Here is a 115,343-nt window from a genome sequence, read left to right as displayed (position 1 = left end):
GCTTCACTCGCGGCGAAATATGTAACACGCAAAGACAATGATATGCGCCTCTAGCGGCACGGGATGCTTCCATGGACACACCGAAGAACCTGTTCAAACAACGCCTTTTCTCCGGCGAAACCCTGATTGGCCTTTGGCTCGCACTTGCTGATCCGTACAGCGCCGAACTGTGCGCGGGAAGTGGATTCGACTGGCTGCTGGTCGACGGTGAACACGCACCGTTCGATCTGCGCACCACGCTCGCAACGCTGCAGAGTGTCGCTCCCTACCCTGCCCACCCGGTTATCAGACTGCCAGAGGGCAGTCCAACGCTTATCAAGCAGACGCTCGACATTGGGGCGACCACGCTGTTGATTCCAATGGTCGAATCGCCCGCACAGGCGCGAGACCTCGTTCGGGCGACGCGCTATCCGCCAACTGGAATTCGAGGTGTCGGAAGCGGAATCGCGCGCTCGTCCCGATGGACCCGCTTTCCGAACTACGTAACCGAAGCAAATGACCGTATATGTCTACTGATCCAGGTCGAGAGCCTCACGGCCCTGAACCAGCTCGATGAAATCTGTGCTGTGGCAGGTGTGGACGGTGTATTCATCGGGCCGGCCGATCTATCGGCATCGATGGGGTACATCGGGCAACCGGCTCACCCCAACGTCGTAGCACGCATCGAAGCAGCGTTGCGTTTCATTCGCAAACACGGAAAGGCACCAGGCATCCTGTGTGCCGATCTCAACCTGGCGAGACGTTACATTGCAGCCGGCGCACAGTTTCTCGCGGTCGGAGTCGACACGTCTTTGCTCGTCGCGGCGACCAGGGGACTCGCCACGGCATTCGGACCTTCACTGACGGAAGACCCCGCACCGCCCCGGGCAGGCTATTGACGTCCAACGTGGAAAAACTGCCTCCCCAAAAACAGGAAACCAATCAGCATGAAGATCATCGTGGCAGTAAAACGGGTTGTTGACGACAACATGAAAGTCCGCGTGAAGTCGGATGGGTCAGGTGTCGATATCGCAAACGTGAAGCTGTCGATGAATCCCTCGCCATATCGCAGCCACTCGCAGCATCCACTAGAAGTAACCTTTCCGGGCTGCGACGTGGCGCATACTCCATCGACGCCGCACCCCTTCTTCAACCTGTGCCCTGTTCAACTTCGATCGAATGAAACTCCACCAGTTTGCAGCGCTTGCCTTCTTTGCCTCCATTGGCCTCGCGCACGCCGCCGAGTCCAGCGACATTGCGCCCGACCCGCACGTCGTCGACATCGTCGCGCCGACCGATTTTCCGCCTGCCGGCCATTCATATGCGGTGGATTTTGGCAAGCAGAAATTCCGCCTCGATTTCAAGTCATCAAGCGAGATGACTTTCACTTCCCCTGACGGCAAGAATACCCAGACTGTTCAGATCACCGTCACACGCATCCGTCCCGACGTCTACCTGGTTTTCTGGTCGCGTAAAGCCGGTCAATATGTCGTCCACGTCGAGGATTTCGGCAGGCGGGTCGCCTACTCCAATATCTTTTTGCCAGATGGTTCCGTTCAGCGTTTGAAGGGAACCCTGACGCCCATTGATTGAGGACGAGATATGGCGCGGCAGGGAGAGTAGTCTCGCCCGGCCGCGCTCTTCCCATCGTGTATTACTGAAGTCGCCGCCCCGAGAGGCCTTTGAGTTCAGGCCAACGTTCGTTCGAATGTTCAGAACCGGTGACGGATGGCGACGCGCACGTAACTCTGCTGATTGCTGCCCGATGGCGAAAGCGGTCCGTTGATCGCCGCGACCGCCGTTTTGCCGGTCGAATCGACACCGCTCGCCTTTTGCCATGTGCCGACGAGATAGATATCGGTGCGCCTGGACAACGAATAGTCGACGCCGCCCATCACCTGGCTGTAGCCTGCCCCATCGTGTCCACTTGCACCGGCATTGCGGGTGTAGTTGTAACCCGCGCCCACGAGCAAGGCAGGCGTGATCCGGTAAGTCACGTTGCCCTCGATACTGTTGAATACCGCCTCACCGCCGTAGTGGAACGGATTCGGCCCGGACGACGTGTCGCCGAGTCCTTCAAACCGCACATTGCTGAACGTGACGGCCATCGTCGCCGGGCCCGCGACGTAGCGCAGAGCACCGGCCAGAACCTCGTAGGTACGCGCCGACGCGTAGCCCGCATAAACAGGCGTAGAAACGTTGTTTGCTGTCGCTAAGGATGACGAATCGGAGAAAAATGACGTATTCGGATTGCGGACGTTCATATACGCCGCGCCAGCGCTGAAAGGACCAATCGCGTAACTGGCGCCCGCGGACCATATCTGATTGCGAGTCGCATCGCCCGCAACACCGCCGAGGCTGTATAGGCCGGTCACCATCAAAGAGCCAAAACTGCCGGTGTACTTGAGTGCGTTATTGACGCGGTGCGCGTTGTTCAGGTTATCGATATCGCCCGGGCGCGCAAACACATAGCCGCCCATCTGCGCAAACAGTTCATAGATCGCAAGCGTGTCGACGACGGAGTCGTATTGCCGGCCAGCAGTCAGTGCGCCGATCCGGTCGTTTGAGAGTCCCGCGTATGCCTGCCGCCCGAACACCCTGCCACCTTGTCCGAGCGCACCGGAACCCACGTCGAAGCCGTTTTCCAGCACGAAGAGCGCTTTCAGCCCACCGCCCAGGTCTTCGCTTCCGCGCAACCCCCATCGGCTGCCGCTCGCGACACCGCTGGTCATATTGAACTGGCGGGCGCCATTCGAATTGCTGGTCCAGTTCACCCCTTCATCCAGAATGCCGTAAAGGGTGACGGTGCTCTGGGCATGAGCGAGCATGGACGCGCCAGCGCACGCCGCTGCGGCGAGAAGTTTCTTCTTCATCGGGAATGTCTCCTGTTGTGCCTGCACAGGCTTGTGGTTACGCCACGACGCCGCGCATCGTGCCGACTTGTAGGTTCTGCGGCTGGGTTCCGGATGGATGCCGCGCTGTGCATGGGCTCGAAGTGTTCGCGAACCAAAAAGCGCCGCCAATCACGTGAAGGGAAATGCAGCCGTTCCGGTTTGGAACGACTTGTGTCCGCGTCATCACTTCCGCAAGGCCGCGAATAGTGGGCACAATGGCGCATCCCTGATCCTGTCCGACACGAGGTCACTCATGTGGCAAATCGATCCAACATCGCTGCGCCTGTTCGTCGCAGTCTGCGAAGAGGGCAGCATCGGACGGGCAAGTGAGCGCGAGGACATCACGCCGTCGGCGATCAGCAAGCGGATCGCCGACATCGAGGCATCGATTGGCACCCCATTGCTGTTGCGCAGTCCGCGTGGTGTCACCATGACGCCGGCGGGCGAGACACTACTGCGCCAGGGGCGCCAGTTAATCCACAACGTCGAAAGGCTTCACGCGGAGCTCAGCGAGTTCGCCTCGGGGGTACTCGGGCATGTGCGCGTACTCGCGAACGTATCTTCGATCGTCGAGTTCCTCCCTGAAGAATTGTCCTCTTTCCTTAAAACGAACAGCCAGATTCGCATCGAACTCGAGGAGCGCGTGAGCACCGACATCGTCCGTGGCATTGCCGACGGTGCTGGGGATATCGGGATCTGCCGGGATTTCGTGAATACCAACAATCTTGAGGTTTTCCCTTACCGGACCGATCATCTTTCCGTTGTCGTCAACGACAGGCACCCTTTCGCCACGCTGGAACGCCTGTCGTTTGCCGACACGCTCGATTGCGACTATATCGGGCTGTTGCTGAATGCGTCCGTCGACCGCCTGATCAACCGCATCGCAGCGGATCACGGCAGAACGGTACGCTACCGCATGCACGTTTCCAGTTTCGACGCAGCCTTCCGGCTTATCGGCGAAGGCCTCGCCATCGCCGTTCTGCCACACGAGGCCGTCCAGCGTTACGCGGCGATGTTTGGGCTGCGCTCCATTCCACTGGACGAGGCATGGGCGGCCCGCAACTTTATTCTGTGCGTGCGTAGCATCGACGACATGTCGCCCCTCGCCAGCCGTTTGCTGAACCACCTGCTCGACCGCTCCCGCGGCTCGGCGCCACCTGCGACCACCTGAGCCTGAAGCGTGCAACCCGGCCATCTCGGGCCGAGATGACTGCCATCTTGCCCGCGTCATTGCCGGGCCGCCGCCCTCTGCGACATCCTGCCGTCATACCCGCCCCCTTTCCCGACAAGCTCTGAACATGCGAAGGGGCATGCCGGCGCCTGAGCCGGTACGACACAAACCGGGAATGACGGAAGGAGACGAACGTTGCAGCCTGACATCCACCTCGCCCTCGCGCAGGAACTGCACGAGGCCGAAAGCGCGCGTGTACAGATAGCGCAGTTCTCGCGGCGCTTCCCCGATATGACGCTTGACGACAGCTATGCGATTCAGCACGCCTGGACGAAGCTCAAGCTGGATGCGGGACGGACCTGTATCGGGCATAAGATCGGCCTGACCTCCCGCGCGATGCAGATCGCCTCGCAGATCACGGAGCCCGACTTCGGCATGCTGCTCGACGACATGCTGTTCGAAAACGCCGCAGTCATTCCGTGCGAGCGGTTCATCGTGCCACGCGTCGAGGTCGAACTGGCCTTCCGTCTTCGCGAACCGTTGTCCGGCCTGAAACGCGCGGTCACATTGTTCGACGTGCTCAATGCGACGGAATACGTGATCCCGGCGCTCGAGATCATCGACGCGCGCATCGAGCAATTCGACCGTCGTGACAAGGCTCCACGCAAGGTACTCGATACGATCGCGGACAATGCCGCGAACGCCGGTCTGATTCTCGGCGGCTGTCCTGTCCGGCCCGGTGACCTTGATTTGCGCTGGTGCGGTGCGCTGCTTTACAGGAATGGTGTCATCGAGGAATCCGGACTCGGCGCGGCGGTCCTCAATCACCCGGCGAACGGGGTTGCGTGGCTGGCCAACAGGCTCGCGCGTCACCAGGAGGTGCTGGATGCGGGCGAGATCGTGCTCGGTGGCTCGTTTACCCGCCCGGTCGCATGCGCGGCCGGTGATTGCTTCCACGCCGACTACGGGCCACTCGGCTCGATCACCTTCAGCGTCGCGCGAGAGCAATGATGGACTCTCGGCTCAACTCCTTGCGCGACGCGTTCTCAGGTCGCCTGCTCACGGCCGACAACGAAATGTCGGAATTCCTGACCGACTATCGCGGCCGCTGGCATGGCCGGGCGCTCGCAGTAGCCCAGCCGGACACGACGCAGGATGTCGCCTCCGTTCTCAGGTGGAGCAACACGCATCGTGTACCCGTCGTACCGCAGGGGGGCAACACTGGCCTGTCGGGTGGCTCAGTCCCGGACGGCAGCGGAGATGCGATTGTCCTGTCCCTGCAGCGCCTCAATCGCATTCGCGCGCTGGATCCCTTCAGCAATACGCTCGTCGTGGAGGCCGGCGTCACCTTGCTGGCTGTTCAGGAGGCCGCGCGCGATGCGGGTCGCCTGTTTCCTCTTAGCCTCGCCGCCGAAGGAAGTTGCACGATCGGCGGCAATCTGGCAACCAATGCAGGCGGTGTGCAGGTGCTGCGTTATGGGAATGCGCGCGATCTGTGCCTCGGTCTCGAAGTCGTGACGCAAGACGGCGAAATCTGGAACGGGCTGCGTGCGCTTCGCAAGGACAATACGGGATATGATCTGCGCGACCTGTTCATTGGTGCGGAAGGCACGCTCGGTGTGATTACGGCCGCCGTACTCAAGCTCTCTCCGTTACCGGCGGCCAGGGTCGTCGCACTGACCGCGCTGCCGTCGCCCGACGCCGCTTTAAGGTTGCTGTCTCTCGCACAAGGGCGAGCGGGCGATGCGCTGAGCGCGTTCGAGCTGCTGTCGGACCTGTGCATCGATCTTGTCGAACGTCATGTGCCCGGGACGCGGCAGCCGTTTGACACCGCGTACCCGTGGTATGCGCTGCTGGAACTGTCCGACGCCGGAAGCGAAGCACATGCGCTCGACACCCTGCAGGCGCTCCTTGCTGAGGCGATCGAGAACGGCGACGTCGCCGACGCCGTCGTGGCGACGTCGCTGAGCCAGTTCGACGCGCTGTGGGCGCTCCGGGAAAATATTTCCGAAGCGCAGGCGACCGAAGGCAAGAACATCAAGCACGACATTTCGCTGCCGATCTCACGGATCCCTGCATTCATCGAGTACACCGGCCACGCCATTGCCCAATCGTTCCCGGACGCTCGCCTCGTGGTCTTTGGCCACTTGGGCGACGGCAATCTTCACTACAACGCCTCGCCCGCCGTGAACCGGCTCGGCTCTGAACACGAACAGGCCTTCATGGCGCTGGAGGGCCGCCTGAACCGGCTGGTTCACGATGCCGTGCATGCGTTCGATGGGTCGCTCTCCGCCGAGCATGGGCTTGGCGTACTACGGCGCGACGAAGCAGCGCGCTACAAGGAGCCGGTCGAGCTAAGGATGATGCGCGCGATCAAGCAGGCGCTCGACCCGCTCAATCTGATGAACCCGGCAAAGGTGCTCAACATGGATTCCCCGCTTGCATCCGCTCACCAGCATGAACAGATATGACCACTCATACCCTCGAGATCTGCGGCGTCGACGTGTCACCGCACCACTACATTGGCGGACGGCGCATCGCGTCGTCCGAATCGTTTGACCTGCACTCGCCGATTGATCAGCGCTTACTCGGCCGCATATCGGAAGGAAGCCCCGAGCATGTCGACGCCGCTATCCAGGCAGCGCATCAGGCGTTCCCGGCTTGGGCCGCGCTCGGCGCAGAAAAGCGCAAGGCATTTCTGGATCGTTTCGCCGAGGAAATCGGCAAGCGTACGGACGCTTTCAGCATACTTGAGTCGAACGACGCGGGTGTGCTTCTATCGCGCATGCGCCACGGCGTTGTCCCGCGCGCAATGCTCAATGTCTCGTGGTTCGCGGACCACGCGCTGCACCTCCAGGACCGCACCATCCGCACCGAGCAGGCGTCACATCGCGTGCGGCACGACCCCGCCGGCGTCGTCGCGATCATTACGCCGTGGAACTCGCCGCTGATGCTGGCAACCTGGAAGCTCGGACCCGCACTCGCCGCGGGCAACACGGTGGTCATCAAACCGCCGGAATGGGCGCCTTTGACCAGCTCCCTGCTCGCCGACGCGGCCGATGACGCCGGCCTGCCGCCCGGCGTGGTCAATATCGTGCAGGGCCGCGGCGCGACTACGGGCGCAAGACTGGTCTCCGACCCGCGTCTCGCACGGATCTCGTTTACCGGATCAGTGGCAACGGCAAAATGGATTGCGCAGACGGCCGGCGCGAACCTGGTGTCGTGCAGCCTGGAGCTGGGCGGGAAGTCTCCCTTCATCGTGCTCGACGACGCCGATCTCGACAATGCGGCCGCAACCGGCGCGCTGATGTATCGCAACGCTGGACAGGTGTGTCTTGCCGGCACCCGCTTCCTCGTTCACCAGCGCATCGCCGACGCATTCATCGAACGGATGCGCCATTACGTCGAGCGTCTGAACGTCGGCGACCCGCGCGAAGAGCAGACGGAAGTCGGGCCAATCATCCACCCGCGTCAGGTCGAGCGCGTCAAGGGCTTCGTCGACCGTGCGGTTGCCGCCGGCGCGACCGTACTGTGGGGCGGTACCCAGCATCCGTATGGCGCGCAGTACTTCCAGCCGACGATGCTCTCCGGTGTCGCGCAGAACTCAGAAATCGTGCAGAACGAAGTGTTTGGGCCGGTGCTCACGCTACAGACATTCGACTCCGATAACGAGGCACTACGCCTCGCGAACGATGTCGACTACGGGCTCGGCGGCGTGTGCTACGGCGAAACCGCCCATGCTGCCGCCGTGGCGGAACAGGTCCGTACCGGTTTCATCTGGGTGAACTCGTTCGGGATCCGGGACCTCGCCGCGCCGTTCGGCGGATGCAAGCGCTCTGGAATCGGCCGCGAAGGCGGCGACTGGAGCTTCGAATTTTTTTGCGATGTCAAGGACGTCATCGTTCCAAACCAGCCGTTTCGTGCCAGCTTCAGTCATCGTTAGGAGTCTATAAAATGGGAAAAATCGTCGGTGCGGCGCTCGTGTCGCATCACCCCGGCCTGTTCCAGACCGAGGATTTCCGCGTGCGGATGGGCGACGGCACGGATTCCGACCTGATCCCCGGATTCGGCCGTGTGCGCGTACAGATCGAAGCCGTGGCGCCCGACACCATCGTGATCTTTGACACCCACTGGTTCACAACTGGCTATCACCTCATCGACGGCGGTGAACGCTACCAGGGTACCTACATCTCCGATGAAATGCCGTGGTATCTATACGGCCAGCAATACGACTACCGCGGCTCGCCCGGGTTTGCCCGCCTCGTGGAGGCAGTGGGCGCCGAACGGAAAGTCTTCAGCAAGGGCGTGTTCGACGAGAGTCTGCCCCGTCACTACGCGACGATCAACATCGTCAACAAGCTGGTACGCGGAGAAAAAGTCGTGACCGTCAGCACCTGCCAGAACTGCCAGCCGCGCCATTACCTCGAATCCGGTGAGGTAATCGGCGAGGCGATCGCGCGCAGCGACGCACGCGTCGTATTGCTTGCCTCCGGCGCGCTCAGCCACAGGTTCAACGAGATCGACTGGGTGCAGAAGCACCCGCGCATGTACCACGAGGAAAACGTGTCGCGCCCCGAAAACATCGCTCGCGACAAGGAAGCAATCGCGCTGTTCGAAGAAGGTCGTCACGATCTCATTCTGGACCAGTGGGACGAAAAGTTCCGTCCGCTGCCGTGGGAGGGATTCGGCGGCCATTACCTGCAGATGATCGGCGCGCTCGGTGGCCGCACATGCCGGAGCAAGGGCGTCGTGCTGTCCGACTACGAGAACGCGCGCGGCACCGGCAACGTCCACATCTGGTTCCCCACCGCCTAGCGAATTGACTGCGCGTTCACGCGCGCCGCTCACCCAACAGGGACAACACCCATCATGAGCCTGTACGAATTTCCACCGAGAGAGCTCCCCGCCGTGATGCGCGGTCCGCGCGTCGAGCGCCGCCGCGTGCTCGTGAACGGCAGCCCCTGCTGGGGCACGATGACCGATGACCTGCGCCTTCGCCTGGATGACGGCCGCGTTGTCGATACCGGCGCTGTCCAGCACCTGCCGCCCTGCGATCCCACCAAGATCATCTGCGTGCACCTGAGTTACAGCTCGCGCGGCGTGGAGACGCGCAACAACCCCAAGCCGACGCTCACGCCGACCTATTTCACGAAGCCCATCACTGCCCTCAACGGCCACCTCGGCGAACTCGTGAAGCCACTCGATTGCGAGTATCTGAACTACGAAGGCGAGTATGCGGTCGTCATCGGCAAGGTCTGCCGCAACGTCACGCCCGACGAGGCGTGGGATTACATGCTCGGCTTCGTGCCGGCGCTCGACATGGGGCTGCAGAACTTCCGGGACACCGACCAGGGCTCCATGCTGCGCGTCAAGGGTGCTGACGGCATGCTGCCGCTCGGCCCAGGGATTGTCACGGGCATCGATATCTTCGAGCAGACGCTGCGCACCTATCGCAACGGCCAACTGGTACAGGAAGCACGGATCGGCGACGAAATGATCTGGGGGCCGCACTACATGGTGGCCGACATCGCTCGCCACATCACGCTCGTGCCGGGCGATGTGATTCTGACCGGTACGCCCTGCCACTCACGGTCTGTCGACGTGGGCGACCTCGTCGAAGTGGAAGTGACCGGTCTTGGCCGCCTCGCGAGCCGGGTCGTTGCGGGGCCGGCGCCGCGCGCCTCAGCGCTGGGTGTCGGGCATGCGCCGACCGACTCGCCCGAGGTTCGCCGCGTCGCGCTCGGCTTCGACGAGCGGGTACCGGAACGCTTCAGGGAAAGCTACCGCTGCGCGTCGAAAAAGGAGTCCACATGAAAATCTGCGTGGTGGGCGCCGGTGCAATTGGCGGATTCCTTGGAACCCGGCTCGCTGCGTCTGGGGACGAAGTGAGCGTGATCGCAATTGGTGAGACGCTCGATGCACTTCGAATACACGGCTGGCGACTCGATACAAGCGACGATCGGGTGACCGCGCCGGTGCGCGCCACCGACGATCCCGCGCAACTGGGTCAACAGGAGCTCGTGATCATCGCGCTCAAGGGTCAGGTTCTGCCGTCCGCCGCACCCCGCCTCGCGCCGCTGATTGGGCCTGGGACAATCGTGCTGCCTGCGATGAATGGCGTACCGTGGTGGTTCAATGCGACCGTTCCTGAGCTTGCAGACACGTCGCTCGAATCCGTCGATCCGGGCGGGCATATCGCCGCTGCGATTCCCGTCGGGCACGTGCTCGGCTGTGTCGTCCACGCGAGCTGCGCGTCGCCGGAGCCGGGTCTGGTGCGCCACGTCATGGGACAGGGACTGATCGTTGGTGAAGCGCTCGGCGGCACATCCACGCGCGCCACCGCGGTGGCCAGGCGGCTCACACGCGCAGGGTTCGACGTCACCGTATCAGCCGACATTCGCCAGGACATCTGGTACAAGCTGTGGGGCAACCTGACGATGAATCCGGTCTCCGCCATCACCGGTGCGACCATCGACCATCTCCTCGACGATCCGTTTGTGCGCGAATTCTGTTCGGCGGCGATGCGCGAGGCGGCAGCAATCGGTGCACGTCTGCGCTGCACGATTACGCAGGACCCTGAAGACCGCCATGTTGTGACAGGCAAGCTTGGCGCTTTCAGGACATCCATGCTGCAGGACGCCGAGACAGGTCGGCCGCTCGAGCTCGACGGTATAGTCGGTGCGGTCCACGAAATGGGTCGGCGCCTCGAGATTCCGACGCCAGCCATCGACGCGCTATTCGGCCTGACTCGCCTGTTCGGGCGCGAGCGCGGCCTGTATCCCGCCGCCAGCGCATGACGGCAGCGGCCATGTATCGAAACTATATCGACGGCGGGAGGCACGAAGGTGCCGATGCCGCCGCAAATATCAACCCGTCCGATACGGGTGACGTCATTGGTGAGCACGCGCGCGCCAGTGCGCGTCAGGTCGAGGATGCGATTGCCGCCGCAGATGCGGCGCTCGCCCGCGCCGACGCCCTTGAATTCGTTGTTTCCGAAGTCTTTGCCCGCCGCCAGGAGTTGGTTGATCTGCTCTCGCGCGAAGACGGCAAACCGCTGCATGAGGCGCTCGGCGAGGTACTACGACCGTGAAGACCAGTTATTTAAATCCGTGATTCGGGCCAGCCGCCTGAATCGATCCCGAGCCAAGGATACTGATATGTCATCGCTTCCCACCCATGCCGTCATCCGCGAAGTCGGGCTGCGCGACGGCTTGCAGAGCATTTCCACGATCCTGCCGACTGCCGTCAAGTGCGAGTGGATCCGTCTCGCTCACGCCGCCGGCCTCACCGAGATCGAAGTGGGCTCTTTCGTGCCACCCAGCCTGCTGCCGCAGATGGCGGACACGGCGGAAGTCGTCGCCTTCGCAAAAACGCTGCCGGGCCTGAGCGTCACGGCGCTTATCCCGAACGTGATCGGCGCGCAGCGGGCGATGGACACCGGCGTCCATCACATCGTGCTGCCCATTTCGGCCAGCGCCGCGCACAGTCAGGCGAACGTGCGGCGCAGCCCCGATACCATGATCCGCATACTGCGCAGCATCGTAGCTGAACGCGACGCGCGGCAATCACCGGTCCGAATCGAGGCCGGACTCGGCACCGCGTTCGGCTGCGGCCTGCAGGGTCGCGTGGCGCCAGCCGATGTGCTGCGTCTGATGCGTGAAGCGCTCGATGCGGGCGCCGATTGCACCAGCCTCGCCGATACGATCGGCTACGCCGATCCCGCCTCGGTCCGCACGCTGTTCACCGAGGCGCGCGAAGTCGCAGGGGAACGGTTGTGGTGCGGGCACTTCCATGACACACGCGGGCTCGCGCTGGCGAACGTCTTTGCGGCGCTCGAATGCGGCGTCACCCGCTTTGACGCATCACTGGCCGGCATCGGCGGCTGCCCGTTCGCGCCCGGCGCCAGCGGCAACGTCGCGACCGAGGACCTGGCTTACATGCTCGCCAGCATGGGAATCCAGACCGGGGTCGACGTACCCGCCGTGCTGCGGCTTCGCGCGCTCATTGCCGGGCATCTGCGCGACGAGACGCTGCACGGAACAGTTCATCGCGCCGGGCTGCCTCTGACGTTTCCCGCAACGGCGCCCGCAACCGCCCCTATCACCGCCCACTGAGGAGCATCGCATGCCTACCCACGAGTCGCTCCCGTTGTCCGGGATCCGCGTGATCGAGTTCTCGCACATGGTCATGGGACCGACGTGCGGCATGATCCTCGCCGATCTCGGCGCAGAGGTCATCAAGATCGAACCTGCCGACGGCGACAGGACTCGCAAGCTGCCAGGCCTGGGCGCAGGGTTCTTTCGCACCTTCAACCGCAACAAGAAAAGCGTCGTGATCGACATCCGGTCAGAAAAAGGTCTGGAGACAGCGCTCGAACTCATCGATAGCGCCGACGTTGTCATCGAGAATTTCCGTCCGGGCTATATGCCATCGGTTAGCCTGGGCTACGAGACGCTTGCCGCGCGCAATGCCGGCCTGATCTACGTGTCGCACAAGGGATTCCTCCCGGGACCGTACGACCACCGCACGGCGCTCGACGAGGTGGTACAGATGATGGGCGGTCTCGCCTATATGACCGGTCCGCCGGGCAAACCGCTGCGTGCCGGCTCCTCTGTCAACGACATCATGGGTGGCATGTTCGGCGTGATCGGCGTGCTTGCGGCACTTCAGGAACGTCACGTGACGGGCCGCGGCCAGGAGATACAGAGCGCCCTCTTTGAGAATTGCGTGTTCCTGAGCGCCCAGCACATGCAGCAGTTCGCCATGACGGGCGAGCCTGTCCCACCGTTTCCGGCGCGCATGTCCGCGTGGAGTGTCTATGACGTCTTCGCACTCGCCAGCGGCGAACAGCTCTTTATCGCCGCGGTCAGCGACAAGCAATGGCAGACACTATGCGAGGTGATTGGCGCGCATGAACTCGCCGACGACGAACGGCTTCGCACCAATGAGCAACGCGTCAGATTGCGGCCCGAGTTGCTGTCGAAACTCGGCGACATCCTCGCGCAGCACGACAAGGCAACGCTGTCAGCGCGGCTGGAGGCGGCCGGCCTGCCGTATGCCCCCATCAACCGCCCCGAGGAGCTGTTCGACGATCCGCATCTGAATGCTAGCGGCGGCCTCGCCGACATGACCACCGACACCGGCGATGTCACCCGCGTGCCGCTACTGCCTCTGCTGATCGGAAACCGCCGGCTCGGTGTTCAGCGCGCACTGCCGCGTATCGGCGAACACACCGACGAGATTCTCGGCGGCCTGCCCTCGTCCGTCCGCAGCAACTGAGCACACCGATACGCGCTGATCCCAGACATGCGTACCGGATACAACAACAGACACATGGAGACAGACGTCATGCGCAATGCCGTTTCCCAGGCAGTCGCCCCCCACGGGGCGACATCGGGCGAAGATACCTGGCCGCTCTATTCCCGGATCGCGTGGAAACTGATTCCGATCATCTTCCTTGTGCAGATCTTCGGCTTTCTCGACCGCGCGAACGTCGGCTTCGCCAAGCTGCAGATGCAGCACGACCTTGCGCTGAGCAACGCCGCTTATGGTCTGGGGGCGGGTATCTTCTTCATCGGCTACTTCCTGTTCGAGATTCCAAGCAACCTGATTCTTGACAGGGTGGGCGCGAAGCTGCTGTTTGCGCGGACGTTGCTAGTTTGGGGTCTCGCGACCATCGCGATGGCCTTCGTGAAGAACGACTACGAATTCTATGCACTGCGCTTCATCATTGGTGTGGCCGAGGCCGGTTTCGCGCCCGGCACACAGGTCTATCTTTCGCAGTGGTTCCCCGCCCGATACCGTGGGCGCATCAACGGAGTCTTCCTGACGTCGTTGCCAATCGGTCTCGCGCTCGGAGGACCGATTGCGGGTCTCGTGATGAGCACGCTGCAGGATGCGGGCGGCCATGCCGGCTGGCAGTGGCTGTTCGTCATCGAGGGAGCGGTGAGTGTCGCCCTCGTGCCGCTCGTGCTCAAGATGCTACCTAACCGGCTGCAGGATGCCGGATGGCTCGCCGACGACGAACGACGAATCGTTGCCGACGATGTCGCGCAACTCGCGCGGCAGGCCGAAAGCCACCACTGGAAAGCAACCGTATCGCCGATGGTGCTTTGCCTGACCGCCATCTACTTTCTCGTGCTCGCCGGCAACTACGGCATCGGATTCTGGCTGCCGCAGATCATCCGTAACTCGGGCGTGGCCAACACCTTGAACATTGGCCTGTTGTCCTCCGTACCGTACATCTTCACGGTGTTCGGCATGCTGATGATCGGCAAGCTTTCCGACCGGGCCGCCGACCGCTCGCGCTACCTCGTGCTGTGCAGCCTGCTTTCCGCTGTCGGGCTTGCGGTAACGGCGCTGTGGATTAAGGACACGGTGATCGCGCTCACTGGCGTGACGATGGTGGCGGTCGGCATTCTCGGCTCGATCCCCGTGTTCTGGGCCGTGGTCGCGAGGCGGCTGACCGGCGCGGCCGCCGTGGTCGGGTTCGCGTTCATCAACTCGGTCGGCAATCTGGCCGGATTCGTCAGCCCCTACGGGATCGGCATCATCACCGACCGGACCGGCACGCAGATTTCCGGTCTGTATGCGCTAAGCGTGATGTCACTTGCGGCGGCAATCCTGTTGCTGCTCTTCGTCCGCGAAAAACGCGCTCTCATCGAAAAGGAAGCAAAATGATCGGCATTACAGGTGCTACCGGCCAGCTAGGGCGTGAAGTCCTCTCTTACCTCGGCAAATTCAAACCGGGCGGCGAGCGGATCGTTGCTTGCACGCGCCATCCCGAAACGGCTCATCTGCCGGCCAATTTCGTCGATGAAATCCGGCGAGCCGATTTCGCGGACACCCGGACGCTTGCCGACGCGTTTGCCGGCGTGACGACCCTGTTGATGATCTCCGTCGAGGGCAACGATGAAGACCGCATACGTCTGCACTCGAACGCCGTCGACGCCGCGCATCGTGCCGGCGTCGAGCGGATCGTCTATACGAGCTTCTTCGACATCGACCCGGCCTCCCCAAGCGCGGTGGCGCGCGTACACCGGCTGACCGAAGAATGCGTGATGGCCTCCGGCTGCTCGTGGACCCTCCTGCGAAACGGTCCGTACATCGACAACGTCGCGAGGCGGATCGCGGAGACGTCGCTCACCGACGGCCCGTTTCGCATGGCGGCCGGCACTGCAAGACTGCCGTTTATCGCACGCTCCGATCTGGCGGAAGCGGCTGCGTGTGCGCTGACATCGCGTGAACCTGGAAACCATGCCTACCGGCTAAGCGGGCCGGAGCTTCTGTCCTATGACGAACTGGCAGCGCTGATCGGCAATGCTATCGGCAAGCCGCTTGCCTATCTGCCGGTTTCCGACGATGAATACCGCCAGCAGCTGCGGGAGGAAGGCTTGCCTCCGGAGCTCGAGGCGCGACGCATTGCGTATTCGCAAGCGATGCGCGCAGGCTTTATGACGGCGCTGACCGACGACTTTGCACGGCTCGTGGGACGTGCGCCGTTGCGCATCGCTGACGTGCTCCGCACAATGGCGCTGCCAGACTGAGCCGGGCCGCAGCCTGCTGGGTCACTGACCATCACGGTTACCGCTGTATATCGAGGCTTGTATGCAATCTCTGACACTAGCACAACGTCCATATTGCGTTTGGACCACTGCGCCCGTCGATTCAGTCTCGCTATGCATACCGCCCAGAGGAGTCAACGCATATTCGACCGTGACCGGCACGGTCGCGAACACCTTGCGAACTTCAGGCGGTCGCGCTCAAGCTTGCGCAGCCTCTGTGCCAGTACCTTCTGCATCACACGCCTGATGTCACGCTTGAGCACGTTGAAGCGGAGGCCCCTTGAGCCGGTCGGGAATCAACAATGCCCACCTGTCGCGCGCGACGAGGTTGGACAACCGCACGTTGGGCGATGTCGATGACGAGCGTGACTACCGTGCAGCCGCGCATTTGCCCAAGGCACTTGACATCGTGCGCCTTACGCTGCTCACCAGCTATCGCGACAGGCGCGAAATTGCAAGCCGCCGGCGTCGATGTCGCGTCTGTCAGGCCCACGGGGATGTTTCACAATTCACACAACCGACCCTATCCCGGTGCGAATGTACGATACACGCGCCATACGATCGTGCTGCCTTGGGATGACGGGTGACACGCCGACCCAAGCTGGCGCGAAAATCAAATGTGAATTTAAGCGACCTCAGAATCCTTTTATTTGCTCCTGTCTTTTGATCCACGAACGGTTGTATTCATCGCCAATCCCGCAATAAGCGAAAGCTTCCAACCCGGGAGCTATGTCGCTTTGCCACCGACGCAGTGTCGTTCCCATCCGGCAACGCTCCTTTTCCCATTTGTCAGCCCGCCCGTCGCTAGCCTGCAATACGATTAGCTCCGACAAAAACAAACCAACGGATCTTTTCGATTCAGGAGACGATCGGATGAGCGAAGTGCCGTATTCTCGAAGTCCACAGTTGTCCGTCGTGACGCACGGTGAGCAAACCGTCGTCGGGAAGTTGTCTGCCGATACCCTCACGGCTTCGGCTATTTCGGCGCGTATGGAGCGTCTGCCGGCGCGTGGCCCCGTCGCGCGGATGATTCTGATGCTCGGACTGGGAGCATTTTTCGAAATCTACGATGTTTTTTTGACCGCATATATCGCTCCCGCGCTCATCCGAACACACATCTTCGCGAAAAGCAGTACATCGTTTGTCGATCTTCACGCAATTGGCGCATTCGTCTCCGCAGTCTTTCTTGGCTTTTTTGTTGGAACGTTTTTCGTTACCTCGCTTGCCGACCGCTGGGGACGCCGCAAAATATTCGCCTACGCCTTGCTGTTTTATACCGCTTGCTCCGCAATTATGGCGTTCCAGAGCGACCCGGTATGGATCGTCTTCTGGCGCGCGCTTGCCGGCCTGGGGATGGGTGCAGAGATCGTGACCATCGATGCCTACGTATCCGAGCTCGTACCCGCGGCCATGCGTGGCAGAGCGTACGCATCCGTGCAATCGATCCAGTACGTGGCCGTCCCCGTTCTCGCATTTCTTGCGTGGCAGCTTCTGCCTGCAACAATTCTTGGACAGGATGGGTGGCGATGGATCGTATGGACTGGTTGCATGAGCGCTATCGCTGTATGGCTCATACGCCTTGGTCTGCCGGAGAGTCCCAGGTGGCTTGCCTCACGTGGCCGCCTGGATGAAGCAGACCAGGTTGTATCGGGGCTTGAAGCCAGGTGCATTCGTGATAATGGTAGCTTGCCCGAGCCGGACTGGACAAACACAGTCAGCCAGCCCGGCAAGGCCAGCATCGGGGACGTGTGGAAACCGCCATACAGGCGCCGCACGATCATGCTGATGGTGTTCAACTTCTTTCAGTCTATCGGCTACTACGGATTCGCGAGCTGGATACCAACATTGCTGATCGCGAACGGTGTAAACGTCACGCACAGCCTGCTTTATTCATTTCTGATAGCCGTCGCGAATCCGCTTGGTCCGCTGCTCTCTCTCCTTTTTGCGGATCGCATTGAGCGCAAACACTTGATTGTCGGATCAGCAGCGATATTCGCAGTCGCGGGTATGTTGTTCTCCGAACAGCACAATGCGGCATTGGTCATCGCTCTGGGGATCGGAATGACGCTGGCTGGGAACTGCATGAGTTTCTCCTATCGAGCCTATCAAGCCGAGCTTTTTCCAACTCGCGCACGCGCCCGCTGCATCGGCATGGTTTATTCGGTGAGCCGGTTAAGCGCGATGTTTTCTGGCTTGCTCATTGGGTTCACGCTTCACCACGCAGGCGCGCAGGGTGTCTTCGCGATCATTTCAGGATCGATGCTCATCGTTGTTTGCGTAATTGGCATTTTCGGACCCCGGACCAGGGGCCTTCGCCTCGAGCAGATTTCCCGATGACGCATGCAGCATTCTCCCGAGCAGATCTATTCAAAAGGTTCAATCATGAGTGACGTAAAGGTTGTAGAAGTCGGCCCACGAGACGGCTTGCAGGCAGTTTCCGAAATCATGCACACGAACGACAAGACCGAGTGGATCCGCGCAGTCTATGACGCCGGCGTACGGATGATCCAGGTCGGTTCGTTTGTGCCACCCAAACTGATGCCGCAACTCGCGGACACCCCCACAGTCGTGGATTTCGCACGAACTCTTCCGGGGCTGACAGTGTCCGCGTTAGTGCCCAATCTCAAGGGTGCGGAACTGGCGTTCGCTGCAGGCGTACATCACGTCTCCGTACCGGTCTCGGTGAGCGAGGCACACAGCCGCGCTAACGTCAAAGGCGGGCGCGAGCAGATGATTGAACGTGTTCGTGAAATATGCGCGCTCCGAGATTCGTATCCGAATGCTGCACGGCCCGCAGTAATGGTCGGCCTGTCGGTCGCCTTCGGCTGCACGATCCAGGGGACAGTACCCGAGGCCGATGTGGAGCACTTCGCCATCGCAGCAGCAGAAGCTGGAGCTGACAACGTCTCGCTGGGAGACACGACCGGCTTTGCAAATCCCGCACAAGTACGGCGTCTGCACAGGATCGTGCATGGCGCTATTGGCGAGCGGCTGAACAGTATGCACTTCCACAACACGCGGGGACTGGGTCTTGCAAATGTGCTCGCTGCGCTCGACTGCGGAATACGGAAGTTCGACGCGAGTCTGGGCGGCCTGGGCGGATGCCCCCATGCACCGGGCGCTACAGGAAATATCGTCACTGAAGACCTCGTCTTCATGCTGGAAAGCATGGGATTAAGAACTGGCATCGACATTGAAAAGCTGGTCGCTGCCCGCGGAATCCTGCATCGCGCACTTCCTCGTGAGCCGCTGCATGGCCACATCTGGCGCGCAGGGTTGCCCAAGTCATTCCATGCAACGGAGGCAGCATGATCGGTCCGCTCACAGGCGTTCGCGTTGTCGAACTATCGCACATGGTCATGGGCCCAACATGCGGTATGGTGCTTGGAGACCTGGGTGCCGAAGTCATCAAGGTTGAACCCATCAACGGTGACAAGACACGTACCCTGTCGGGACTCGGCGCAGGTTTTTTCCGTTCTTTCAATCGCAACAAGCAAAGCATCGCGCTTGACCTGGAACAACCTGCATCGCAAGAGGTATTGAAACGTCTGATCGCCAGCGCAGATATCTTCTGCGAGAACTTCCGGCCCGGACGGATGCAGGAAATAGCTCTTGACTACGCAACCTTGTCCAGCAAGTATCCCCGCTTGATCTATGTGTCTCACAAGGGCTTTCTTGCAGGACCGTATGAGCATCGCAAAGCACTGGACGAAGTCGTTCAGATGATGGCCGGGCTTGCGTATATGACGGGGCCACCGGGGCAACCATTGCGAATGGGGGCATCGGTCAATGACATCATGGGCGGCATTTTCGGTGCGCTGGGCGCGGTGTCCGCGATTCTGGAACGCGAGAAAACCGGCAAAGGCCAGGAAATTCAAAGCGGGCTGTTTGAAAATTGCGCCTTCCTCGCCACACAGCACATGCAGCAATTTGCGAAAACCGGGATAGAACCAATGCCCATGCCCAGACGCCATGTCGCGTGGGCTATCTACGAAGTCTTCACGGCCGCACAAGACGAACAATTGTTCATCGGCGTGGTCAGCGATGGACAGTGGCGCAGCTTCTGCAACATGCTTGGCCGTGACGATTGGACAAAGAACCCCTCGCTCGCGACGAACACCGGAAGAGTCGAAGCCCGTCCCTGGCTGATGCCAGAGCTGCGTGAGCTTGTGAGCAAGCTCGAGGCAGAAACCCTCATGCACGAGCTTGACGCAGCGGGCATTCCCTATGCGCCAATTGCCAGGCCACAGGATTTGTTCAATGACAGGCATCTGATTGAAAGCGGTGGACTCGGAGAACTGGTGACGGAGACGGGCGAGACAACACGCCTTCCCTTGCTGCCGTTCACTCTTGGTGGCAGGCGATTTGGCGCCAGGCATCCCCTGCCCAAAGTTGGGCAGGACACTCCGGTAGTACTTCGCTCACTCGGGTACTCGGACGATCAGATCGACGATCTGGCGAAATCGGGGGCCATTCAATCGCAGCTATCCGACCTTAAGCAGTAGCTCCGCGCACACGTGAGAGAGGCGGTGCGACATCGCGCAACCTGTTCCGGGCGAAAGCAAGCGCAGTCGAATCGCGGACTCGTACCGCTTTGAGCGACACAAACCAATATGGCAATTGGAAAACATCAACGAAGCATGCGCGCATGCTGGATGCGCGGAGGGACCAGTAAAGGTCTTTTCCTCAAGCGAAGAGACCTCCCGCTCGAGGTCGCTCATGAACCTAGGCTCCTCGACCGGTTCCTGCTTCGATTGATGGGAAGCCCGGACCCTTATCGCAAACAGATCGACGGCCTCGGCGGTGCCACGCCCAGCACCAGCAAGGTGGTAATCGTTTCGCCGTCCGACAGGCCGGATTGCGAAATCTCGTACCGGTTTGGCGCGGTGAGTATCAGCGAGGGTTCAATCGACTGGAGCGCCAACTGCGGCAACTTGACCTCGGCGGTCGCCCCATTTGCACTGTTTAGCGGACTCCTCTCACCTTGCGCAGACGGCCCAAGGTCAGTTCGCATGTGGCAGGAAAACGTTGGTCAAATCATCACCGCACGCTTCTCCGTAGAAGACGGACTACCGGCTGAGACAGGCACGTTCATTCTCGACGGCGTTCCTTTCCCAGCGGCCGAGATAACGCTTGAGTTCCTCGAAGACGACGGAGGGATCGCCTTCCCAACGGGCCAGGTAATCGACATATTGACGGTGCCTGGACACGGCGAATTCGAAGTCACGCTGGTCAGATCCGGAAGTCCGACGGTATTCATCGACGCGCAGCCGCTCGGGCTGACGGGTTGCGAGCTTCATGAGGAATTCGCCCGCCGCTCGGACCTGCCATCACTGGTCGAGACAATCCGATGTGAGGCCGGCGCACGGATGGGCCTTGCACCGAATGCACACGACATCGGCACCACTTTCCCCAATACTCCCCGCGTTGCCATCGTATCCCCGCCACAAGCCTACGCCACATCCGCAGGGAACCGGGTGCCGGCTTCTGACATCGATCTGCTGGTCAGGATAATGTCACTCGGCAAACTGCATCACGCCATGACGGGTACGGGCGCTGTCGCGCTAGCGGTTGCCTCCGCCGTTCCAGGTACTGTCGTTTCGCGTGTCACCGGGGGGCCGCAGAATGCCGTCCGGTTTGGACATCCGTCAGGGACCACGCAAGTCGGCGCAGACGTGTTTATTGACGAGAGCGGATGGAAAGCTCGTAGCATTGTCATGAGCCGAAGCGCGCGCCGCTTGATGGCTGGGGAGGTTTTCTTCCCTGCCAGCGTACTCGAACACGAGACGGGCAAGGAATGCGTATGATTAATGTGCCACGCGGGTAGCGCCACGAGCCTTCAACCAGTCAAACAGAGCGTGTGCCGGCGGCTGAAGAGTTTCCTTATGCCGCACGCAAAGTATAAGCTCACGTTTTGCCCACGGGTCCATCAGTTCGATGACTCGCAAGCCGAGAGCGTTCTGCATCAGCTTGACAGAGTCGTGTGCAAGCACCGCGATAGCCAGGTCCTCGGCGACAATGTGGCACGCGGCTTCGTATGTGCTCACGCGCATCCGAAAGTTGATGTCCTTACCCGCCGCAACCGCCTGGGCGGCAAGAAAATTCGCCATGCGGCTGCCTTGCTGCAGCCCCACGAAGTCGTATTTGAAAGTGTCGCTGAATTCGACTGCTTCCTGCGCGGCCAAAGGGTGGTCAGGATGTACCACGACAACAAGCCGATCCGACGCGTAAGGAAACCATTCGACCTGGTCAAGATCCTGTGCCTGCAGGCAAACGCCTAGTTCTGCTGATCCATCGACCACGCCCTGCACGACTGCGGGACTTATACGCTCATCCAGATCTACCCGGATGCCGCTGTGAGTGGAAAGAAAGCGAGCTATGTCGCGCGGCAGATACTGTGCTATCGATGAGGCGTTTGCAAAAACCGTGATGTGCCCACGCACGCCATCGACGTGCTCAGCCAGTTCGGCCTGAAGCTTTTCGACAGAGTACATAATCGTGCGGGCATGATGAAGCAGGGTCAGGCCGGCAGTTGTCGGCCTCACGCCCCGCCCGCCCCGCACGAGCAATGACACTCCGGCCTGGCTTTCTATTTCGCTCATACGTTTGCTGACCGCAGAGGGCACGACAGACATTCGCTGCGCGGCGCGTGAGATGCTTTCCTCCTCGCATACTGCAGCAAACATCGTCAGCGAGAAAATATCCGGTTGCCATTTTGCCATTCCGTTGCTCCTTTTGCCTCTTCTGAATGGCACAGCATGTGCGCATTTATCCAGGTCGCGCGCGAGGCCGTTGTCATTGGACAGATCCCCAAGCTCCGTCTGGCCCCCGCGTGATGAATCAAGGATAACAGGAAGCGCGCTAGCTAGATCCTGGGAGGGCCGCGAAAGTAAGCCCGCCGTTCCCGCCAGCAGACGCGGAACGTCCCATTGAAACGCGCAGCACGAGACGAGATATATCAGACCGACGAATACGAAGATCTGTGCCGGATAGACCATGAGCCGGCTATTGACCTGATTCGCCAGAAACGTGAACTCCGGCACGCCGACGACATAAGCGAGCGAGGTGTCTTTGATCAGCGATACCCATTGATTGACGAACGACGCAGACATCATGCACACAGGGCATTCCGTGTCTGCTCTATAAGGACGAGCGCATCCGCTTCAAAAACCGCAGACAAGCGCCTCACGTTACCTATCGTTCAAAGCTTCAGGTATGCCATTGGTCATTTCAAGCAACGTAGCTAGGTGTGCTGGCGTGGAACATCGTCCATCATCGCCAGCACATCTTCGATACCACGTCGCAATGATTGGCTAACCTCAGCGCTTAGGGCCGCCGTCAGGTAAGGCAGCATTGCGTTAAGAAATTTGATGAAAACAATCGCCCGTGCCCCAATTACGGATACCGCATGGGTATTCTCGTTGACCAGGCGCCTGGTAAGGTCAAGTGCATCGCTGGCATCGCTCATTTCCTGCGCCCCCTCAGAAAATCCGCCAGTCCGCACCGGCAGCTTCCGTTGCAACGGAAATGGCTGGCCGGGCGCTGACGATTGTTTTCGGCTTTATGGGCACTGTCGTGGCTGCCTTTTTAACTGGTGGCAACACCCGCGATGGACTTTTTGTAACCAAAGGACCGTGGGTGGGCGACCCTGCATCAACGAGCTTGAACACCGAGATAGCCTCCTTGAGACTGATCGCCTGTTCTTCGAGCGACTGCGCCGCCGCAGCCGCCTGCTCAACCAGTGCTGCATTCTGCTGCGTCACCTCGTCCATCTGACCAACGGCCTGATTAACCTGCTCAATGCCCCGGCTTTGCTCTTCCGATGCAGCGGCAATTTCTCCGACGATATCAGAAACCTGCTTGATTGCCTGCTTCACGTGACCCATGGTGGCGCCAACGTCGGTTGCCTGCCTGGAACCATCCTGAATCATCGCCACAGACGACCCGATCAGTTCCTTGATTTCCTTTGCCGCAGCGGCGGAACGCTGGGCCAGGCTGCGCACTTCGCTCGCAACAACGGCGAAACCGCGTCCCTGTTCACCTGCTCGAGCGGCCTCAACTGCCGCGTTCAACGCGAGAATATTCGTCTGGAACGCAATGCCTTCGATTACACCGGTGATTTCCGAAATCTTGCTTGAACTTCCGCTGATCTTTTCGATTGTCCCGACCATGGACAGAACGGCCTCGTTACCCGAGTCTGCGAGTCCGGTTGCATTTGTTGCCAGGCCGTTCGCCTGCCGGGCGTTGTCGGCGTTCTGCTTGACGGTTTCGGTGAGCTGGGTCATGCTCGCGGCCGTTTCCTCAAGAGAGGCAGCCTGTTCCTCAGTGCGGGCGGACAGATCCATATTCCCGCTGGCGATTTCTCGCGAAGCTACCGTCACCGACTCCGCCGTGGATTTGATGTTGCGGACCGTATCTGTGAGTTGCTGATCCATTTTTCCCAGCGCATCCAGAAGCTGACCGAACTCGCCCCGCGAGTCAACCACCACCCGGTTTTCGAGCTTGCCGGCTGCGATGTCGTGCGCGATCCCGATGGCCTTGTTAAGAGGGCGCGAGATCGAGCGCAAAAGATAGACCGACACGCCGATAGCCAGCACGATGCCGAGACTCACCAGTGCGAGCGCAATACCTAAGATGACTCTGAACGTTGCCTCGCTGTCAACCGTCGACTGCTTCGCCTGATTCTGATTGACCGCAATATCCTGACTGACGGAGTCCGTCAATGCGCTCGAGAACGCGGCCTGCCTGTCGATCATCTCACCGGCGGCCTCGTAGTTGCCGCTACCGATCGTGGAGAAGATACCGTTCGTCATATCCCTGAATTCAGGCAACGCACTTTTGATCTTTTCGGCGATCACACGCTCCTCGTCACTGGTAACGCTATCCGGATAGTAGTGACTCCACGTCCTGTCGATGCTTTCAAGATCGGACCGCATCTTGCTGATCGACGCCGCCGTCCTGGCCGGATCATGGAACACCTGGATTCGTCTTAACTGAAGCCGGATATCCAGCTGCGCCGCGCGAATTTCATTCAGATCCATGATCGGTAAAGTGTTTCCGACATAGGAATCCTTAACAGCTGCGTTCAGCCTGGCAATTCCGAACACGCCGAACATCCCGATCGTGGCCATGAGCGCAACGCACGCGCCCATGGCGAGAACGATTCTGAACTTGATGGTGTGTGTAAAGCCGTTCATTTCGTTTCCTTCGAAAGACGGGTGCAAGGTCCCGAGGTTGAAAGCAGATAGAAGGAAATCCTTCCAATCAATACATGAGTAAACGGCTTTGTGCGCTGGTCGCTGAAGGGATGGTATTGAATGTATTTTCCCTGACTTGTCGGACGAATAGCAGCAGGCGGAAATTTTTTGATTGGCCTATACCTGTTGTGGTCAGTCCATCATTGCCCATGGCAGTGGAGGTGGCTACCTCGACCTTGCGGTCCTTCCGATCTTCGCATCCCAATGGCTCGTCCCGCAACTTAAAGACTTCAACGACCGTAACCCTGACATATGGGTAAGCATGGGGATCCGCACCGACCTGCTTTCGTTCGAGGAGTCGCACTTCGAAGCGGCGATTCAGTTCGGTAAGCCGACCTGGCCTGGTACCACATCCGACTATCTCTTCAGCGAAGAAGTCGCGCCCATTTGCTCGCCCTCGCTGCTCTCGAAGCCCATCAGGAAGGCCCACGAGCTGCATAGCTAACCCCTTCTCCACTTGACGACGCATCCAGACGCCTGGTCCCGGTGGTTCTCAAACCTCGGCGTCGAAGACAACGCCACGATGCAGGGTGTTCGGTACGAGCTGCACTCGACGCTCATCAGCGCTGCTGCGGCAGAGCTTGGCGTAGCCTTGGTGCCAAAGTTATTCGTCGACGAACAACTCACCCGGCTCGGCCTCGTCATTCCCTTCAACGCCACCATCGTTGCAGATTCCACGTAGTCTTGTGTCTCCGACGCAATTGAGCGACGGCAAGCGCCTGGAACTGCTCAGGCATGGCTTCTTGACCAGGCATTCGCTTACAACGCTCCGAAGTAGAGAACGCCTTCGCTCGTCTATCTGACCAGAGCCAAAAGTGAGTCCGCCGCGCGGCTGCCCGCCCTCCGCTTACCATGCACGCCACCTCCCCGGCATGGCTATCAGCGACTATCCACCACTGGTAGCTGGAAACCAGGGGAAAAGGTCTCTGAACCGAGCGACGAGCCTGTCGAGGGTCGGCCGGTATTCGTGAACATCCGATTATTGCGTGACGAGACTGACGTTGCGGCATTGCCAATTACCGCAATACCGGAGCGCATTGTGCTGCTACGTCCCCTGTTCGGTGAACTGTTCGTCCCAGGCGACGACGTCATGGAAATCTCCCCGAGCAATCTGAACCCGCAATGTACGTGCGAAAACCGTTAAGGATTACGATATAAAATCGTTCCCCGACCTTAAGCCAAGCAGTACCGTTCATGAAATGTCCCGGAGATCGTCAACCGGGCAGAATGCGCTGAGATAAGTCTCTTCTTCGATTCGCAGAGGAATTGATTCCAGTCTTTGCCCGACGCATGGTCCGAGCACGCATAGCCCTTCATCAAGAGTGAATTTCGCACCGTGTCCGTGGCACACGATGTAATCCATCCTGCGATCGAGGTAGCCGTGCTTGCACCATGGCAGCGTCGCTCCGGGCCAGTGCGGGCATGAATTTCTGTAGCCACGCAGCAGTCCGTGCTGGCGAATGACAAAGATGTCGTCAACGCCGCGCCCGCGAAGATCAAATCCGCGCGCCCCCACCTGTGGCAGCGCACCCAGTTCGCAAAGACGTATCCAGTCCGAAGAGCCGATGCCATCCATCACATATCACGCCTCGAGTTACTCTGACGAGGGCGGCGGTCCGCCGGGTGCCCACTTTTCGCGCCATTGAAGCAGGAATTCCTGCGCCTGGTCCGCATGCGCGGGCGCGATACGCGGCACCCAGGAGTCGTCGTGCAGATCCATGTCAGCGTCGTATTCGATGTGACATCCGAGTGGCGAGTTGAAATACCAGAACCAGTTGGAACCAAACTGATGGCGGCCAGGCCCCCAGTATGATTCATAGCCTTTGGCGGCGAACGCGCTACCGGCACGCAGCACTTCTGTCGGGCCGCCCAGATGGAACGTAAAATGTTCGCAACCTTGCATGAACGGCGGCGTCTGGATGAGAAAAAGCGTGTGGTGATCGAGTGTGCCCGCTGGCCGGAGAAAGGGACCCATTCCAAGAAATTTGTCACTCAGCCGGAATTTCAACCGGTTGACGTAGAAGGCTTCCGCCTTGTCCGTGTCCGGCACGAAATAGACGACATGCGACAATGTCCTGGGACGAGGCGGGAGTTCGCTGTCGCTGGTGAGCGCGCCCGTGATGTTCACACCACGGCGGGCATCGCCAGGCGCGTTGACCTGTTCGGCCGGAAGCACAGGCTCGCGACGCACGGTAACCTGGAAACCGAGCACGAAGTCCACGTCATCAATCGCTTCAATTGAGCCATCGGCCAGAACCTTGACCTCGCGGTCCTTCCCCAGCTCGCTGGCGATTTCATCGAGTGACGCCTGATCCGTTACCCCATAAATGGTCTTGCGTAGCTGGTTTGCCGTAGGAAACGGCCATGCCGGCAGCGACGGGTCATCCTTCGGGCGAACGATGACTCCCGTGCCATCCAGGGCTTCAAATCTGCCGTCGCCCGTTGGCGTCAGGCCGTAGTCGACAAGAAACTGTGTGCAGCTTTCGAGGTCTTCGACACCGAAGACCAGTGTGTCAGGTCCGAGGATTCTCATCGTAGTTGTCCAGTTGATGAAGAGGGCACGTGAAATTCGATACGGCATGAATCATAATAGGCCGGGCGGCCTGCGAGACGGTCTGTCTGCGCCTGGAGGTTGACACAGAGTCTGAATACGACTTTCACCGTATATTTTCGAGTTCCACGGTAATGCGTTAGATCTGATCCGCGTGCAAGAGCTTTCGCGTAATTGGAAAGTTCCTGCCATCAGGGATCTAGATGGGTTGACCGAGATACTGGTAGGTCTCCAGCAACAGGGCAGCCGACCGGTCCTTGTTGCCGACTGAGTCCTCCTGTTCGTTCAGGCATAGCTGCAGCGAAGCGTCGTATATCCTTTTCACCCGGTCGAAGCGTCGCCTGTCATAGGCCGTCAATGCCTCACCGACGGAATCGCTACTGGCAAGACATTCCGCCAGAACGACGGCATCCTCCACCGCCATGCCGGCGCCCGAGGTCATCTGTGGCGTCGGAGCGTGCGCCGCGTCACCCAGCAGCACGACACGCCCGCGGTGCCACGGCACCGGCACCAGCGTGATATCCAGGGGACGGAAAATCACCTGGGAAGATTCGGTGATGAGGTCAAGCGCCTCGCGGATGACGGGTGCGTCAAAGTCGGTCAGGCGCTCGCGGATCAGCACATGGGAGCGGTCCTCGGCGATGCGCAGCGGCTCCCGGCTGCTTTCGAGATAGAACATGTAGCAGCTTTCCGGCGAGGTCGGGAAAATACCCAGCACCTTGCCTGCCGGCGTCCTGTAGAGACAGAATCCGTCCGCCTGAGCAGGGCGCGGTGCATTGAAGCGCCACACGCTCTGACCGGCGAAGCGAGGTTCGTAACCCGTACCGAAGACGCGCCTGCGCAGGCCTGAATAGACGCCATCTGCGGCGACCACCAGATCATAGGAGGCCTGCCGGCCGTCCGAAAACTGCACCTCGACGCAGTCGCCCCGGTCCGTCAGGCCCTGGACCGTCAGTCCCTTCTCAAGGACTGCGCCGCTTTCCTGGGCCGCGGTCTCGAGGATACGCGCAAGCTCGGGCCTGCGGATGCCACAACTGGGGGGCGCGGGGTGCGTATGCAGGAGACGACCCGCGTCATCGAACTCCTTAAACACCGCGAACGACATGCCGCTTTCCAGACAGGAGTCAGCCAGGCCGATTCCTTGCAGTGCCCCCATGGTGTTGTGCAGCAGACAGATGCCTGCGCCTACCGTCGGTCTCTCGGGCTTGATGTCGATACAGTGGACGTCCAGCCCCTGCCGGGCAAGTGTGACGGCCGCCGTAGCGCCACCGATTCCGGTACCCACGATCAGCACGCGTTTGGCCTTCATTCTGTGTCTCCTCTCTTTATTTATTCCAGTGGCGGATATGATCGTTTTGACCGCCAGTGAAACCGCTGGACATACGCCAGTCGATGCATGCCCAGCCGATTGTAGTGGGTTTGCTGCGAAAACCTCGCCCGCGACCTGAGCGGCTTACATGAAAGGCGTCCGCCGCTCGGGCCACCAGGTTTCCTGCGCTCGCATCGCAATGCGATTGCGCAGTACGCCGATACCCGACACATCGAGTTCGACGACGTCGCCAGGCTTGATGCTGCGCCCGAGTTCAAGCGCCGAGCCGTTGCCCATCGTCCCCGAGCCGATCACGTCGCCAGGTTGCGCATGATCGCCCAGCGAAACGTACGCAATCAGCTCCTCCGGCGTCCAGAGCATTTCCGACGTGTCGCCCTCGCCCCACGTCTCGCCGTTCACGCGGACCGACATGCGGATGTTGTCGAGTCGCGGAAATTCGTCGATCGTGGTAATCCACGGACCGATGCCGTAAGCGAAGTCCTTACTCTTGGTGGGTCCCATGCCGATAGAAAACTCATTGCCCTGCAGATCCCGCGCGCTGAAGTCGTTGAAGATCGTCACGCCAAAGAGGTAGGAACGGGCCACATCCGGCGTGATATTGTGCGCCTGCCGGCCGACAACCCAGCCAAGTTCGAGCTCATAGTCCAGACGTTCTGAGCGTGCAGGCCAGGGCACCTCCGCCTCGTGCCCGATCACGGTCCACGGTGAGCCCTTGAAGTAGCCAGGCACTTCGAGCAAGGCCGGCGTCGGGCTGATGTTCATCCGCTCATGGAACTGGCGAATGTGCTTGGTAAAGGTCAGCCCGTCGCGCACGACCGACGGGTCGCAGGCCGCACCCCAGCGCAGTCCGTCCATCGGGAGCGACGCGTCATCACCGTACTTCGCGGCGGCCTCCGTCGCAGTGTCGAGGAAGCGTTGCCCAAGGGCGATTGCAGCCGACATGCTTTCGGGAAACACGACGGACGCATAACGCAGCGCGGCCTCACGGGTTGCCCCCTGCGCCTGCAGGCGCAGCGCTTCGGCCGCGCGCAGATCGATGACGCGGCCCTGCTCCGGCAGCACCATGCAGATGCGGTGAACCGGTCCGTCCAGACCTTCGACCACGAATCGCCCCAGTTTCATTTCGTTCTCCACGTGACAGGATAAGGTGGCATTCATAATGAAACTGAACGTATCGTTTTGTCAACGCCCGGAAAGCTAAGGGTATCTCCCAGTGATATCCACTGCGGGCCGCGCACAAATTTTAGTATACGATACGTATCGTTATAATCGTATCGAATCCGATCAGACGCGACGTCAGTCCTGCTCGCCGCCTCCGGTCAGAGTCGGCCGGACTCGGGTGCGAGAGCGCGGACGGCACCGTCCAGGCAATACGTCAGATGACCGCGGCGGAAACAAACCGGGCTCGCATCAGGTGGCAGCGCACCCCATGAAACCCGTCACCGCGCATGCCGCGACAGCCGGCCGTCTGCGGCTCCGGGATCATGGGTATGGCAATGCGCTTCGCACCGAGGAGGCCGCCCTCCCCGGAAACGCCGTGCCGGAACCTGGTCGCCAGGACAACCTAGGGAGCAAATCCACAATGCATCGCAGTACGTACTACTGAACATCGCTGCGCTTCCACAGAAAACGGAGAATTCATGCTTCACAAAAATAACGACCTCCAACGCTATTATCCGTGGCTCCTTGTCGTCGTGCTGTTCTCTACGAGCGTAGTTTCCTATCTGGATCGCAACATCATTTCCCTTTTCATAGGCCCGATCAGGCACGAGATCGGACTGTCGGATGTCCAGATCAGTTTTTTGCAGGGCATCGCCTTTGCGCTGTTCTATTCCGTGATGGGGCTTCCATTCGGTCGTCTGGTCGATCGCAACACGCGCAAGAACCTGATTGCAGCAGGCGTACTGCTGTGGAGTGCAATGACCATCTGCTGCGGCCTGAGCACCAGCTTCTGGCAACTGTTCTTCTCGCGTATGGGCGTCGGTATCGGGGAGGCCTGTCTCGCGCCTGCAGCGTTTTCGATGATCGCTGACTGCTTCGCGCCGGCGCAGCGTGGACGGGCCATCGCCACCTACAACATGTCCAACTATGTCGGCGTTGGCGCGTCGCTCCTGTTTGGCGGCGCCATCATCTCCATACTGACGAAGCTCGCCGACTTCGGCTTGCCCAGCATTGCCGGCATGCAGACGTGGCGCCTGGCTTTCATGATTTCGGGCCTGCCCGGCATCCTGATGGCATTCGTCGTTCTGGCGTTGAAGGAACCTGAGCGTCGCGAAATCATGCAGATCGCCGGCGGACACCACGGGAAAATAGGGCTGTGGTCGTATCTGTCTCGCCGCAGGCATGCGTTCGTCTCGATTTATACGGTCTACACGCTCACCGCAATGATCGGCTACATCATCGTTGCATGGGCGCCCTCCTTTTACATCCGTCATCACCACATGCAGCCCGCAAAAGTGGCCTGCTGATGGGCGGCATGACCATCGTGAGCGGTGTCGCCGGATGTATCTGCGGTGGCTACCTGTCCGACGCTCTGGTGTCCAGGGGGATTCGCGGCGGCCGGTTCAGGCTTCCGCTCGTCTGGTGGCCGATCGCCATCGGATCGATCATCGGCATGGTCTACGCGTCCAGTCTGGCGTTGAGCCTCTTCTTCCTAGGTCTGCTGACATTCGGCAGCGCGCTCTCGTTCTCGGGTGCAGCAGCCGTGATCCAGGACGTTGTTCCCAATCAGCTCAGGGGCCAGGCCGCCGCGCTGAACTATATATGGACGGGCATTATCGGGCTGTCGATGGGGCCCACATCCGTTGCGATGGTGACGGAATACGTTCTGAAGGACAGTAACCTGCTGGGCAATTCGCTTGTCATCGTCATTGTCCCGCTGTCCCTGATCGGCTTTTTTGCGTGCTATCTCGGCCAGGAAAATTATCGGAAAGCCAGAGACGATATGGTCGCGGCGCTCAAAACGGATACTGACGACCGCGTCGTACCGGAAACTGCACGGGGCAGCAAAAGCTCGGACACAGGCCAGCAGACCACCGTCTAGCGTAGTCCGGCCTGAGAAAAAGATTTTCAATAAGAAGACGGAGAAGGAGACGTGAGAAGACCTCTATCGGCGCTCGCCATCATGGCGATGGCGCTTTCCACCAGTATTGCCAGCGCGCAATCCAGCATCACCCTGTACGGAACCCTTGCCACAGGCCTGATTTATTCACCCAATGTCAGAGGCGGCGCCTATGCGGCAGAACTGGATAACGACCACTGGAATTCCACAGTTGGGCTGAAAGGTAAGGAAGACCTGGGTGCCGCCCTTTCCACGGTGTTCAATCTGCAAATGGCAATCCGGCCCTCTTCTGGCACACTTGCCGGCGCAGGCGGTTGCACGCAGCTCTTCTGCAAGGCATACGTTGGTCTGGCCGACGAGCAGCTCGGCACGCTCACCGTGGGCCGGCAGAATGACTATATGGCGGAGCTGTTGCCTTATCAGGCAAATTACTACTCGACGACCATGGCGGCCCATCCGGGCGGTATCGATCGCTTCAATTTCCCGGGCGTCAATAACGCGCTGAAATACCGCAGCGTTTTCGGTCCGTTGACGGTCGGCTTCATGTACGCCCTCCCGGACTCGACGGCAACAGGTCAGGCGATCTCCGGGCGGACGCTCAGCGCGCTGCTGGCCTACTCGAAAAACGGGATCGATGCCGCTATCGCCTGGTCAAGCTTTTCAGATTACGCACTGAAGCCCTGGTCGCCAACCAGCGGGCTCGGGTTTTCCGCCGGCACGTTCTGGGGTGTGAAGGGAACGCCGGGAAGTACAGTCGTCGTTCCTCTGGCGCGACTGGACATGGCGGGCGCGGGCGCCGGCTACACCTACGGGCCGGCCAGGGTTGCGATTGGCGCCTTCGATGTGCATCTCAGAGGCCGCAATGGCGAATCCGCATCGATGCCGATCGTGAATGCAAACGTCGGCTACTACGTCAAGCCCGACTTCGTACTGGGTTGCGGGTACTGGCACGCGAATTTCGCTGCAACACAGACCCGATACGACAATGTCAACGTTTCTGCCGACTACTTCCTGTCGAAGCGCACCGATGTGTTTATCTCCCCCGTCTACGAACACACGTCAGGTCGGGGGTTGGCACAACTCTTCATGCTGGGTTCAGCGTCGGGCGGCAACCAGTTCGCCGTCGACGTAGGGATTCGCCACAACTTCTAGCCAACCTAGCGGATCTTCCGGCTAGTACGCCGGCGGCATGTGCCACTGATCTGGCAATGCCGCCGTTGCGGCACAATTTTGCGGACCAGCACTGATCGACAGACCGGCCCAGAATGTCCCGCTCAGCTGCGCACGTCGAATATGGCGAACGACGCAGTCGCATTGGCAACGTAGCGCGCCCTTGCCCCGTCGTACAGGTCCGCCTCGAGGAATGCAATGCGGCCGCCGAGCCGCTTCACTCGCGCTTCCACCGCGAACTTGCCGACGTGTCCGGGTTCGAGCATGTTGACCGTGAGACTGATGGTCGCGCACGTGCGACCGTGCGAAAGTCTCGATAGCAACGCAAGTGCCATGGCAAGATCGAGCATCGATGCAAGTGCGCCGCCCGATACGACGCCATTGCCCTGAACGGACTCGCTGGGGGCCGTGAAGCCGATCGACAGCGCTCCCTTGCTGCCTCCCAGCAGCGTCGCGCCAAGCCATGCCAATGCCGGGTTCATCTCGAGCGCTACGTTGTGCACCCCAGCTGTGAGGGTGTGCTGGATGAAGGCGCGATCGGGGTTATCAGGCTGTACTGCACTCCCTGCGGTGGCGAATGTCTCAGCCATGCTGTCGCCCCGTGCAAACCTGGCGTTGACGGCCCAGCCCTTCGATCTCGGCCTCCATGACGTCACCTTCGCGCAGGAAACGGTTGTAGTGCGTGCCATTGCCAGCCGGTGATCCGGTACAGATGATGTCGCCTGGCAGCAGCCGCGAGTAGCGCGAAATGTACTCGATCTGCCTCTCGATACCGAACAGCATGTCGGCCGTGGTTTCATCCTGCATGACCTGCCCCGACACAGTGAGCCGCATTCTCAGCCGGTGCGGGTCCGGTACGAACGCACTGGGTACGAGGTACGGACCCAAGGGCAGAAAGCCTGGCTGCCCCTTAGAACGCAGCCAGTCGGTGCCCAACATTTTGTAGTCAGTACGGGAGATCAGGTCGCGAGCGGATATGTCATTGACGATCGTGTACCCCGCCACATGGCCAAGCGCATTTTCGCGCGCAATCTGATAGCCGCCGTGGCCGATCACAATGGCCAGTTCGAGTTCCCAGTCGGGCTGGCTAGTCGTGTCGGGCAGCACCAGCGGATCGAATGCACCCGAAACCGCGGAGACCGGTTTGGTAAACGCATAGGGCTCTCCGTTCGCCACACGTTCGTCGAGCATGTTTTCTGCCCATTGCCGCAGTTGCGCCTCATTCATCCCTTCAGGGCCCACTTTCGCGTCGACAGTCAGATCCACCACATGCTTGCGGTAATTGGCGCCCGTGCAGAATATCTGGCGCGGCAGGTCGATGGCAGGATGGGTCCGCAGATCTGAAAGCTCGTGCCACTCGCCTTCCTGCCCGGAAACGGCGCTCGCGAGGCGCTCCAGCGCCGCCCGGCTGGCACTCCAGTTATCGAGCAGCGCGAGGACGGTAGACGCGCCCGCGAGCATGCTGTCGCCATACTTCGCCGCGAGGTCTGCGAGAGACGCGACGCGATCGTTCATGACAAAGCCAACGAACCGCACACCGTCGTGCGCGGAAAATGTCCCAAGTGAATATGGCTTCACGCCTTTTCTCCGATGTGTTCATGGACCAGCGAATCGTCAACGATTGCCGGGTAATCACTGTCCGCGCCTGCCAGACCAAGCGCCCGACGATGTGCAATGAGGAGAGCCACACCTTCGGATGTCGGCCGCAACGACTGTGGGTTCAGCGCGATCATCCCGTCGGCGGCAGCAACGGGCAGACCGGCTGAAACAACCACCTGCCTGGCCAGGGCGGGACGCTCCTGGACCACCTGTCGCGCCCGCTCCAGGTCCTCCAGCCAGGCACCCACCAACGAACGCGCGCGGCTTCCCGTACGCATGACGATCCCCTGGCCTGGGAAGTCGGGATAGTGTTCCTGGACGCTGGCATTCCGGACAAAACCCGCCTTGACAGCCATCGCGTCGAATGGATGTCCCAGGAGAGTGGCCACGCCCTGCCGGGCCAGCAGTGCCTCCAGGCGCTCCTGCACCCCTCCCGCCGGCACGAGACGATATTCGTCACGGCCGATGCCCGCGTCGTCGAGCATTGCCCGCAGCGCTGTGACAAAGCCGTTATCGGGTGCATCGACGAGGATATCGGCGCCGCGAAGCGCGCTCATGTTCGACCGGCCGGCGCGCGCAACGAGTATTAACGGGGTGGTCCGCTCGACCTGTGCGACAACGCGGAAGTCCTGAGGTCCCACCCTCCGGTTCCATCCAATACCGTTGTCCATCGACGTCACCACTGCATCGACCTCACCCGCTACAAGCGCATTGAACTGCTCGTCAGACGAGCGGTTGCGGATTGACTGCGTCACCAAGGAGCGCCGATCCTGAGCAGCGACCATTGCAAGCAGTGGCGGTACGAACCACATCACCCGGATCGTCTGTTTGTCCATGATGTCATCCTGTCTGAGTCAGTCCTTGTCAATTACAGAACGGATCGTTCTGTTTTGTCAAGCCAGGATTTTGTGCGGCGCGCCTGCATCCGCGATGATTGTCCCTATTGACAGCGCGACCACCGTAGTTAACGATTCAATACGAAACGACTCGGCTCGTTAATGGAGAAGAAATGGAAACGACAGCAGACAGGGACAATTTGCAACATGCGCAGGCTGACGGCTATCGGCCCGCGAGACGGATTATTACGGGCACCAATTCGGATGGAAAGTCGTATTTTCTGTCTGACGAGCCAGCACCGAACAGGACGGCCCGCCCCGGCCTGCCCGTCGCTCATGTGCTGTGGGCAACGGGCGAAGCGCGTGCGCCCGGCGAAGAACCCGCGCCAGCCGGTCACGCGTTCGAGTTCCATTCGCGAGGCGGATCGTTGCTGCGCATTGTCGATTTCCCGCCCGATGAAACGTACGATGAATCCCAGCTGAAACAGTTTCTCGACGCGAATGGCGTCCGCGACAGGAGCAACCCCCGGCATTTCTGGTTCCACAAGACAGAATCGCTCGACTATGCCTTTGTCCTTGAGGGAGAAATCTGGGCTCTCCTGGACGAAGGCGAAAAGCTCATGCGCGCCGGCGACGTACTGATCCAGCGCGCAACCAACCACAGCTGGGCGAACCGCTCCGGCAAGCCGTGCCGCATGGCATTCGTACTGCTTGACCTCGTCGAAGGAGAGCCGCTGTGAGCAAAGCGATCATTACGTGCGCCGTAACAGGCGGCGCCCATACCCCCTCGATGTCGCAGTTCCTTCCCGTCACGCCGGAGGAAATCGCGGCCGAGTCGATCGCCGCGGCTGAGGCAGGTGCCGCCATCATTCACCTGCACGCCCGCAATCCCGAAGATGGTCGTCCCTCCGGCGACCCCGACATCTTCAGGCGCTTCGTGACCGCCATCAAGTCGTCGAGCAACGCAATCATCAATATCTCGACGGGCGGCGGAGGGCCGCACATGTCGATCGAGGACCGCGCGGCGGCAGGACGTGAGCTCAAGCCGGAGATGTGCTCGCTGAATATGGGATCCCTCAACCTGGTCCTGGCAGAGATGGCCGAGCGCAAGCGTGAGTGGAAATATGACTGGGAAGTGCCCTTTCTGGAAGGCACGCGCGGGCTGATCTTCCGCAACACCTACGACGATATCGAATGGATTCTGGAGCACATCGGCAAGGCCGGCGGCACGCGGTTTGAATTCGAATGCTACGACGTCAGCCACCTCTACACTCTGCAGTACTTTTTGGAGAAGGGGCTCGTCAAGCCTCCACTGTTCGTGCAAACGGTATTCGGACTACGCGGCGCGATGGGTGCGCACGTCGAGGATCTGCTGCACCAGAAGCGTACTGCCGACCGGCTGTTCGGCAATGACTACCACTGGTCCGTACTGGCGGCTGGCAAACACCAGATGCCTATGGCGACCATGGCAAGCCTGATGGGCGGTAATGTCCGTGTCGGTCTCGAGGATAGCCTTTACATCGGACGCGGGCAGCTCGCACAGAGCAACGCCGATCAGGTTCGCAAGATCCGCCGGATTCTCGACGAACTGGGCATTGAGATCGCCTCGCCAGATGAAGCGAGGCAGATACTCAACCTGAAGGGTGCTGACCAGGTGAATTTCTAGCCGGAATGGACCCATCCGCACCGGGCACAGGCCCGGTCGGAAGTGGCCTCCGGCTCAGCGCGTGGCAGCCGTCTTTTCCGCAGGGGCGCTCCGCTTCACTACGTCGAGTTCCGCAATGCTCGGTGGCTCAACACCTAGCAGCGTATAGATGTAGTTGATGTGGTCCTGCGCGAACCGGTCGTCGAGCGGTCCACTGCCCGCCAGCAACCGCATGTATACGGGCGCGTACAGGAGCTCCGCCAATGTCTCCACATTCTCCGGGGCACGTATGGGCTCGGCAACGCGCCACTCTTCCAGCATTTCCCGCACAAGCGCACGGCGGCCGTAGTGGAACCGCTCGCGGAATTTCCTGAGCACGGCAGGATCGGCCTGACCTTCGGCGATGATCTGCGCAACGATCCGGCCTGACCATCCCGCGTATTCGTGAATCAGCGACACCAGATGCGATGCGATAGCCTTCCCAGGAGGCAGATTGCGCGGCATCGGGGTTTTGACTATGTGGTGCTCCATGAAGGCATCTATCACGACGAGCGCCTTCGAGTCCCACCAGCGATATATGGTCGCCTTTCCCACACCTGCTTCCCTGGCGATGGCTTCGATCGAAATCGACTGGACCGTGCGGGTCTCAAGCAGGCGAACGGTCGCCGCGAGGATCTGGGTGCGTGTTCCCTCACTACGGGGCCGACCAACCCCTCGCGGGACGACCAGCGGGGCAGAACCCTGAATATCTGTTTTCATTGGCAAGACAGTTGGATAGTGGACAACGTCATCACGACTTTACGTTGCAATGCCACTTAGCGATACACATTCAAAACGGAGCGTTCAATTATAATACACACCGCATTCTAATTTACCTACTGTCTGTCACTCGGAAATCCAGATCTGCATCGAGCGAACCGGGATCCGGGCATATCAGCGGGTCAGGATGCTGTGCACCCGCTTTCGAACGATAACAGTCGAGGCTCGGCAAGACAGCTGAAGATGCATTCGCCTCAGCAGTGTTCAGCGACATGCTTCAGGTCCGCGGGTTTGACCCAATATCCGGAATGGAACACATAGCTATTATATGCCAAATCGAGACACACCGTTTCGTATATAAATGGCGGGCGTTGCCCCATGGAGACACGATGAACAGATCCATTGACGGACTGAAAGGCCGGACGTCGCTTGTGCTGGGTCACTGTGCCGGCATGATTGATGTCGTCGCACTCCCGGTATGGGTGGGTATCGTCCTGATCCGGTACTACGGACTGGATCCACAAAGTGCCGGTGCGCTGGCCACTTCATTCCTCGGAGCGGCGGTGGTAAGCAGCCTGTTCATCTCTTCGCGGATAGACCGTATCCGCGGCAGGATCGCAGCGCCTGCGGGATTCGCACTTGCGGCGGTTGCATTTTTCTGCATGGCGCTGACACGGGACTACACCGTGCTGGTCGGGTTGCACGTCGTCGGTGGACTCGCGGTCGGATGTGCCCTTTCCCTGACTCATTCAGCTATCGGCGCAAGCCCGAATCCACATCGCCTGATCGCCACCGGATTCACGGCGCTCAGCATCCTGTCACTGGGGTTTCTGGGAGGTGTGCCGCGAGTGGTGTCCGCGCTGGGCGGCCAGGTTGTATTTCTTGTCCTTGGCGCCATCATGCTCACCGCCGCCCTCTTTGGGCTGCTTGGCTTCCCCGATCGCCCGACATTGGCATCGCGTGACGGCATGCCACGTGAGCGGGAACGCCTGTCTCAGGGCGTCTGGTTTGCGATGGTGGGAACAGGTCTGCTCACCCTGAGTCATTCGATGATGCTCAGCTTCCTTGAACCCATCGGTCTCGCACGCGGATTCAGCGTGGGGCAGGTTATGAACGTACTGCTCGTCATGGGGGTAGTGAACATGTTGCCGGGACTGCTGGCCGCGCTCCTGGAACGCAAGGTGTCGTCCCGCGCGGTCATGGTTGCCGGTCCGTTGCTACAGGGTGCGCTAGGCTTTACACTTACCCGTTCGACGCACTTTGCTCCATATGCTGTTGCAGGAGTTATCTTCCCGACTGTGATAATTTTCACTCACACGTTCGTGTTTGCCTTCCTCGCGCGAAACGACCCGTCAACAAGAGCGGTGGCGGCGACCCCCGTCATGGCGATGACGGGATCCGCAATTGGCCCCATTCTGGGCGGCGCTGTCGCTCGACATTTCGGATACGAAAGCATCGGCTGGGCCATCCTGGTCGCAGCGACCATCAGCGTTGTCTGCTTCTGGCAAGCAGGCCGTCGCACCCAGTCCGTGCTCGTCCCTGCCGCGGAGGCAGCCCATTAACCGGATCTCGCGCAATTGCCGAAGCAGGCTTTCGCTTATCGAGGGTGGCCAACCGGTGAAGGTTCAGGCTGCCCGCTTATGAGGACGGATAGTCCATTGTTCAGGACTACCCGGTCACGTTGTTCGAACAAGCGTTCGATTTCCCGATACCGTTACTGGCTTCATGCGAGCGCGAATCTTCCCCCCTCTATTCGGCGACTATCGGCTCAGGAGGATGCCAGAGCCTTCGGACTGCCAGTTGTATCGCACGTAGCGATGCGTTGCGTCTTCCACACCGCGTTCCACCCATGCTCTGAAAGAGCGCAACAATCGATCAGCCATTCTGTCACGCGGATCTGCCGCGCCAGTACGAACCAGCGGGTGGCTCGCGCAAGCGACGAAGCTGGCTCGATATCATAGCCCTGCAGAAGCGCATGCCACAACATTGCCGGCGCCTCCTGATCGGCAACTTCCAGCCAGAAAGCAACGGCTGTTACATTGCTCAGTTGAGGACCGATCCCGCAATCATCCAAGTTGAATAGCGTGACTTCGGCGTCCTCTGGCGTACGCCCTGGTGCTCTCTGTGCGGGCACCATCGTCGGCGCGGACACGATTAGTACGCTGACAGTGCAACGGATAGCGCACGCATCACCGAAGCCCGCGTCAGGCAGATGCTGTGAGCCTCTCCATGTGGGGTGCGGCGTTGACGAGCACGCGCTTGAGCAAAGCAACGAGAAAATATTCTTCGTCGTCGGTCAAGGCACCGGTCGACCTGTCGTCGATTGCTTTAAGGATAGCCGCAATGTCCGCCACCATGTCCGCACCCCGCCCGGTCAGCGAGATGCACCAGGACCGGCGGTCTTGAGGTTGCCGACTCTTCGTTGCAATCCCCGCTGCGATAAGATGTGATATGAGCCTCGATACCGCCCCCACGTCGTAATTCAATCGATGTGCGAGCTGGGCCTGCGTCAGGCATGGTTGATGAGCCAGGCATGCGATGGCTTTAGCCTGTGTAGACGAAATCCCAACCAGCGAATTCAGCTGTTGATCAGTGGATCGCGAAATTGCCCGGTCCACTTCAACGAAGCGGCGGATGAGCCAATTCTCAGCCGGCACATCACCAGGACCACTCACCGGGAGCTGATCAACGTTCTTCATCCTCCCGCTCCGCTTCGAACCTCTCGTTTTCGCCCTGCAAGATCACAAGGCTGCTCGCCGCCGCATGATTCACCGCCGCCCGACAGACATGGCCGGGCGGACTCGCGCTCGTTTCCCCGGGACGTCACTGCCTGCCTGGCGATCGACGGGACGCACCGCCACGGCTCACCGTGCGGCAACCGCCGTCTTTCTCGTGGGTGCTTTCTGCTTTTTCGGCCGTTCGCCGGCCTTCAGCACGTCAGGCACCTCGACACCCAGCAGGGTGTAGACGTAGCTGATATGTTCCCGCGCGAAATGATCGTCGAGTGGTCCGTTTCCGACCATCAGACGCATATAGACCGGCGCATACAACAGTTCACCCAGGGTCTCAATGTTGGGTGGGACAGGAATGCGCGCCATACTCCGCCAGGCCTCGAGCATTTCCCGTACAAGCGCCCGACGCCCATAGTGGAACCGCTCGCGGAATTCGCGCAGGACGGCCGGATCGGCCTGCCCTTCGGCAATAATCTGTGCGACGATCCGGCCAGACCATCCCGCGTATTCGCGAATCAGCGACATCAGATGCACCGCAATGGCTTCGTCTGGCGGCAGGTTGTGCGGCATCGGGGTTTTGACTATGTGGTGCTCCATAAACGCATCGATCACGACGAGCGCTTTTGAATCCCACCAGCGGTAGATCGTCGCCTTTCCAACGCCCGCCTCCCTGGCGATTGCTTCGATGGAAATGGACTGTATGGTGCTGGTGTGGAGCAGCCGAATCGTCGCAGCAAGAATCTGCGTACGGGTCTCCTCACTGCGCGGCCTGCCGACACCTCGCTCGGCGGCGGGGGCGGGAACGGGAAGCTGAGCTTTTGTCTTCATTGGCGTAACGGAAGGTCGGCCGGCAATTGCTCCCACTTCCCTTGTGAGAAGCTGGACAGCCGTGTGGAGGGGTGTCCCGAACGGTATCATGGAATTATAAGACACGTCGTGCCTTAATTACCTGCCAGTTCGAAGGACACCTGTCCGCCGCACGCTCGCCGACCGATGCGTAGCGGGGCTGACCGGTCCGGTCATCGGGACCGGTCATCACACGCGGCGTCCCGCGTTGCGCCTGACGTTACGCTCAGAGCCCTCCCAACGCCACGTATTTGATCTCGAGGTAGTCGTCGACGCCATATCTGGATCCCTCGCGACCCAGTCCGGACGCCTTGACACCGCCGAACGGCGCAACCTCGGTCGAGATCAACCCCTCATTGACGCCCACCATGCCAAATTCAAGCTGATCGACCACACGGAAGATCCGGCCCACATCACGTGCGAACACATAGGATGCCAGACCGAACGGCGTGTCGTTGGCGAGCGCAACCGCCTCTTCTTCCGTCTCGAACCGGAACAGCGGCGCTATCGGACCGAACGTCTCCTCATGGAAGATCAGGGCGTCCACCGGAACGTCGGCCAGCACAGTGGGCTCGAAGAAGAACCCTCCCAGTGCGTGGCGCTTGCCACCCGCGAGCACACGGGCGCCTCTGGACAGCGCATCGGAGATATGCTCCTCCACTTTCCGAACGGCATCTTCGTTGATCAGCGGCCCCTGCACCACGCCCGCCTCCATACCATTGCCAACCGTGAGCGCGGCGGATGCATCGGCCAGTTTCCTTGCGAAAGCGTCATAGACGCCCGACTGCACCAGTATGCGATTGGCCGCGACGCAGGCCTGACCTGCATTGCGGTATTTCGCGGCGAGCGCACCCTTTACAGCAGCGTCGAGATCGGCGTCGTCGAATACGATGAGCGGCGCGTTGCCACCCAGTTCCATGCTGGTCTTCTTGATGGTGGGTGCGCACTGCGCCAGCAGTTGCGCCCCGACCTCGGTCGAACCCGTGAACGACAGCTTGCGCACCACCGGACTGGCGGTGAGCTCGCCGCCGATCGCGCGAGCCGAGCCGGTGACGACGTTGCATACGCCCGGCGGCAGACCAGCGCGCTCTGCAAGGACGGCCAGCGCGAGAGCAGACAGCGGCGTCTGGCTCGCCGGCTTGATGACGCCGGCACAACCGACGGCCCAGCCAGGGCCCGCCTTGCGAGTGATCATGGCAGATGGAAAATTCCACGGCGTGATCGCCGCAAAAACACCGATCGGCCCCTTCTGCACCAGGATTCGACGGCCGTCGACGTTCTGCGGGATGATGTCGCCATAGACCCGTTTCGCTTCCTCCGAGAACCACTCGATGAAGCCTGCGGCGTACAGGATTTCGCCACGCGATTCGACCAGCGGCTTGCCCTGCTCTGCCGTCATGATGACAGCGAGGTCATCAATGTGTGCCAGCATCAGGTCATACAGGGTGCGCAACACCCTGGCGCGTTCCTTCGGCAAGGTCTTGCGCCAGCCCCGCATCGCCCGCTCAGCCGCCGCGATCGCACGTCGCGTCTCGTTCGCGCCACCGTCAGGCACGTGCGCAACCAGTTCGCCCGTGGCGGGGTTGCGCACTTCCAGTGTCTGGCCGCTATCAGCCTGTACCCATTCGCCATCGATCAGCATCGCCTGACGCAGCAGGCTCGGGTCCTTCAGGGGAAGCGTGATGAGTTCACTCATGTCAGTCGGCCTCACACCGGGTTACGGCCGACAAAGAAGGCTTCGTCGGGATCGCTGGTCGGGTTCAGGCCTGCTGCTTCCAGGCCTTTGCGCAGGACAGTCATGTCGCGCTGGTACACGCGTTGGGTCGGATGCGGCATGGGACCGCCGTTGTAGCCCTGCAGCCATGCCTGGTACTTCCACAGCATGCGGTTGAGCAGCCCGTTGGCCGCGATGGGCAGGCTCGCGAAGGCCTTGCGTGCGGGATCCATCTTGTACCAGAGCTGCGTCGCCTGATCGTATTCACCCGCGCGGATCAGCTTGTGGATCTGCGGCAGCAGCGGGCCGTAGTAGGCCGAATAGTTGGTGCCACAAAAGGGGATGTCCATGACCTGCGCCAGCGGCACGTATTCGTATTCCAGCGGGGAGGAGATGACAACTTCCTTGTGGAATTCGCGGTGTACCTCGATCGCCGACATGATGTAGGGCAGACCGCCCTCGGCCTTGATCGCGACGACGTTGGGGATCTCGTCAACCATCCGGCGCAGTACCGGCAGCGGGATGTCGGCGGGATGCAGGCGGGAGAAGCCCCAGGCCGGCAGCGGGAATATCATCACGCCGAGATTTGTCGACTCGCAGATCGCCCTGGTGTACTCGAACACCTCGTCGTAGGACTTCGGGTAGAAGTACGGGGGATAGCCGAGTAACACCAGGTCGGCACCGCCCGCTTCTGCCAGCCTGATCGCCTCGATATTGTCCTCAAGCGTATTAAACACCGCGTGATGCACGATCACGAGGCGGCCCGCAGCCTGGTCGGCCATGATGCCGCAGAACTCGCCATACTGCGCCTGCGTGATGGCCACTTCCGAGCACGAGAGGGAGCCGACGAAGCCGTGCCTGATAGCCAACTCGACGTCGTGGCGAACTGCTTTTTCGTTAATACGCCTGAAATCCGACGTCATGGTCGGAATGGTCACGTTGGCGACGCCAACAAGATGTTCACGCGCCCATTCGCGGGCTTCCTTTTTGATATAGCGAGCCATGCAGTGCTCCTTTTAGTCTGCGTTGATGTTCAACGTCGCGCGCATTAGCGCTTGGTTTCGAATTCGATCGGCAGCGTCGTGGCCAGACCGGCCTCGATCGCCTTGTTGAGGATCAGCTCGGCCACCACGATGTCCTGCAGGCCCCCTCCGACCGATTTGTACATCCGGGCCCTGGTGTCCTTCAGGCGTTCGTCGAGTGCACCCGTCATCAGATCGGCCAGGCTGAATGATTTGTCGTGGAACGCGACGCCAGCCTTGTGAGCAGCGAGCATGTCACCCGTCTCCTCCAGTACTTCCTCCAGCATGTCGCAGACGATGATGTCGCTTCGGGCAACCACCGAGACGTCGATCTCACGCTGCTCGGGAATCGTCGAACCGATTGACACGACGGTCGCACCGGGTTTGAGCCAGTCGCCGAAAAGAATCGGCTGCTCATCCCGGGAGCGGGCTGCCGCAAGCACGAGATCGGCTGCTTCCACCGCTTCCTGCGCGGACGCAACACCGCGGGCGGGAACGCCCAGGTCGCGCGTCACGGCGTCCGCAAACGCGGTCCGACGCTCGGGCGTCGGACTGAACACGATGACCTCCATCAGATCCCGCACGCTGGCAATGGCCCGCGTGTGCATCGAGGCTTCGAGGCCGCTGCCCAGTACGGCCAGGCGGGCCGCTTTCACGGGTGCCAGTCGGTCGAGCGCGGCTGCCGACGTGGCGGCCGTGCGAAAGCCTGTCACCAGATTGCCGTCGACAAACGCCGCGATGCGGCTGGTTTCCTGATCGAACAGCACGATCACATATTCCACACCCGGCGCCTTCGAACCCATCGCCATGCCCATGACCTTGGCACCGTAGTAACGGCTACCCACGGGCACGGCCGGCAGCGTACGCAGCCACGTCTTGCCAGCGACTGCCACAGTGCGCGGCGGAGTGCTTTTAGGCGGGATGGGACGGGCGTACGCCGTCTGGAGCGCGCGGATGGCATCCTTCCAGACAAAGACCGCGCTGGCAGCCTCGCTGGAGACAAACACGGGGGCAAACGGAGAAGTGGTCATGAGCAGAAACAGGAAGTGACGTGAAGGGCTCGGCCAGTCGCATGGCCTGTGTGGCCAGCATGCGAAGGACTCGAGAACGATAAGGCGGACACGGTTAAAGACCCGACAGGCCCATACATGCTGCAATGCTGTTCAGAACAAGGACAATTCCGAACCCCGCGGAGAGTCGGGCACCGATCCTGAAAGAAAGCAGATTCATTACGCTTCGTCATCCTTGTTATCTGGAGTGGAATGACTGACTGGTCGCCGCCCTCACCCGGTCATGGCGTACCGCACGTTCAGCAAGCCTGATGCGACGCATACGAGGCCGGGTTCGCCCAATCGGAACGAGGCGATGTGGTCTGGGCAGCCAGTCTGCGACCGTTGCGGCGATGAACCTGCGGCACCAGCACCAGTAACCGGTTCATACATTCGATACGGTTCGTATGGTATCTTATATGAAGCGCCGGCACACCGTTTTCTGCCGGGTCCGGCGCTGGTGATAACCCTGATGACCCGCACCGTCTGAGCTGGCCGCCGGTTCAGGTGGCGATGAAAACCTGCGGGGCTCCTGCCTCCCGTTCCCGCCTGATGGGCTTGAAAGGAGGGATGGACGTTCCTGCGCGCCATCGCGCGCACGAACCATCATGAACGCCCTGCCATTCAACGTAACGTAACGCGTCCGTCACGCCGTCGTCTCACACTTCTGTGCAGTTGCCGTGCCCTCTTCCTCGAGTCGCTGGTTCACCGCCCAGCGAAACTGCGCGAGAGCCGCGTCGATCCCGAAGGCCATCATCTCGAAGCGCGGATCAAGTACAAGATTATGGTGCTGCGCGCTCACCATTTCCCGGTCCTCGTCGAACGCGTCCACGACCGCTTGATGGATCGACCGCGTGACCTCCGGCTTGTCGAGCGAAAAATTGTGAGGATGCCCGAAGAAGTAATGCGTCGAGTTCTCCGTCTCCGGCGTCAGCGCCTGGCAACCGTGGAACTCAGCTGCATCGACACGCGTGCCCTCCGGTGCACCTGTGCCTACGGGCGCCATGCCGGAATCCATGCGCAGGACGGCAGGAATCGTGAAGTCGTAAATGTTCCAGCGATCTACCTTTCCCGGCCAGTCGCGGACCGCCTTAACGAACGGAGGCGGCTCCGTGTTCAGTGTCCAGCGCGTAATGCGCACACCGTCCTTGATGCGCTCGACTTTCGGCCGCACCGCGGCGTAATCTTCTCCGCCACCCAGCGTCGTGGGATGAACATAGGGCAGATGTGAAAAGTCAAGCAGGTTATCGCAGATGAGCAGATAGTTGACGTTATAGTGAATGTAGCCAGGTAGCGAACGCCACGCCGGATCGTCGAGCCAGTGTGTATCGGGAATCGTGGACGGATCGGCTAGCTCAGGCTCGCCCATCCAGATCCAGATCCAGCGGTGCTGCTCTACCAGCGGGAACTGCCTCACCTTTGCCTGGGGCGGAATTCGGCCTTGAGCCGGTGCCTCGACGCACGCCCCCTGACTGTCGAATTTCAACCCGTGGTACAGGCAACGCACGCAATCGCCTTCGCGTCGGCCGAGCGAAAGCGGCGCGCCGCGATGGCAGCAGCGATCCGCGAGTGCGACAACCTCGCCGGATTCCTTGCGATACAGCATGACGGGCGTATTGATGATGGTGCGGGAAAACAGCTTCTCGCTTTCCACTTCATGTGACCAGGCGGCCACGTACCACGTATTCCTGATGAACATCGCTTGTCTCCTGTCTAGTTGTACGGTGTGCTTTTTCAAGGCATGTCGCCACGATAGAATCGCAGGGTTGATGCGTCAATCTAATGGGACTAATTCAACCAATGCATGCCATGCATATACGTGACCTCGATCTGAATCTGCTCGTTCTTTTTGATGCGCTGCTGCGCGAACGCAGTGTCACGCGCGCGGCGGCGGAAGTCGGGCTTTCGCAGGGCGCCACGAGCCACGCGCTCAATCGCCTGAGAGCGTTTTTCGAGGATCCGCTGTTTGTAAAAGCTCCGGCCGGAATGGAGCCCACGCAGAAGGCCGTGCAACTGGGTGCAACGATCACCGAGGTGATGACAGCATTGAGGGAGCGCGTTGTCTCACAAGCATGCTTTGATCCCGCCACGGCACGCCGCACATTCGTGATCTGCATGACGGACATGGGCGAGCTCGTCTTTTTGCCCCCTCTCGTACGACGCCTGCGCAAGGTCGCACCCCACTGCACGGTACGCTCCGTCCAGGTGCCGCTGGAGCGCATCGACACAACGCTCGCTGCCGGAGAAGCCGACCTCGCGCTCGGTTCGGTGCGTACAGCACCCGACGGCCTGTACCAGCAGCAGCTCTTTCTGCATACGTTCGTCACGATGGTCAGCGTGCACAACAAGACTATTGGCAGGACAATCAGCCGCTCACAGTTTGAGCGCGCGCCGCAAATCGTCGTCTCTTTGACGGGACGGGCGAGCGCAGCCTACGACAGCGCGTTCGAAGAATACGGCATCAAACGTAACGTCTTTCTCACGACGCCACACTTTCTGGTGGTCCCGCATCTTATCGACGCGCAGCCAGACCTGATCGCCACCGTGCCGCTCGAACTGGGTAACGTCTTCGCAAAACTGGGCACGGTCAGGATCATCCCTCCACCCGTGCCCTTACCGCCCTTCGCACTTCGTCAGCACTGGCACCCGCGATTTCGCGACGATCCTGCCAACATCTGGCTGCGCCAGCTTGTCAAACTGACGTTCGACCGCTACCCGGAGATCGGCGACGACTCATGAATTTTACGTGCGCGCAGGCGACCTGTGTCGCTGGCCGAGTGTCAATGAGCGGCGCCCAACCCTAACCCTATGGGATGAGAGATCAGAACATATGCATTATCCCGATGGTGGCCCCGGTTGTAGTCCCGGTCGGCGCAAACAGGGAAGTCAGACCTACGGCGGGAGTCAAACCAAGGTTCGCCTTGCCATGGTTATTCACGATGCCTACCTGAGCGTACAGTCCTGTTGTCTTCGACAGGAAATACGTTGCGCCCAGAGCGCCCATCATCGAGTGACTCGAGGTGTCGTTGCGATCGCTGACATACCACACGCCGCCATTGAGATCCAACTGAGGTAAAGCGAAGAAATCGAGACCACCACCGTAGACGTTATTGCTCGGCCCACCCTCGACCTTGAAACTGGTAAATGACGCCTTCGCCGTGACCGGCCCAAATTTGTACGCCGCGGCAAGCATACGGCCTTCGAAACCAACGTTGGTCGGTGGAACGGTATTTACCGTTCCACCGGGATTGCCGTCATAGAAGGCAGCGCTCAGAGTCAGTCCGCTCCACTGATACCTCAGACTCGCTGAATACTGACGGCCAGACTGGAAGTTTCCGGCCACCCCTCCGAACCCGAGCATCGCGCTGGCTTGCAGGCCCGCCACGACCGGACTCGTATATGAAATCGCGTTTGAGTTGAATGCGCCCGTTGCGGTGACATTATTTGCATAAATCCCCACAATACTGCCGAATTCAGAAAAGGCCCGGGGATCGAGGTCCCAGATTGACTGGAAGAACGGAGAAAACTGGAGACCTGCTTTCACCTCGCCGAACGTCCCCTTCAATCCCACGTATGCCAGCCGGCCAAAGAGATTGCCATTCGAATTGTTGAAGCCTCCATTAGTGAGGTCGATCCCACTTTGAAGATTGAACTCTGCCTGGAGCCCCCCGCCAAGATCTTCTGTCCCCCGAAGCCCAAATAGCGATGGCGCAATGCCAGCGTTCTGCAAGCCCACAAACTTCCCACCGTCGCCCCCCGTAGCCATATTTAGCGTCTTGCTCAAATAGAGGAGTCCGGTGTCCGCAATACCATACAGCGTGACGCTGTTTTGCGCATGGGCCGATACCGCAAACATAAGGCTCGACGCTGCCGCGCTCGCCGTCCTGACAACGCACCTCCGATACATGACTGTCTCCTAGATATTGTTCGTTGCAGATCACAACGTTAATTTGGATTACATAATATTTATCACGGCACTTTCGATCTTCAGAAAACCAGCTACAACCAGGAACCTTTGCTCATGAGCGCTGCCACTTCCAGCGCCCACTCGTGGGCGCTGACATCGCGTGTGCTTTACCACCTCCTGCGGCATCCTTTGCACCGGAAAGATGTAACCGCTACGTCAGTTCCACGCCTGCCGCGGTTCATCGTCCCCCTGTGCAGCAGGCGTTTTTCATCGTAAAGGCGTAGAGCCGTCACCAGATCCGCATGGCCAATTTCGATACGCCAAGGATCATAATATGCCTATCGACTTTGCCGGACAAGCGCGTTTTCCCGGAATTGGCGCTTTTATCTCATAGGAAAAACCCGACATATAGAAACGCGTCGACTCGTATATATAAACGTTCACGCGGAGTGATTGCGTAGCGGACGGGTGTGTCGGGCCAGCCGTGCACGAGACGCCGGTATGGCAAAGCCAACGACACCAGACGCCTGCGGCAGGCGAGCATGATCGCCTTCGAAGCCTGGATCGAAGCGATCCGTGACCGACGCCCTGGGCGCTGCCCGCGCGTATGCCGAGCCCGTGCCGGACCTTATTTGCTGATCGCAGAACCGGGCTGGACCAGCGGCTCTCGCTCAGGCCGCTGATTGCCCGTCAAATTCACGCGAAAAATCGCGTCCTTCTGGCCGATGGGTCGTGAATCGGCCGCGGCTTTATAGTGTCAGCAGGATACGGGCGTGGTGCCTGATGTGATCTTCGATGAAGCTCTGAATGAAGAAAAAACCGTGATCGTAGCCTTCGTGCCGGCGCAGCGTGAGCGGCTGACGTACGGCTTCGCACGCCACTTCGAACACTTCAGGGTTCAGCTGGTGCCCGAGAAACTGATCGGCCAACCCCTGATCGACAAGGATTCCTTCCTGAAACGCGCGCGTTGCCTTGCCGACGAGTTCGCTCGCGTCGTACTGCTTCCACGCCTCACGATCCGCGCCCAGATAGCCGCTGAACGCCTTCTCGCCCCACGGACAGCGCATAGGCGACGCAATCGGCGCGAACGCCGACACCGACCGATAGATGTCTGGATTTCGCAGCGCGAGCGTCAACGCGCCATGACCGCCCATCGAATGGCCGAAGATGCCGAGCCGCGCACCGTCGACAGGTAATTCGTTGACGACGGTCGCTCGTAGCTCGTCCCGGACATACGAGTACATCCGATAGTGCTTCGACCACGGTTCCTGCGTCGCGTCGACATAGAATCCCGCGCTTACGCCGAAGTCCCACGACTCTGACTCGCCCGGCACCCCAGCACCGCGTGGACTCGTATCTGGCGCGATCAGAGCGATGCCGTGTTGCGCGGCGAAGCGTTGCGCACCCGCCTTGATGGGGAACGTCTCTTCGGTACAGGTCAACCCGGCAAGGAAAAACAGCGCCGGCACATTTCTGTGCGATGCCTCCATGGGCATAAAGACAGAGAAGCGCATCGGCAGACCGATAGTGTGTGATTGATGGCTGTAAATGCGCTGCGTGCCGCCATATGATCCGTGCGATTCAATCAGTTCGAGCATCACTCCCGCCTTTAATAGATGACGACGGAGCGGATCGACTCACCCTTTTTCATCAGGTCGAAGCCTTCGTTGATCTGGTCGAGCTTCAGATGATGCGTGATGAGGTCGTCGATATTGATCCTGCCTTCCATGTACCAGTCGACGATCTTCGGCACGTCCGTACGGCCGCGTGCGCCGCCGAACGCCGAGCCCCTCCACTCGCGGCCCGTGACCAGCTGGAACGGACGCGTGCTGATTTCCTGGCCGGCAGCCGCCACACCGATGATGAACGACTGCCCCCAGCCCTTGTGCGTGCACTCGAGCGCCTGGCGCATCAGCGTCGTGTTGCCGACGCATTCGAACGAATAGTCCGCGCCGCCATCGGTGAGTTGCACGATATGGTCGACGACGTTCTCGACTTCGTTCGGGTTGATGAAGTGCGTCATGCCGAACTTCTTCGCCAGTTCGACGCGGCCCGGATTGATATCGACGCCGATGATCCTGTCGGCGCCGACCATCTTCGCGCCCTGAATTACGTTAAGACCGATGCCGCCGAGACCAAACACGACGACATTCGCACCCGCCTCCACCTTCGCCGAATAGACGACCGCGCCGACACCCGTCGTCACGCCGCAGCCGATGTAGCAGACCTTGTCGAACGGTGCGTCTTCGCGGATCTTCGCGACGGCGATTTCCGGCACGACGATGTAGTTCGAGAACGTCGACGTGCCCATGTAGTGGAACAGAGCCTTGCCGTCGAGCGAGAAGCGCGACGTCGAATCTGGCATCAGGCCTTTGCCTTGCGTCGAGCGGATCGCCTGACACAGGTTCGTCTTGCGCGACAGACAGAACTTGCATTGGCGGCACTCAGGCGTGTAAAGCGGAATGACGTGATCGCCCCTCTTCAGCGTGCCAACGCCCGGACCGGTGTCGACGACGACCCCCGCACCTTCATGCCCGAGGATCGCCGGAAAGAGGCCTTCGGGGTCGTCGCCAGGCAGCGTGTAGTAGTCGGTGTGACAGATGCCCGTCGCCTTCACCTCGATCAGTACTTCACCGGCGCGCGGCCCTTCGAGATCGACTTCTTCGATCGTCAACGGCGCGCCTGCTTTCCATGCAATGGCTGCTTTTGTTTTCATTTCACTCCTGTCTGGATCATGGATCAGATGAGCCCTGCCGCTGTCGACAACGCATACGCGCCCGGCAGTCCGTCTGCCGGGCGCCGCGAGATCAATTCGTTGCCTGAAGTCACCGGTGGGGCAGCTCGGACTGGATCAGGTTATCCAGCAGACGTCTTACGCGCACACCCGCGGCATCGCCGACCAGCAAGACCGGCCGGTCAAGGAGTTTTCTCGCCAGCAATACGCCTCTTCCCAGCTCACTACCGCAGCCAGCCATGTACCATATGTCGACCAGAGACTCCATGCGGTTGCCTCCTCGGGTCATTAGCAAGCCAATTCCGGCGGCGTCTGTGTCATGCCTACGATCCGCTTTACGGTTGAAGCGGGATCTGCGCGACAAGCGCACCCGCTACGCTTCGCGTTCCATCCAGCGCGCCACCATACGACGCGCCTGGATGCCCGCCGCATCGGCCTTGACGCTACGCTCGCCGGTGCTCACACGACGCGGCCGACGGCTTGCCTGCGCCTGGATTGCTTCAAGCACGACGCGGTCTTCGTCGAAACCCGTACGGATCGCCCCGACCAGATGGTCCATTGCCTCCGGCACAGTGGCGAAATCCCGGGCGATGATCCAGAAATACAGCATGTGGGTCTGATCAACCGGCGTCGTGGCATGCGCTACGCGAAAACGAGCTGGCGCACGGTCCGGTTGCGAGGGGTCCTGGAAGTCCACACAACCTTCCTGCAGCGCCGGCGACAGGAATGATCCGCGGTGTTCGCGATGCCACGGTGTGCCGGGAGGCACGCCGAGCGACATCGCGTAACCCGGCGCAAGCGGCTTGTTCACGAACCGCTGACGGTACTCAACGGTTTCGCCGTCACCGCTTACTTCGGGCGGATTGGTCCAGTCTTCAATCTGGAACGTCGATGCATGCACATACCCGAAGTGCGTCAAATCCAGCACGTTTTCTTTCAGGAGCATGTAGTTAGCCGAAATTTCCATCTGACCAGAGCGGGTCGCAAACGTCGGGTCAGTCATCCAGGGTAGCTCTGGCGGCGAGGGCACCGAATCAATCATCGATGTGTCACCAAGCCAGATCCAAACAAATGGACCGACCTCTTTCACCGGATAGCGCCTGGCGGAGAAGGAAGGCGCGGCATCAGCAGATGGCACGCGCACGCAGCCGCCTGTGGCATCAAAGCAGAAGCCGTGGTAACCGCACTCGACGGTGTCGCCGCGAAGCCTGCCGAGTGAAAGGGGCGCCTGGCGGTGCGGACACCGGTCCTCAAGCGCTGCGACGGTGCCGTCCTCCTGCCGAAAGAGCACCACGGGCGTATCGAGCAGCCAGCGGGCCAGCAGCGAGCGTCCCACCTCGTTGCCGAATCCGGCAACCCACCAGCAGTTGTAGGGATAATTGCGGGCTTCCGCGATGCTTTCCGCAATATTCATGGTTGTCACGATGTCTCGCTCCTTTGTTGGAAGATTTATGTTTTCCCCCTGATGCCGCACCGGGCACAGATTCGGCACCCGACGCCCCGCGCTCTACGGCGCGATCATCTTTCACTCACCTGACATCACCGCACCACATCAACCAACGCAGGCGAACCGTCGTTGACAAAGACAATATATTAATAAACGATTCGTATCGTTTTACTTTAGCGCAGGTATCTTTTATGTGCAAGCGTGATTACTCTACGACGCTTTCCGGCGTCCTGACGCCGACTTGCCTCACCCGGCCATCAGCGGCGTTTGCGTGCTGCGGCAAAGTCGAATGTACACGGCACGATCATTTCCGCATGACACCGCACAGGGAGTCCAGTGGTCACGCATGAGCCAAGGGTAAATCCCGTTGACGGCGACAACGTGTCTGACTACCATTTCGATACGGAACGTTTCGTTTATCAAGCCAACCTACTACGAAAATCAGTCGCACGAGACCAGGGTAGCCAGGGCATGCCACTCTTCGGCGAGCAAAGCAGGTGTCCCCAAAAACGTCTCTGCGTGACTGAACCCCAGAGCGGTCCGCGACTCTGCGGAAAAGACCCTACCCGACGGTTAGTCCTGCAAGGTATCGGGTTATCAATCAGGAGTTTTGACATGGACGCAGTAACACGCGCAGTGCGCGTCGTCTTCAAGGTGGTGGAAGCCCGCGACATCTGCAGTTTTGAACTGGCTGCCATTGACGGCGAAACACTTCCCCCGTTTTCTGCCGGCGCACATATTGACGTGTATCTGCCCGCCGGGCTGACGCGCCAATATTCGCTGTGCAACAACCCGTCCGAGAGGCATCGCTACCAGATCGCCGTGCTCCGGGACACGAATTCGCGCGGCGGTTCCACCGCGATGCACGCACTTGAAGTCGGTCAAACCATCCACGTCAGCGACCCAAAAAACCATTTCCCGCTGGTACACGACGCGCATCACAGCGTGCTGCTGGCGGGTGGCATCGGCATCACGCCATTGCTGTGCATGGCCGAGCACCTGGCGAGTCTCGGTACTTCGTTCGAACTGCACTACTGCACGCGCTCTGCGGACCGCGCGGCCTTCCTTGAACGTATTCGAGCCTCCCCGTTTGCAGGGCGCGTGCATCTTCACTACGACGACGGCCCCCCGTCCCAGAAGCTCGATCTGGCCGCCGTGCTCGAACGCACCCGTTCCGACGTCCATCTCTATGTCTGCGGGCCAACGGGTTTCATGGACTGGTCACTCGAAACCGCGAGGACTACGGGATGGCCTGAGGAGCGCCTTCATCGCGAATATTTCGCGGCCGCGCCCATTGATACGAGTACCGATGGCAGCTTCGACGTACAGATGGCTTCGACAGGTAAAGTGATCCGTGTGGATGCCCACCAGACTGTGGTCGCGGCGCTTTCCGCTCACGGTGTTAGCGTGCCGACATCCTGCGAGCAGGGAGTTTGTGGTGCCTGCCTCACCCGCGTGCTGGAAGGGATACCCGAGCACCGGGACATGTTCCTCACCGTCGAAGAACAGGCTCGTGGAGATCAGTTCACGCCGTGCTGCTCGCGGTCAAAAAGCCCCAAGCTCGTCGTAGATTTATGACGCATAACGATGGAAAGCCGCCTGATACTGCCGTTAGCCTACCTGCCGGCTTCCGACGATGAATACCGCCAGCAGTTGTGAAGGAGTCAACCTTCAGACCTCGAAGGTCGGCTCATCGCATATTCGCCGGCGATGCACGCAGGTTCCATGACGGCAAACGCCAACGACTTTGCTCGGCGTGTGGGACACACGCCGCGGCGCATGGCTGATGTCCTTCACAAGATTACCTTGCTGAACTGACAACGGTGGCAGTGCATAATCTCGGGCCGGCCTAGGGCCAGGAGGCTTACCTGTTCACCGACATCACTTAGGAGAGCGAGATGGGCTGAAAATTTCTGGCTCTTGGCATCGGCGCAACATTGGACGCCGTTGGTCAGCGCGCTGCTCGACCGGGGCGAAGCGGTCAAAGCGGCGAGCCGGTCTGGCGCCTCGCTGAGCGCAGCTGACGGTACGGTCGGACTCCGCCGATCCGGATACCAGCGCACTTACGTGCGCGCTGTTTTCCCTTATGGTGATCGTCGGGCCATTGTTCATGAGACTCACCGTCCTTGACAAAGCAGTACGATACTATACATTATCGTTTCGAATGGAAGTCCGGCGCATACGGACGTCGCGGATGCCGTGCTGTGTTTAGCTATCAGTGTCATCTTGCGCGTGAGTTTCGTTCTACGCGCTCTTTCATTCTTTTTCCTAACTCAATTGAAAGGAGCATTGACGATGCCACCCTCCTCAACCGCTGTACCATCTCGTTCCGGCACCGTCCTGAATGTAGGCCTCTGGATCGCGCAAGCCCTGATCTTTGCAGGTTTCGTAGTGATCGGATGGATCAAGTTGTCCAAACCAATTCCCGAACTTGCTGCCATGTGGCCCTGGACCGGACAGTTACCCGAAATCGTCGTACGCACGCTCGGCATCATCGACATCGCCGGCGGCGTCGGCATATTCCTACCTGCTCTGTTGCGGATCCGGCCGGGGCTTACCGTATTGGCGGCGCTAGGCTGCGTTGCACTTCAGATTTGCGCGCTAGTGTTTCATGCGTCGAGGGGCGAGCTCGCCGTGACTCCGGTTAACCTGATCTTCCTTGTCCTCGCCACATTTGTTCTGTGGGGACGCCGCACGCGGCCCGCAGCCCAGCGTTGAGTCAACATGGCCGCGGTTCTGGAACCTGGCAAAAGGCGCAGGGTGCCGACCCGGCCACTACTGCCAATAATTCTTCGAACGCCATGTCCTCTCTCCCTCCCAACGCTCTGCTGTTCGGCGAATCCGTGCGGCCGCGCGACCACCCGTGAATCTGAACGACGGCCGCGAGGTCAACAACACGATATGCAGCTTCGACGGGCTGTCCGACGGCAAGAAACATTGTGCGGTGACAACTGGCGGCATCGTGTGAAGGGCGAGAAGGTCCTGCCGCCTGATCCTGAGTTGCGCTCGCCCATCTGCCCGGACGGCCGCAATGCCTGTCCGCCGCCAGATGTTGGCGGCGTACCCGGCAATATCGATCTCCTCGACGCGATCATCGATCCCACTTATCGGAGAGGATTTTGTCTCATCGAGTCAGTTCATTTTTGCGAGAAGTTCGCTTGCGGAAATCTCGGCCCGCTCTCGCCACTCCTTGGCCGTAGCACCTTTCAGGCCAAGTAACATGCGGATCGCATCGACACCGACAAGACGGCTGAAAAATGCCTCAGATGCTTTCCTCCGAGCCTTCGCGCTAACTCCCCTAAATGATTGGTTCTGCGCCAGGAAAGCGTCGAGAGTCACCGCCCACACATTGAAGAGTGCGTTGTAAGCGGTCTCGGCAAGATCCGGAAACCGTATTGCCTCGGTTATAACTACCCGCAACAGTGATGTGACCTGTGGACTGGCCAACTTCTCCTGAAAAAGAGTGCCCACCTTAACCAGAGCATCTTGTAGCGGCATCTGCATCAGTCTGTCGAATTCGGCCTGTTCGTCAGCACTGGAATGATCGCAAGCATTGGCGATGACCGCAGCAAACAGATCCTCCTTGCGCTTCGCATGACGGTAGAGCGTCATGATGGAAACCCCGGCGGCGTTGGCGATGCCTTCCATGCTCACGCCTTCGTAGCCCATCTGGAGGAATGCTTCCGCAGCAGCATTCAAGATCGCAGCGCGCTTGCGCATCAGGAGCTGTGCTTTGGGATGATTGTCCGACCATTGCCTCATGGAGATGACCCATACTTACCAGTTCTATCGATATGAAAGAATATCATATCGACACAGTTCAACTGCACATTATCTACGCGATCGCCCAACCATACGGCGGACCCGGAATACCAGTCTTGTTGTGTGCAGCCAGTAGTACACGACAGTCGCAGCAGCCAGCAGATTTCATCTTCGTACAAGCCGGGAAGCGAAGGCGCCGCATTTCCCGCTCAAAGAAGCTGATCCTCGAGCGTCTTGGTGCTCGTCACGCTTTGCGTTACAAGCGGGGCGGCCGACCGACCACAGCACGATCTCATCTCAACTTCGTTGACGTAACGATAATATGTCATATACTATCGAACGGACTTGAACCTTAGCCACTTCCGCACTTCTCATTCACCGTATTGGAGATACTCGAATGTTCGTTCGACCGTTCATTACTGCGTCGTTGTTCACGCTTGCTTTTGTGGCTGGACTGGGTCAAGCCCAGCCCCCCTCCACGGACGGGATTGAAACCGGGCACTACGCAATCGAGCCTTACCACACTCAGGTGGTTTTCTCACTTTCCCACTTCGGTTTCACCGAGTTCACCGGTCTGTTTTCCGGTGCCTCCGGAACACTTGATTTCGACCCTGCCGCCCCCAAAGCAGACAAGCTTGATATCACCGTGCCGGTGTCCAGCGTGTTGACTACTTCAACACAACTTAACGAAGAACTCAAAGGGGGGCAATGGTTCGATGCAGCACAATTTCCGAATGCCCATTTCCTATCCACTGACGTGAAACGTTTCAACGCTACTGATATCGGGGTCTCCGGAACCCTGACGCTCCACGGCGTGAGCAAGCCAGTCGTCCTGAAGGCTCACCTCGTTGGGGCCGGCATCAACCCGCTAAACAAATCCAAAAACATCGGATTCAGCGCCACGACGACAATCAAGCGTTCGGACTTCGGCGTGAACCAATATGTACCGATGGTGGGCGATGACGTGCGACTGACAATCGCTGCCGGCTTCGTCCAGCAGTAGACCACCGGCGTGTCCACAACCTTACGAAGAACACTGGGAAATCTATTATGAAGATCCTGCACCTCGACTCAAGCATCCTTGGAGACTATTCCGTCAGCCGCGGTCTGTCGGCCGCAATTGTCGCAAAGTTGCTAACGCTTCATCCTGACGCTGAAGTAATCCGTCACGATCTGGTGGCCGATCCGATCGGCCCACTGTCTGGTGATCATGTCGCTGTAATCCGTACGGGGACAGCACCGATAAGCCCGGCATTGGGCGAAGATGTTTCCAGAGGTAACGCATATATCGACGAGCTGTTTTCCTCCGATGTCATTGTTATCGGAGCGCCGATGTACAACTTCTCGATCGCCGCTCAACTCAAGACGTGGATCGATCGCATCGTCGTCGGCGGTCGTACGTTTCGCTATACAGAGACTGGCGTGCAAGGTCTGCTGCCGGCATCAAAAAAGGTATTGATCGTTTCATCGCGCGGTGGTGCTTATGCCGGCGAAAGCCCTATTGCCGCATACGAACATCACGAAAGCTATCTGCGCACGGCCCTCGGCTTCATTGGCCTGACCGATGTCACCGTCATCCGGGCCGAAGGTCTGAGCCTCGGCGATGAAGCAAAGGCACGTGCGATTACCGAAGCAAAGTCGCAGATAGCAGCCCTATCTGTCTGACAGGGGGGCCTCATTCATTCGGACAGGGCCTCCGAGTTTTCAAGTGAAGTCCCTGAGGCAATCAAACTGCCGATTTTGTCGCTGGCGGTGCGCCGAAGTGATGCTTGAACCGGTGTCTGCTCCGAGAGCCCGGAGGTGGCGTGATACACGCAGCAGCTCTGAGCGGGCAACAGGCCCATCGCGGCACTGATGACGGACGGGTCGGTATCGTTCACGATTATCAGCTTGTTCATCTGAGTTGCTTGGCTCACATTTGGCTTGTATTCGTCACGGCCGAGGACACCGTGCCGAAAGTAGCCCGCACGCCGAATCTGTTGGCGACGCGCTTCAGCCACCTGATCGGCAGGCTGCTCGCTGCCGAGGCGCGCAGCGCAAAGTAGGCAACCGACAGGCGCAGGCGACTGCGACGCCAATTCAGGCCTCACTCCTGCTGCCATCACAATATCCAACTTGATTGATCCGACCGGCAACCTCGCTCTCAGCGGCGAAAATGAAGTTTCCACACGCCCTCGGCCATCTGCCGCAAACCGATCAAGAAAGCAACAAATGCGCTGCCGCGCCAATTCATTGCGCTGCTGGTGACGTTACCATCGACCGCCTAAAGACAAAAACTGGGCAGCTGCTTCGGCTGCTTCTTCTCGACGAAACAAAGGCAGGTGTCAACCGTTGGTTGACGCAACAATTTGGCCTTGCTATCCGCCGGCTCGACATGCGGTTAGCATCCGCCGTACTGTCTCTGAGGCCTTGGTGGCCGGGTGATCCATCTTGAGCTTTCGCACGGAGCCCGAAAACATCCAGACACCGCACTCGTTCGAACGCGCTATCGATATACACCTTGTGGCGAAAGGGACGACGTCGGATCCGTCGAGAGTCGTGGAGTCGAGGTGAGCGTCCAAAAGGTTCCTGCAGATTTTTGCAGAAGCGAAGGTACTCAGTGGAGCCTTTTTTTGCCGGCGCAAACTCGGCGCCTGTCGGGATTGTTGTCACACTGCATACGAACCGGACGTTACGTGTTCATGTTTTGATTAGAAGGTGGTCAATGAATACTGCTCACAGCGCGAAAGGTACGCACCCGAGTTCTCACCTGGTAGTGCCTCGACAAAATTACGGTAAAACCATTGCTGCCATTACCGTAGGTAACGGCTTGGAATTCTTTGACTTTGCGATATACACTTATTTTGCAACGGTCATCGGAGAGGTATTTTTTCCGTCTGGTTCGAAGCTCACGCAACTCCTATTTTCGCTTGCCACGTTCGGCGTTGGCTTTGTGGCGCGTCCGCTCGGTGGGGTAGTGATCGGGATGTACGCAGATCGCGTGGGGCGTAAATCGGCGATGGTACTAAGCCTTTGGCTAACCGCCCTCGGCTCGGCAGTGTTCGTGGTAGCGCCGACCTTTGCGACAATTGGCATCTTCGCTCCGGTTTTGTTAATCGTCGGACGCTTGATACAAGGATTCGCGATCGGCGGGGAGTTCGGTGCCTCGACATCAATGCTGGTGGAATACGCAGGCACCCATAACCGTGGAGTCTTCGCAAGTTGGCAACTGGTGAGCCAGGCCGCAAGTACCTTGCTCGGATCGCTAACCGGACTTGCCTTGACGACGATGCTCACGCACGAGCAGCTCATTTTGTGGGGTTGGCGCCTAGCATTTGCGCTCGGTATCGCGGTAATACCGATCGGTGCGTATATTCGCAATCAACTGCACGAAGAGCCACTGAAACCCACCGCTGCCAGACGGATGCGAAGTCCCGCTATGGAGCTCTTCCGTGACCATAGCAGATCTCTCCTGGTGGCTGTGCTCTTGATCGCGGGCGCGGCATCAGCCAACTATATTGCTCTGCATTATCTAACCAACTTTGCAGTGGGCGTCTTGAAGATGACCTTGGCGCAGGGGTTATGGGCGTCAATTCTTGCTGGGTCCTTGCAGCTAGTGATTGCGGTCCCGGCCGGCCTCGTCAGCGATCGCTATGGGCGAAAGCCGGTCCTGGCCACAGCTTGGATAGTCCTTCTCGCGTCAGTATTTCCAGCGTTTTTATGGCTAAGTACAGCCCCTAATCTTACACATTTGCTTGGACTCGCCGCCGTCCTTACGATCCCCACTGCGTTTGTCACGGTAACGACAGTTACGATGATCTCGGAGATATTCCCGCGAGCAATCCGGGCTACCGGTCTGTCCATCGCTTACAGCCTTGGGGTGTCGATATTTGGTGGGTTTGCACAATTTATTGCCACCTTGCTAGTTCAGCTTACCGGTTCCAAGCTTGCACCAGCCGGCTATATGATTGCTCTGGGTCTCGTCGCATTTGCAGCGCTGACACAATGCGATGAGATGGCGGGTAGAACGCTCGATTGAAAGAGCCTGTCGGTATCACGCATCGCGATCCAAATCCGGGGCGAAGCGCTTACCGCAGGAGGGAAGTCGCATTGCCGCAACGGCGATGCCCGCGTATAAAAATGGTCAAACTGGTCCGCTACTTCGAATACTTATGTCTACCCTATCCGCGAACACCGATAACCAACGGTCTGATGATGGCTCGTGTATTTGTCCAACGTACGACTCTCCTGCCGCTCAATCGATTAGAGACGCGTTTTTCTGGCTCGGGGAAATCAACAAGGCTTCTTTGGTAACAAACGTGCGCCATGGACTGCTTGATGAAGAAGTCGCATCTCGGATTGCAGCTGCACTGAGTGAAGTCGTGCACAACGGCGAGCAGACCGGTGGATCACGACCAGACCTGGTTATCACATTTGAGCCTTTGTTAATCGAAGCAGGCGGTGTGGAAGTGACCCTATTGCATGCAGGGCGATCGAGCCAGGATATGTTGGCCACGGTGGCTGCCGCAATGTACCGCGGAAGCTTGCTCGATCTGGCTCGTCGGCTAAATAGCTGCGCTCTCACGCTTCTCAACTTGGCAACAACGTATCAAGATACCATTGTTCCGAATTACACAAACGGTGTTGCGGCTCAACCGAATAGTTACGGGCATTATCTGCTCGGACACCTGGCTGGGATCCAACGTGACCTAGATCGCTTGCGGCAGATGTATGCGCGACTTGATCGCTCACCGATGGGAACAACTGTTTTGAACGGAACCAGTTGGCCACTCGATCGAGATGCGATGGCGAACCATCTTGGGTTCGCCGACGTGATTGAAAATGCATATGACGCGGTACAGATCGCCGGCGCGGAAATCCCCGTTGAACTTGGTTCTCATTCGATGAACGTGGCATTGCATGTCGCAGCGTTCGTTCAAGATGTGATGGTCCAGTATGCGCAGGCACGACCATGGATATATCTGAACGAGGGAGATGGCAACACATACCGATCGAGTTCCATGCCACAAAAGCGCAATCCCGGATTGTTGAACGATCTACGTGCTGACGCCTCTGGGATACTTAGCTTGGGCATCGGTCGCGCGATCGCAGCACACAATGTCCCGCCAGGCATGAGTGACGGGAAACGTATCTCGGAAAATTTAGCCGTCGTCGACGGTGCACGTCGCCTCGTTGAAAAATTTCAACGTGCTTTGAATGCGTTGGTGATCGATGCTGATCGGGCTCTCGATGAAATCAACAGCGACTGGACGGCCTCCCAGGAAATCGCCGACGTACTTATGCGAAAACACAAACTGCCGTTCAGGCTAGGACATCACTTTGCATCGGAACTGGTGGCGACGGCGAAAAACGAAGGCATTCGACCAAATGATTTTCCCTATGAACGTGCCGCGAGGATCTATCAGGAGATGCTTGATGACGCGAATGATCAAGCCCGCCTTTTCCCTATGGACGAAACCGAATTCCGGGCGGCTCTCGACCCGGCTGCAATCGTGGCGAACAGGGCCACTAAAGGCGGCCCGCAACCTGGGGAAATGCAGCGCATGCTGGCGGCGCATGCGAAAGAATTAACGGAAACCACCCAGTGGATAAACGATCGCAGCCGGGTTATCGAAACGTCACTCCGGGATTTAAACCGCCTTTTTCTCGATTGTCTCTCGAAAGCCGGCGCATGGCCCATAAAGTTAGAACCGTGAGAATGTTGATTCGGAAGCTGTGACGTCGGCAGATGTCGGATTAAGCGTTGGTTCGTCGAAGCGGTAATCCACAGGTGTTGACTGGTATCTGCGCCAGACAGGGCGGCGTCAATCCACCAAGTGCGATTCAACCATGGCAAATATTCGTCGCACGGATGAAATCGGTGAGTTCTCGAGATCGTGCGCCACTCGGCGAAAAGTATTCAGGAACGCGAGCGCAGCCCCCTGCAGTGGTTCATATCGCCGCGTTATAAGACACGTTGTGCCCTCGGTTCTAAGCCCGCCAAGATTAAGGGCTGTATATCGGTCACGAATATCGGGAGATTCTATGAGCGGCCAGGGTACGACCGATAACATGTCGGTCGACCTCACAATGGCAAGAGCCGCGTGGACGGATCGTACGTAGTGCACCCTACAAATATCGGGCGAAGCACTCTCATTGCGTTGACCAAGTAGTTCTGGGATCATTCGCCCAATAGCCCTGCTTAGTAGCCAATCGAAGTTGAGCAGATCGGCTATGTCATGCGCGTTCGCTGCCGGATGGTCACGTCGGGAAACCACGGCATATGAGTACGTGTACATCGGGCGGACATCGAGTGCGCTGTCATTTGAATTGTCCGGCTGTGGCCCAAAGGCAAAATCAAGCTGACCGTTTCGTAATGCAAGATATTCTCCTCCGAGCTGTTCGGAAATATCTATCTGTACATCAGGTCGCTGCACGCGGAAGTCTCTCACAACGTCAGGCAAGACTCCATGCATCAGCCATGGAGCAATTGCCATGCGTATCAGTCCGCCCGGACGATGCGCCATATGACTAACCTCATCGCTTGCTCGTTGCAGTTGCCTAAGGACCAGCCGTGCATGCGCAAGGAGTGCTGCTCCGGCCTCAGTCAGGATTACACCCTCCACACGTCGTTCGAGCAAAACCGCGTTTACCGTTTTTTCGAGCTCTCGTAGCGCGTTACTGACGGCGGTCGGAGAACGGGTCAAGTATGTCGCCGCCTTTCGAACACTGCCGCGATCGGCAACAGCAACAAGACATTCGAGTTGGTATAGTTTGAGTGTGCTGTTCATGATGAAGTCGAAGCCTTCGCTTACCATCACGACGCCGCCGTATTGCCGACGTCTTTCGTACAATGCGACGCTGACAAACGTCGAACATCCCTATCATCGTCACCACTTCTACTTACTGTCAATCGCTGACCCTGCACCGTCCTTCACGCCTGGAATCGCGCGCACGTCTTCATTGTAGCGTTGCTATTCAACAGGGCAGTAAGAACCGCCTGAACCACTGGGCCAAATCGCGCGCTGACGCCACCGACCAAGGCCATCAGAATTTCCGTTCCCGATCGGGACCAACGGAACTCCGCCAAGGTCGCGAAACCGAGCACCAGCGTTTTCATTGCCCGCCAGTCCGCGATAGCGGTAGACAGTGGCCCAATCGAGCCCTTCAAAGTTGGCGACCGGCCTTCTTTGGAAGTGTATCGTCATCAGGTAGGCGCATTTTTGGGCATCGGCGATGGGAATGTCGATGGCGTTCAGGAACCGCGCAATCGCGCTTGACTTTAACGGTATCCGTGGGAAAGCGCTCTAGATGCACGCCGCGGGGTGGCCGCCCAGCGGGGGTGTCTTGCCTTCATAGCTCTCCACGCCTGGTCTGCGCACGCCCGTATCCTTCACGCGTGTGCGATCGCTACCGCACCGCGCGGCGCGAGCGCTATTGGAACGAGTTCCAACCCAGGCAGTCGAGAATTTACGCGTCGGCCCGGCCTTGCTGCGCCGGCCGCGGGCGCCATGAAGTGGTCAAACAGCGGTGCCAGATCCACTGGTTAATCTCGCGGCCCGGTATGGATGGCTTGAATTTTCTTCGGCGCCGACACCCGACCCTGCTCGTCGCATTCCGCCTGCTGGCCAGCGTCGGATCTCATCGGCGTCGTCAACTACTCACTGGCAGCTATAACTGGCGGCGGTATTAGGATCGCCGGCGACGAAGGTAGCCTTCTTTGGGTAGAAGCATAGTGGCAGACTCTTTTGCACCGGTCCGCCGCATGCGGTGCTGAAGGTACATCCGGTCAGTGTTCCCGGTACGCCGGTCTTCAGCACGAGGCCGTCTGGCGGAATGCCTTTTTCGACCCAGTCGAACATAGCATGCAGCATCTGGCCCCGGGCCGGAGTCGGCGCATAGCCAAAAGCGGGGTAGCCGTGTCCGTTACCAGCAAGTTCGGAAAATCGGTAGAAACTCTGAACCGCGTCAATTCCACCCATTTTCGAAAGCACATGCGAGTAGTAGTTGATCGATCCCTGAACGGGAAAGTTATTGTCATCCATGCCTTGCCAGTGGATCAACTTTCCGCCCCGCGCCTTGAACGCTGAGAGGTCGGGGTCGTCAGTATTGATTTCGGCGAAGGCTGTGTTGTTGAGCGCAACACCACGATCAAAGGCGTTGTTTAACTGCGCATAGCTGAGCTGCTTGTACAGATTCTGACCATTGCCGGTGGCATTCACAAACGTCGGATCCGACATGGCCGAGTTCTGGAGAGCGAGCGCCAGGAAGTGATTGAAAATGGAAAAAGTATCGCCCGACAAACCCGGAGAGAGGGACCGCGAAGAACCAAACCAGCGCTGATTGGGACCAGGCTCCACGCCCCAGCCCGAATCGACCGCAGGATCTGGCACGCTTCCGTCTGCAGTCATCCCGTACCAGAACTTGTTCATCGCAGTTGCCTGTAACTTGGTTACGCAGGATGCCGTAGCGTTCTTGCCGCCATCCGAGACACAGAGCACGTTCACGTCTTTAGTAGGATCATACTTGCACATCGAGGGGTCGAGCATGTACCCCAGATGCTGCCCTCCCACCACGTCGCAGGCGTTCATCGCAGCCTGTGCCACAGAGTCGCTCTGCGCAGAAGAGACTGGATGCCCTCCGAGGTCCTGCGCCACGACGATGCTTGGATAGGTCTGTCCCACCATGAACCGCGTCCAGTTGATCGCAGGGTAACCAGCGACGATGCCGTCGTATTCCTCGGGGTGCAGTTGCGCCTGTTTGAGCCCTTGCCTGCCTCCAGTTGATCCGCCATCCCAATAGGTATATTGCGGATCTTTACCGTAGTAAGCCCGCGCAAGCGCTTTCGCCATCAATGTTTGCTGGTAATTCGCGCGCTGGGCGAAGTCGTTCCACAACGTCGCATTGAGCGTTCCGTCGGGGTTCATCGCGAAGCTCGCATTGCCTGAAGCGTCGATCTGGCCAGGCAGCAGACCATTATGGCCCGCGTCGCTGCCAACCGTCACGACGCTTTCCTCCGAGGCGACTTGCGCAAGTGATCTGTAGTCATCCGAGGCGCTTTGGTGCGAAAACTGAGTCGGGTCACCTTCAGCGGACCCTGCCCATCCGCCGTTGCCCATTGACACAAGGCGACCCGTCCATGCCGCCTTTTCGGGCAACCAGATCTCCATCCCTATCCCAGGCGACGTCGATGGCGCTCCGGCGGGCCCGGGGTTCCCGGGTCCCACCATGAGCTTAACAACACACATGGCTTGCGGGGACGGAACCGTGTCCTCGACGTACAGCTGCGGAAGAGGATCACCTTTGTTCAAGTGCTTGACCAGGATCACTTTGGTTTGGGCGTCCGGCTTGAACTGTGACGCTATGGATTGGTCACAGCTAAGCGCCGCCACCGGCTGGCCGGTCAGGTCGCTGCTGCCGTTTCCGCAGCCGCTGAGAGCACTCAATGCGAATGCGCAAAAGAGTAAAAACTGTACTCGTATGTGGACCATTGGAATCTCCAATTTGCCGAACAGCCTGGGCCACGCTTGGCTTGCGCTACGTCGGATCTCAGTTGATATCAAAAATTTGCCAGCGCTTATTGCTAAAACACCCAGTATGAAAACGTGTGCCTTATATCGCAGGATCACTTCTGCTGTATCTTCCCGTTCTACTCGGAATAATTAATCAAACAAACCAGGTTCGTTTTCAGGAAGTGAGCTCCAAGGTGGTTAGATTTTCACCGCTCGCGCACGAGGGGAACACGCTATGCCGGCCCTACAGCCTGCGTAATATCGACCTGAGCATCGGGTACACTTGGCGACATCGATGACAGGTTCGATGCAGACGTTAACTTCTTCAAGCCTCGGAGGCGGACGGCGGCCGGATCGATGTCGCACCGTATCAATAATCGATCAAAAACAGGTCCGAGAGAACGATCCTGTCTGCGGCGCCTGCCTACCTCCCCGGTTCCGTTAGCGATCAAAGGCGGCAAGTACCGGTCGGGTTGAAATCAGGGCGACGCCTGAGCGATTGCTCGCTTCTTGACAGCTTTAGCGTCATGCCCTTTCGCTAAAGTGATCAATCTTTGCTCTACCTCACCGACGATCCCGCGTCGAAACAGCACGACGCAGCAAACGAAAAGGACGCCGGTAACCAGATTGACTGACTCTCCCAACTGCGAGAACTGGGATACGTGAGTCATGTCCGCGAGCCAGTTTCCAAGAGTCGCGAGCTTTGTTTCGATACTTACCACTATCACTGCGCCCGCCACCGGACCGAGCCGCGTTCCCAGCCCTCCAAGTAACGCCATCAGGATTGCGGTACCGGAAAGTGTCCAGTGCAGATCCGCCAGGGTAGCGAAGCCAAGCACCAGCGTCTTCATCGCGCCTGCCAGTCCGGCGATCGCGGCGGACAACGCGAACGCAACGAGTTTCAGACGGTCCACGTCGTACCCAAGCGAAATGGTCCGGGCTTCGTTTTCATGCAGCGCACGGACCACGCGGCCGAAAGGCGAGTCGATTACCCTGTTGATGAAAAGGAACACAGCCAATGTGAGGGCAAGAATGACGTAGTAGAGCGTTACGTCGCTATCCAGGGAAACAAGCCCGAACAGGGAGCCTCGCGGCACCCCCTGAAGTCCGTCTTCACCCCCGGAGAACGATGCCTGCACAAAATAGAAGTAGACCATTTGCGCAAGAGCCAACGTCACCATTGCAAAGTAGATCCCTTTCCTGCGGATCGCGAGTATGCCGAAAAGGAACCCGATGGCGGCTCCGATGAGGGTGCCAGCGACCAGTGCAGCTTCAGGGTGCAAGCCGAAGTCACGCAACATGATGCCCGCTGTATAGGCAGCGGTGCCGAAGAAGGCGGCGTGTCCGAATGACAGCAGGCCGACGTAGCCAAGCACCAGATTAAGCGAGCATGCAAATAGCGCAAAGCACATGAGCTTCATCAGGAAGACCGGATACGCTCCGAGCAAAGGGGCGATCGCCAGCCCAAGCGCGATTGCTCCGAATATTAGCCAGTTTCGCATCATTGCCTCACTTTGTTTTACCGAAGAGTCCAGCAGGACGGACCAGCAGAACTATTGCCATGACGACAAAAACTACCGTCGCGGACGCTTCCGGATAGAAGATCCTGGTCAGGCTCTCAATCACGCCAATCGCCAAACTGGTCAGAACCGAACCAACGATCGATCCCATACCGCCAATCACAACGATCGCGAATACCGTGATGATGACGCTCTGCCCCATCAGCGGAGATACCTGCATAACGGGAGCCGCTAACACCCCAGCGAGCGCAGCGAGTGCGACGCCGACGCCATAGGTCGATGAGACGAGCGATGGGACGTTCACACCAAACGATGTAACAAGACGCGGGTTCTCGGTCGCCGCGCGAAGTAACGCACCAAGTTTCGTACGCTCGACGGCCCACCATGCCACGCCACAAACCGACAGCGATGCGACAATGACCCATACTCTGTAAGCCGGCAGCATCATGAAACCAAGATCGACGGGTCGGGCCAGATTCTCGGGCGCTGGGTACGTCATCCCCGACACACCGTAGGACGACTTGCACAGTGACTCGATAATCAAGGTAACGCCGAGCGTCAGGAGAAAACCGTAGAGATGATCCAGCTTGTAGATCCGCCGCAATAGCGACCGTTCGACAGCTACGCCGCAGAAACCCGCCAGGATTGGCGCTACCAGCAACATCGCCCAGTAGTTCAAACCCAGATAGTTGGTGCCCATCCATGCGAAGAGGGCCCCGAGCATAAAAAATGCTCCATGGCTAAAATTGATGACGTTGAGCAGGCCAAAAATGATAGTCAGCCCCAGGCTCAAGATGGCATAGAACGACCCATTCATTAAGCCAATCATCAACTGGCCAAGAAGGGCATTCGCCGGCATTCCAAAGAGTTCCACGATCGGGCTCCGTTCAGATGTTCAGCAAGCTTTGCAGGGCCGCCCGCTTCTCTGGCAAACGTGCAGCTTCGAACTGCTCGACAATGTTGCCGTGTTCCATCACATAGAACCGGTCTGCGAGCGGCGCGGCGAACGCAAAATTCTGTTCGACCAGAACAATCGTAAAGCCGCGCGATTTGAGCAGCCGGATCATCCGCGCGAGCGTCTGGACGATGACGGGAGCCAGACCCTCGGAGATCTCGTCGAGCAGGAGGAGGTTTGCGCCAGTTCTCAGAATCCGCGCTATCGCAAGCATCTGTTGCTCCCCGCCGGACAGGCGCGTCCCCTGACTCTTTCGTCGCTCGGCAAGATTAGGAAAGAGGTGATAGATCTCGCCCAGGGACATCCGGCCGTCTTTCGACCCTGGCAGCAAAGGTGGTAACAGCAGGTTTTCCTCGCAAGACAGGCTCGAGAAAATGCCCCGCTCCTCCGGACAAAATCCAACTCCGAGGCGGGCGACTTTTTGTGGAGGAAGCGCGATTACCTCGCAACCGCCGATGCGCACGCTTCCACGCCGCGAGTCGGTTAGTCCCATGATCGCTTTCAGGGTGGTGCTTCGTCCCGATCCGTTGCGCCCCAGGAGCGTGACGACTTCTCCCTTTTTCGCGACCAGATCGATACCATGCAAGATGTGCGACTCACCGTAGAAAGCGTGAAGACCCGTGACGCGCAGCGCATCGTTGCTGTCGCTGCTCGTTGCGGCTGGTGAGACCCGTTCAAGAATTGCCTGACTCATCGTCGGCTCCCATATAAGCTTCCTTTACCCGCGCGTCGGTGGACACCTGAGCGTAGTTCCCCTCTGCGAGTATCTCGCCCCGCTGAAGGACCGTAATGGTGTCGGAGATGCTGGAGATGATTTTCATGTTGTGCTCGACCATGAGAATCGTTCGACCTTCCGCCACCCGCTTGATGAGCGAGGTCACCCGGTCGATGTCTTCATGTCCCATGCCCTGCGTGGGCTCATCCAGAAGCATCAGCGCAGGATCCATCGCAAGCGTCGTTGCAATTTCGAGCGCACGCTTGCTTCCGTAGGGAAGCTCTGCAGCGCGAGTGTCAGCGTCTGCGGCGAGACCGACCTCGTCCAGGAGCTCAATCGCTCGGGGTCGAAGGCCTGCAAGCACGCGCGAGTTTTTCCAGAACAAATATGAAGACTTCGTCGCGCGCTGCAGCGCGATCCCCACGTTCTCGGCGGCTGTCAAGTTAGGGTAGATTGCCGAAATCTGAAATGACCTGATAACTCCCCGGCGCGCGATCGCAGCGGGCGCTGCACGCGTGATGTCTTCGCCCGAAAAGATGATCTTTCCGGCGGTCGGAGCGAGAAATTTCGTCAGCAGATTGAAGCAGGTGGTCTTTCCCGCACCGTTAGGCCCGATCAGCGAATGGATGCTCCCACGACGCACACGAAGATCAACAGATTTCACTGCGGTGAACCCGGCGAATACACGCGTTAAACCACGTGTCTCCAGAATAAAATTATCAGCTACCATTTTCCGCCTCGAACAAATACCACGGTGTTGCACGATTGCCTCAGGCGCGCCGAAGAAGTCTGCCGACTGGGGCCTGTCCGGTGAATCAAGATGGCTCGATCAAGGAAAGAGACAAGCGCCAGCGTAAAGATGCTGAACGTGCTGCCTCACTTCTCCCATCGCACCGGGACGCCCGTCCGACCAACGCGCAGCACGAGCGTCGAAAACAGAGCGCTACTTTTTCGCGATAGCCGGACAACGGCTCGCTGAGATAGGAGCGAACGCATCCTTCCCGGCGATGACCTGTTTAACGGTGTAGTAATCCCACGGCTTCTTCGACTGCTGGGGGCTCTTTACCTCGACGACATACATGTCATGAACCATCAGCCCGTCTTCGCGGATGGTTCCGTTTTTCGCGAAGAAATCGTTGACAGGCGTCGCCTTCATTTTCGCCATCACGGGGTCGGCCTCGTCGGTTCCCGCTGCCTGCACGGCCTTGAGGTAATGCGTCGTTGACGAATAAACGCCCGCCTGGATCAGCGTCGGCATGCGTCCGGTTTTGGCAAAGAACCGCTGCGACCATGCACGGCTTGCATCATCTCTGTCCCAGTAGAACGGCGTGGTCAGCAGCATCCCTTGTGCTGCAGGCAGGCCGACACTATTCACGTCACTAATGAACATGTGCAGCGCCGCAAGTTTTTGCTTGCCTGGACCCGTGATACCAAATTCACGCGCCGTCTTGATAGCATTCACCGTGTCGGCGCCAGCATCAGCCAGGCCGATGACCTGCGCTTTTGAGGCCTGCGCCTGCAACAGGAAAGACGACAGGTCTGGCGAATTGATCGGGTGCTTTACCTTTCCTACCAGCTTCCCGTTATTCGATAGCAGTGCTGCAGTCGCATCCTTTTCGAGCGACGCTCCTAGCGCGTAGTCGACGGTCAGGAAGTACCACGAATTGTCCCCTGCCTGCACCATCGATTTGACGAGACTGTGAGTGAAGCTGTACGTGTCGTACGAGTACTGAACGGTGTATGGCGAGCAATCCTCGTTGCTGAGTCGCGTAGTACCCGCGCCGCTTGCAATGGCGATTCGATGCTTGGCTCGCGCGACGTTAGACACGGCAAGCGCGACAGACGAAGGGAGGAGGTCCTGCACCATATCCACGTGTTGATTGTCAAACCAGTCTCTGGCGATCGTGGCCGCCACGTCCGTCTTGTTCTGATGGTCCGCACTGATCACGCGGATCGGTACACCCAGCACCTTTCCACCAAAGTCGTCGGCGGCCATCTGTGCAGCAACGACCGAACCCTTGCCACCTATGTCCGCAAAGATCGAGGACATGTCCGTCAACACACCAATGGTGACGGCGCCATCGGTCGCTCCCGCGGCTTGAGCCGTCGAAGCCTGCACTGCCATGGTGAGCAAGGCGGCAAGCGTCAAAGTCAACGTACGTTTAGACATGGTTGTCCCTTTAGACAATGGTTTAAAAGTTGATCCCGGTGCGCACGAACCACGTCAAGGCAGCGAATACGCTTTTGTACGTAGCTTGGTTACTTAGCTGATATTAGAAGGTGTCAAAAATAGTCGCAACAAGTTATGAAAAACCCTGGGTGGCGATCGACCTACTCCTTTTTGGGCTTCAAATCTCAACATCGATTTCATATAGCGTCATTGGTGCCCCGCGTACCAGGAGTAAGCGGGGCTGCCCCGAGCTGACGTTATCAACCCGGGCGTCACTGGCGAATCGGAAACAGTGATTGACAGGAAGAGGACAGGCGCGCGACGGCACACCGTGTAACGTCCGGGCGGGGTGTGTGCACCCCGGCGACGGCCCGGGGGTGACGGCTCAGCTGGGCCTAACGGGTAATGGTGGCGCTTTGGTGAGGAGACTGAGTGGCGTGACGCGGGCTTCCGGGGGCAACCAGACTATCAACTTCAAAGCGGCAGACGATGCGCCGGCATTGAAGCAGCTATTCATCCCTTCGGAGAATCTCTACATCCGGGCCGCCGCATCGACAGAGTCGCGTGTAAGTCCACGCTGCATGGACGTCATTACCGAAGTGCCTCCAATATGCGCGTCAGATCGCTCACATCTGGAGCGCGGGACTTCATCGCATCGAAGGAGCACCACGGATAGGGAAGTTTTTTCGCCCATTCCAGAAGCGGCGCTGCCGTTTCCTTTTCAAGGACCAGCATTTCGTCGATCGTGATGGTGAGCTTCGTCAGCAACGCTGCACGTTTCTCCCAGCGGTACTGACCGTAGCCAAGACGAGCCGCGCCGGACTTCTTCTCCGTCATGCAAACCAGCCAGTCACAGGAGAAGTCCGTGTCTTCCGGATCCGGTTCCCCCAGGCAGAACGTATAGACGTTCTCGTAGCGCTGGGCAAAGTCGCTGATCATGATCTTCGTGATCGCGCCAAGTCCTTGCGTCGCTGACGGAAAGGAGATGTCGTTTGTCCTGACAGTCATCTCCAGTTCCGATTCCGCGATAAACGCATCGGCCATCAGGTGCGGCCGATTTCCATCCTTGGCCAGAATGTAGAGCTCGACGCACCGTTTCAATGTGGGCATGTTTGATCGAGAGAATTTTTGAATCGGTTGGACAATGTCGGTCCCGACGCTAGCCGTTAATCGCCAGTTCAGAAACCTCGTACCCGTGGTGAAGCTTTCGTTTCAATACAGGGTCTTCCAGCTCGACTTCAAAACGTTGAGCCGGTCGAATACCACCAATTGCAGCTAGGGTACCGCCCAACATCGCGCAGCCGTCTTCAAATTCTGCACCGCTCGCGTTGTACCTGCTCATGAGATCGCGGGGCGCATGCATTGTAGTAACCGGGCCCTCCTGATACAGCACGCGTTTCCCATCGATCGTAGCGTAGGAACGTAGGATCAGTTCGTCCCAATGGTCCTGAACATCAGTCAGGCGCCACAGAGTAGCTCCGCAAGGTTTCTCGCACATTTGCTTGGAGACGGTCACACCGTAGGTCTCGACCTCGCGGTCAGTATGGTCAGACGCAATGCCGACGAAGACCTCGCCACTGTCCTTGATGAGAATGAACTCCGCCTCGCCGCTGCTGGCCGACCCACTCACTTCGATGGCGTCGGCGGTCGTGAGGCGGTCCAGAGAAATGCGGTAGAAGACCGGTGTCGTTGCGGGTCGCTTGACCCCCAACTCTTCGAGTTCCCTGATGTGCGCCTCCATCGCAACGGTATCTCGCCCGGTCCAGCCCGCTACGATCAGGCGATGCACCGAGACTTCCCGCCTATCGTTGCCATTCTTTCCAACCACTTCGAAATTGATGGATTTCACTTTGAGTTTCTCCGGCAAATCTTGTTGAGCCTGGTCAGAACGGTCCGTCGCGCATCGCATGACACGACGGGCTTCCAGTCAGGGGTGTGCGAGAAGCTGTTCTACGGCGTGTCCCAGAGCCAAGAGTGCCCGGTCCGACATACGTCGACCGATGAGCATCAGGCCCACGGGCGGCTCGCCGGGTCGATGACAGGGAATCGATAGAGCACACAGGTCAAGCACGTTCGCAACTGACGGGTTGCGCAGAAGCAGTCGATTGACAGCGAAGAATTGCTCATCACTGTCAAGATCGCGTAGCCTTGGCGCTATCAGCGGCACCGTCGGCAGCACTACGGCGTCATACGCTTCCAGCTCGCCATCCGCAAGCGCACAAAGCGAATTGCGCAGACGAAGCAACTCAAGATAGTCTTTCGGCTCTTGCTGCTCGGCCAGCCTGATGCGCGACAGGACACGCGGGTCATACCTGTCGGCCTGCTCCATGAGAAGTCTTCGGTGCCAACTACTCGCCTCCGCGGCCACGATCCCACCGTTTGCACCCAGACCGGAAATGCGATCCCAACTGGGAAACTTCCCGTCTATCAATATTGCACCAGTCGCCGACAACGCAGTGAGCGAACGCTGGAAAGCGCGACTCACGTCTTCTGACAGGTTTGCGACTACGGTGCCGCCAGCAACCGCTATTCGAACCTTAGACAGGTCGACATGCGGAAGCGGCGCGGCAGCTTCACCCGCCATCACCGCGTCGAGCATCGCGCAACAGGCAACGGTGTTCGCCAGCGAGCCAATCGAATCGTAGGTTGGGGAGAGCGGCACGGATCCCTCCAGCGAAACGCGGCCGGCCGTGGGCTTGAATCCTGCGATCCCGCAGAGAGCAGCCGGAATGCGACACGAGCCTCCTGTGTCGGAGCCGATGGCACCGATCGCCATTCCATCAGTGACCGACACGGCACCGCCCGAGGTCGAGCCACCAGGAATGCGACCGGTGGCTCTGTCGAACGGATTCAGCGGCGTACCGTAGTGCGGATTTACGCCAACCCCGGAATATGCAAACTCCGTCATGTTGGTTCGCCCCACCAGGACAGCACCGGCTTCACGCAAGCGCGCAATCGCCTGCGCGTCACGAGCGGCAATCACATCAGGCAACACTTGCGAGCCGGCACGAGTTACCTCTCCCGCCACGTCGAAGAGGTCCTTGACCGAGATAGGGATTCCCGACAAGGCACCGGTGTCACCGGCTTGCCGGAGCCGATCAGAGGCAAGCGCCTGGTCTCGCGCCGTCGGGCTCGGACCATATGGGAATACGCGAGCGCCCTCTCCATTGGCCGAAGCGATTGCTTCAAGACAAGACTCCGCAAGCCCGAAAGCCGTCAGGGTTCCGTCTGACAGCTTGCGCCCAGCCTCTGCGATGCTGACTTTCATGATCAGGCCGGATCGTAGTAATGAATCTCGAGCAAAACGCATCCACCGTTCGACTTGAACGGACCATGCCAGGCACCTGGCGGGCGCACCGCGTACGTATAGCCCTTGAACGGCTCACCGCCTTCGCCCTTCTCGTCATTGCCGACGGTCAGGTCACCTTCGACCAGGAACACTTCCTCCCAGTAGTCATGCACGAAAGGCTTTTTCGTGAAGAGCCCAGCGGGCAGTCGCAACAGGCGTGTGCGGCTGCCTTTCTTGTTCGCGGTGTCAAGCGAACCGGAGAGGATGAGTTCCTGCGCACCCGAATTCGGGTCATAGCCCTCCGGCAACTGCCACCCTTCTTTCATGTCCAGTCTATGGAACTCGTCATGAATCTTATTCACAGCCATGTTGTACTCCAGTTCGTGGGGGTGATATCGGGGCTTTTTCAGGCGGCCCGTCGCACGCTCGTTAGCGCGCTGGCGAGCGAATAGCTGCCGAGCATGTTCTCGACAAGATTTGAGCAATCCTTCCAGTTGTAGCTTCGGAACGCATGTCCTTTAGTGACGAACGTCGCGCCCGCGTAGAACATTTCGTACTGGTTATGACGCGATGCGAATTCCGACCCGACTGCATCCCATGCCAGTTTGAAAAACTTGACGCGGTCTTCCGCGCTGCAAACCGGCGAGTTCTGCGTTTTCGCGATGATTTCCGCAAGCATCGGGTTATTGAAGTCTTCAATGCTCGAAGGCAGCATGATCATGCCGCCCCCCGCCAGCTCACGCATGGTATTGAGGACCTTGGAGTAAAGCTGCTGCGTGAGGACCTGCGAGCTGTAAAGCATGCTCCGGTCGGGAACGTAGTACCCGTTCACCACGGTACCTTTCGCCTCCATTCCGTACACGAACGCCTCGACCATTCCTGCTTCCGACGCGAGCTGACCAAGAATCTCGCGAACCTGCGGGAAACTGTTCGTGCCATTGACCTCGGTGGTCTTCAGCGCAATTCCCAGCAGGAATTTCAACTTCACCATCAGGCGCACCTGGCACTGGTAATTCTGGTAGACGTGCGCAGGCGTTGCGTGGAACTGTTTGGCGCACATAGCAACGTCGCCAGCGACAAAGATGCGCTCCCACGGCACCTTGACATCGTCGAAGTAAAGGACGGCGTCGTTCTCGTCGTACCGGCTCGAAAGGGGGTTGTCGAAGACGGAAGTCGCGTTCTCTTCGTACGACTTGCGTGACAGGATCTTCAGCCCCTTGGTGTTCATCGGAACGACGAACGAGAGCGCATACATCTCATCGCCTTCGCGCAACGGCTGAATGCAGCTACAGAACACCTCGTTGGCCATGATGCCGCTAGTCGCCAGCATCTTCGCGCCACGAACCGTAATGCCTTCAGCGTCCTGATCGACGATTCCTACCGCAAGGTATTTATCCGTTTGCTCATGAGCCGCCTTCGACTGATTGGCTTGCGGATTAACGATGACGTATGTGAGGAATAGATCGTTATCCCGGGCGTAGCGATAGTAGTCGCGCAAAGCGCCCGCGCGAGCCGCATCTGCTTTCTCGAACACATCGATGCCCATGTACATTCCCGACAGGCACGAAGCGACGTGGTCAGGCGAGCGTCCCATAAAGCCGAAATGTTGCTCGGTCCAGGCCTCCAACATGTGGCGGCGTTCAACCAGCTCCTGGTAGCTCGTCGGAAGTTGCCAGATCCGACTTACCCGTCGATCGACACCTTCCGGTTGGAACGTCATCTTTTCGACATTCTCCGGACGGGCCTGGTAGTCGTAGAGGTTGGCGTAGCTGCGAACCGAGTTCCGGAAAGCCTTGTGCGTCGTGACATCGGCAACCCGCGAGCCGTCGATGTAAACTTCACGGCCATCGCGCAGCATCTCAATATGATCTGTTCCGTTCTTAATCATTTCTCTCTAGTCCAGTAGGTTTCTTTGATAAGGTCACGCGCAGACGGCATCATCAGCCGTCAACGTCCGGTACTTTCCCCCGAAGAAGATCAATGGTTCGCTATCACTTCGGACAACGTGACGCACGACCCTTCCAACGAAGATGACGTGATCACCACCGTCATGCTGCGCGTAGGGCTCACATTCGAAAATCGCGAGCGCCTCAGGCAGGAGTACGTTGGCGTCGCAGCCGCCCGTGCTGAACTCGATGCCGTCCCACTTCGAAGAGTTCGGTTTTGAGAAACGGTTCGACACATGCTGCTGGTGGTGGCTCAGGACGTTTACTGCGTAGGTCGATGTCTGCTGCAGATCTTCAAGACTCAGGCAGCGTCGGTCGACGGAGAACAGGATCAGCGGAGGATCGAGCGATACCGAGTTGAACGACGCGACGGTGATTCCAATCGGCGCGCCAGTTGCACGCGGTGCGGTGATGACGGCGACGCCCGTCGCAAACATTGAAAGAGCGCTTCGAAACGCTCGCTGCGCGTCCTGCGCATCCTGGGTTACGTCGGAAGAACTCGCCATGGCCACCTCCATCTCGGCTGTATCGGATTTCACTTGTTTAACTACCTTTGTAACCTAGCAATCATTGAATGCTATCAAAATTCAATTTGCAAGTAAGTGTTAACCCGAAAGCAGCGAGCGTCTGCGCACGACACTCGTATGTCGTTGATTATGCGGATGATTTTGTTATTTCTTTTTCCGTTGATGTGTCGTTCAACCCTATCGGCAAGAGGGTGCTCGGACCTCCCGGCAGGTCGACGATGCTAGACTTCGCGACAAGTCTTCGCCCGGCAAGCGGTTGTTGCGGCCGATATCACCTCTTTAACGCATATGGAAACCTGCGCTATGCATCGCCCTATTTACATGGACTACAGCGCGACTACGCCTGTCGATCCGCGTGTCGTTGAGACAATGGTTCCCTTCCTGTACGAGCAGTTCGGTAACCCTGCTTCTCGTAGCCACAGTTATGGATGGGAAGCGGAGGAGGCGGTCGAGGCCGCCCGTGGACATGTCGCGGCCCTTTTGAATGCGGATCCGCGCGAAATCATCTGGACGTCAGGAGCGACAGAAGGCAACAACCTGGCCCTGAAAGGTGCAGCGAACTTTTACCGTGGAAAAGGTAAGCACATCGTCACAGTAAAGACGGAGCATAAGGCCGTCCTTGACACCTGTCGTGAACTGGAGCGACAAGGGTTTGAGGTGACTTATCTGGATGTCGACGATCAGGGTTTGATTGGCCTCGAAGTGCTTCAGGGTGCACTTCGACCAAACACGATCCTGGTGTCGGTGATGATGGTGAACAACGAGACGGGCGTCATCCAGCAAATTGAAGAGATCGGGGAGATCTGTCGAGCTCGGGGCATCGTCTTTCACTGTGATGCCGTTCAGGCTGCTGGAAAGATTCCGATCGATCTCCAGCGGGTCAAGATCGACCTCCTGACCGTTACCGCCCACAAGCTATATGGGCCGAAAGGTATCGGCGCGCTCTATGTCCGACGCAAGCCGCGCATCCGGATCGAGGCACAGATTCACGGCGGTGGGCATGAGCGAGGGATGCGATCGGGGACCTTACCAACTCATCAGATAGTAGGGATGGGTGAAGCGTTCCGTATTGCCAGGTTGGAAATGGCTCAGGAGGCCGAGCGGGTGCGCGCACTGCGCGACCGTCTCAAGTCTGGCCTAACGCAGCTGGAGGAGGTCTACGTCAACGGAAGCCTTGAAAAGCGTATTCCCCACAATCTGAATGTCAGCTTCAACTTTGTTGAAGGCGAGTCATTGATTATGGGCATGAAGAACGTCGCAGTTTCTTCGGGGTCCGCCTGCACCTCTGCATCGCTCGAACCGTCTTACGTTCTGCGCGCGTTGGGGCGCAGCGACGAACTCGCGCATAGCTCGATCCGTTTTACTCTTGGCCGTTTCACGACCGTGGAAGAAGTGGACGAGGTTATTCGACAGGTCACCGAAACGGTGACGAAGCTGCGCGAGCTGAGTCCGCTATGGGACATGCATCGCGATGGCATTGATATCAGTTCAATTCAGTGGGCTGCCCATTAGCCTTGAGAACCCTGCGTCGCGGTGCTTTCGACGCAGGCGCCACCTTGTTCCGCCGGGCTTGCAGATGTGCAAGATCGCGGGCGGCCTGATCACCGTTGACGACGAGGCGGTCGACCATTGCACAGAGAACCTTGAATTCGGTGCGCGTAATACCTTCAAACAGGACATCATTGATTTCTTGCTGAGTCGGCAGAAGCTGGTCGAGAAGACTGCTGCCGGCCGACGTTACGGTCAACCGTACTTTTCTCTTGTCCTCCGGATTTGCTTCTTTTTCAACAAGCCCCATTTGTTTGAGTTTGTTCGTCTCCACTGTGACGAACGCACCGCTAAGGTGCAGATGCTCCGCAAGCTTCACGACGGTGACTTCTTCGCCCGCCGAAAGATGGGAAACCGCCCGCAACAGCGAGTATTGAACTCCTGTCAGGCCGACGAGACTGCCGAATCCGTCCCGCACGGACAGCAGCCGTGCTGCAAAAGGTAACAGGCCATTGACCAGGTGCCGGAATTCCGCGTCCGACCCGTCTATCAGGCAGGCGGGATGCGTAACCGTTAGTACTTTCTTGCTTGAGCGCGTTGACATAGACCACCATTGATAGCTTTTGGTCGAAGCTTTGCACCAAATTGTAGCAGATCAATGCTGCGGCTTCCTCGCGTCCGCACTCCGTGTCAACCCGGCCCTGTGCCGGCACAGATTGCCGAGTGGTCCCGGCCTTTTTCGAACGCGGCGATCGTCTCTCTGATATGACGCCTGTGTCAGTCAGGATTGCTTTTGAGCTGTGCGATCATTTTCGTTAGCGAATATCCTGAGGGCAGCATAGCAGTAACTCTCGACGGTGGATCAAGCTTCTATATCGAAATGTTGTCAAGATCGCTTCGCCGGAATGTTCATGACGTATTTCCGTGTACGTGGGCAGATGTCGACGTTGGCCTCGTGCGAATAATCAGCATCTCACCACCTCCTATCCGCTGGCGTGTCATCAGCCTCATCCTGCACGCGCGCCACGCCGGGGGCTTTTCCGGGATCATGCCCCATCTGAAAATATTCGATCGCTTCAGCAACCCCGCGTGACACGGCGTTGTTGCATAAATCGAATTTGAAGAAAAAGGGGCTCCCATGATCGGTCATTCAGGCGATGCGAACGGACTGCGGGCGGGCGAGCGCCGTCATGCGGTTGAGCACGTCCACGCGAATCGACACCTCGGTGGCTTGCGAACCGGTACGGCGTGCCCACAGGCTATGGCCCGTGAGCGTCTTGAGCCGGTACATCAGGTTCTCAACCAGCGAGCGCTGATGGTACCCGCTGCACTGCTTCCATTCGCGCCGGCTGCTTTGCGCAATCGTCGCAATGGCGTCATTGCGCCAGCTTGCGCCGGGCGTGTCCTGCGGCCATTGCGTTGCACCTTCGCGCGGCGGGATCGACGGTTGAGCCCCTCGCCCAGCAATCGTGGCATGACACTGCTTCGTATCGTACGCGCCGTCGCCGCCGATGATTTCGATAGGCACGTCAGTGTGGGCGGCGACAATTATCGTGGCCGGTCGCATTGACTCAGGTTTTTTGTTACCGAGCTAGGCTCGTTGCCTCAAGTATTTTGCTACCTGTCAGACGGCTGGCGGGAGCGACTTATGACGAGGCTCAGAATGACAACAAGGCGGGAATTGATCGAGGCAGTCGGCGAACGGTACCGCCGTTCTGAACGGGACGACAAGCGGCAGATCCTGGACGAGTTCGTTGAATTGACGGGCTATCATCGTAAGCACGCAATCCGAGTGCTTTGCCGGGAGCAGCAGCCGGCGAAGACGAAGCCCGGCCCACAGCGACGCTATGGCGATGACGTTCATGCCGCACTGATCCTGCTGTGGGAGGCCGCCGATCGGATCTGCGGCAAGCGGCTGAAAGCACTCATCCCTACGTTGATCGACTCGATGACACGGCATGGGCATCTATCGCTGTCGAAGGACTTGCGCCAGCGGCTCAAGCAGATCAGCGCCGCTACCATTGATCGGCTTCTGCGAGATGTACGCGAGCAAGCTTTCAGCGGCCAGCGCCGCCGAGCTGGTGGAATTGGCAATGCGATTCGCCGCGCAGTGCCCATTCGAACCTTCACCGACTGGAACAACCCGCTACCCGGTTATCTGGAGGTCGATTTCGTTGAGCATTGCGGAGGCACCAAGATTGACGGTGAGTTTGTACACAGTTTCGTGATGACAGATATCGCCACAGGCTGGACGGAGTGTCTCGCTATGCCGTTTCGCAGCGCGTCGTTCGTTCTTGAGCACGTCGAACAGGTTCGCGGTGCCTTGCCGTTTCCGCTACGCGGCCTGGATTGTGATAACGATAGCGCCTTCATGAACGCTTCTGTCTTTGACTTCTGCAAAGCAACGGGGATCGAGCTGACCCGTTCTCGTGCTTATAAAAAGAACGATCAGGCATGGGTTGAGCAGAAGAATGGCTCCGTCGTGCGTCGTCTCGTAGGCTACGGCAAGTTACGAGGTCTTGAAGCCACTGAAGCGCTTGCCTCTCTTTATCAAGTGTCACGGCTGTACATCAACTTCTTTCAGCCGTCATTCAAATTGAAATCGAAGACTCGTCACGGCGCCAAGGTAACAAAGTGCTATGAAGTTCCGTTGACGCCGCTTGAGCGCGTTCTGCAGTCCGCATCTATTCCCGAGGCGACTAAACGTAGCCTTCGCGCGCGGTTCCGTCGGCTCGATCCGCTGCATCTGTTGCATCGGATTCGCGAAGCACAACAGCGGGTCGCGCAATGCAGCGCTTCCGGTGGTCTGCCCGCGCCGGCGACGACAGGCGAAGTCCCGCTCTCGGAATTCCTGTCGAGTCTAGGCACAGCGTGGCAGGCCGGCGAGATAAGACCGACGCATCACCGCAAAGCGCGCGTCCCACATGACTGGCGTACTCGCGAAGATCCGTTCGAACATGCCTGGCCCAAGATACTGGAATGGCTCGAAAACGAGCCGAGCATTACAGGAAAGCAGCTATATCAGCGCCTCACCGCGATGGCTCCCACCCTGTATTCCGGCGCTCAGCTGCGCACCCTGCAGCGCCGGGTAAAAGTGTGGCGCGCAGGTCGAGCGAGGGAACTGGTGACCCGAATACTCAGCGGCGCCGACGTTGAAGTGGTGAAGGCTGACGCTGCTACGCAGCGCCAGCCTTCACCAACAAACGATTCGTAGATGACAATTAGCCGAGAGTAACATTATCCCGTGAGGCAACACGGCCGGCCGTGCTGCTTGACGCTGTCTACGTCAGTGGGAATCTGATCGAGCAGATCGGGCAACACGCCGGCATCGTCGACGTCCTGATGCGTCATCAGCGCCGCGCAGCCCTGACCGGTGTTCGCGTCCATCGCCAGATGCACCTTGCGCCACGTACGCCGCTTCGAATAGCCGTGTTTGCGGACCTTCCATTCGCCTTCACCGTAGAGTTTCAGCCCCGTGCTGTCGACGACCAGATGCAGCGGCTCACCGCTGCGCAGCGCAGGCAGGACCACGTTCAAGTCCTGCGCGCGGCGGCTCAGCGTCGAGTAGCTGGGTACCGGCAGATCGGCGAAGGCGAGCTTGCACAGGCTTTGAGCGAATCCCTGAAGCGCTCGCAGGGGCAAGCGATAAACCTGCTTGAGGCCGAGCAGCATCTGGATCACCGCGTCACTATAGACACACGGTCGGCCGCGCCTGGACGGGCCAGCATCCAGTGCCTGCGTCAGTACGCCTTCACCAATCCACATGGTCACGTCGCCTCTCGCGATCAAACCGGTGTTGTATTCCGGCCAGTTTCTGACGCGGTACACCCCTTTGGGCTCGCTCGCCTTGCGTTCGTCCTTGCGCATCTTCTCGGGCAAAAGTCGAGAATCTACGCAGTTCGAAGCGAAGTTAACAGCCCGGTCACCCCGACCGTTGCGCGTAAACGTCAACTCGACGCGCAGCGCCCGGATTTATGCAACAACGCCGCGTGACACGGGCAACGCAACAGGGCGAATGGCAAGACGTCGCGCTATGGCGACGATCCCGATGCGTCGCGCGCGTCGGTTCGGTCCATGGACCCGTGTGCGCTGGCTACTCTTGCATTAATGCGCTTTCCAGACTGGTAGCGCAGCCATGGGCGTGGTTGGCTAAAAGCGCCCAACCCCCGAAATATCTAGTGAACTGCATATTTCGGTGGTTGGCTAAAAATCGCCTACTACAAATCTCGTCGGATTGGCGCAGGGCAGGCCGAGCGTCGCCGAGGGGCCTTGCCCCGGAGATTCTTCTAGTGGCAGGCCGTAAAGTCGCAAGGGCCTGTTCCAACTAACAGCGCAACATGTTGCCATTCTCAGACTAGCAGCAGGGTCATCCGCCTTTCCGGCGTCCCTGCCCCCACCCTGAGGACCGCAGCGGCGATTCTCGGTCGATGCGATTCAAACGCACTAGTTATTGCCGAATTGGACACACCAGCGGCGCCAAGCTGTTCAACAGCGAGCGTAATCGATATAGCGTAGGAACAAAACCCCCAATCAAGTTGCCATGCGGAGAAAATAATTTGATGATTAACAATTATGGGATCAGATAAAATCATGTCGTAATAAGGTTATGCAAACAAGTCTGGTCATCGTTTTTTAAATAACTATGTGGCTTGGTTTTTTTATTGGCGGATGAAACCGTGATAACGTGCATCCTAAGAATCGGCATTCGGGTCGCTCCGATTGTAGGTCCCAAAAGGCCTGATTTTATGAACAAGTAAAAAGATGTGCCATCTTTATCTGAAATCGCACGACTTCAGAAAATGAATAACCTTCGAAGCGGAGACGTTGTTGCAAATGTTCTCCACTAACGCCGGAACGCATTGCGACAGTCAAAATTCTCCAGTCTAGATGTGGATGGAGGAAGACGGCCGCAGCTAACGCACGAGTTACGGATTTTGTACTTATTTTATCGTTGAGCGAAGCCCGCAGTTGCGCTTCCCAGACATTGGTAACACCGGAAAGATCGGGCTCGATCGCGACGCACACTGCGCCCGTAACATCGGGATCAGCATCAATATCGAACCTATCAAGTTCCGGAACCTTGGTCCGCGAGATCCGTACTAGCTTTGTACCGTGAGAAGAACGCCTGCTACGTAACTGGCCTCGTAGAACCCAAAGTTGCACTGGGAACGCAAACCAAATGCGTTCCAAGCTTAAGGGCCGCGTACGATACAAGAGATACCGCCGTGTTGTCTTTCGATCGCGAAAATCGGTGTTCGGGGGCGCCTCAACGATATTCATAAACGCCCCGACCTGCCTTTCGTCCAAGCCTCCCCTCGGACACATATCGCCGCAAGCTCGCCGGCGGTAGGTATCGATCGCTCGACGGCCTGTCATGGAGCGACTCCAAGATCGCCGGGCAAACATCAAGTCCAATCAGATCCGCCAGTCTCAACGGAGCGATAGGTTGGTCGCTCCCTGTTTTCATGGCCAGATCGATATTATCCGGCTTCGCTACATCTTCATCGAGCGGAGCAAAAGCGTCGTTAATCATACGGATGAGAAGGCAATTGACAACAAAGCCCGGCGAGTCTGAAACTATCACCGATTGTTTTCCAAGGCGTTCGACGAAGCGCAACGAATGCTTTAGTGTTCCTGAGTCGGGTCCCGGGCAACGAAACGATTTCAAAAAACGGCATCACCGGCACCGGATTAAAAAAGTGCATGCCAATAAATCGTTGCGGGCGAGCCACTGCCCGCTTCAAGCACCAGAGGGTCTTCCCTGTTAAGGCTTGGTGCGGAGTCCACATGTGCCTTGATTCGATGTATGACCGTGAGCCGCCGGCACCGGCTCCATAGCGCGCAGTGTTCGAGGTCAAAACGTACAAACCTGTGGAAAACGCCGAGTAACCGACAGCGACCCTTACAAGCTCGATGTGAGCTCAGGGACCGCACTGAACAGGTCGCCTACCAGGCCGTAATCGGCAACGCTAAAGATTGGTGCCTCTGGGTCCTTGTTGATTGCGACAATCACCTTCGAATCTTTCATCCCGGCAAGATGTTGAATTGCTCCCGAGATTGCGACTGCAACATATAGGTGCGGCGCAACGATCTTCCCGGTTTGTCCCACCTGGTAATTGTTCGGCGCGAAACCTGCGTCTACTGCGGCACGCGACGCACCGAGGGCGGCGCCCAACTTGTCGGCTAACGGCTCCAAAAGCTTGTCGTAGTTTTCGCTACTGCCGAGGCCGCGGCCACCGGAGACAATAACACTAGCGCTCGTTAGCTCGGGACGGTCCAACTTGACGACTTCGCGACCGACGAACTGCGATCGGCTAGTGCCCGCAGACGCCTCAATTGCAGAGATTTCTGCGCTATCGCCGTTGATCGAGCTAGCATCGAAGCCAGTGGCCCGCACGGTAATCACTTTAATGGCGTCGTTGGACTGAACCGTGGCGATAACACTACCTGCATATATCGGACGCTCGAAGGTTTCAGGATTAACGACCGCTGTAATATCGCTAATTTGTGCCACGTCGAGACGTGCCGCGATCCGCGGCGCAACGTTCTTCCCGTACGCTGTCGCCGGAGCCAGAATGTGCGTGTAATTTTTAGCGACATTCAGCACAGTCGCTTCGACGTTTTCTGCCAGGCCGTCCGCAAGCGCTGGGTCGTCAGCGACCAACACCCTGCTGACGCCCACAATCGTCGCAGCCTGGGCAGCGGCGGCCTGCGCGTTCCATCCTGCGATGAAGACATGAACATCACTGCCCATTTTTAGTGCGGCCGTTACAGTATTGAGCGTCGCAGGCTTGAGGGAGGCGTTATCGTGTTCCGCGATTACTAAAATGGTCATCTCATATCCTCCTCACAAAGCCTTAGCTTCGATCTTAAGTTTCTCAACCAATGTCTTGACATCAGGCACTTTGATGCCGGCGGAACGCGTGGTCGGCTCAACGAATTTCATGATCTTCAAGCGAGGCGTGACGTCCACGCCGAGATCATCCGGCTTGATAATCTCGAGCGATTTTTTCTTTGCCTTCATGATATTGGGCAGCGTCACGTAACGAGGCTCGTTCAGCCGCAAATCCGTCGTGACGACCGCCGGCAGGGTAAGAGACAAGGTTTCCGCTCCACCGTCAACTTCCCGCGACACAACCGCGGTACTGCCTTCCAACGTCACCCGTGATGCGAAGGTAGCTTGTGGCATACCGGCGAGCGCAGCAAGCATCTGACCTGTCTGATTAGAGTCGTCATCAATCGCCTGCTTTCCCAGGATGATGAGTTGAGGCCGCTCCTTGTCCACTAGTGCCTTCAGAAGCTTGGCGACAGCAAGCGGCTCGAGTTCCACGGCAGTTTCAATCAAAATGCCGCGATCGGCTCCGATAGCCATGGCGGTGCGCAGCGTCTCCTGGCACTGGGAAATGCCACACGAAACCGCGATGACTTCAGTAGCTACGCCTGTTTCTTTTTGGCGCACAGCTTCTTCCACTGCGATTTCATCGAACGGATTCATCGACATCTTTACGTTGGATATGTCGACTCCGGAACCGTCGGCTTTGACACGGACTTTCACGTTATAGTCGACCACCCTCTTCACCGGTACCAGGATCTTCAATGTAGGATTCCTAATGCAATCGCACGAAAGTCGGTTGGAAAAATAGCCATAGTCAGCAAACATGTCTCTTATTGCTTCAGAACGTATGGCGAATGGCGACGTGAGCTGCAAACTGTCGGTCGCTCGTCGACGGCGTTATTGCCGTGATTGATGCGACAGCTTGTTGACCAGTCGAGTCGCGTCCAGTTGCTTTTTGGTATATCAACGTCCCATAGATGTCTGTGCGCTTCGACAAGAAATAGTCGAACGTCACCTGGGGTTGATGATACTTTGCGTTGTTACCGTTTGGTCCTGTTCCTTTAGTGAACACATAGCCGCCCCCCAGCATAAACGCCGGGGTCACATAGTATGAATAGTCAAGCTCTGCGGTGTTGAACACTGCGGTGCCTTGGTATCCAAAAGGATTCGGGCCGGCACTCGTGTCCCCAAGGCCAGAAAAACGGACATTTGAGTAGTTAGCGTAAAGTGTTCCGCCACCGATCTTGTAGTTCATCCCAACAGCGAAGATATCTTTCGAGTGAGCAGATGCGTAACCTGAGATCGCCGGGTTTCCCTGCACGCCGGTTAGGGTCGTCGCGCCGATGTTGTTCGTCGTCGCGGGGCCCGCAGACGGGGTGTTGCCATAAACAGAAATGTTCGGGTTTCGCGCGGCGAGGTAAGTCATTGCGCCGTAGAACGGGCCGTTCACATACGTGGTTCCAACAGCAAGTTGTTGGTTACGCGTGACGTCGCCCGCGATCCCGCCCAGGCTGTACATAAACCCAAATACGACACCGTGGTAAGCCTGAGTCTTGAACTTGATCGCGTTGTTGACACGATATGTACCGCTCAGATTATCAAGATCGGAAATGTGTGCCGTGTAACCGCTGCCCCACGGATTTGACGTCGTCAAGGCATTGAAATCCAGCAAGAGGTCATATTGACGACCGAGCGTTACGGTTCCCACGGAATTACCCAAACCAATATAGACCTGGCGCCCCATGTAGTCCCCCCCTTGCTGGAATCTCCCGGTATTCATGTCCCAGCCGCTTTCCAGTACCACGATCGTGCGCATCCCACCGCCGAGATCTTCTACCGCTCGAATCCCCCAACGGCTACCGGCGAGAATGCTGCTCGCAAGGTAGGTCTGGCTTGCTTTCTTTCGCCCAGCGGTTCCGGCCGTCTGGACGTTGTTCACATATGTTATCCCGTCGTCGATCAAGCCATACAGCGTCACGCTACTCTGCGCGTATGTTGGCTGGGCGGTCAGCACGACAATGCCCGCGACGGCAAGTCTTTTATTCATGCAAGCTCCAGTGTTTGCCAGGGTGGGGCGATATAACTACGGTGAACCTAGAATCTTCACTCCCAGATCATAAGAGGGCGGAACCGTTCGGTACTCGCGTAATACTCTTCAATAAGGCGATAGATGACGTCGCGGGTGCGTTCGATTGTGTTCAAGCGACCAACGATTTGACCGACCGGATTAATCGTCACGGCCTTCGCCTTATCGGGGTACGCCCGCGCACGTCCAGTTGCCTCGGCTGCGACAATGTCTTGAAGCGGCAGTGGGAGCGTCTTCGGCGCACTCGGCGCCTCCCATGCCTTGGTCCACTCGTTCTTCAACATCCGGCAAGGCTTACCCGTGAGCGACTTGGAGCGCGTGGTATCGCGGCTGCGGGCCTCTATTAACAGCTCTCGTTGTTGGTCCGTGAGATCTGATTCAACGGTCGTGAGCCATAGCGATCCGGTCCAGACCCCTTGAGCCCCCAGCATTAGCGCTGCTGCGATCTGAGCGCCACTGCCTACTCCGCCCGCCCCGAGAACCGGCACCGGCGCAACAGCATCGACGACCTCGGGCCAGAGCACCATCGAGCCGATCTCGCCGGTGTGTCCTCCGCCCTCAGTCCCCTGGGCGATAATGATGTCTACTCCCGCCGCTGCGTGGCGCTTCGCTTGTGACACTTCCCCGCACAGGCCCGCAAGCAATCGCCCGCTTTCCTTGATCATTGCCGTCACGTCGGCTGGCGGTGCGCCCAGAGCGTTGGCCACGAGACGAACCAGGGGATGCTTCAGAGCGATTTCGACGTGGCGACGCGCCGTTGCGGCGGTCGATCGAATGAGGTAATCCCCTTCGTGCTCGATACCAGCCGGCAACTCGGGAACGCCGTTGTCCGCGAGGACCTTTTTTGCATAGGCAATGTTCTCGGGCGGAATCATGGCCTTGAGCTTCGCGTGCAATCGACTCAGATCTGCCTCGTCTGCCCACGGGTCCTTTTCAGGCATGACTACATCTACACCGTACGGCTTTCCGCCAATGCGTTCGTCGATCCACTCAAGCTGAACCTCGAGCTCTTCGGGCGTGAAACCGACACAGCCCAGGACACCGATCGCTCCTGCTTTGCTCGCCTCTACGACGACGTCACGGCAATGACTGAAGGCGAAGATCGGTGCATCGATGCCTAGCTGTTTGGCGAGTAATGTTTGCATGTTGACTATTAGCAGTTCGTGATAGCGTTGACTAATCCGCGTCGGACATCCTCTGCAGCAAGGACGTTGCGGCGTTAAAGGGCCTTTTGTCACTCAAAGAGCGACAGCTGGCCATTTAAAGTGAGGCAATTGATCTAGGCCGTTCAAGCCCATGACCTTTTCCATGTCGTTCGGTGAAATGGACGTACCCCCGGCCCGCGCCATGTCAGGCATCCGGTGAAACTTGTCAACGAGTGTCTTGAGAAATCCGGGGCCGCGCACCCGCTTCCCGGAGACGTGATCGGTACCAAAAAGAATGCGTTCCGCGCCGATGACTTGGATAGCTTTCGCCACGCGCTTGGCCAGCGCTATTTCGGCCTCGTGGTTGTGATCGTCCCAAAGACACACTGATAATTCCAGTGTGGCGGCCTCGGAATTTTCGGCTACACGAAGCGCGTTTTCAAACTCGCACGGTGCGCCTGCATGACCCAGGACAGCCTTCAGCTTAGGGAACGCTTTGACGACCGGAAGAAAATAGTCCAGGCGAGACCATGACTCGTCGAGCAACGGCAACGGATGGCCGGTATGGAACAAGATTGGCGCATCATGCGCGAGGCAAACTTCGTACACAGCCATCGCTTCGGGTGAGTCTGGCATCCACCCGCAATTCGGGTAGAGCTTAAGACCGTTCACCTGCCTGGAACCCAGCCAAGCGTCGACTTTCTCCGGCGCACCCGGCCGTCGCGGATCAATGCCGCCAAATGCAATGAGACGCCCAGGATAGCGTTCTTGACACGCGATCGCGTGAGCCACGACCTCATCGACTGACTTTTCCGAATGGAAGTCTGGGCCCCAATCAATCGGTAACACGACAGCCGCGTCGACACCGGCCGCGTCCATGTCGGCGATCATGCGAGATCCGTCGGGGTCAATAAGACCGGCTTCGATTTTTCCTCGGATCTGGTCAGGCGTGCGACCCGGTTCAGCGCTCGCCCATTGATTGGCGACGTAATCCCACCATTCGTTTGGCCAATGGCCCTTGTCAAGCAGATGCGTATGGAAGTCAAGTATCATTGCCGCTCTAGCCTTCTAGTTTGAACACAGGAATGTTTTGACCACTATCCGCAGTCGCGAAAAGCAAGCGGACATCAGCGTCAATTTTTAAGCGATCGAGGTCGTCCGCAAGAATGCGCGATATGACCTTCACGCCCTCAGGAAGCGCGATCACCCCGGTTGCGTAGACGCCCCAGCTAGAAAACTGTGGGGAACGGTTGACTTTGACAATACTGAAAGTCCAAACCTTTCCGGTTCCCGCAATCGGAAGATCCTCGACCTCGTCGGACCAACAGTGGCAGCAAAATGCGCGGTAGTGGTATTGAACTCTCCCACATGACTGGCAGCGCTGAACCAGGAATTCACTGCGATTGCAAGCGTCCCAAAATGGTTGCGTTTCATTGACAGTCGACGGTAACGGACCGGTCCACGCTAGCGTGTTGGTAGTCATATTTAGATCTCGAGAATATGGGCCGCAGAGCCGCGGCGGGCCAAAAACGCAGCACCCGTAGCGGTGCACATCGCGACCTTCGCGTTCTTGACTTGACGCCCCGTTGCCTCACCTCGCAACTGGCGTACAGCTTCGATGAACATAAAGATTCCACGACGACCAGGATGATTGGAGGACAGACCGCCGCCATCGGGATTCACCGGGAGAGATCCGCCATTTAGCTTCATCTCACCGGCTGCGGCGAAGGCGCCGCCCTCCCCAACCGGACAGAACCCGGCGCCTTCGAGGTCGACGATTACGTTGAATGTAAAGGCGTCGTAGATCATCGCCGTATCGACGTCACTCGGGCGGCGTCCCGCCATGGCGTATGCATCGCCACAAGCGCGCGTCACCATTTCGCGACTCTCGGTCGCCCAGTCGGTGTGGCCTCCTCCGTGCGTCATGAGCGCTTCACCCCAACCCCGGATCCATACCGGCGGCTTAGCGCACTCCGCGAACAGGTCGGGATGAGCGACGATAATTGCGCCCGCGCCGTCGCTGACGAGGCAGCAGTCGAGCCTGTGCAGCGGCGTCGCGATAATCGGCGATGCAAGCACGTCGTCGACCGTTATCGAGTCGCGTCGAAGCGCGTTGGGATTGAGTTGCGCGTGCTCGCGCATGGTGACTGCCACATGGGCAAGCTGTTCGCTTGTCAAGCCCGTATCGTGCATGTAGCGCTGTGTCAGCATCCCCATGAAAGCAATGACAGTTGTGCCATAAATCTGCTCAAATGCGTCGGGGATCGGCACCATTTCCTGGCCAGTAAGCTGGTTATAAGACACGGTACCCACATTGACCTTGCGTGACTTGGTGGTCGCCCCGTAGGCGATTAGGGCGCACTTAAAAAGGCCTGCATGAATGCCAAGGACCGCCCGATTCACGTAATAGCCAAGCGACGCACCGCCCACATCGGTTTCATCGATGAACTTGGGTTTGATGTTCAGATAATCAGCTGCCATCGTGGATGCGCACAGTCCGAGCTGGCCACCCTCGGGCGCCGTTGCGGCAACGAACAGCGCGTCGACGTGGGCAGGCGACAAACCAGCGTCATTAACGGCTCCGCGACATGCTTCGGCAAGTAACTGCCATTCACTTTTTTCCGGGGCGAAGCGTGTGGGATGCTCGTATGCGCCAACGATCGCGGCTGCTTGTGCAAGTCTGGGGTCTGCCACTACAAAATCTCCATGGAGTCGTACATATCGGCTAGGTGACGCAGCAATAGCCGCCGGCAATGCTCTTTGTTAAGGAAGGTCTGCACAACCCGCTTTTTGAAGCGTTATCTTTCACATCCTGCGCGGCCTCGGCGTTCAGATTTTTGTCGGTGAGTTGATTGCCGGAGTTTTTTCCGCGCACCGGAGCGCTCCAACCAGATATATGGCCTTCATTGGCCCGGTGTTTCAAGCTTTGCGCAAAGCTCTACGTGCCATCCATAGATTGCCCAAAGCAAACAGCGTGGTGATCTGGGCGGTGTTCTTCATCAAACCACGATAGCGGGTCTTCATGTAACCGAACTGCCGTTTGAGGATGCGAAACGGGTGTTCGACCTTGGCCCGGATACCCGCCTTCAGGCGTTCGATCTGATCGTATATCGCGTCCAGCGAATCACTCAGATCCAGTTTCCTTCGCTTTGCCGGTCGCATTGCAACATGCCAACGAACCGCGTCAGCCTCACATCGCTTTTCGATACCCAGATATCCGGCGTCCGCGTACACATCCGTTTCTTCACCATGCAGCAACGCCTGGGCTACCGTGATGTCGTGAACATTGGCCGCCGTTCCAATGACCGTATGGACCAGGCCCGAGTCGGCGTCCACGCCGATATGCATTTTCATCCCGAAGTACCAGTTACCACCTTTCTGCGTCGATTGCATTTCAGGATCGCGCGTGCCGGAGCCATTCTTTGTCGAACTGGGCGCGGCAATCAGGGTGGCGTCGACTGCCGAACCAGCCTTGAGCATCAGGCCTTTCTCCGTCAGGATTTCATTGACCAGCGCCAGCATTTGCACCGCCAGTCCGTGCGTTTCCAGCAGATGGCGGAACCGAAGAATCGTGCTTTCATCCGGCAAGCGAACCATCCCGCCGTCGAGACCCGCGAACTCGCGATACAGCGGCACGTCATAGAGTGCCTCTTCCATAGCAGGGTCTGACAAACCGAACCATTGCTGCATGAAATGAATCTGCAGCATCGTCGCAATCGGGAACGGCGGCCGACCGGTTTTGCCCGTGGGATAGTGCGGCTCGATCAGCGCAATCAGCTTCAACCAAGGCACAACGCGTCGCATCTCATCGAGAAATTCCCGCTTGCGCGTGCGCTTCGTTGACAGATCCAGACCAAGACCAAGTTGCGTCATCACACTGCTCCTCACCCAATTAGCTCTGTTTCCCAGGATAGCTCAGCAGCAACACAATGCCAGGACTTCTGCAGACCTTCCTTAACGCGTTAAGCCCGCGGTAACTCAACTTGGACTTGAAGCGCTTGTGCATGCAGTGCAATGGCGATGCGTCGAGCCTCGACGCGATTCTTCTTTCCCGTTGTCCCGGCCGGCATCGCGGTTACCTGGAAAAGGTTCGTGGGAATCTTGAATCGTGCGATGCGATCAGCAAGGAATTCCAGCACCTTCTCGGTATCCAAGCTGTAGTCGTTACGGACGATCACGAGGGCTGCGACGGTTTCCCCTAATACGCTGTCTGGCAGGCCAATAACCACCGCATCCAGAACGTCCGGATGAGCGCAAATCGCCGATTCCACTTCGGCGGGCGATATGTTGACGCCGCCTCGAATGATGATTTCGCTCTGGCGGGTGACAAACGTGTAGTATCCGAGCGCGTCGCGCTTGAGGATGTCGCCCGAGCGCAGCCAGCCGTCGGCCGTGCGGCGAGAAGCGGTCAGATCAGGCTCGTCGGCATAGGCAAGGAAGTCGCCCGGGCCGCGAATCCAAGCCTCGCCGGGCTCGTCGACTGCCACATCCCAACCGTCTGCATCGACTAGCTTAATCTCAACGCCCGGTACACATCGTCCCAAGCTTGTCGGTGGTGCATCAACATCATGTACCGGGTGAATAGCAAGCGCGGGAAAGGACTCAGTCATTGCCCACGCTTCGCAAAGCCGCAAGCCCAAACGCGTTTGCATTTCTGCTACTACGACCTCATTTCGCGGCTCTCCACCAAGGATTGTTTTACGAAGCGCGGAAGTGTCGAAAGCCTGCTGATTGAGAACTTGAAGCATCATTGCGTACATGCTCATCGTCCCGGCGAAGGCTGTTACTTCTTTGGCTGCAATCAACTCCAGTGTCCGCGTCGGACTAAACTTCGTCTCGAGTACGATGGTTGCTCCGGCGCCGAACGCGGACTGGGAAAGCGAGCACAGCCCAAAGACCCAGCTTAGCGACATGGCTACGAGTAACCGGTCATCACGCTCAAAGGTCCAGGCGTCGCGGTACGCTTTCGCGCTCCAGGTTTCTGCGCCGTGGGAACGCAGGACTGGCTTTGGCAGCGACGTCGTTCCGGATGTATAGCTAATGAGCAGCGGTTGTTCCGGCGGAAGGTCGATCGGAGGGAACGAGCCAGGCTCGGCCATCAGGTCGGATAAATGCCGGTAACCCACGTGGGGAGTGTTGTCGAGGAAAACGATCGCTGGGGTGAGGCTCGTTTCATTCAGCCCGGCTTTCAATGTCTCGAAAAGATCGGAGGATGTGATGATCAAGGACGGCTTTGCGTTAGATAGCGCGTAAGCCAGCTCGCGGATTTTGAACGAAACATGCACCGGCGCGAGAACGGCCCCAAGTCGTGCGACTGCATGATAGATAATGAGCGACTCGATGGTGTTGTCTGCGAACAGCATGACGCGCTCGCCCACGCCGATGCCGTGGCGCCTCAATCCCAGAGCGAGCATCTCAGACGCTTCAACAAACTGTCCATACGTGACCGCGCGGGTGCCCATTTGGACAGCGACACGGCTTGGGTCGACCTGGGCATGATCGATTGCGAGGTTAGCGTGGTTCATTACTCAATACCTGCGGAGATTGTCGTTGAACGGTTGCCTCGCCTCGCGCTATCGGGACGCGCTGCGGAGCAAAAACCCGCAGCGGCATACGCGACGGCTGCAACAAGACCGAGCGGCGCGAACACCGCCATTGCCTGTCGTAATCCCTCACCGGTGCTCGCACCCGCACTGACAAAGAAGTCGGAGCAGTAGCCGATAATCATGGGAGCGAGGATGAGGTTTCCGAAGCTGGTGGCAAGAAGAAACATTGAAACGATCTTGGCGCGAAGAGGGGGCGGTGACATATTGTTGATAAGACTGAATGTCGGCCCGGTATACATGTATAACGTTGGGACGTAGAGCCACAGGCAAAGCACGAAAAGTTCTCGGTTACTGGCTGTATAGGCGAAGATCGATGCCACTGCAGCGCAGGCGATAACGGCGGCAATCGCCCAGATCTGCGTCCTGGCCGGGCGCTGTGAAAGCCAGTGCATAACGAATGCGACGAATATCGTTGCGGACGCACCACCAATTAAATGCAGCTTGCCCAGCACGGCCCCAGTCTGCGCACCCGTGAGTCCGTAGGTTCGCACCAGGAATGCGGGTGTCCACCAAAGCAATCCCCAACCCCAAGTACAAATGGTCGCACCGCCGAGGATCACGAAAAGAAGCGCCTTCTCTTTCCAGACGTGAGTAAGCGCGGCCAGCAGGCCATTATTGCGGGTACCTAATGGGTCATTGTGTGCAATGACTATGTCGTCAGCCGCACCGCGGGTCGGTTCGCGCACGAGGAGCATTGCAATTGCCCCCAGCGGGAGCCCGAAAGCACCGAAGATAATCATGGTGGCCCGCCAGCCATATTGATCGCTAAGCGACCCCGCTAAGGCGGTTCCGAGGCACGAACCACCGCATACGCCTAAAGTGAAAATCGTCATTGCGACGCCTCGACGCGCCACCGGAAAGCGGTCGGCAATGAGCGTGAGAGACGGGGGTGTACAGCCGGCTTCGCCGAGGCCTAAGCCCAAGCGCGTCGCGACAAAAGCAGACATGCCCGTCACCATTCCACTTAAGGCTGTCATTGATGAAAACGTAATCGCACAAATGCCCAGAAGCATGCGACGGCTGTATCGATCGGCGACGACGCCAGCCGGAACGCCCAAGACCATCAGAACGAGGCCGAGGGCGAGATTCAAACTTGCGACGCCTCCATCTGAAAGCCCGAATTCGTGCTTAATGGGCTGGAGCAGCGTCGAGAAAATGAAGCGGTCAGCGACGTTCAAGGTGTAGATCGCAGTTGCCATCGCAAGCGTGATCCAAGCCTGTGCACCGATGCCGGGCGGCGTAGACTGCTCGGCTTCAACCCCCTCGCTCGGCGGATTCGACGACGTCATCCAGAACTCCTTCTTGGTAGACTGTTTTTCGACTCTGTAGTCGAATTTATTGCGTCTTGCCTTATTCTGTCAACGAGTCAAAATGTTTTTTGGGGGGGTATTTGTACCTACTCCGCATCCCGTGCAGGACGTTGACGTTGGCCAGTTGCATGATTAGACTGGACAGAAGAATTTTTGACCGTACTCCCGCCCAAGTTCTCACCGTCGCTTTGATCTGCCTAAGTTGGGCTGAGACAGGACAGGGAACCGGTGGTTCTCCCCCATTACTTCGGGCAAACGTCCTCTCTCGATTGCTCGACCGCACAGCTCCGAATGCCTCGACTCGTTAAAAACACTGCACACCAGACGGCTACAGAGACGTCAGCGCCTCCGGCCTCTAAAAAGGGCAACGTCAGATCGCTGAAGCGGTTGCTCGTGCGCGAGGAAATTATTAAAAGTGCCGCAACTTTGTTTGCCGAACGTGGTGTACGGTCCGTAGCTCTTGACGAAGTCGCCAGCACGCTTGGCTACACAAAGTCGAGTGTGTACTACTACTTCGAGAGTAAGGATGAGTTGCTGTGGGCGGTGTTCAACTATATCTCGGGGCACTTTGTGGGGGAAGCCGAACGCATTGCTGAGTCAATTCCCGACCCCGCCGATCGCTTGACGAGCTTGGTCCGCATGCACGTACGCTTCCTTGCGGAGCACCGTGAGTGGGCCACCGTCTTTTACCGCGACATCCAGGCCTTATCTGAGCAGCGACAAAAAGAGGTTCGCGGCATCATCGTTAAATATGACGCAATTTTCAGGCAGGCAGTATCGGAAGGTGTAACGAATGGGAGCATGCATCCGCTCGCGCCTGACATCGTGGCCAATGCTGTGCTCGGAGCCTGCAACTGGATGGTGAACTGGATCTCACCTAAGCATCAGCAGAATATTGAAAATATCGCGGACACTTATGTCTCGCTTTTTATGAATGGAATTTTTAAACGGCCGCAGGCATAAAGCGGTCGACTCCCCGAGAAGAAGGCCAGGCGCCAGCGCAGGATCGCGCTAGAGCAGATCAAGTCACAACCGGCCATCCGTGCCAGACTGCTGACTCACACACGGGCCATGCCGTATGCCAAGGTACCGCGTTCCGCTGCAAAAATGTGGGCGACTGCAAGCATAGTGGGACTGATAGTCTGGATGCGCGTTCGAAAAACTTGACCGCGCCGTAGATTGGTGCCAAGGAGCGCCGAACCGCGATGAACGGACGGCGTACGTTGAATCAGAACTGCGATTCGGGAAGACGAACTACAAGACCATCGAGTTCGTCTGACATGTGTATCTGACAGCTGAGCCGACTATTGGGCGCAGGATTCATTACGCAGTCAAGCATACTTCGCTCGGTTTCGCTCGGCGCGTTCAATTTGTCCGTCCAAGCCTCATCTATATACACATGGCACGTCCCGCAGCTGCTGCACCCGCCGCACTCCGCCAGCACCGCATCTAGCCCCTGACGCACCGCCGCTTGCATGACACTTGTCCCGGATGTGACGTTAACCCGATGGGTCGCACCATCGTGGCAGACAAATTCGATTACAGGCACAACTTTCCCCTAACCCGTTACGCTATAAGTAGATCCCGGACAGGGAGAGCTTCGTCATGAAGCCGCTCCGGATCCGGCGAATGACCGTCCGTCAACAGGCGGCGCGACAGCATGAACTCTTTGGGACGATTGATCGCATCCACTGCGAGAAATTTGCGTTCCTTGAAATAGAACACGGCAAAGCTCCGACCCGCCTTCCATTCGCCACGAATCACAATGCGATCATAGCCCTGCGACAGACCTGCGATTTGCAACTTTACGTCATATTGATCCGACCAAAACCAAGGTAGCGCCCTGTAAGGCTCAAGCTTTCCGCAAATTGTTTTGGCTGCCGTTTTGGCTTGCTCGGTCGCATTCTGGACCGATTCAAGGCGAATAAATCTTTGATAGATCGGATTGCAATGGCTTGTGCAGTCGCCCGCTGCCAAAATGTTGTGATCGCTTGTCCTGGCAAATTCGTCTACCCGAATGCCATCATTAATTTCAAGCCCGGCGTCTTCTGCCAGACTGATTTCCGGTCGCACGCCGATACCAACAATTACCAGATCAGCCTTCACTTGCAATCCGTCACCACACGAAACGCTTTCGACCTGAAGGTTGCCGTTGATAGAAGTCGCCGTGACCCCGGTCAGAATCTCTACACCTTCCTCTCGATGGATTCGCGTGTAGAACTCTGAAATCTCTGTCACGGTAACACGTTGCAATACCCTTGAAAAAGCTTCGACTATTGTTACATGCACGCCCAGATTTCGTAGCGATGCCGCCGCTTCCAATCCAATATAGCCACCCCCAATTATGACCGCGCGCCTGCCTCGTCCAGCGAACTCACGGATCCGATCCACATCTTTCATTTCCCGGAGATACAACACGCCCGGCAAATGATCGCCAGGAAGCGTCAGCTTCCTGGCAGATGCCCCCGTGGTTAGAGCAAGCTTGTCATAAGAAATCCGGACACCGTTGGCCAGTTCAATTGATTTTTCATTCCGGTCGATTGCGACCACGCGCATTCCCAAGACCAACTCCACATTCGCCGTGTCGTAAAAATTTGCCGGTCGAATGAAAATTTCGTCGGGATGTTTTCCACCCGCAAGGTAGGCTTTCGAAAGTGGTGGGCGATGATAAGGAATGACCGCCTCGGCACTCACAAGCGAAATTTTCCCTGTCCACCCTTCCTGCCTAAGACTTGCAGCAACCTGGGCCGCGCCGTGGCTCCCGCCAATAATTACAACTCGCTCATCGCTCATAAAATTACCTGATTTATGATGCAAGCCAGCGTGCGCTCAACTGGCTCATCACCAAACTCCTAAACATACTCAGGCTTTGGTACGGTGCATTCACGGCAGCTGAAACACAGGCCCGAAACGGTCACATCGCTTCAGACCTAATCTGCATCAAACAGTACCGTCCGGTTTCAGTCGTTTTAAAACACCGCACACCGCTTCTACCGCTCTATCCGCTTCTTCTTTGGTTATCGTCAACGGCGGTGACATGCAGATATTGTTGTAATTGCTGATTCGGACAATCACGCCCGTTTCCTCTCGGATAACGTCCGGAATAGTTAATGCGGCCTCGGGGATGGGCTGACGTGATTTCTTGTCCGTCACCAATTCGATCCCGATAGCCATGCCTATTTGCCGCACTTCACCGACACATGGATTGTCACGCAGCGCGGTGAACTGCTCTGCGAAATATGCCCCCATCTCGTTAGAACGAGCAATCAGGTCTTCATCCTTAATAATCCGAAGATTTTCCAGGGCCACCGCGCACGCAACGGGATGTCCTGAATAGGTATAGCCGAAAGGAATCCCATACCCTTCTCGAATAATATCGGCCACCTCACGGGTCATCAATACCGCACCCAAAGGGATATAACCGCTCGAGATCCCTTTAGCGGTGACCACAATATCCGGTGTAACGCCAAACCTTTCGGACGCAAACCAAGTGCCGGTGCGTCCGAAGGCGGTGACCACTTCATCAAAAATCAGAAGGATTCCGTGTTTTTTCAGCACAGCAGACATTCGGGTCCAGTAATCGGCTGGGGGAATGACCATACCACCCACACCCATGATTGGCTCGGCGATCATTGCCGCAATGTTTTCAGCCCCGATGGACGCGATCGTCTTCTCAAGTTCCGCGACGCAGAAATCAGTAGGGTCCTGACCATCGAAGTAGTAACTGCGATATGCATTCGGCGCTGTCAGGTAGGCTACGTGCGGCAACCCGGGTCCGGTGCCTTCGCGCATTGCTTCGAAGCCGGTAGCTGTTCCTCCACCGTAAGCTGCACCATGATAGGCGGAGTTCCGTGAAAGAATCCAGGTACGGCTGGGTTCGGCCTTTTGAGCATGATAAAAGCGAGCGGTTTTGATGGCGGCGTCGTCGCCTTCGGATCCACCGCTAGTAAAAAAGCTCATCTGTAGCTCGTCAGGTGCAAGCACTGCAAGCACTTCGGCAAGCTCAATTGCACGTTCGTGGGAATAATCCCAGAAACAAGTAAAGTACTCCAGCTGCTTGATCTGACGCGCAGCTGCTTCGGCGATTTCTTCACGTCCGTGACCGATTTGAGCCAGCCATAGCCCACCCGTTCCATCCAGATATTCTCGCCCGTGCACATCCCAGAGTTTGCAACCCTTGCCGCGCGTAAAAATCGTACGTTCAAGCTTGTTTTTAGGCAAAAATGGATGAATCAGGTGACGATGATCTGTTGCGAGCAAATCTTGCGCGTAGTTCATATGCTACCTCATTCAATATACATCGTTACTTGACTGAAATTCGGGGAAATTGGGCACTGTGACAATTGAGAAATTACATTTTTTCGAAATTTTATTATATAAACAGATATAAATTCCAAAAAATATAAAATTAGCACCCTCTTATAGACCAATGGTACACTCGATTTAATAACTAGTTTTATCTATTTATCGAACTTTGTTTTCGAAAAATAAAACCTTAACCAGATCAGTCAGCGGATGCCCCCGCGAGCAGTTAGTCAAACCGGTGAGGACCCTCTCCAGCTTGGATCAGCTTCACGCCCTTTTGCTATAAGCGCTGCACCATCCGTTGGCGGCAACCTGCTTGCCGGCAAATACAGAGCACGGTGCGGATGTACTATTCGATGTGCCCTGAAATAACGCACAATTGCCGCAAGCTTGACCGACGACATACCTCGAGTATTTTGTTTTATCGACCTTGGCCGCGTTGGCCTTATAGCCAAGCGCTCCTGCCATGGGGTCGGCTTCCGACACTGAGGCTGCGTCAGCAAAGGCGAACCGCGACATTGCAAGGCCCGAAGCAAAGCCAATGGTCCCGATCAAAAAGGTACGACGAGGTGTTTCCACGTAGATTCTCCACTTACAAAAAAATGCCATTGGGCAAACGCACCAGGCACCTAGCCGTTATATGAGGTCTTCACCGTGGTATAGAACTCCGCGGCATAGCTCCCTTGTTCTCGTGAACCATAACTGGACGCTTTTCTACCTCCAAACGGTACGTGATAATCGACTCCGGCAGTAGGCACATTGACCATCACCATTCCTGCCTGAATCTCGCGCTTGAAATGACTGGCAAGCTTGAGCGAAGTCGTGCAGATACCTGCGGAAAGACCAAATTCAGAATCATTTGCCTTCTGCAAGGCGTCGTCGAAGTCGCGGGCTGCAATCAGACATGCCACCGGGCCAAAAATCTCTTCCCGAGCGACGCGCATTGTGTTGTCTACATCGGTGAGCAATGCCGGCGCCATGAAATAGCCGTTTGTGTCGCGCGTCAAATGCTCACCACCATATGCAAGTGTTGCGCCCTCGTTCTTACCTATGCCGACGTACTTCAGATCTGTCTCAAGTTGGTTAGCGTCGACGACCGGCCCGATGTCGGTGTCGGGAGCCAGCGCGTGTCCGACCTGCAGGCTACCGAGCCGATCGATAAGCGCGTCACGAAATTTTGAGTAGATCCCCTCTGTGACGATAATTCGGCTCGAAGCTGTGCAGCGCTGTCCGGTCGAGTAATAGGAGCCCTGGATGGTGCAATTGAGGGCGGTCTCAAGATCTGCGTCGTCAGTAATAACGAGCGGATTTTTCCCGCCCATTTCCAACTGTAGCTTTGCAAAGCGTGCGCCCGCCGTCGCCATCACTCGTGCGCCGGTGATCGTGGAACCAGTAAAGGTGATGGCATCTACCTTGAGACTTTCCAACATAGTCTTACCAACAACACTGCCTCGACCGATCAGAAGATTGAACACGCCATCGCCGAACCCAGCCCGGCCAATGATCTCGCTCAGTGCCCACGCGGAAGACGGCACGCCCTCGGCCGGTTTAAAGACAACGCAGTTACCGTACGCCAGAGCAGGGGCAATCTTCCACGCCGGAATGGCAATCGGGAAGTTCCAAGGAGCGATAATGCCTACGACTCCCACTGCCTCACGCGCTATATCTACGGTCACGCCAGGCCGCACCGAGTCCAGATGCTCCCCTCGCTGGCGAACGACTTCTCCGGCAAAGAATTTGAAAATCTGCCCCGCACGCGTGACCTCACCGATTCCTTCCGGCCTTGTTTTTCCCTCTTCACGTGACAGAAGCTCACCAAGCTCATTTCTACGTGCAAGCAGCTCGTTTCCAACCTTATCAAGCGCCTCTGCGCGCGCCTGGATGCCGAGCACTTTCCGGCTTCTGAAGGCCTCGTGCGCACTATCGATTGCCGATTCCGCGAGCGTCTGGTCCGCCTGCGAAAATTCATCGACGACATCCGTCGTATCCGAGGGATTGATGTTCCGATATATATCGGAACCTTGGCGCCACTCTCCACCAATGAAGCTAGTTTTCATCCCAGCACCTTAAAACTCTCTACTTTGCAGTCACTCAATCAGGGCCGCCCAGACATCAACACGGACTTTGAAGCCGGAGCTCCGGCAGTTAGCTCAAGCAAAATCCGTTCGATAATGTCGATTCCCTCGTCAACAATTGCGTCGGACACCGTCAATGGCAGCATGATCCGCAGGACATTGCCGTAAGAGCCGCACGTCAGCAGAAGCAGGCCGCGATCGAATGCTTCCGCCTTCAACGCATTGGCAAGTTCCGGAGCGGGCTGATTGCTCTTCACGAACTCGATGCCGGTCATGGCACCCAGTCCGCGGACATCGGCAATCTCGGGCACGCGTGAGCGCAGCCCATTGAGCCGTCCGCGCATACGCTCGCCGATAGCTTCACTGCGAGCACAAAGCTGCTCTTCCTTCATCACGTCCAGGACAGCCAGTGCAGCAACACAGGCCATCGGATGGCCCGCATATGTGCTGCCAAGACCACCTGCCGGCACCGAATCCAGAATATCTGCGCGGCCCACAACAGCCGAAATGGTCATACCACCACCGAGACCCTTGGCCATCGTCGTCAGGTCCGGCACCACGCCGTGATGCTCCATCGCGAACATACGCCCGGTTCGACCCACGCCGGTTTGAATCTCATCGGCAATCAGCACGATTCCGTGCTTGTCGCAAATTTCGCGTAGGCCTTTCAGGAACGCAGCGGGTGCGGGCGTATAACCGCCTTCGCCCTGTACAGGCTCTACGATGATTGCGGCTACGCGATGCGGATCCACCGTGTACTTGAACAGACGTTCGACACTATGAAGCGCGCATTCCGTCGAGACCCCTTCGAGCTCCGACGGGTAAAGCGCCTGATACACTTCGGCGGCCATCGGCCCGAAACCGACCTTGTATGGGGCGACTTTCCCGGTCAGCGCCATCGCCATGAAAGTGCGACCGTGGAACGCGCCGTCGAACGAAATGACAGCGGAACGCTTTGTATGATGGCGTGCGACCTTGATAGCGTTTTCCACGGCTTCCGCACCCGTGGTCATGAAGAACGCCTTCTTCTCGAAATTCCCGGGCGCGAGGGCCGACAGTCGCTCTGCAAGCTCGACGTACGATTCATACGCGACCACCTGGAAGCAGGTATGCGAAAACTTTTCCGCCTGCTGGGCGACAGCCGCCGAGATTTTGGGATGACGGTGGCCCGTGTTCAGAACAGCAATACCCGCGCAAAAATCGATATAGCGATTACCTTCAACGTCCCAGATTTCACCGTTGCTGGCACGCTCCGCAAATACGGGGTGAGCATTTCCAATCCCCCTCGGCACTGCTTTCGCTCGTCGTGCCATCAGGTCACTGTTAGTTTGCTCTTTACTCGACATTTTCCAGTCCTAAAAGATATTGATTTTGGCTTAACTTGCAATGTGCTTCCATCACCCTCGATTAACGAAGAAAATCGGATGCCGAACATCTTCTGCCCGCCGGTAACGGGGCATCTTTTCAGCAAATTATTCATCGACGCGAGAAGCGCGAACCTAAGGTACGCGCCCCTTCACGTGAAGCATCGTTCAGTTCACAGGATCCGAAACGCCGCCGTGTCGACGGGCCTGATCTGCCGCATATCCCTTCCATGCCTGGGATTCGATGTAAACCTTCAGATCCGAGAGTTCCTGGGCAGTCATATCCGAGAACGCTGGCATACCGGCCTGCTTGAAAGCGCCGTCAATCACGATCTGATGCATAGCTGACTCCGTACCGGCCGACATCATGCGAAGATCAGGAATGATGCTGGCACCCGGACCCACTGCGTTTAAGCCGTGGCATGCGGAACAACTATTTTTCGAAAAGACCAGCCCACCGCGGGCTGCCGCAAGCTCATCGGCCGGTTTCGGCAAGCTTGGCTTGGGGAACGCGGCAGGAGGTGCAATCGGCAACCTCAAAGCACCGCCCAGCCTGAAGGCAAGCAGGCGCGCCGGACCTTGGCTACGCAAGGTATTCATGAGGCGCGGAATTCCACGCATCCCCGACGCACCGCCATTGCCGCTGGCGATGATCAGGTATTCCGTACCATCCACCGTCACCACGGTTGGTGCAGCAAGCACGCACCCACCGACATCGTAGGTCCAGAGTAGCTTCCCGGAACCGGCAGCAAAAGCCTGCACCTTACCGTCGCCCGTCCCCTCAAAAACCAGACCACTCGCGGTAACCAGCACACCACCATTCACCGGCAACGGTCGATCTGCCTTCCACCGCGCTGTTTGAGTTTGCGGATCCCAAGCAATCAACTCGCCATGAGTCTTCAGCTTGGCGTCAGCCCGGAAACCGTAATAGTAGTCAGCAGCAACACCACCGAAAGAATCCTTACTTGGATACATGGAAACTGGCACGATCGAGGCCGGGATGAAAACGAGATGATTCTTGGGGTCGTAGGCCATCGGCTCCCAACTATGCGCGCCTACATCACCAGGCAAAGGAATCACATTTCCTTTCCTGCCGTCCCAGTAATTCCCTTCATCAGACGGGATCGCCCGGCCGGTCTTCGGATCAAGGCCCTTGGTCCAATTCACTGGCACATAGTTCTTGGCGCTGATGAATTGACCGGTCTTGGCGTCCAGCACGTAAAAGAAGCCGTTCTTGGGCGCAGTCATCACCACACGGCGACTACCGCCATCCGCAGAAGGCAAATCAGCCAGCATGATGTGCATGGTCGCAGCCAAGTTCCAACCATCGTGCTGGACCGTTTGGAAATGCCATTTGTACTCCCCGGTCGTTGCATCGACGGCAAGAATCGAGTCAGTAAACAATTCGTCGCCAGCATCCGGCGCACGATCCTTGGGCGACCAAGGAGCAGGACCATCCGTCCCGAAATAAACAGTATTGGATTTGTCGTCGTAAGTAATGGCATCCCACGGGCTCGTACCACCTTGGGTATATTTCCAATAATTTGTACCCCAAGTTTTGGCCGCCTTCGCCATGATCTCGCTTTCGAACGGCTTGGAAGGATCGCCAGGCTGGGTGTAAAAGCGCCACAGATGCTTGCCGGTTTTTCCATCGAAGGCATCCAGAAAACCCCGGTCGATCCCCATATCGCCCGACGCATTGCCGATGAACACCTTGCCGCCACCGACACGCGGAGCGCCGGTAATGCCCTGCATCTTCGTCACATCGCAGGACGGAACGGACCACACCAGCTTGTGTGTAATACGGCTGACCGCCAAAAGATTGCAGTACGCACCGACATACAGATTGTCCCCATCCATCGCCAGACCGCGATTGACATGGGAGGCCCAATATGCTGTCCAGCTGCTATTTGCCGGATAGGAAGTCTGCGGCGTGAACGTCCAGAGCGACTTCCCGGTTTTTAGATCGTTGGCGTAAATTCGGCCGGGTGGCCCGCTTTGATAGATAACGCCGTCCGCGATCAGCGGCTGACCGACGAGACCATCACCCGCATCCATGTTTACATACCAGGCCAACCCGAGCTTGCCAACATTTCCCTGATCAATTTGAGCTGCGGAGCTATGGAACTGCTGATCATGACCGCCGCCAAGCAAGCGCCAGTCTGCGGCTGCATCGGTCTCGCCCGCTTTCGCCAACATCGACACACCCTGCAGCGTCGCCAAGGCCACGAATGCGACAGCAACCTTCCTTACTCTCATGCCCATAAAACATCCCCAATGTAATGCAGCGATACTAGGCTGCGCACAGCACCAAAACGATATATTTTTTTCCAAGTTCAATTGAAAACGGCAGAACCGTTGAGGGCGCGCCTCGCGAAATACCAAATCTCACCAAAATCCGGCGCTGCCGCTGGCAAGCTCAGGCCTTGGCCAGCCCCGAAGCAACGAGAGACGGCGACAAGCTCAATCCGATAGTTGATCGGCCCGCTCCTGTCGATTTGCCAAAAACTCAAAAACACGCTCTGCACGCCCAAGATTCTGATATACCCCCGGCATTGCGCAGCGGAAATAGAATGCAACCAGGCTTCCGATCACGAATGCCGCAAGCAGGAAATACGTAACCCACTCATATTCCCCTGGTTTTCCGCCGACTACGAGATCAAGATGGATGACTCCAAAGATCGCGGTCAGCGTAAGAAGAATGGAGGATATTCCTGGCGCAATTAATGTCTTGAAGGAATTTTCTTCTTTCGGCATGCCATTTCTGACAAACCACATGACGGCGGAATAACTCACCATTGCCATCAGCACGACAACACCGAGCCCACCAATACCCGCAGCCATCCCATACGTCTCCGCACCATTGGCATGGGTAAATACGAGCGATCCAATGAGCAGTAACGCAACGAACGCAATGAGATTGGAAGCTGCATACGGCGAGCGATGTTGGGAGTGCACACTTGAAAAGTATTTCGGAAATGCCCGGTCTGCGGCCAAATTGAAAACATAGCGGGAAAGCACATTGTGGATCGAAATCAACGAAGCGAGCACAGACATGAGCACGAACACCTGAGTCACTTGGGCCATGGTCCGACCAGCATAGATGCCGATCGCATGGGCAAACATCGAAGCCGGATCGTCTTTCGCGATATCCCATACATGCTGGCCGTAAGCCGACACGAGCGCATAGCACGAAAGCGTATACAAAAGTCCGACCAAAATTACCGCGCCATATGTAGCACGTGGGATAGTCCGATCCGGCTCGACCAGTTCATCCCTGAACAGCGCAGTCGCCTCGAATCCGACAAACAGCAGAATCGCGTACAGCAAAGTGACGCCGACATCTCCCCGGATAAAGGCTGACGGCGTAAATGGTTCGACCGACAGGCCATCCGCGCCCCCGGAATGAATAACGGCCACATTGAAAATCATCACGATGGCAATTTCTATCATCATAGAAACTGACAGAACCTTGGCAGACAATTCAATGTGAAAATACCCCAACACACTGACGGCGACCCAACCAAGCAGCGACCATTCCCACCATTCCGCTTGGACTCCACCCAGACTAAGAATTGCCGAACTCACGCTAATTCCGAAAAATACGTAGCCCCCGAGCAAAAGTGCCACATAGGATATAATAGCCAGAAATGCGGCTCCCAATCCGGGTATGTTGCCCAAGCCCGAGCTAATGAACGCATAAAAATCCCCGGGCTTCGGAACGTGCCGCGTCATGGTTACATAGCCCACTGTAAACAAGAGCAGGATTGCGGTTGTCAAACACAAAGCCAGACTTGCACCGGGTCCATCGGCGACAATCGTAAATGGCAGATATCCTGCGACCACGGCCATTGGGGCAGCAAAAGCAAGTACGGTCAACATAAGTGATGTCGTACCCATGCTGCCGGAAAGTCGCGATTGTTTACTAGTGTTGCGTACCGCATCCTCGAGAGTCTGACTGTCCGTAATGTTATCCACAACTACTCCGAATTTTATAAGTGCCCTCGATGAAGTAGATACCCATCAGGCAATTATCTCCAGCAGAACCGCTTACTCATAATCTAATGGCTTTCACCACCAGCGAGTCCAATATGCTGCACACGTCCGGCAGCTCGTTTATATACAACCATCGCCAACCAGAGGCAAATAGGCGAAGTAACAATCGCTATCAAATCAATTTTCAATACACCCGATATATTGGTTTCAGATACCAACCTGGAGACAAGCATTGGACCAATACTCGCCGTCAGCATCTGCACACCCGGAAATAAAATTACCGCACGATTAATCGGATCTGTTTTGTTGAGAACCTTGATATAAAAGGCAACGAGGAAATATCCAAGGAATCCATAAATCCCTGTCCACATCACAAAACCGATGCCATCCACACCAGCAAGAATCGCAACAATCTGAATGATAGAAATACAAAGACCAATACTCAGCATCAGAATCGCTGGAATTTTTTCGACGAACAATGCCGATAATGCAGCCCCGAAAATCTGGCAGACAAGCGAAATGGTTAGCCAATTTTTGGCCATCGATCCGGGAATATTTTTCGCAATGGGATCAGCATAAACCCAAAAAATCATCATGAAAAATGACCACGCCCCCACACTGCAAAGAATCAATACCGACGATAGCGCAAGCTTGTTATTTTTTGAAGCGATTAACCTGGCGTCAGTCGAGTCTTTGACAATACTTTCGTCGGGACAAAACTTTAAGAAAACAAGTGCAACAAATGAAAAGAAAGTGAGGAAAAGAAAAATTTCTGAATACCCAAAAAGCGGCACTACGACTTTAGGCAAAACCAGCGACCAGACCACTCCCGTGACCATTAGACTTGTCGTGTACACTGCCACTGTCCGCCCCGGAAGGGCTGACTGAGCCAAGTGAATATATGCAATTGACACCAGTACTCCACTAGCTGTTCCATAAAGCAAGCGGCAAATAATCAGCATCCCCGGCGGAAATTTTGTCATGGCATATGCCATAAACAAATGGATGACGAGGCAAATACCTGCCGTCAACCTGAGCTTACGTTGTGGCAAATATCGCCCCGCCAACAAGAGCGCGACGCCAAAAGCCAGAAATTCTGCTGTAGCAAAATCCCCAATACTCGCATCATGTAGTCGGGAAGTATTGGCAATGGCATCCACAAAACTCGGATAAATCGAGTTGCTCATGTAACCCGCCACAAACAACAGACCAACAGCTAGCGTTCTGCCGATCTCCCGCTTACTTGATGAAGCACTGACCTGGTTGTCAGAAGACATACTTTTTACCTTGCTTTCATTAGCGGAAATTGGTCCGCGACAGCCGCAAATAATTGACCACCGGCAGATCAATCCTCCAACGCTTTCTACTTCACGAGAACAGCGATAGGCTGTTCAACTTGCGGTGCCAAATCCGAGATATGCAACACTTTCCGTAAAGGCCTCAAATCCCGCAGCGCCAAATTCCTTGCCATTCCCCGACATCTTCCGGCCCCCAAACGGTACCGTGACGTCCAACAGATTCATATCTCCGTTAATGTAGATCTGGCCGGACACAATTCGGCTCGCGACCTGCATCGCAGCATCATGGCGCGCGGAATGCACATACGCAGCAAGCCCGAATTCACTATCATTCGCCATCGAGATTGCGTCCTCAACCGAGTCATATGGAATGATGGATAGCACCGGGCCAAAAATTTCCTCCTGAGCGATGGCCATCTGATTGCTCACATCACTAAAAATTGTTGGCCTAACGAAATACCCCCGCTCCACGCCCTCCGGACGCCCAGTGCCGCCTAATACCAGCCTCGCTCCCTCGTCGATTCCTCGCTGGATCATATGCTGCACACGCTCCCACTGCTGCTTGTTCGCCACAGGACCAATCATTGCCTCAGCCTCCGGAGGCCCAACCTTCATTCCCTTGGCCACTTTCATTGCGATGGCTTCCGCCTCGTCCAGGCGACTTCTAGGAACCAGCAGTCTCGTTGGCGACGTGCAATTCTGTCCCGAGTTCAGCATGACATATTGCACACCCGATGTAATTGCCGTCTCGAAATCAGCGTCTTCCAGGAGGATGTTTGGCCCCTTTCCGCCCAGTTCTTGATGAACTCGCTTGACCGTAAGGGCAGCCTGACGGGCAACTTCAATACCGGCCCTGGTCGAACCCGTGACAGACACCATCGCCACGTCCGCATGCGAGCTGATGGCGTGGCCCACGCAACTACCGTCACCGAATACCATATTGAAGACACCAGGCGGAACAGCGGCCGCGTCCAGAACCTCCGCCAGGATCTGCGCCGAAAAAGGCGAGTACTCCGAGGGCTTCCATACCACGGTACAGCCTGTCGCGAGTGCCGGCGCGAGCTTGATCATGATTTGCAGAATCGGCCAGTTCCACGGCGTAATTAGACCGCATACACCGACCGGTTGTTGCCGGATTAAAGTGGTACCTTGCGTGTGCTCGAACTGATAGGAATCCAGTAAATCAATGCCTGCTTTCAGGTGCATTTCTGGCAAAGTAAATTGCCCATCCTTGGCCAGCCAAGGCGGACATCCGATTTCTTCCGCCACTGCTTCGCTAAAGTCGTCATGTCGCTTCCGATACTCTTCTGCAATTCTCCGCAACAATTCGATCCGCTCAAGCTTCGAAGTGGCGGAAAAACTCTCAAACGCCTTTTTGGCAGCACGAACAGCGTTGTCGACATCGCCCGAACTGCCAAGCAATACTTGGCCAGAAAGCTGCTCCGTTACTGGACTATAGACATCGAACACTTTCGATTCCGACCCGGTCAGAGGGGTGACCCAGTGACCATCAATGTAGAAACGGGATAACTTACGCATTTAAATCTGCTCCCAGATCAACCACAGTTGACATTCGAATAAATTGCGCTATAAATATCGATTTACTACTTGACCAGTCAAATTTTTTTATATTTATTTTTATTAAAGACAGTCCGGCATATGACAAGTCAATGGTCGAATCATTTATGCCGTCAACCAGCCGCCATCAATTACAAGTGATTGGCCGGTTATGTATCCAGCACTTCCTCCTGCGAGGTAGGCCACCAGATCAGCAACTTCGCCGACCGTGCCCTGGCGACCAACCGGAACCCATTTTTTCCATCCATCTCCATTCATGATGTCCTGCGACAACGCGGGAGCACAGTCCCCAATAATATTTTTCGTATTGGAAACGATATCGGTTTCAATGATGCCGGGGCATACGCAATTTGCAGTGATGCCATCCTTTCCATATCGGCGCGCAATGTGCTTAGTCAGCCCGACCATGCCGTGCTTGGACACGGTATACGGAAACCCATCGGCACTGGCATTGAATGAAGCAATAGATCCAATATTGACGATGCGTCCCCAGCCACGCTTGACCATGATTTCAAGCGCAGCCTTATTGGCAAGGAAACAACCCTTAAGATTAATATCCATCAGCTGATTCCAAAGCTCTTCGGAAGTATCAGTGCAGCCAGCAAGATTATCAAAAACCCCTGCAGAATAGACCAGAATATCGTGCCCTTCCGCTCGCCCTTGCTGCACCACCTCTGTGACCTTCTTGGAATCGCGAACATCCAGGTGCACGAAAATCGCGTCACCGCCACGAGCATTGATTGCCTCAGCAGTTTCATGACCTTTTGCAGCGATGATCCCAGCAATAGTTACCGACATACCAGACTTCGCCAGCGCTTCAGCGGATGCGCGACCAATGCCAGTTTCCCCACCGATAATCACTGCACTTTTAGCTTTGAATTCAGTCATCATCCACATCCATTAAAATGTTATATTTCATGTAACTTTAGGATTACTTATCTAGTGAGAAACTAATTTTCTCAACCGCACGCAACCAATCTAAATAAAAATTGAATTACTTACTTGATTTCATCGCAATCGGCCAAAACAATCTGATGACATACACGTTTAGCGAAAGATCTCAGCCAATTTTCCGTAAAGCCCAAGCTCGTACTGAAACATTTCCTTAGTTGCTGGCCCTTCCGGCCGCGACGTCTGCTTTACTATTACAACGCCTCGCGTCGGGTCAATATAGATCCAGTGTCCGTAAATTCCCGCTGCGAAATAGGCATTATTTTCATTATTGGTCAGCCACCACTGATTTTTATATCCACCACCCGGAATCCAATCCGCCATCGCGCCAGCCTTCCACGCCTGGCTGTCGGTTCGTTGTATGGTGCGCTCAATCCACGAAGCGGGAATGACCTGGCGCCCATCAATGTTTCCGTCATTACGCATACACTCGCCGAATCGTGCCATATCCCGCAGGGTGCAGCCAAAACCACCCGCCGCTCGAGGCGCCCCAAACCTATCTACCGTAATGTAAGCACTAGACTCAGCCTGCAGAGGCTGCCAGATGTGTGAAGACAACAAAGCGGCCAATGAATCATTAGCTGCTCGTTCACAAACCCAGCCTAAAACATCCGAGTTTGGCGAAAGATAATCAAAGGAGCTTCCATGAGGTTGATTTTTTAGCGGAATTTCTGTCAAAAATGCGTGCATACCCGAATGCGTCGAATCGACCTCAGAACCGGCCCAACCAACCGAACGCCGGTAACGGGCGTACGCGCCATTCGGGTCGAGATAAGATTCCGTGAAGTCAAGGCTCACAGTCATGTCAAGCAGATGCTGAACACGCACTTGATCAAATGCCGTGCCCCGCAACTCCGGCACGTAGTGAGGCACAAATTCCGACGGATCGATCTTTCCCTGATCAATAAGGACCCCAACTAGCGACCCAACCACCGATTTGGTCACCGAAAATACTATATGCCTATCGCTATTGGATTGTGTCGGGGTATACCATTCGTATGCGATTTTTCCGCTATACAAAATCAAAAAACCATCGGTGTAAGTATCTTCGAGGAATTTCTCAATATTAAACACGCCCGCGGAATCTTGAAAATTCAAGAATTCCAACGGGATCAAGCGTTTCTCGAAATTCTTTTGCGACGACAGATCATTATCAATTTCCGCGATCGGCAACACGTCTTCAATTTTACGAAACGCAATCCGGTTCGTTGGCACATCAAGCCAGTCCGCCGATGTAATTGCTTTACCAAGGTGATTCAGTGGTTTCATAAATTAAAATTACGCTACATAAACTTTAGATGAAACCGCAATGCCACAGATACTATTTCGCCCAATCAAAATCGATTCAAGCCCTGATAGCACCCTTATCAAAGAGCGTCATCGCGACCAAGTGCCAACCTCTTTTACCATGCCGAGGTAATGCGCAATATACTTTCTCGCATCATCCTCGAGAGGGATTTGATAAGGGCCGGGAATATAAGCGGGCGAATTCACGCCCTGCTGTTGAAGCTCAACGATTTTCTTGTCTTCAATATTGGTCAGATCAGTAAGCTCAATGACCGTATCAACGTCATAATCGACCCCCTCAACGGCATCGGCATGAACCAGCCATCGGGTCCTGAAAAGCGTCTCCTGCGCCGAGACCGGAATCCAGTCAACAACAACAGCAAAGTCCGGCCAAGCACCAACGGAAAAATTCGGGAACCACGATAATAATTTGGCCGCCTGCGGTTCCGGACCATCACCCATCAGTCGCTTCGTCACGAATTGACCATCCATGGTCTCGGTCTTAACACCCGGAGCAAATTGCCCGTCCGTCAAGTTGTCCGAGAAAATCATATACTCCCTATCGTTTCCGACCCCCGGCGCCACATCGTCATAAGCCGTATAAGTCGTAATGGGATTGATAATGTTCCCGAGCGTGGCTTTGTGAACAATTGCGCAGTGATAGCACTCCTGGAAAGTTTCGCCATTTATCTTCCAGTTAGCCTTGGTTACATAATCCTTTTCGGCAATAACCTTGGCGCTCTCCAGGCGGTGTCCACGGAAATCAGCATTCTGAAGGTAATCAGCGACCGATTTCGGCTTTTCGGTTTGGAGATTAATGAAAATCATGCCATTCCAAACTTCACTCCAAACACTCTTCGCGTTATAACATGCCTTATCAAGATCAGGCATGTGGGGAGCTAGGCGAAGTGTGCCGTCGGTGTTGTATGACCACGCATGAAATTGGCAGGTAAATACACGCGCATTGCCTTTACCCGGTCCACGCAGACGCGTGCCCTTATGCCGACACACGTTGTGGAAGGCATGGACTTCACCGGTCTGCCCACGGGATACGATGACGCTGATTTTTCCCAACTCGAAAGTCGTGTAATCTCCGGAATTTGGCAACTCCGAAATATGACACACAAAAAGCCATCTGCGACTAAACACTCGTTCAATATCCCGCTCGTACCACAATTCCGAGCTGTAGAATTCTTGCGTTAATGGCGTCAACGGTAACCCATCGGGTCCAGTCTCCGGATACAGAACAGTACTCATCTCTGCTTTAACGTTCATTCCAAGCCTCAATCAAATTTATAATCTTACTATCGCAGATCAGATAGACTCATACAGATCAGATCATTTATTGCTCACGTACTCAGCCACTTGACCAAGCGTCGCGAACCAGACATCATTCCTTGATTTTATATAACTAATCAATTGATCCAAAATGACAAGCCTCGATCGCCGGCCGATGACTTGGGGGTGCAATACAAGATTGAAAATCGTGCCCTCATTGTATGCAACATCAAAATCGCTCTTATAAACATCCAATACAGCCGTCGGCCAAGGCAGAGAACCTTGCCAAAATTCGTCGTTGTGCAGGAAAAGATAATCGGTGCCTTCCCAAGACATGGGGATCTCCACAAGCGCAGACTTCCTGCCCCGCAGAACAAGCTCGTGAGGCTCGTCTCGCCCGGATAAAGTGCTGTCATAGCACACATCATGTTCTTCGAGCAATTCCAGCGTGTGCTCGCTGATAGCCGCATTAGGCGCGCGATAACCGACAGGCCTGACCCCGCCCGCCGCTTCGGTCAGCACCTCGATAGCTCGAGAGATCATCCTGGACTCTTCTTCCCGGTCTCGAAGATCGGGAGCCCGCTCATGAACCCAGCCATGGAGACCGACCTCATGAAGACCGCCAGACAGAATCTCCGGCACAGTCGTGGGATGGATCTTCTGCACCATTCCCGGAACAAAGAAGGTCGCGGGAACTTCGTGCTTCTTCAGCAGCGCCAGGATTCTCGGTAACCCGGTTGTCGCGCCGTACTGGCCCAACGAAAGTATCGCGGGATCCAATTTGTATACCGGAAATTCGTGATCCACGTCGAACGTGATAGCTACCGCTACTCGAGCACCATTTGGCCATGCAGATGGATTCAGAGAATCGCCTGCTCGGACGACCGAGATGGCATCCCGAATCGCATCCTCAGAATCTTCCGTAAAAAGACATCCAGCTCGCAGCTCAGTACTGACGTTCGCCATTGTGTTCCGCTCCTGTCACGTTGAAAACGGACCTACGTTATATTTGTTTAGGCTACGCGCGATCCTCGGAGACTTCGTTATGCAAATTCGAATGTTGAATTTAGCAACGCGACGACCTAGGATAAGGGCTTTC

At 57.6% G+C, this 115,343-nt stretch carries 100 protein-coding genes and 4 pseudogenes; 37 read left to right on the top strand and 67 right to left on the bottom strand.

The genetic code is table 11. From position 1 onward, the window contains the following. Window positions 1–71: 71 nt before the first annotated feature. From hpaI to B0G82_RS37075, 3 genes and pseudogenes are all read left to right on the top strand, one after another. A complete protein-coding gene (gene hpaI, locus B0G82_RS37085) occupies window positions 72–878 on the top strand; it encodes a 4-hydroxy-2-oxoheptanedioate aldolase (RefSeq protein ID WP_121311277.1) in 807 nt (268 codons plus the stop codon). A gap of 48 nt (window positions 879–926) precedes the next feature. Beyond that, window positions 927–1,037, top strand: a pseudogene (locus tag B0G82_RS37080) (electron transfer flavoprotein subunit beta/FixA family protein); the annotation flags it as partial. 121 nt (window positions 1,038–1,158) lie between these two features. Further along, on the top strand, window positions 1,159–1,572 hold the full coding sequence (locus B0G82_RS37075; RefSeq protein ID WP_121311276.1) for a hypothetical protein: 414 nt from the start codon (window positions 1,159–1,161) through the stop codon (window positions 1,570–1,572). A gap of 119 nt (window positions 1,573–1,691) precedes the next feature. Here the strand turns inward: B0G82_RS37075 and B0G82_RS37070 are convergent, their stop codons facing one another. Beyond that, a complete protein-coding gene (locus tag B0G82_RS37070) occupies window positions 1,692–2,852 on the bottom strand; it encodes a porin (RefSeq protein ID WP_121311275.1) in 1,161 nt (386 codons plus the stop codon). 274 nt (window positions 2,853–3,126) lie between these two features. Between B0G82_RS37070 and B0G82_RS37065 the strand changes: the two genes are divergently transcribed. From B0G82_RS37065 to B0G82_RS40845, 12 genes are all read left to right on the top strand, one after another. After that, complete coding sequence (locus tag B0G82_RS37065; protein WP_121311274.1) at window positions 3,127–4,044, top strand: LysR substrate-binding domain-containing protein; 918 nt, start codon at window positions 3,127–3,129, stop codon at window positions 4,042–4,044. A 195-nt stretch (window positions 4,045–4,239) separates the two neighbouring features. Further along, window positions 4,240–5,055, top strand: coding sequence for a 2-oxo-hept-4-ene-1,7-dioate hydratase (gene hpaH / locus B0G82_RS37060; RefSeq protein ID WP_121311273.1), 816 nt, complete (start codon window positions 4,240–4,242; stop codon window positions 5,053–5,055). Further along, window positions 5,055–6,515, top strand: a complete 1,461-nt coding sequence (locus tag B0G82_RS37055; protein ID WP_121311272.1) for an FAD-binding oxidoreductase — start codon at window positions 5,055–5,057, stop codon at window positions 6,513–6,515. The genes hpaH and B0G82_RS37055 overlap by 1 nt, the downstream gene beginning before the upstream one ends. Next, window positions 6,512–7,987, top strand: a complete 1,476-nt coding sequence (locus tag B0G82_RS37050) for an aldehyde dehydrogenase family protein (protein WP_121311271.1) — start codon at window positions 6,512–6,514, stop codon at window positions 7,985–7,987. The genes B0G82_RS37055 and B0G82_RS37050 overlap by 4 nt, the downstream gene beginning before the upstream one ends. Window positions 7,988–7,998: 11 nt before the next feature. Continuing rightward, on the top strand, window positions 7,999–8,859 hold the full coding sequence (locus B0G82_RS37045; protein WP_121311270.1) for an extradiol ring-cleavage dioxygenase: 861 nt from the start codon (window positions 7,999–8,001) through the stop codon (window positions 8,857–8,859). 54 nt (window positions 8,860–8,913) lie between these two features. Beyond that, entirely contained in the window at window positions 8,914–9,858 is a 945-nt protein-coding gene (locus tag B0G82_RS37040; RefSeq protein WP_121311269.1) for a fumarylacetoacetate hydrolase family protein, read from the top strand. After that, entirely contained in the window at window positions 9,855–10,841 is a 987-nt protein-coding gene (locus tag B0G82_RS37035; protein ID WP_121311268.1) for a 2-dehydropantoate 2-reductase, read from the top strand. The genes B0G82_RS37040 and B0G82_RS37035 overlap by 4 nt, the downstream gene beginning before the upstream one ends. Further along, window positions 10,838–11,134: an aldehyde dehydrogenase family protein gene (locus tag B0G82_RS37030; RefSeq protein ID WP_121311267.1), complete on the top strand. Its 297-nt coding sequence runs from the start codon at window positions 10,838–10,840 to the stop codon at window positions 11,132–11,134. The genes B0G82_RS37035 and B0G82_RS37030 overlap by 4 nt, the downstream gene beginning before the upstream one ends. 67 nt (window positions 11,135–11,201) lie before the next feature. Further along, window positions 11,202–12,158 carry a hydroxymethylglutaryl-CoA lyase gene (locus B0G82_RS37025; protein WP_121311266.1) on the top strand — a complete coding sequence of 319 codons (957 nt, stop codon included), beginning with the start codon at window positions 11,202–11,204 and terminating at the stop codon, window positions 12,156–12,158. A 10-nt stretch (window positions 12,159–12,168) separates the two neighbouring features. Next, a complete protein-coding gene (locus B0G82_RS37020; protein ID WP_121311265.1) occupies window positions 12,169–13,323 on the top strand; it encodes a CaiB/BaiF CoA-transferase family protein in 1,155 nt (384 codons plus the stop codon). 69 nt (window positions 13,324–13,392) lie between these two features. Beyond that, on the top strand, window positions 13,393–14,724 hold the full coding sequence (locus tag B0G82_RS37015) for an MFS transporter (RefSeq protein ID WP_158608226.1): 1,332 nt from the start codon (window positions 13,393–13,395) through the stop codon (window positions 14,722–14,724). Next, window positions 14,721–15,590 carry an SDR family oxidoreductase gene (locus B0G82_RS40845; protein ID WP_121311263.1) on the top strand — a complete coding sequence of 290 codons (870 nt, stop codon included), beginning with the start codon at window positions 14,721–14,723 and terminating at the stop codon, window positions 15,588–15,590. The genes B0G82_RS37015 and B0G82_RS40845 overlap by 4 nt, the downstream gene beginning before the upstream one ends. 152 nt (window positions 15,591–15,742) lie before the next feature. Here the strand turns inward: B0G82_RS40845 and B0G82_RS40840 are convergent, their stop codons facing one another. After that, complete coding sequence (locus tag B0G82_RS40840) at window positions 15,743–15,844, bottom strand: hypothetical protein (RefSeq protein ID WP_241975107.1); 102 nt, start codon at window positions 15,842–15,844, stop codon at window positions 15,743–15,745. Between the two features lie 637 nt (window positions 15,845–16,481). Between B0G82_RS40840 and B0G82_RS37000 the strand changes: the two genes are divergently transcribed. From B0G82_RS37000 to B0G82_RS36985, 4 genes are all read left to right on the top strand, one after another. Continuing rightward, entirely contained in the window at window positions 16,482–17,945 is a 1,464-nt protein-coding gene (locus tag B0G82_RS37000; RefSeq protein ID WP_121311262.1) for an MFS transporter, read from the top strand. A 3-nt stretch (window positions 17,946–17,948) separates the two neighbouring features. Continuing rightward, window positions 17,949–18,920: a hydroxymethylglutaryl-CoA lyase gene (locus B0G82_RS36995; protein ID WP_241975106.1), complete on the top strand. Its 972-nt coding sequence runs from the start codon at window positions 17,949–17,951 to the stop codon at window positions 18,918–18,920. After that, window positions 18,917–20,113 carry a CaiB/BaiF CoA-transferase family protein gene (locus tag B0G82_RS36990; RefSeq protein ID WP_121311261.1) on the top strand — a complete coding sequence of 399 codons (1,197 nt, stop codon included), beginning with the start codon at window positions 18,917–18,919 and terminating at the stop codon, window positions 20,111–20,113. Before B0G82_RS36995 ends, B0G82_RS36990 begins: the two co-directional genes overlap by 4 nt. A gap of 108 nt (window positions 20,114–20,221) precedes the next feature. Continuing rightward, the gene (locus B0G82_RS36985; RefSeq protein ID WP_121311260.1) at window positions 20,222–21,415 is read left to right on the top strand and encodes a PrpF domain-containing protein; all 1,194 of its coding nucleotides are present in this window, start codon (window positions 20,222–20,224) and stop codon (window positions 21,413–21,415) included. Here the strand turns inward: B0G82_RS36985 and B0G82_RS36980 are convergent, their stop codons facing one another. The 3 genes from B0G82_RS36980 to B0G82_RS36970 all read right to left on the bottom strand — a co-directional run bounded on the left by B0G82_RS36980 (window position 21,416) and on the right by B0G82_RS36970 (window position 24,805). After that, the gene (locus tag B0G82_RS36980) at window positions 21,416–22,723 is read right to left on the bottom strand and encodes a LysR family transcriptional regulator (protein ID WP_121311259.1); all 1,308 of its coding nucleotides are present in this window, start codon (window positions 22,721–22,723) and stop codon (window positions 21,416–21,418) included. It abuts the gene before it with no gap. A 128-nt stretch (window positions 22,724–22,851) separates the two neighbouring features. Further along, window positions 22,852–23,076, bottom strand: a complete 225-nt coding sequence (locus tag B0G82_RS36975) for a hypothetical protein (RefSeq protein WP_121311258.1) — start codon at window positions 23,074–23,076, stop codon at window positions 22,852–22,854. A gap of 13 nt (window positions 23,077–23,089) precedes the next feature. Beyond that, a complete protein-coding gene (locus B0G82_RS36970; protein WP_121311257.1) occupies window positions 23,090–24,805 on the bottom strand; it encodes a methyl-accepting chemotaxis protein in 1,716 nt (571 codons plus the stop codon). 196 nt (window positions 24,806–25,001) lie between these two features. Here B0G82_RS36970 and B0G82_RS36965 point away from each other — a divergent pair. Then, window positions 25,002–25,643: pseudogene (locus B0G82_RS36965) on the top strand (LysR substrate-binding domain-containing protein); the annotation flags it as partial. Window positions 25,644–26,057: 414 nt separating this feature from the next. On the opposite strand, the gene B0G82_RS36960 reads toward B0G82_RS36965, so the two are convergent. The 4 genes from B0G82_RS36960 to B0G82_RS36945 all read right to left on the bottom strand — a co-directional run bounded on the left by B0G82_RS36960 (window position 26,058) and on the right by B0G82_RS36945 (window position 29,868). Further along, a complete protein-coding gene (locus tag B0G82_RS36960) occupies window positions 26,058–26,441 on the bottom strand; it encodes a Rieske 2Fe-2S domain-containing protein (protein ID WP_241975160.1) in 384 nt (127 codons plus the stop codon). 18 nt (window positions 26,442–26,459) lie between these two features. Beyond that, entirely contained in the window at window positions 26,460–27,398 is a 939-nt protein-coding gene (locus tag B0G82_RS36955) for a VOC family protein (RefSeq protein ID WP_121311255.1), read from the bottom strand. 217 nt (window positions 27,399–27,615) lie between these two features. Next, entirely contained in the window at window positions 27,616–28,725 is a 1,110-nt protein-coding gene (locus tag B0G82_RS36950; RefSeq protein ID WP_121311254.1) for an FAD-dependent monooxygenase, read from the bottom strand. Between the two features lie 144 nt (window positions 28,726–28,869). Next, window positions 28,870–29,868 (bottom strand): fumarylacetoacetate hydrolase family protein, encoded by a 999-nt coding sequence (locus B0G82_RS36945; RefSeq protein ID WP_241975105.1) that lies wholly within the window; start codon window positions 29,866–29,868, stop codon window positions 28,870–28,872. A gap of 518 nt (window positions 29,869–30,386) precedes the next feature. Here B0G82_RS36945 and B0G82_RS40835 point away from each other — a divergent pair. The 3 genes from B0G82_RS40835 to B0G82_RS36935 are packed head-to-tail and all read left to right on the top strand — an operon-like array spanning window position 30,387 to window position 32,959. Then, entirely contained in the window at window positions 30,387–31,214 is an 828-nt protein-coding gene (locus B0G82_RS40835) for an MFS transporter (protein WP_241975104.1), read from the top strand. Between the two features lie 8 nt (window positions 31,215–31,222). Beyond that, on the top strand, window positions 31,223–31,789 hold the full coding sequence (locus tag B0G82_RS40830) for a hypothetical protein (RefSeq protein ID WP_241975103.1): 567 nt from the start codon (window positions 31,223–31,225) through the stop codon (window positions 31,787–31,789). 51 nt (window positions 31,790–31,840) lie between these two features. Further along, window positions 31,841–32,959, top strand: a complete 1,119-nt coding sequence (locus B0G82_RS36935; protein WP_241975102.1) for a porin — start codon at window positions 31,841–31,843, stop codon at window positions 32,957–32,959. A 122-nt stretch (window positions 32,960–33,081) separates the two neighbouring features. On the opposite strand, the gene B0G82_RS36930 is transcribed toward B0G82_RS36935, so the two are convergent. Genes B0G82_RS36930 through B0G82_RS36920 form a run of 3 tightly spaced genes read right to left on the bottom strand, consistent with a single transcriptional unit; the run spans window position 33,082 to window position 35,412 of the window. After that, entirely contained in the window at window positions 33,082–33,567 is a 486-nt protein-coding gene (locus B0G82_RS36930) for a PaaI family thioesterase (RefSeq protein WP_121311253.1), read from the bottom strand. After that, the gene (locus B0G82_RS36925) at window positions 33,560–34,492 is read right to left on the bottom strand and encodes a fumarylacetoacetate hydrolase family protein (RefSeq protein WP_121311540.1); all 933 of its coding nucleotides are present in this window, start codon (window positions 34,490–34,492) and stop codon (window positions 33,560–33,562) included. Before B0G82_RS36925 ends, B0G82_RS36930 begins: the two co-directional genes overlap by 8 nt. Window positions 34,493–34,551: 59 nt before the next feature. Beyond that, complete coding sequence (locus B0G82_RS36920) at window positions 34,552–35,412, bottom strand: ABC transporter substrate-binding protein (protein ID WP_121311252.1); 861 nt, start codon at window positions 35,410–35,412, stop codon at window positions 34,552–34,554. A 173-nt stretch (window positions 35,413–35,585) separates the two neighbouring features. Between B0G82_RS36920 and B0G82_RS36915 the strand changes: the two genes are divergently transcribed. Together B0G82_RS36915 and B0G82_RS36910 are read left to right on the top strand one after the other, a co-directional pair. Beyond that, window positions 35,586–36,152 (top strand): cupin domain-containing protein, encoded by a 567-nt coding sequence (locus B0G82_RS36915; RefSeq protein WP_121311251.1) that lies wholly within the window; start codon window positions 35,586–35,588, stop codon window positions 36,150–36,152. After that, a complete protein-coding gene (locus tag B0G82_RS36910; protein WP_121311250.1) occupies window positions 36,149–37,078 on the top strand; it encodes a 3-keto-5-aminohexanoate cleavage protein in 930 nt (309 codons plus the stop codon). Before B0G82_RS36915 ends, B0G82_RS36910 begins: the two co-directional genes overlap by 4 nt. 54 nt (window positions 37,079–37,132) lie before the next feature. Here the strand turns inward: B0G82_RS36910 and B0G82_RS36905 are convergent, their stop codons facing one another. Continuing rightward, window positions 37,133–37,816: a TetR/AcrR family transcriptional regulator gene (locus B0G82_RS36905; protein ID WP_121311249.1), complete on the bottom strand. Its 684-nt coding sequence runs from the start codon at window positions 37,814–37,816 to the stop codon at window positions 37,133–37,135. 389 nt (window positions 37,817–38,205) lie between these two features. Here B0G82_RS36905 and B0G82_RS36900 point away from each other — a divergent pair, with 389 nt between their 5' ends. Beyond that, a complete protein-coding gene (locus tag B0G82_RS36900) occupies window positions 38,206–39,378 on the top strand; it encodes an MFS transporter (protein WP_121311248.1) in 1,173 nt (390 codons plus the stop codon). A 206-nt stretch (window positions 39,379–39,584) separates the two neighbouring features. On the opposite strand, the gene B0G82_RS36895 is transcribed toward B0G82_RS36900, so the two are convergent. The 7 genes from B0G82_RS36895 to B0G82_RS36865 all read right to left on the bottom strand — a co-directional run bounded on the left by B0G82_RS36895 (window position 39,585) and on the right by B0G82_RS36865 (window position 46,878). Then, window positions 39,585–39,953 (bottom strand): hypothetical protein, encoded by a 369-nt coding sequence (locus B0G82_RS36895; protein ID WP_121311247.1) that lies wholly within the window; start codon window positions 39,951–39,953, stop codon window positions 39,585–39,587. Between the two features lie 67 nt (window positions 39,954–40,020). Then, complete coding sequence (locus tag B0G82_RS36890) at window positions 40,021–40,515, bottom strand: MarR family transcriptional regulator (RefSeq protein ID WP_121311246.1); 495 nt, start codon at window positions 40,513–40,515, stop codon at window positions 40,021–40,023. A 165-nt stretch (window positions 40,516–40,680) separates the two neighbouring features. Continuing rightward, entirely contained in the window at window positions 40,681–41,376 is a 696-nt protein-coding gene (locus B0G82_RS36885) for a TetR/AcrR family transcriptional regulator (protein WP_121311245.1), read from the bottom strand. A gap of 244 nt (window positions 41,377–41,620) precedes the next feature. Beyond that, on the bottom strand, window positions 41,621–43,090 hold the full coding sequence (locus tag B0G82_RS36880) for an NAD-dependent succinate-semialdehyde dehydrogenase (protein ID WP_121311244.1): 1,470 nt from the start codon (window positions 43,088–43,090) through the stop codon (window positions 41,621–41,623). An 11-nt stretch (window positions 43,091–43,101) separates the two neighbouring features. Continuing rightward, window positions 43,102–44,112, bottom strand: coding sequence for a dihydrodipicolinate synthase family protein (locus B0G82_RS36875; RefSeq protein WP_121311243.1), 1,011 nt, complete (start codon window positions 44,110–44,112; stop codon window positions 43,102–43,104). 44 nt (window positions 44,113–44,156) lie between these two features. Then, complete coding sequence (locus B0G82_RS36870) at window positions 44,157–45,161, bottom strand: ornithine cyclodeaminase family protein (protein ID WP_121311242.1); 1,005 nt, start codon at window positions 45,159–45,161, stop codon at window positions 44,157–44,159. 664 nt (window positions 45,162–45,825) lie between these two features. Next, window positions 45,826–46,878, bottom strand: coding sequence for an aromatic ring-hydroxylating dioxygenase subunit alpha (locus B0G82_RS36865; RefSeq protein WP_121311241.1), 1,053 nt, complete (start codon window positions 46,876–46,878; stop codon window positions 45,826–45,828). A gap of 101 nt (window positions 46,879–46,979) precedes the next feature. Between B0G82_RS36865 and B0G82_RS36860 the strand changes: the two genes are divergently transcribed. Further along, window positions 46,980–47,918 carry a LysR family transcriptional regulator gene (locus B0G82_RS36860; protein ID WP_241975101.1) on the top strand — a complete coding sequence of 313 codons (939 nt, stop codon included), beginning with the start codon at window positions 46,980–46,982 and terminating at the stop codon, window positions 47,916–47,918. An 82-nt stretch (window positions 47,919–48,000) separates the two neighbouring features. On the opposite strand, the gene B0G82_RS36855 is transcribed toward B0G82_RS36860, so the two are convergent. From B0G82_RS36855 to B0G82_RS36840, 5 genes are all read right to left on the bottom strand, one after another. Continuing rightward, a complete protein-coding gene (locus tag B0G82_RS36855) occupies window positions 48,001–49,086 on the bottom strand; it encodes a porin (protein WP_121311240.1) in 1,086 nt (361 codons plus the stop codon). A 749-nt stretch (window positions 49,087–49,835) separates the two neighbouring features. Then, window positions 49,836–50,684, bottom strand: coding sequence for an S-formylglutathione hydrolase (gene fghA / locus B0G82_RS36850; RefSeq protein ID WP_121311239.1), 849 nt, complete (start codon window positions 50,682–50,684; stop codon window positions 49,836–49,838). A gap of 11 nt (window positions 50,685–50,695) precedes the next feature. Next, on the bottom strand, window positions 50,696–51,802 hold the full coding sequence (locus tag B0G82_RS36845) for an S-(hydroxymethyl)glutathione dehydrogenase/class III alcohol dehydrogenase (protein WP_121311238.1): 1,107 nt from the start codon (window positions 51,800–51,802) through the stop codon (window positions 50,696–50,698). A 109-nt stretch (window positions 51,803–51,911) separates the two neighbouring features. After that, window positions 51,912–52,088, bottom strand: coding sequence for a hypothetical protein (locus tag B0G82_RS39890; protein ID WP_158608225.1), 177 nt, complete (start codon window positions 52,086–52,088; stop codon window positions 51,912–51,914). Window positions 52,089–52,193: 105 nt separating this feature from the next. Then, window positions 52,194–53,234, bottom strand: a complete 1,041-nt coding sequence (locus tag B0G82_RS36840) for an aromatic ring-hydroxylating dioxygenase subunit alpha (protein WP_121311237.1) — start codon at window positions 53,232–53,234, stop codon at window positions 52,194–52,196. A gap of 648 nt (window positions 53,235–53,882) precedes the next feature. Between B0G82_RS36840 and B0G82_RS36835 the strand changes: the two genes are divergently transcribed. The 3 genes from B0G82_RS36835 (at window position 53,883) to B0G82_RS36825 (ending at window position 56,486) form a co-directional block, all read left to right on the top strand. Then, entirely contained in the window at window positions 53,883–54,845 is a 963-nt protein-coding gene (locus tag B0G82_RS36835) for a PDR/VanB family oxidoreductase (protein ID WP_121311236.1), read from the top strand. A gap of 717 nt (window positions 54,846–55,562) precedes the next feature. Then, window positions 55,563–55,985: a DoxX family protein gene (locus B0G82_RS36830; RefSeq protein WP_121311235.1), complete on the top strand. Its 423-nt coding sequence runs from the start codon at window positions 55,563–55,565 to the stop codon at window positions 55,983–55,985. A 246-nt stretch (window positions 55,986–56,231) separates the two neighbouring features. Then, window positions 56,232–56,486 carry a plasmid pRiA4b ORF-3 family protein gene (locus B0G82_RS36825; protein WP_241975099.1) on the top strand — a complete coding sequence of 85 codons (255 nt, stop codon included), beginning with the start codon at window positions 56,232–56,234 and terminating at the stop codon, window positions 56,484–56,486. On the opposite strand, the gene B0G82_RS36820 is transcribed toward B0G82_RS36825, so the two are convergent. Then, window positions 56,400–57,029: a TetR/AcrR family transcriptional regulator gene (locus tag B0G82_RS36820; RefSeq protein WP_121311234.1), complete on the bottom strand. Its 630-nt coding sequence runs from the start codon at window positions 57,027–57,029 to the stop codon at window positions 56,400–56,402. The genes B0G82_RS36825 and B0G82_RS36820 overlap by 87 nt on opposite strands. A gap of 397 nt (window positions 57,030–57,426) precedes the next feature. Here B0G82_RS36820 and B0G82_RS36815 point away from each other — a divergent pair, with 397 nt between their 5' ends. Both B0G82_RS36815 and B0G82_RS36810 read left to right on the top strand, forming a co-directional pair. Continuing rightward, the gene (locus tag B0G82_RS36815; protein ID WP_121311233.1) at window positions 57,427–58,032 is read left to right on the top strand and encodes a YceI family protein; all 606 of its coding nucleotides are present in this window, start codon (window positions 57,427–57,429) and stop codon (window positions 58,030–58,032) included. Between the two features lie 47 nt (window positions 58,033–58,079). Then, window positions 58,080–58,694, top strand: coding sequence for an FMN-dependent NADH-azoreductase (locus B0G82_RS36810; RefSeq protein WP_121311232.1), 615 nt, complete (start codon window positions 58,080–58,082; stop codon window positions 58,692–58,694). Between the two features lie 14 nt (window positions 58,695–58,708). On the opposite strand, the gene B0G82_RS39600 is transcribed toward B0G82_RS36810, so the two are convergent. Then, complete coding sequence (locus tag B0G82_RS39600; protein ID WP_134466681.1) at window positions 58,709–59,197, bottom strand: hypothetical protein; 489 nt, start codon at window positions 59,195–59,197, stop codon at window positions 58,709–58,711. Window positions 59,198–59,733: 536 nt separating this feature from the next. Here B0G82_RS39600 and B0G82_RS36800 point away from each other — a divergent pair. Both B0G82_RS36800 and B0G82_RS36795 read left to right on the top strand, forming a co-directional pair. Next, the gene (locus tag B0G82_RS36800; protein WP_121311230.1) at window positions 59,734–61,047 is read left to right on the top strand and encodes an MFS transporter; all 1,314 of its coding nucleotides are present in this window, start codon (window positions 59,734–59,736) and stop codon (window positions 61,045–61,047) included. A 133-nt stretch (window positions 61,048–61,180) separates the two neighbouring features. Next, window positions 61,181–62,725: a lyase family protein gene (locus B0G82_RS36795; protein ID WP_241975098.1), complete on the top strand. Its 1,545-nt coding sequence runs from the start codon at window positions 61,181–61,183 to the stop codon at window positions 62,723–62,725. A gap of 108 nt (window positions 62,726–62,833) precedes the next feature. Here the strand turns inward: B0G82_RS36795 and B0G82_RS36790 are convergent, their stop codons facing one another. The 13 genes from B0G82_RS36790 to B0G82_RS36725 form a co-directional block, all read right to left on the bottom strand. Next, window positions 62,834–63,799, bottom strand: coding sequence for a LysR substrate-binding domain-containing protein (locus B0G82_RS36790; RefSeq protein WP_158608224.1), 966 nt, complete (start codon window positions 63,797–63,799; stop codon window positions 62,834–62,836). An 870-nt stretch (window positions 63,800–64,669) separates the two neighbouring features. After that, a complete protein-coding gene (locus tag B0G82_RS36780; RefSeq protein ID WP_121311226.1) occupies window positions 64,670–66,499 on the bottom strand; it encodes a tannase/feruloyl esterase family alpha/beta hydrolase in 1,830 nt (609 codons plus the stop codon). A gap of 500 nt (window positions 66,500–66,999) precedes the next feature. Beyond that, window positions 67,000–68,025, bottom strand: a complete 1,026-nt coding sequence (locus B0G82_RS36775) for a branched-chain amino acid ABC transporter permease (RefSeq protein WP_166799499.1) — start codon at window positions 68,023–68,025, stop codon at window positions 67,000–67,002. A 4-nt stretch (window positions 68,026–68,029) separates the two neighbouring features. Continuing rightward, entirely contained in the window at window positions 68,030–68,914 is an 885-nt protein-coding gene (locus B0G82_RS36770) for a branched-chain amino acid ABC transporter permease (RefSeq protein WP_121311224.1), read from the bottom strand. A 13-nt stretch (window positions 68,915–68,927) separates the two neighbouring features. Continuing rightward, entirely contained in the window at window positions 68,928–69,689 is a 762-nt protein-coding gene (locus B0G82_RS36765) for an ABC transporter ATP-binding protein (RefSeq protein ID WP_121311223.1), read from the bottom strand. After that, entirely contained in the window at window positions 69,670–70,440 is a 771-nt protein-coding gene (locus B0G82_RS36760; protein ID WP_121311222.1) for an ABC transporter ATP-binding protein, read from the bottom strand. The genes B0G82_RS36765 and B0G82_RS36760 overlap by 20 nt, the downstream gene beginning before the upstream one ends. A gap of 213 nt (window positions 70,441–70,653) precedes the next feature. Next, window positions 70,654–71,880 (bottom strand): ABC transporter substrate-binding protein, encoded by a 1,227-nt coding sequence (locus B0G82_RS36755; RefSeq protein ID WP_121311221.1) that lies wholly within the window; start codon window positions 71,878–71,880, stop codon window positions 70,654–70,656. A gap of 591 nt (window positions 71,881–72,471) precedes the next feature. Then, on the bottom strand, window positions 72,472–72,990 hold the full coding sequence (locus B0G82_RS36750; RefSeq protein WP_121311220.1) for a hypothetical protein: 519 nt from the start codon (window positions 72,988–72,990) through the stop codon (window positions 72,472–72,474). Between the two features lie 49 nt (window positions 72,991–73,039). Beyond that, window positions 73,040–73,729: a DUF2848 domain-containing protein gene (locus B0G82_RS36745; protein WP_121311538.1), complete on the bottom strand. Its 690-nt coding sequence runs from the start codon at window positions 73,727–73,729 to the stop codon at window positions 73,040–73,042. Between the two features lie 78 nt (window positions 73,730–73,807). Beyond that, the gene (locus tag B0G82_RS36740; RefSeq protein ID WP_121311219.1) at window positions 73,808–75,148 is read right to left on the bottom strand and encodes an amidase; all 1,341 of its coding nucleotides are present in this window, start codon (window positions 75,146–75,148) and stop codon (window positions 73,808–73,810) included. Window positions 75,149–75,150: 2 nt separating this feature from the next. Further along, window positions 75,151–75,537, bottom strand: a complete 387-nt coding sequence (locus B0G82_RS36735; RefSeq protein ID WP_121311218.1) for a cupin — start codon at window positions 75,535–75,537, stop codon at window positions 75,151–75,153. Between the two features lie 38 nt (window positions 75,538–75,575). Continuing rightward, window positions 75,576–77,057: a 4-hydroxyphenylacetate 3-hydroxylase N-terminal domain-containing protein gene (locus B0G82_RS36730; protein ID WP_121311217.1), complete on the bottom strand. Its 1,482-nt coding sequence runs from the start codon at window positions 77,055–77,057 to the stop codon at window positions 75,576–75,578. Window positions 77,058–77,090: 33 nt separating this feature from the next. Next, window positions 77,091–77,621 (bottom strand): flavin reductase family protein, encoded by a 531-nt coding sequence (locus B0G82_RS36725; protein WP_199730243.1) that lies wholly within the window; start codon window positions 77,619–77,621, stop codon window positions 77,091–77,093. A 309-nt stretch (window positions 77,622–77,930) separates the two neighbouring features. On the opposite strand from B0G82_RS36725, the gene B0G82_RS36720 reads away from it, so the two are divergent. Further along, window positions 77,931–79,154 (top strand): IscS subfamily cysteine desulfurase, encoded by a 1,224-nt coding sequence (locus B0G82_RS36720; protein WP_121311215.1) that lies wholly within the window; start codon window positions 77,931–77,933, stop codon window positions 79,152–79,154. Here B0G82_RS36720 and B0G82_RS36715 read toward each other — a convergent pair. Next, window positions 79,126–79,734, bottom strand: a complete 609-nt coding sequence (locus tag B0G82_RS36715; RefSeq protein WP_121311214.1) for a MarR family transcriptional regulator — start codon at window positions 79,732–79,734, stop codon at window positions 79,126–79,128. The two genes, B0G82_RS36720 and B0G82_RS36715, sit on opposite strands and share 29 nt — an antisense overlap. 546 nt (window positions 79,735–80,280) lie before the next feature. Further along, window positions 80,281–80,661 (bottom strand): annotated as a pseudogene (locus B0G82_RS36710) (transposase); the annotation flags it as partial. A gap of 117 nt (window positions 80,662–80,778) precedes the next feature. Here B0G82_RS36710 and B0G82_RS36705 point away from each other — a divergent pair. Continuing rightward, a complete protein-coding gene (locus B0G82_RS36705) occupies window positions 80,779–82,344 on the top strand; it encodes a DDE-type integrase/transposase/recombinase (protein WP_241975097.1) in 1,566 nt (521 codons plus the stop codon). Between the two features lie 59 nt (window positions 82,345–82,403). On the opposite strand, the pseudogene B0G82_RS36700 reads toward B0G82_RS36705, so the two are convergent. From B0G82_RS36700 to B0G82_RS36640, 11 genes and pseudogenes are all read right to left on the bottom strand, one after another. Next, window positions 82,404–82,997: pseudogene (locus B0G82_RS36700) on the bottom strand (IS5 family transposase); the annotation flags it as partial. A gap of 2,035 nt (window positions 82,998–85,032) precedes the next feature. Continuing rightward, a complete protein-coding gene (locus tag B0G82_RS36685; protein ID WP_121311211.1) occupies window positions 85,033–85,965 on the bottom strand; it encodes an electron transfer flavoprotein subunit alpha/FixB family protein in 933 nt (310 codons plus the stop codon). 12 nt (window positions 85,966–85,977) lie between these two features. Further along, window positions 85,978–86,727, bottom strand: a complete 750-nt coding sequence (locus B0G82_RS36680; protein ID WP_120298662.1) for an electron transfer flavoprotein subunit beta/FixA family protein — start codon at window positions 86,725–86,727, stop codon at window positions 85,978–85,980. 76 nt (window positions 86,728–86,803) lie between these two features. Beyond that, the gene (locus B0G82_RS36675; protein ID WP_121311210.1) at window positions 86,804–88,012 is read right to left on the bottom strand and encodes a porin; all 1,209 of its coding nucleotides are present in this window, start codon (window positions 88,010–88,012) and stop codon (window positions 86,804–86,806) included. Between the two features lie 56 nt (window positions 88,013–88,068). Then, a complete protein-coding gene (locus B0G82_RS36670) occupies window positions 88,069–89,196 on the bottom strand; it encodes a nitronate monooxygenase family protein (RefSeq protein ID WP_121311209.1) in 1,128 nt (375 codons plus the stop codon). A 93-nt stretch (window positions 89,197–89,289) separates the two neighbouring features. Further along, window positions 89,290–90,249 carry an amidohydrolase family protein gene (locus B0G82_RS36665; protein ID WP_121311208.1) on the bottom strand — a complete coding sequence of 320 codons (960 nt, stop codon included), beginning with the start codon at window positions 90,247–90,249 and terminating at the stop codon, window positions 89,290–89,292. Window positions 90,250–90,256: 7 nt separating this feature from the next. Further along, window positions 90,257–90,679 (bottom strand): OB-fold domain-containing protein, encoded by a 423-nt coding sequence (locus B0G82_RS36660; protein ID WP_121311207.1) that lies wholly within the window; start codon window positions 90,677–90,679, stop codon window positions 90,257–90,259. Between the two features lie 2 nt (window positions 90,680–90,681). After that, window positions 90,682–91,890, bottom strand: a complete 1,209-nt coding sequence (locus B0G82_RS36655) for a thiolase domain-containing protein (RefSeq protein ID WP_121311206.1) — start codon at window positions 91,888–91,890, stop codon at window positions 90,682–90,684. A 225-nt stretch (window positions 91,891–92,115) separates the two neighbouring features. Continuing rightward, window positions 92,116–93,069, bottom strand: coding sequence for an IS5 family transposase (locus B0G82_RS36650; RefSeq protein ID WP_116149560.1), 954 nt, complete (start codon window positions 93,067–93,069; stop codon window positions 92,116–92,118). A gap of 89 nt (window positions 93,070–93,158) precedes the next feature. Continuing rightward, on the bottom strand, window positions 93,159–94,721 hold the full coding sequence (locus tag B0G82_RS36645; protein ID WP_121311205.1) for a class I adenylate-forming enzyme family protein: 1,563 nt from the start codon (window positions 94,719–94,721) through the stop codon (window positions 93,159–93,161). Beyond that, window positions 94,721–96,091: an MFS transporter gene (locus tag B0G82_RS36640; RefSeq protein WP_121311204.1), complete on the bottom strand. Its 1,371-nt coding sequence runs from the start codon at window positions 96,089–96,091 to the stop codon at window positions 94,721–94,723. The genes B0G82_RS36645 and B0G82_RS36640 overlap by 1 nt, the downstream gene beginning before the upstream one ends. A 312-nt stretch (window positions 96,092–96,403) precedes the next feature. Here B0G82_RS36640 and B0G82_RS36635 point away from each other — a divergent pair, with 312 nt between their 5' ends. Further along, on the top strand, window positions 96,404–97,075 hold the full coding sequence (locus B0G82_RS36635) for a TetR/AcrR family transcriptional regulator (protein WP_134466685.1): 672 nt from the start codon (window positions 96,404–96,406) through the stop codon (window positions 97,073–97,075). Between the two features lie 265 nt (window positions 97,076–97,340). Here B0G82_RS36635 and B0G82_RS36630 read toward each other — a convergent pair whose 3' ends face one another. The 14 genes from B0G82_RS36630 to B0G82_RS36565 form a co-directional block, all read right to left on the bottom strand. Continuing rightward, window positions 97,341–97,661, bottom strand: a complete 321-nt coding sequence (locus B0G82_RS36630; RefSeq protein WP_121311202.1) for a 2Fe-2S iron-sulfur cluster-binding protein — start codon at window positions 97,659–97,661, stop codon at window positions 97,341–97,343. 17 nt (window positions 97,662–97,678) lie between these two features. Further along, window positions 97,679–98,905 (bottom strand): FAD/NAD(P)-binding oxidoreductase, encoded by a 1,227-nt coding sequence (locus tag B0G82_RS36625; RefSeq protein ID WP_121311201.1) that lies wholly within the window; start codon window positions 98,903–98,905, stop codon window positions 97,679–97,681. 147 nt (window positions 98,906–99,052) lie between these two features. Further along, window positions 99,053–100,390 carry an aspartate aminotransferase family protein gene (locus tag B0G82_RS36620; RefSeq protein ID WP_121311200.1) on the bottom strand — a complete coding sequence of 446 codons (1,338 nt, stop codon included), beginning with the start codon at window positions 100,388–100,390 and terminating at the stop codon, window positions 99,053–99,055. A gap of 294 nt (window positions 100,391–100,684) precedes the next feature. Next, a complete protein-coding gene (locus B0G82_RS36615) occupies window positions 100,685–100,996 on the bottom strand; it encodes a high-potential iron-sulfur protein (protein WP_121311199.1) in 312 nt (103 codons plus the stop codon). 50 nt (window positions 100,997–101,046) lie between these two features. Then, a complete protein-coding gene (locus B0G82_RS36610) occupies window positions 101,047–102,474 on the bottom strand; it encodes an aldehyde dehydrogenase family protein (protein WP_121311198.1) in 1,428 nt (475 codons plus the stop codon). A 38-nt stretch (window positions 102,475–102,512) separates the two neighbouring features. Then, window positions 102,513–103,838: a 4-aminobutyrate--2-oxoglutarate transaminase gene (gene gabT / locus B0G82_RS36605; RefSeq protein WP_166799502.1), complete on the bottom strand. Its 1,326-nt coding sequence runs from the start codon at window positions 103,836–103,838 to the stop codon at window positions 102,513–102,515. A 186-nt stretch (window positions 103,839–104,024) separates the two neighbouring features. Beyond that, window positions 104,025–106,121, bottom strand: coding sequence for a PQQ-binding-like beta-propeller repeat protein (locus B0G82_RS36600; RefSeq protein ID WP_121311196.1), 2,097 nt, complete (start codon window positions 106,119–106,121; stop codon window positions 104,025–104,027). A gap of 198 nt (window positions 106,122–106,319) precedes the next feature. Further along, entirely contained in the window at window positions 106,320–107,738 is a 1,419-nt protein-coding gene (locus B0G82_RS36595; RefSeq protein WP_206751631.1) for an APC family permease, read from the bottom strand. Between the two features lie 179 nt (window positions 107,739–107,917). Further along, window positions 107,918–109,129, bottom strand: a complete 1,212-nt coding sequence (locus B0G82_RS36590; protein ID WP_121311195.1) for an MFS transporter — start codon at window positions 109,127–109,129, stop codon at window positions 107,918–107,920. Between the two features lie 114 nt (window positions 109,130–109,243). Then, window positions 109,244–110,689 carry an aldehyde dehydrogenase family protein gene (locus B0G82_RS36585; RefSeq protein WP_121311194.1) on the bottom strand — a complete coding sequence of 482 codons (1,446 nt, stop codon included), beginning with the start codon at window positions 110,687–110,689 and terminating at the stop codon, window positions 109,244–109,246. Window positions 110,690–110,833: 144 nt separating this feature from the next. Beyond that, complete coding sequence (locus B0G82_RS36580; RefSeq protein WP_166799503.1) at window positions 110,834–111,619, bottom strand: SDR family NAD(P)-dependent oxidoreductase; 786 nt, start codon at window positions 111,617–111,619, stop codon at window positions 110,834–110,836. Window positions 111,620–111,775: 156 nt separating this feature from the next. Then, window positions 111,776–112,948, bottom strand: coding sequence for a serine hydrolase (locus B0G82_RS36575; protein WP_121311192.1), 1,173 nt, complete (start codon window positions 112,946–112,948; stop codon window positions 111,776–111,778). Between the two features lie 108 nt (window positions 112,949–113,056). Beyond that, window positions 113,057–114,241 (bottom strand): aromatic ring-hydroxylating dioxygenase subunit alpha, encoded by a 1,185-nt coding sequence (locus tag B0G82_RS36570; protein ID WP_121311191.1) that lies wholly within the window; start codon window positions 114,239–114,241, stop codon window positions 113,057–113,059. A gap of 63 nt (window positions 114,242–114,304) precedes the next feature. Further along, a complete protein-coding gene (locus B0G82_RS36565) occupies window positions 114,305–115,210 on the bottom strand; it encodes a polysaccharide deacetylase (protein ID WP_121311190.1) in 906 nt (301 codons plus the stop codon). Between the last annotated feature and the right edge of the window lie 133 nt (window positions 115,211–115,343).

Source organism: Paraburkholderia sp. BL17N1 (genome assembly GCF_003634175.1).
GTDB lineage: Bacteria > Pseudomonadota > Gammaproteobacteria > Burkholderiales > Burkholderiaceae > Paraburkholderia.
The sequence above is the reverse complement of the archived record's forward strand: the minus strand, read 5'-3'. Positions and strand labels throughout refer to the sequence as shown.

Bases quoted from the DNA above. Each gene is read 5' to 3' on its own strand.
- hpaI (WP_121311277.1), top strand. From the start codon at position 72: ATGGACACACCGAAGAACCTGTTCAAACAACGCCTTTTCTCCGGCGAA.
- B0G82_RS37075 (WP_121311276.1), top strand. From the start codon at position 1,159: ATGAAACTCCACCAGTTTGCAGCGCTTGCCTTCTTTGCCTCCATTGGC.
- B0G82_RS37070 (WP_121311275.1), bottom strand. From the start codon at position 2,852: ATGAAGAAGAAACTTCTCGCCGCAGCGGCGTGCGCTGGCGCGTCCATG.
- B0G82_RS37065 (WP_121311274.1), top strand. From the start codon at position 3,127: ATGTGGCAAATCGATCCAACATCGCTGCGCCTGTTCGTCGCAGTCTGC.
- B0G82_RS37055 (WP_121311272.1), top strand. From the start codon at position 5,055: ATGGACTCTCGGCTCAACTCCTTGCGCGACGCGTTCTCAGGTCGCCTG.
- B0G82_RS37050 (WP_121311271.1), top strand. From the start codon at position 6,512: ATGACCACTCATACCCTCGAGATCTGCGGCGTCGACGTGTCACCGCAC.
- B0G82_RS37045 (WP_121311270.1), top strand. From the start codon at position 7,999: ATGGGAAAAATCGTCGGTGCGGCGCTCGTGTCGCATCACCCCGGCCTG.
- B0G82_RS37040 (WP_121311269.1), top strand. From the start codon at position 8,914: ATGAGCCTGTACGAATTTCCACCGAGAGAGCTCCCCGCCGTGATGCGC.
- B0G82_RS37035 (WP_121311268.1), top strand. From the start codon at position 9,855: ATGAAAATCTGCGTGGTGGGCGCCGGTGCAATTGGCGGATTCCTTGGA.
- B0G82_RS37030 (WP_121311267.1), top strand. From the start codon at position 10,838: ATGACGGCAGCGGCCATGTATCGAAACTATATCGACGGCGGGAGGCAC.
- B0G82_RS37025 (WP_121311266.1), top strand. From the start codon at position 11,202: ATGTCATCGCTTCCCACCCATGCCGTCATCCGCGAAGTCGGGCTGCGC.
- B0G82_RS37020 (WP_121311265.1), top strand. From the start codon at position 12,169: ATGCCTACCCACGAGTCGCTCCCGTTGTCCGGGATCCGCGTGATCGAG.
- B0G82_RS37015 (WP_158608226.1), top strand. From the start codon at position 13,393: ATGCGCAATGCCGTTTCCCAGGCAGTCGCCCCCCACGGGGCGACATCG.
- B0G82_RS40845 (WP_121311263.1), top strand. From the start codon at position 14,721: ATGATCGGCATTACAGGTGCTACCGGCCAGCTAGGGCGTGAAGTCCTC.
- B0G82_RS40840 (WP_241975107.1), bottom strand. From the start codon at position 15,844: ATGCAGAAGGTACTGGCACAGAGGCTGCGCAAGCTTGAGCGCGACCGC.
- B0G82_RS37000 (WP_121311262.1), top strand. From the start codon at position 16,482: ATGAGCGAAGTGCCGTATTCTCGAAGTCCACAGTTGTCCGTCGTGACG.
- B0G82_RS36995 (WP_241975106.1), top strand. From the start codon at position 17,949: ATGCAGCATTCTCCCGAGCAGATCTATTCAAAAGGTTCAATCATGAGT.
- B0G82_RS36990 (WP_121311261.1), top strand. From the start codon at position 18,917: ATGATCGGTCCGCTCACAGGCGTTCGCGTTGTCGAACTATCGCACATG.
- B0G82_RS36985 (WP_121311260.1), top strand. From the start codon at position 20,222: ATGGCAATTGGAAAACATCAACGAAGCATGCGCGCATGCTGGATGCGC.
- B0G82_RS36980 (WP_121311259.1), bottom strand. From the start codon at position 22,723: ATGATGTCTGCGTCGTTCGTCAATCAATGGGTATCGCTGATCAAAGAC.
- B0G82_RS36975 (WP_121311258.1), bottom strand. From the start codon at position 23,076: ATGAGCGATGCCAGCGATGCACTTGACCTTACCAGGCGCCTGGTCAAC.
- B0G82_RS36970 (WP_121311257.1), bottom strand. From the start codon at position 24,805: ATGAACGGCTTTACACACACCATCAAGTTCAGAATCGTTCTCGCCATG.
- B0G82_RS36960 (WP_241975160.1), bottom strand. From the start codon at position 26,441: ATGGATGGCATCGGCTCTTCGGACTGGATACGTCTTTGCGAACTGGGT.
- B0G82_RS36955 (WP_121311255.1), bottom strand. From the start codon at position 27,398: ATGAGAATCCTCGGACCTGACACACTGGTCTTCGGTGTCGAAGACCTC.
- B0G82_RS36950 (WP_121311254.1), bottom strand. From the start codon at position 28,725: ATGAAGGCCAAACGCGTGCTGATCGTGGGTACCGGAATCGGTGGCGCT.
- B0G82_RS36945 (WP_241975105.1), bottom strand. From the start codon at position 29,868: ATGAAACTGGGGCGATTCGTGGTCGAAGGTCTGGACGGACCGGTTCAC.
- B0G82_RS40835 (WP_241975104.1), top strand. From the start codon at position 30,387: ATGCTTCACAAAAATAACGACCTCCAACGCTATTATCCGTGGCTCCTT.
- B0G82_RS40830 (WP_241975103.1), top strand. From the start codon at position 31,223: ATGACCATCGTGAGCGGTGTCGCCGGATGTATCTGCGGTGGCTACCTG.
- B0G82_RS36930 (WP_121311253.1), bottom strand. From the start codon at position 33,567: ATGGCTGAGACATTCGCCACCGCAGGGAGTGCAGTACAGCCTGATAAC.
- B0G82_RS36925 (WP_121311540.1), bottom strand. From the start codon at position 34,492: ATGAACGATCGCGTCGCGTCTCTCGCAGACCTCGCGGCGAAGTATGGC.
- B0G82_RS36920 (WP_121311252.1), bottom strand. From the start codon at position 35,412: ATGGACAAACAGACGATCCGGGTGATGTGGTTCGTACCGCCACTGCTT.
- B0G82_RS36915 (WP_121311251.1), top strand. From the start codon at position 35,586: ATGGAAACGACAGCAGACAGGGACAATTTGCAACATGCGCAGGCTGAC.
- B0G82_RS36905 (WP_121311249.1), bottom strand. From the start codon at position 37,816: ATGAAAACAGATATTCAGGGTTCTGCCCCGCTGGTCGTCCCGCGAGGG.
- B0G82_RS36900 (WP_121311248.1), top strand. From the start codon at position 38,206: ATGAACAGATCCATTGACGGACTGAAAGGCCGGACGTCGCTTGTGCTG.
- B0G82_RS36895 (WP_121311247.1), bottom strand. From the start codon at position 39,953: ATGGTGCCCGCACAGAGAGCACCAGGGCGTACGCCAGAGGACGCCGAA.
- B0G82_RS36890 (WP_121311246.1), bottom strand. From the start codon at position 40,515: ATGAAGAACGTTGATCAGCTCCCGGTGAGTGGTCCTGGTGATGTGCCG.
- B0G82_RS36885 (WP_121311245.1), bottom strand. From the start codon at position 41,376: ATGAAGACAAAAGCTCAGCTTCCCGTTCCCGCCCCCGCCGCCGAGCGA.
- B0G82_RS36880 (WP_121311244.1), bottom strand. From the start codon at position 43,090: ATGAGTGAACTCATCACGCTTCCCCTGAAGGACCCGAGCCTGCTGCGT.
- B0G82_RS36875 (WP_121311243.1), bottom strand. From the start codon at position 44,112: ATGGCTCGCTATATCAAAAAGGAAGCCCGCGAATGGGCGCGTGAACAT.
- B0G82_RS36870 (WP_121311242.1), bottom strand. From the start codon at position 45,161: ATGACCACTTCTCCGTTTGCCCCCGTGTTTGTCTCCAGCGAGGCTGCC.
- B0G82_RS36865 (WP_121311241.1), bottom strand. From the start codon at position 46,878: ATGTTCATCAGGAATACGTGGTACGTGGCCGCCTGGTCACATGAAGTG.
- B0G82_RS36860 (WP_241975101.1), top strand. From the start codon at position 46,980: ATGCATGCCATGCATATACGTGACCTCGATCTGAATCTGCTCGTTCTT.
- B0G82_RS36855 (WP_121311240.1), bottom strand. From the start codon at position 49,086: ATGTATCGGAGGTGCGTTGTCAGGACGGCGAGCGCGGCAGCGTCGAGC.
- fghA (WP_121311239.1), bottom strand. From the start codon at position 50,684: ATGCTCGAACTGATTGAATCGCACGGATCATATGGCGGCACGCAGCGC.
- B0G82_RS36845 (WP_121311238.1), bottom strand. From the start codon at position 51,802: ATGAAAACAAAAGCAGCCATTGCATGGAAAGCAGGCGCGCCGTTGACG.
- B0G82_RS39890 (WP_158608225.1), bottom strand. From the start codon at position 52,088: ATGGAGTCTCTGGTCGACATATGGTACATGGCTGGCTGCGGTAGTGAG.
- B0G82_RS36840 (WP_121311237.1), bottom strand. From the start codon at position 53,234: ATGAATATTGCGGAAAGCATCGCGGAAGCCCGCAATTATCCCTACAAC.
- B0G82_RS36835 (WP_121311236.1), top strand. From the start codon at position 53,883: ATGGACGCAGTAACACGCGCAGTGCGCGTCGTCTTCAAGGTGGTGGAA.
- B0G82_RS36830 (WP_121311235.1), top strand. From the start codon at position 55,563: ATGCCACCCTCCTCAACCGCTGTACCATCTCGTTCCGGCACCGTCCTG.
- B0G82_RS36820 (WP_121311234.1), bottom strand. From the start codon at position 57,029: ATGAGGCAATGGTCGGACAATCATCCCAAAGCACAGCTCCTGATGCGC.
- B0G82_RS36815 (WP_121311233.1), top strand. From the start codon at position 57,427: ATGTTCGTTCGACCGTTCATTACTGCGTCGTTGTTCACGCTTGCTTTT.
- B0G82_RS36810 (WP_121311232.1), top strand. From the start codon at position 58,080: ATGAAGATCCTGCACCTCGACTCAAGCATCCTTGGAGACTATTCCGTC.
- B0G82_RS36800 (WP_121311230.1), top strand. From the start codon at position 59,734: ATGAATACTGCTCACAGCGCGAAAGGTACGCACCCGAGTTCTCACCTG.
- B0G82_RS36795 (WP_241975098.1), top strand. From the start codon at position 61,181: ATGTCTACCCTATCCGCGAACACCGATAACCAACGGTCTGATGATGGC.
- B0G82_RS36790 (WP_158608224.1), bottom strand. From the start codon at position 63,799: ATGAACAGCACACTCAAACTATACCAACTCGAATGTCTTGTTGCTGTT.
- B0G82_RS36780 (WP_121311226.1), bottom strand. From the start codon at position 66,499: ATGGTCCACATACGAGTACAGTTTTTACTCTTTTGCGCATTCGCATTG.
- B0G82_RS36775 (WP_166799499.1), bottom strand. From the start codon at position 68,025: ATGATGCGAAACTGGCTAATATTCGGAGCAATCGCGCTTGGGCTGGCG.
- B0G82_RS36765 (WP_121311223.1), bottom strand. From the start codon at position 69,689: ATGAGTCAGGCAATTCTTGAACGGGTCTCACCAGCCGCAACGAGCAGC.
- B0G82_RS36760 (WP_121311222.1), bottom strand. From the start codon at position 70,440: ATGGTAGCTGATAATTTTATTCTGGAGACACGTGGTTTAACGCGTGTA.
- B0G82_RS36755 (WP_121311221.1), bottom strand. From the start codon at position 71,880: ATGTCTAAACGTACGTTGACTTTGACGCTTGCCGCCTTGCTCACCATG.
- B0G82_RS36750 (WP_121311220.1), bottom strand. From the start codon at position 72,990: ATGCCCACATTGAAACGGTGCGTCGAGCTCTACATTCTGGCCAAGGAT.
- B0G82_RS36740 (WP_121311219.1), bottom strand. From the start codon at position 75,148: ATGAAAGTCAGCATCGCAGAGGCTGGGCGCAAGCTGTCAGACGGAACC.
- B0G82_RS36735 (WP_121311218.1), bottom strand. From the start codon at position 75,537: ATGGCTGTGAATAAGATTCATGACGAGTTCCATAGACTGGACATGAAA.
- B0G82_RS36730 (WP_121311217.1), bottom strand. From the start codon at position 77,057: ATGATTAAGAACGGAACAGATCATATTGAGATGCTGCGCGATGGCCGT.
- B0G82_RS36725 (WP_199730243.1), bottom strand. From the start codon at position 77,621: ATGGCGAGTTCTTCCGACGTAACCCAGGATGCGCAGGACGCGCAGCGA.
- B0G82_RS36720 (WP_121311215.1), top strand. From the start codon at position 77,931: ATGGAAACCTGCGCTATGCATCGCCCTATTTACATGGACTACAGCGCG.
- B0G82_RS36715 (WP_121311214.1), bottom strand. From the start codon at position 79,734: ATGTCAACGCGCTCAAGCAAGAAAGTACTAACGGTTACGCATCCCGCC.
- B0G82_RS36705 (WP_241975097.1), top strand. From the start codon at position 80,779: ATGACGAGGCTCAGAATGACAACAAGGCGGGAATTGATCGAGGCAGTC.
- B0G82_RS36685 (WP_121311211.1), bottom strand. From the start codon at position 85,965: ATGACCATTTTAGTAATCGCGGAACACGATAACGCCTCCCTCAAGCCT.
- B0G82_RS36675 (WP_121311210.1), bottom strand. From the start codon at position 88,012: ATGAATAAAAGACTTGCCGTCGCGGGCATTGTCGTGCTGACCGCCCAG.
- B0G82_RS36670 (WP_121311209.1), bottom strand. From the start codon at position 89,196: ATGCAAACATTACTCGCCAAACAGCTAGGCATCGATGCACCGATCTTC.
- B0G82_RS36665 (WP_121311208.1), bottom strand. From the start codon at position 90,249: ATGATACTTGACTTCCATACGCATCTGCTTGACAAGGGCCATTGGCCA.
- B0G82_RS36660 (WP_121311207.1), bottom strand. From the start codon at position 90,679: ATGACTACCAACACGCTAGCGTGGACCGGTCCGTTACCGTCGACTGTC.
- B0G82_RS36650 (WP_116149560.1), bottom strand. From the start codon at position 93,069: ATGACGCAACTTGGTCTTGGTCTGGATCTGTCAACGAAGCGCACGCGC.
- B0G82_RS36645 (WP_121311205.1), bottom strand. From the start codon at position 94,721: ATGAACCACGCTAACCTCGCAATCGATCATGCCCAGGTCGACCCAAGC.
- B0G82_RS36640 (WP_121311204.1), bottom strand. From the start codon at position 96,091: ATGACGTCGTCGAATCCGCCGAGCGAGGGGGTTGAAGCCGAGCAGTCT.
- B0G82_RS36635 (WP_134466685.1), top strand. From the start codon at position 96,404: ATGCCTCGACTCGTTAAAAACACTGCACACCAGACGGCTACAGAGACG.
- B0G82_RS36625 (WP_121311201.1), bottom strand. From the start codon at position 98,905: ATGAGCGATGAGCGAGTTGTAATTATTGGCGGGAGCCACGGCGCGGCC.
- B0G82_RS36620 (WP_121311200.1), bottom strand. From the start codon at position 100,390: ATGAACTACGCGCAAGATTTGCTCGCAACAGATCATCGTCACCTGATT.
- B0G82_RS36610 (WP_121311198.1), bottom strand. From the start codon at position 102,474: ATGAAAACTAGCTTCATTGGTGGAGAGTGGCGCCAAGGTTCCGATATA.
- gabT (WP_166799502.1), bottom strand. From the start codon at position 103,838: ATGTCGAGTAAAGAGCAAACTAACAGTGACCTGATGGCACGACGAGCG.
- B0G82_RS36600 (WP_121311196.1), bottom strand. From the start codon at position 106,121: ATGGGCATGAGAGTAAGGAAGGTTGCTGTCGCATTCGTGGCCTTGGCG.
- B0G82_RS36595 (WP_206751631.1), bottom strand. From the start codon at position 107,738: ATGTTGACCGTACTTGCTTTTGCTGCCCCAATGGCCGTGGTCGCAGGA.
- B0G82_RS36590 (WP_121311195.1), bottom strand. From the start codon at position 109,129: ATGTCTTCTGACAACCAGGTCAGTGCTTCATCAAGTAAGCGGGAGATC.
- B0G82_RS36585 (WP_121311194.1), bottom strand. From the start codon at position 110,689: ATGCGTAAGTTATCCCGTTTCTACATTGATGGTCACTGGGTCACCCCT.
- B0G82_RS36580 (WP_166799503.1), bottom strand. From the start codon at position 111,619: ATGATGACTGAATTCAAAGCTAAAAGTGCAGTGATTATCGGTGGGGAA.
- B0G82_RS36575 (WP_121311192.1), bottom strand. From the start codon at position 112,948: ATGAAACCACTGAATCACCTTGGTAAAGCAATTACATCGGCGGACTGG.
- B0G82_RS36570 (WP_121311191.1), bottom strand. From the start codon at position 114,241: ATGAACGTTAAAGCAGAGATGAGTACTGTTCTGTATCCGGAGACTGGA.
- B0G82_RS36565 (WP_121311190.1), bottom strand. From the start codon at position 115,210: ATGGCGAACGTCAGTACTGAGCTGCGAGCTGGATGTCTTTTTACGGAA.